Annotated in this window: 112 protein-coding genes; 26 read left to right on the forward strand and 86 right to left on the reverse strand. The window is 43.9% G+C overall.

What is annotated here, in order from left to right:
• Nucleotides 1-661: 661 nt before the first annotated feature.
• Nucleotides 662-1,441, forward strand: a complete 780-nt coding sequence (locus OE749_RS17035; RefSeq protein WP_263713692.1) for a hypothetical protein — start codon at nucleotides 662-664, stop codon at nucleotides 1,439-1,441.
• Between the two features lie 280 nt (nucleotides 1,442-1,721).
• On the opposite strand, the gene rplQ is transcribed toward OE749_RS17035, so the two are convergent.
• From rplQ to ubiD, 23 genes are all read right to left on the reverse strand, one after another.
• Entirely contained in the window at nucleotides 1,722-2,120 is a 399-nt protein-coding gene (rplQ, locus tag OE749_RS17040; RefSeq protein WP_263713693.1) for a 50S ribosomal protein L17, read from the reverse strand.
• A gap of 41 nt (nucleotides 2,121-2,161) precedes the next feature.
• Nucleotides 2,162-3,151, reverse strand: a complete 990-nt coding sequence (locus OE749_RS17045; protein WP_263713694.1) for a DNA-directed RNA polymerase subunit alpha — start codon at nucleotides 3,149-3,151, stop codon at nucleotides 2,162-2,164.
• Nucleotides 3,152-3,173: 22 nt separating this feature from the next.
• Nucleotides 3,174-3,794, reverse strand: a complete 621-nt coding sequence (gene rpsD / locus OE749_RS17050; protein ID WP_263713695.1) for a 30S ribosomal protein S4 — start codon at nucleotides 3,792-3,794, stop codon at nucleotides 3,174-3,176.
• 24 nt (nucleotides 3,795-3,818) lie between these two features.
• Nucleotides 3,819-4,208, reverse strand: coding sequence for a 30S ribosomal protein S11 (gene rpsK / locus OE749_RS17055; protein ID WP_263713696.1), 390 nt, complete (start codon nucleotides 4,206-4,208; stop codon nucleotides 3,819-3,821).
• Between the two features lie 15 nt (nucleotides 4,209-4,223).
• Nucleotides 4,224-4,580, reverse strand: coding sequence for a 30S ribosomal protein S13 (rpsM, locus tag OE749_RS17060; RefSeq protein ID WP_263713697.1), 357 nt, complete (start codon nucleotides 4,578-4,580; stop codon nucleotides 4,224-4,226).
• A gap of 128 nt (nucleotides 4,581-4,708) precedes the next feature.
• Nucleotides 4,709-4,825 (reverse strand): 50S ribosomal protein L36, encoded by a 117-nt coding sequence (gene rpmJ, locus OE749_RS17065; protein ID WP_124029298.1) that lies wholly within the window; start codon nucleotides 4,823-4,825, stop codon nucleotides 4,709-4,711.
• Nucleotides 4,826-4,848: 23 nt separating this feature from the next.
• The gene (gene secY / locus OE749_RS17070) at nucleotides 4,849-6,168 is read right to left on the reverse strand and encodes a preprotein translocase subunit SecY (protein ID WP_263713698.1); all 1,320 of its coding nucleotides are present in this window, start codon (nucleotides 6,166-6,168) and stop codon (nucleotides 4,849-4,851) included.
• A gap of 5 nt (nucleotides 6,169-6,173) precedes the next feature.
• The gene (rplO, locus tag OE749_RS17075) at nucleotides 6,174-6,608 is read right to left on the reverse strand and encodes a 50S ribosomal protein L15 (RefSeq protein ID WP_263713699.1); all 435 of its coding nucleotides are present in this window, start codon (nucleotides 6,606-6,608) and stop codon (nucleotides 6,174-6,176) included.
• Between the two features lie 3 nt (nucleotides 6,609-6,611).
• Nucleotides 6,612-6,794 carry a 50S ribosomal protein L30 gene (gene rpmD / locus OE749_RS17080; RefSeq protein WP_263713700.1) on the reverse strand — a complete coding sequence of 61 codons (183 nt, stop codon included), beginning with the start codon at nucleotides 6,792-6,794 and terminating at the stop codon, nucleotides 6,612-6,614.
• A 6-nt stretch (nucleotides 6,795-6,800) separates the two neighbouring features.
• Nucleotides 6,801-7,301 (reverse strand): 30S ribosomal protein S5, encoded by a 501-nt coding sequence (gene rpsE, locus OE749_RS17085; protein WP_263713701.1) that lies wholly within the window; start codon nucleotides 7,299-7,301, stop codon nucleotides 6,801-6,803.
• Between the two features lie 9 nt (nucleotides 7,302-7,310).
• Nucleotides 7,311-7,664, reverse strand: a complete 354-nt coding sequence (gene rplR, locus OE749_RS17090) for a 50S ribosomal protein L18 (RefSeq protein WP_263713702.1) — start codon at nucleotides 7,662-7,664, stop codon at nucleotides 7,311-7,313.
• Nucleotides 7,665-7,676: 12 nt separating this feature from the next.
• On the reverse strand, nucleotides 7,677-8,210 hold the full coding sequence (gene rplF, locus OE749_RS17095; RefSeq protein WP_263713703.1) for a 50S ribosomal protein L6: 534 nt from the start codon (nucleotides 8,208-8,210) through the stop codon (nucleotides 7,677-7,679).
• Between the two features lie 13 nt (nucleotides 8,211-8,223).
• Nucleotides 8,224-8,616, reverse strand: coding sequence for a 30S ribosomal protein S8 (rpsH, locus tag OE749_RS17100; RefSeq protein WP_263713704.1), 393 nt, complete (start codon nucleotides 8,614-8,616; stop codon nucleotides 8,224-8,226).
• Between the two features lie 12 nt (nucleotides 8,617-8,628).
• The gene (gene rpsN, locus OE749_RS17105; protein ID WP_263713705.1) at nucleotides 8,629-8,934 is read right to left on the reverse strand and encodes a 30S ribosomal protein S14; all 306 of its coding nucleotides are present in this window, start codon (nucleotides 8,932-8,934) and stop codon (nucleotides 8,629-8,631) included.
• Between the two features lie 11 nt (nucleotides 8,935-8,945).
• Nucleotides 8,946-9,485 (reverse strand): 50S ribosomal protein L5, encoded by a 540-nt coding sequence (gene rplE, locus OE749_RS17110; RefSeq protein ID WP_263713706.1) that lies wholly within the window; start codon nucleotides 9,483-9,485, stop codon nucleotides 8,946-8,948.
• A 16-nt stretch (nucleotides 9,486-9,501) separates the two neighbouring features.
• On the reverse strand, nucleotides 9,502-9,816 hold the full coding sequence (gene rplX / locus OE749_RS17115) for a 50S ribosomal protein L24 (RefSeq protein WP_263713707.1): 315 nt from the start codon (nucleotides 9,814-9,816) through the stop codon (nucleotides 9,502-9,504).
• A 12-nt stretch (nucleotides 9,817-9,828) separates the two neighbouring features.
• Nucleotides 9,829-10,197, reverse strand: a complete 369-nt coding sequence (rplN, locus tag OE749_RS17120) for a 50S ribosomal protein L14 (protein ID WP_263713708.1) — start codon at nucleotides 10,195-10,197, stop codon at nucleotides 9,829-9,831.
• Nucleotides 10,198-10,600: 403 nt separating this feature from the next.
• Nucleotides 10,601-12,238 carry an AMP-binding protein gene (locus OE749_RS17125; protein ID WP_263713709.1) on the reverse strand — a complete coding sequence of 546 codons (1,638 nt, stop codon included), beginning with the start codon at nucleotides 12,236-12,238 and terminating at the stop codon, nucleotides 10,601-10,603.
• A gap of 150 nt (nucleotides 12,239-12,388) precedes the next feature.
• Nucleotides 12,389-13,633, reverse strand: coding sequence for an aminotransferase class I/II-fold pyridoxal phosphate-dependent enzyme (locus OE749_RS17130; RefSeq protein ID WP_263713710.1), 1,245 nt, complete (start codon nucleotides 13,631-13,633; stop codon nucleotides 12,389-12,391).
• A 165-nt stretch (nucleotides 13,634-13,798) separates the two neighbouring features.
• Complete coding sequence (gene rlmB, locus OE749_RS17135; protein WP_263713711.1) at nucleotides 13,799-14,536, reverse strand: 23S rRNA (guanosine(2251)-2'-O)-methyltransferase RlmB; 738 nt, start codon at nucleotides 14,534-14,536, stop codon at nucleotides 13,799-13,801.
• Nucleotides 14,537-14,538: 2 nt separating this feature from the next.
• Nucleotides 14,539-16,848: a ribonuclease R gene (gene rnr / locus OE749_RS17140; RefSeq protein ID WP_263713712.1), complete on the reverse strand. Its 2,310-nt coding sequence runs from the start codon at nucleotides 16,846-16,848 to the stop codon at nucleotides 14,539-14,541.
• Between the two features lie 82 nt (nucleotides 16,849-16,930).
• Nucleotides 16,931-17,641 (reverse strand): NAD(P)H-flavin reductase, encoded by a 711-nt coding sequence (fre, locus tag OE749_RS17145; protein ID WP_263713713.1) that lies wholly within the window; start codon nucleotides 17,639-17,641, stop codon nucleotides 16,931-16,933.
• 20 nt (nucleotides 17,642-17,661) lie between these two features.
• The gene (ubiD, locus tag OE749_RS17150) at nucleotides 17,662-19,128 is read right to left on the reverse strand and encodes a 4-hydroxy-3-polyprenylbenzoate decarboxylase (RefSeq protein ID WP_263713714.1); all 1,467 of its coding nucleotides are present in this window, start codon (nucleotides 19,126-19,128) and stop codon (nucleotides 17,662-17,664) included.
• A gap of 95 nt (nucleotides 19,129-19,223) precedes the next feature.
• Here ubiD and OE749_RS17155 point away from each other — a divergent pair, with 95 nt between their 5' ends.
• The 3 genes from OE749_RS17155 (at nucleotide 19,224) to OE749_RS17165 (ending at nucleotide 20,714) form a co-directional block, all read left to right on the forward strand.
• Nucleotides 19,224-19,727 carry a hypothetical protein gene (locus OE749_RS17155; RefSeq protein ID WP_263713715.1) on the forward strand — a complete coding sequence of 168 codons (504 nt, stop codon included), beginning with the start codon at nucleotides 19,224-19,226 and terminating at the stop codon, nucleotides 19,725-19,727.
• Nucleotides 19,728-19,755: 28 nt separating this feature from the next.
• Nucleotides 19,756-19,992: a TIGR02647 family protein gene (locus tag OE749_RS17160; RefSeq protein ID WP_263713716.1), complete on the forward strand. Its 237-nt coding sequence runs from the start codon at nucleotides 19,756-19,758 to the stop codon at nucleotides 19,990-19,992.
• Between the two features lie 98 nt (nucleotides 19,993-20,090).
• Complete coding sequence (locus tag OE749_RS17165) at nucleotides 20,091-20,714, forward strand: tetratricopeptide repeat protein (RefSeq protein WP_263713796.1); 624 nt, start codon at nucleotides 20,091-20,093, stop codon at nucleotides 20,712-20,714.
• A 46-nt stretch (nucleotides 20,715-20,760) separates the two neighbouring features.
• Here OE749_RS17165 and OE749_RS17170 read toward each other — a convergent pair whose 3' ends face one another.
• On the reverse strand, nucleotides 20,761-21,402 hold the full coding sequence (locus tag OE749_RS17170; RefSeq protein ID WP_263713717.1) for a UPF0149 family protein: 642 nt from the start codon (nucleotides 21,400-21,402) through the stop codon (nucleotides 20,761-20,763).
• A 194-nt stretch (nucleotides 21,403-21,596) separates the two neighbouring features.
• Between OE749_RS17170 and OE749_RS17175 the strand changes: the two genes are divergently transcribed.
• Together OE749_RS17175 and OE749_RS17180 are read left to right on the forward strand one after the other, a co-directional pair.
• Complete coding sequence (locus OE749_RS17175; RefSeq protein WP_263713718.1) at nucleotides 21,597-23,858, forward strand: TonB-dependent receptor; 2,262 nt, start codon at nucleotides 21,597-21,599, stop codon at nucleotides 23,856-23,858.
• 152 nt (nucleotides 23,859-24,010) lie between these two features.
• Nucleotides 24,011-25,204, forward strand: a complete 1,194-nt coding sequence (locus tag OE749_RS17180) for an Nramp family divalent metal transporter (RefSeq protein WP_263713719.1) — start codon at nucleotides 24,011-24,013, stop codon at nucleotides 25,202-25,204.
• On the opposite strand, the gene OE749_RS17185 is transcribed toward OE749_RS17180, so the two are convergent.
• Nucleotides 25,187-26,323, reverse strand: a complete 1,137-nt coding sequence (locus tag OE749_RS17185) for a MalY/PatB family protein (RefSeq protein ID WP_263713720.1) — start codon at nucleotides 26,321-26,323, stop codon at nucleotides 25,187-25,189. The two genes, OE749_RS17180 and OE749_RS17185, sit on opposite strands and share 18 nt — an antisense overlap.
• 163 nt (nucleotides 26,324-26,486) lie before the next feature.
• Between OE749_RS17185 and OE749_RS17190 the strand changes: the two genes are divergently transcribed.
• The gene (locus OE749_RS17190; protein WP_263713721.1) at nucleotides 26,487-26,720 is read left to right on the forward strand and encodes a YgaP family membrane protein; all 234 of its coding nucleotides are present in this window, start codon (nucleotides 26,487-26,489) and stop codon (nucleotides 26,718-26,720) included.
• Nucleotides 26,721-26,723: 3 nt separating this feature from the next.
• On the opposite strand, the gene OE749_RS17195 is transcribed toward OE749_RS17190, so the two are convergent.
• From OE749_RS17195 to OE749_RS17205, 3 genes are all read right to left on the reverse strand, one after another.
• Nucleotides 26,724-29,123 (reverse strand): DNA polymerase II, encoded by a 2,400-nt coding sequence (locus tag OE749_RS17195; protein ID WP_263713722.1) that lies wholly within the window; start codon nucleotides 29,121-29,123, stop codon nucleotides 26,724-26,726.
• An 11-nt stretch (nucleotides 29,124-29,134) separates the two neighbouring features.
• The gene (locus OE749_RS17200) at nucleotides 29,135-29,638 is read right to left on the reverse strand and encodes a SixA phosphatase family protein (protein ID WP_263713723.1); all 504 of its coding nucleotides are present in this window, start codon (nucleotides 29,636-29,638) and stop codon (nucleotides 29,135-29,137) included.
• Nucleotides 29,639-29,724: 86 nt separating this feature from the next.
• Nucleotides 29,725-30,879, reverse strand: a complete 1,155-nt coding sequence (locus OE749_RS17205; protein WP_263713724.1) for a response regulator — start codon at nucleotides 30,877-30,879, stop codon at nucleotides 29,725-29,727.
• Between the two features lie 244 nt (nucleotides 30,880-31,123).
• On the opposite strand from OE749_RS17205, the gene OE749_RS17210 reads away from it, so the two are divergent.
• The 7 genes from OE749_RS17210 to OE749_RS17240 are packed head-to-tail and all read left to right on the forward strand — an operon-like array spanning nucleotide 31,124 to nucleotide 38,449.
• Nucleotides 31,124-31,396: an STAS domain-containing protein gene (locus OE749_RS17210; RefSeq protein WP_263713725.1), complete on the forward strand. Its 273-nt coding sequence runs from the start codon at nucleotides 31,124-31,126 to the stop codon at nucleotides 31,394-31,396.
• A gap of 2 nt (nucleotides 31,397-31,398) precedes the next feature.
• Complete coding sequence (locus tag OE749_RS17215; RefSeq protein WP_263713726.1) at nucleotides 31,399-33,477, forward strand: chemotaxis protein CheA; 2,079 nt, start codon at nucleotides 31,399-31,401, stop codon at nucleotides 33,475-33,477.
• Complete coding sequence (locus tag OE749_RS17220; protein WP_263713727.1) at nucleotides 33,471-35,513, forward strand: HAMP domain-containing methyl-accepting chemotaxis protein; 2,043 nt, start codon at nucleotides 33,471-33,473, stop codon at nucleotides 35,511-35,513. Before OE749_RS17215 ends, OE749_RS17220 begins: the two co-directional genes overlap by 7 nt.
• 12 nt (nucleotides 35,514-35,525) lie before the next feature.
• A complete protein-coding gene (locus tag OE749_RS17225; RefSeq protein ID WP_263713728.1) occupies nucleotides 35,526-36,044 on the forward strand; it encodes a chemotaxis protein CheW in 519 nt (172 codons plus the stop codon).
• Nucleotides 36,034-36,846, forward strand: a complete 813-nt coding sequence (locus OE749_RS17230; RefSeq protein ID WP_263713729.1) for a CheR family methyltransferase — start codon at nucleotides 36,034-36,036, stop codon at nucleotides 36,844-36,846. Before OE749_RS17225 ends, OE749_RS17230 begins: the two co-directional genes overlap by 11 nt.
• Nucleotides 36,843-37,934, forward strand: a complete 1,092-nt coding sequence (locus OE749_RS17235) for a protein-glutamate methylesterase/protein-glutamine glutaminase (RefSeq protein ID WP_263713730.1) — start codon at nucleotides 36,843-36,845, stop codon at nucleotides 37,932-37,934. The genes OE749_RS17230 and OE749_RS17235 overlap by 4 nt, the downstream gene beginning before the upstream one ends.
• Nucleotides 37,931-38,449 carry a chemotaxis protein CheD gene (locus tag OE749_RS17240; protein WP_263713731.1) on the forward strand — a complete coding sequence of 173 codons (519 nt, stop codon included), beginning with the start codon at nucleotides 37,931-37,933 and terminating at the stop codon, nucleotides 38,447-38,449. The genes OE749_RS17235 and OE749_RS17240 overlap by 4 nt, the downstream gene beginning before the upstream one ends.
• A 121-nt stretch (nucleotides 38,450-38,570) precedes the next feature.
• Here OE749_RS17240 and parC read toward each other — a convergent pair whose 3' ends face one another.
• On the reverse strand, nucleotides 38,571-40,883 hold the full coding sequence (parC, locus tag OE749_RS17245) for a DNA topoisomerase IV subunit A (protein ID WP_263713732.1): 2,313 nt from the start codon (nucleotides 40,881-40,883) through the stop codon (nucleotides 38,571-38,573).
• A 74-nt stretch (nucleotides 40,884-40,957) separates the two neighbouring features.
• Complete coding sequence (locus OE749_RS17250; protein WP_263713733.1) at nucleotides 40,958-42,073, reverse strand: PQQ-dependent sugar dehydrogenase; 1,116 nt, start codon at nucleotides 42,071-42,073, stop codon at nucleotides 40,958-40,960.
• 143 nt (nucleotides 42,074-42,216) lie between these two features.
• Between OE749_RS17250 and OE749_RS17255 the strand changes: the two genes are divergently transcribed.
• Nucleotides 42,217-45,378: a hybrid sensor histidine kinase/response regulator gene (locus OE749_RS17255; protein WP_263713734.1), complete on the forward strand. Its 3,162-nt coding sequence runs from the start codon at nucleotides 42,217-42,219 to the stop codon at nucleotides 45,376-45,378.
• On the opposite strand, the gene OE749_RS17260 is transcribed toward OE749_RS17255, so the two are convergent.
• The 3 genes from OE749_RS17260 to OE749_RS17270 form a co-directional block, all read right to left on the reverse strand.
• Nucleotides 45,332-46,021, reverse strand: coding sequence for a DUF2982 domain-containing protein (locus OE749_RS17260; protein ID WP_263713735.1), 690 nt, complete (start codon nucleotides 46,019-46,021; stop codon nucleotides 45,332-45,334). The two genes, OE749_RS17255 and OE749_RS17260, sit on opposite strands and share 47 nt — an antisense overlap.
• Nucleotides 46,022-46,226: 205 nt before the next feature.
• Entirely contained in the window at nucleotides 46,227-49,451 is a 3,225-nt protein-coding gene (locus tag OE749_RS17265) for an efflux RND transporter permease subunit (protein WP_263713736.1), read from the reverse strand.
• A complete protein-coding gene (locus OE749_RS17270; RefSeq protein ID WP_263713737.1) occupies nucleotides 49,444-50,613 on the reverse strand; it encodes an efflux RND transporter periplasmic adaptor subunit in 1,170 nt (389 codons plus the stop codon). The genes OE749_RS17265 and OE749_RS17270 overlap by 8 nt, the downstream gene beginning before the upstream one ends.
• A gap of 114 nt (nucleotides 50,614-50,727) precedes the next feature.
• Here OE749_RS17270 and OE749_RS17275 point away from each other — a divergent pair, with 114 nt between their 5' ends.
• On the forward strand, nucleotides 50,728-51,387 hold the full coding sequence (locus OE749_RS17275) for a TetR/AcrR family transcriptional regulator (protein ID WP_263713738.1): 660 nt from the start codon (nucleotides 50,728-50,730) through the stop codon (nucleotides 51,385-51,387).
• Nucleotides 51,388-51,423: 36 nt separating this feature from the next.
• Here OE749_RS17275 and OE749_RS17280 read toward each other — a convergent pair whose 3' ends face one another.
• Nucleotides 51,424-52,365, reverse strand: a complete 942-nt coding sequence (locus OE749_RS17280) for an MBL fold metallo-hydrolase (RefSeq protein ID WP_263713739.1) — start codon at nucleotides 52,363-52,365, stop codon at nucleotides 51,424-51,426.
• Nucleotides 52,366-52,564: 199 nt separating this feature from the next.
• Here OE749_RS17280 and OE749_RS17285 point away from each other — a divergent pair, with 199 nt between their 5' ends.
• From OE749_RS17285 to OE749_RS17300, 4 genes are all read left to right on the forward strand, one after another.
• Nucleotides 52,565-52,954, forward strand: coding sequence for a hypothetical protein (locus OE749_RS17285; protein WP_263713740.1), 390 nt, complete (start codon nucleotides 52,565-52,567; stop codon nucleotides 52,952-52,954).
• An 88-nt stretch (nucleotides 52,955-53,042) separates the two neighbouring features.
• Nucleotides 53,043-54,056, forward strand: a complete 1,014-nt coding sequence (locus OE749_RS17290) for an aspartate carbamoyltransferase (protein ID WP_263713741.1) — start codon at nucleotides 53,043-53,045, stop codon at nucleotides 54,054-54,056.
• Nucleotides 54,057-54,059: 3 nt separating this feature from the next.
• Nucleotides 54,060-55,343 carry a glutamate-1-semialdehyde 2,1-aminomutase gene (gene hemL / locus OE749_RS17295; RefSeq protein ID WP_263713742.1) on the forward strand — a complete coding sequence of 428 codons (1,284 nt, stop codon included), beginning with the start codon at nucleotides 54,060-54,062 and terminating at the stop codon, nucleotides 55,341-55,343.
• Between the two features lie 112 nt (nucleotides 55,344-55,455).
• Nucleotides 55,456-56,559: an adenylate/guanylate cyclase domain-containing protein gene (locus OE749_RS17300; RefSeq protein WP_404828203.1), complete on the forward strand. Its 1,104-nt coding sequence runs from the start codon at nucleotides 55,456-55,458 to the stop codon at nucleotides 56,557-56,559.
• A 196-nt stretch (nucleotides 56,560-56,755) separates the two neighbouring features.
• Here the strand turns inward: OE749_RS17300 and OE749_RS17305 are convergent, their stop codons facing one another.
• The 3 genes from OE749_RS17305 to OE749_RS17315 form a co-directional block, all read right to left on the reverse strand.
• Nucleotides 56,756-57,136 (reverse strand): hypothetical protein, encoded by a 381-nt coding sequence (locus tag OE749_RS17305; RefSeq protein WP_263713744.1) that lies wholly within the window; start codon nucleotides 57,134-57,136, stop codon nucleotides 56,756-56,758.
• Between the two features lie 457 nt (nucleotides 57,137-57,593).
• Nucleotides 57,594-58,076 carry a DUF3887 domain-containing protein gene (locus OE749_RS17310; RefSeq protein WP_263713745.1) on the reverse strand — a complete coding sequence of 161 codons (483 nt, stop codon included), beginning with the start codon at nucleotides 58,074-58,076 and terminating at the stop codon, nucleotides 57,594-57,596.
• 418 nt (nucleotides 58,077-58,494) lie between these two features.
• Nucleotides 58,495-58,728 carry a hypothetical protein gene (locus OE749_RS17315; RefSeq protein ID WP_263713746.1) on the reverse strand — a complete coding sequence of 78 codons (234 nt, stop codon included), beginning with the start codon at nucleotides 58,726-58,728 and terminating at the stop codon, nucleotides 58,495-58,497.
• A 35-nt stretch (nucleotides 58,729-58,763) separates the two neighbouring features.
• On the opposite strand from OE749_RS17315, the gene OE749_RS18625 reads away from it, so the two are divergent.
• Nucleotides 58,764-58,835: a hypothetical protein gene (locus OE749_RS18625; protein ID WP_404828204.1), complete on the forward strand. Its 72-nt coding sequence runs from the start codon at nucleotides 58,764-58,766 to the stop codon at nucleotides 58,833-58,835.
• A gap of 154 nt (nucleotides 58,836-58,989) precedes the next feature.
• On the opposite strand, the gene OE749_RS17320 is transcribed toward OE749_RS18625, so the two are convergent.
• From OE749_RS17320 to OE749_RS17350, 7 genes are all read right to left on the reverse strand, one after another.
• A complete protein-coding gene (locus tag OE749_RS17320; RefSeq protein WP_263713747.1) occupies nucleotides 58,990-59,796 on the reverse strand; it encodes a DUF4097 family beta strand repeat-containing protein in 807 nt (268 codons plus the stop codon).
• Nucleotides 59,797-59,859: 63 nt separating this feature from the next.
• On the reverse strand, nucleotides 59,860-60,852 hold the full coding sequence (locus OE749_RS17325; RefSeq protein WP_263713748.1) for a hypothetical protein: 993 nt from the start codon (nucleotides 60,850-60,852) through the stop codon (nucleotides 59,860-59,862).
• A gap of 258 nt (nucleotides 60,853-61,110) precedes the next feature.
• Nucleotides 61,111-61,710, reverse strand: coding sequence for an HNH endonuclease (locus tag OE749_RS17330; RefSeq protein WP_263713749.1), 600 nt, complete (start codon nucleotides 61,708-61,710; stop codon nucleotides 61,111-61,113).
• A gap of 211 nt (nucleotides 61,711-61,921) precedes the next feature.
• Nucleotides 61,922-62,836, reverse strand: a complete 915-nt coding sequence (locus OE749_RS17335; RefSeq protein WP_263713750.1) for an acyl-CoA thioester hydrolase/BAAT C-terminal domain-containing protein — start codon at nucleotides 62,834-62,836, stop codon at nucleotides 61,922-61,924.
• A 503-nt stretch (nucleotides 62,837-63,339) separates the two neighbouring features.
• Nucleotides 63,340-63,576 (reverse strand): hypothetical protein, encoded by a 237-nt coding sequence (locus OE749_RS17340; protein ID WP_263713751.1) that lies wholly within the window; start codon nucleotides 63,574-63,576, stop codon nucleotides 63,340-63,342.
• A gap of 18 nt (nucleotides 63,577-63,594) precedes the next feature.
• Nucleotides 63,595-63,906, reverse strand: coding sequence for a PIN domain-containing protein (locus OE749_RS17345; RefSeq protein WP_263713752.1), 312 nt, complete (start codon nucleotides 63,904-63,906; stop codon nucleotides 63,595-63,597).
• Nucleotides 63,906-64,379 carry a helix-turn-helix domain-containing protein gene (locus OE749_RS17350; RefSeq protein WP_263713753.1) on the reverse strand — a complete coding sequence of 158 codons (474 nt, stop codon included), beginning with the start codon at nucleotides 64,377-64,379 and terminating at the stop codon, nucleotides 63,906-63,908. Before OE749_RS17350 ends, OE749_RS17345 begins: the two co-directional genes overlap by 1 nt.
• 393 nt (nucleotides 64,380-64,772) lie before the next feature.
• On the opposite strand from OE749_RS17350, the gene OE749_RS17355 reads away from it, so the two are divergent.
• Entirely contained in the window at nucleotides 64,773-66,284 is a 1,512-nt protein-coding gene (locus tag OE749_RS17355; RefSeq protein ID WP_263713754.1) for a Fic family protein, read from the forward strand.
• 216 nt (nucleotides 66,285-66,500) lie between these two features.
• On the opposite strand, the gene OE749_RS17360 is transcribed toward OE749_RS17355, so the two are convergent.
• From OE749_RS17360 to OE749_RS17440, 17 genes are all read right to left on the reverse strand, one after another.
• On the reverse strand, nucleotides 66,501-66,983 hold the full coding sequence (locus tag OE749_RS17360) for a hypothetical protein (RefSeq protein WP_263713755.1): 483 nt from the start codon (nucleotides 66,981-66,983) through the stop codon (nucleotides 66,501-66,503).
• Nucleotides 66,976-67,344 (reverse strand): hypothetical protein, encoded by a 369-nt coding sequence (locus tag OE749_RS17365; RefSeq protein ID WP_263713756.1) that lies wholly within the window; start codon nucleotides 67,342-67,344, stop codon nucleotides 66,976-66,978. Before OE749_RS17365 ends, OE749_RS17360 begins: the two co-directional genes overlap by 8 nt.
• Nucleotides 67,345-67,494: 150 nt before the next feature.
• Nucleotides 67,495-67,848 (reverse strand): hypothetical protein, encoded by a 354-nt coding sequence (locus OE749_RS17370; protein ID WP_263713757.1) that lies wholly within the window; start codon nucleotides 67,846-67,848, stop codon nucleotides 67,495-67,497.
• On the reverse strand, nucleotides 67,829-68,359 hold the full coding sequence (locus OE749_RS17375) for a hypothetical protein (protein ID WP_263713758.1): 531 nt from the start codon (nucleotides 68,357-68,359) through the stop codon (nucleotides 67,829-67,831). The genes OE749_RS17370 and OE749_RS17375 overlap by 20 nt, the downstream gene beginning before the upstream one ends.
• A gap of 17 nt (nucleotides 68,360-68,376) precedes the next feature.
• Nucleotides 68,377-69,144: an RHS repeat-associated core domain-containing protein gene (locus OE749_RS17380; protein WP_263713759.1), complete on the reverse strand. Its 768-nt coding sequence runs from the start codon at nucleotides 69,142-69,144 to the stop codon at nucleotides 68,377-68,379.
• Between the two features lie 184 nt (nucleotides 69,145-69,328).
• Nucleotides 69,329-69,754, reverse strand: coding sequence for a hypothetical protein (locus OE749_RS17385; RefSeq protein ID WP_263713760.1), 426 nt, complete (start codon nucleotides 69,752-69,754; stop codon nucleotides 69,329-69,331).
• Between the two features lie 183 nt (nucleotides 69,755-69,937).
• On the reverse strand, nucleotides 69,938-70,789 hold the full coding sequence (locus OE749_RS17390) for an RHS repeat-associated core domain-containing protein (RefSeq protein WP_263713761.1): 852 nt from the start codon (nucleotides 70,787-70,789) through the stop codon (nucleotides 69,938-69,940).
• 495 nt (nucleotides 70,790-71,284) lie between these two features.
• Nucleotides 71,285-72,094: an RHS repeat-associated core domain-containing protein gene (locus OE749_RS17395; RefSeq protein ID WP_318527895.1), complete on the reverse strand. Its 810-nt coding sequence runs from the start codon at nucleotides 72,092-72,094 to the stop codon at nucleotides 71,285-71,287.
• Between the two features lie 233 nt (nucleotides 72,095-72,327).
• Complete coding sequence (locus OE749_RS17400) at nucleotides 72,328-73,020, reverse strand: HEAT repeat domain-containing protein (protein WP_263713764.1); 693 nt, start codon at nucleotides 73,018-73,020, stop codon at nucleotides 72,328-72,330.
• A gap of 4 nt (nucleotides 73,021-73,024) precedes the next feature.
• Complete coding sequence (locus OE749_RS17405) at nucleotides 73,025-73,822, reverse strand: HINT domain-containing protein (RefSeq protein WP_263713765.1); 798 nt, start codon at nucleotides 73,820-73,822, stop codon at nucleotides 73,025-73,027.
• On the reverse strand, nucleotides 73,785-74,192 hold the full coding sequence (locus OE749_RS17410) for an RHS repeat-associated core domain-containing protein (protein WP_318527896.1): 408 nt from the start codon (nucleotides 74,190-74,192) through the stop codon (nucleotides 73,785-73,787). The genes OE749_RS17405 and OE749_RS17410 overlap by 38 nt, the downstream gene beginning before the upstream one ends.
• Nucleotides 74,193-74,394: 202 nt before the next feature.
• Nucleotides 74,395-74,787 carry a hypothetical protein gene (locus OE749_RS17415; RefSeq protein WP_263713766.1) on the reverse strand — a complete coding sequence of 131 codons (393 nt, stop codon included), beginning with the start codon at nucleotides 74,785-74,787 and terminating at the stop codon, nucleotides 74,395-74,397.
• 338 nt (nucleotides 74,788-75,125) lie between these two features.
• On the reverse strand, nucleotides 75,126-75,899 hold the full coding sequence (locus tag OE749_RS17420; RefSeq protein ID WP_318527897.1) for an RHS repeat-associated core domain-containing protein: 774 nt from the start codon (nucleotides 75,897-75,899) through the stop codon (nucleotides 75,126-75,128).
• A gap of 214 nt (nucleotides 75,900-76,113) precedes the next feature.
• Nucleotides 76,114-76,515, reverse strand: coding sequence for a DUF6334 family protein (locus OE749_RS17425; protein ID WP_263713767.1), 402 nt, complete (start codon nucleotides 76,513-76,515; stop codon nucleotides 76,114-76,116).
• 4 nt (nucleotides 76,516-76,519) lie between these two features.
• Nucleotides 76,520-77,311, reverse strand: a complete 792-nt coding sequence (locus OE749_RS17430; RefSeq protein WP_263713768.1) for an RHS repeat-associated core domain-containing protein — start codon at nucleotides 77,309-77,311, stop codon at nucleotides 76,520-76,522.
• A gap of 235 nt (nucleotides 77,312-77,546) precedes the next feature.
• Nucleotides 77,547-77,906, reverse strand: coding sequence for a hypothetical protein (locus OE749_RS17435; RefSeq protein ID WP_263713769.1), 360 nt, complete (start codon nucleotides 77,904-77,906; stop codon nucleotides 77,547-77,549).
• Nucleotides 77,907-78,018: 112 nt separating this feature from the next.
• On the reverse strand, nucleotides 78,019-78,768 hold the full coding sequence (locus OE749_RS17440; protein ID WP_318527898.1) for an RHS repeat-associated core domain-containing protein: 750 nt from the start codon (nucleotides 78,766-78,768) through the stop codon (nucleotides 78,019-78,021).
• Here OE749_RS17440 and OE749_RS17445 point away from each other — a divergent pair.
• Nucleotides 78,730-78,867 (forward strand): hypothetical protein, encoded by a 138-nt coding sequence (locus tag OE749_RS17445; protein ID WP_263713770.1) that lies wholly within the window; start codon nucleotides 78,730-78,732, stop codon nucleotides 78,865-78,867. The genes OE749_RS17440 and OE749_RS17445 overlap by 39 nt on opposite strands.
• 210 nt (nucleotides 78,868-79,077) lie before the next feature.
• On the opposite strand, the gene OE749_RS17450 is transcribed toward OE749_RS17445, so the two are convergent.
• The 19 genes from OE749_RS17450 to OE749_RS17540 form a co-directional block, all read right to left on the reverse strand.
• On the reverse strand, nucleotides 79,078-79,416 hold the full coding sequence (locus OE749_RS17450) for a hypothetical protein (RefSeq protein WP_263713771.1): 339 nt from the start codon (nucleotides 79,414-79,416) through the stop codon (nucleotides 79,078-79,080).
• 36 nt (nucleotides 79,417-79,452) lie between these two features.
• Nucleotides 79,453-80,289, reverse strand: a complete 837-nt coding sequence (locus OE749_RS17455) for an RHS repeat-associated core domain-containing protein (RefSeq protein ID WP_263713772.1) — start codon at nucleotides 80,287-80,289, stop codon at nucleotides 79,453-79,455.
• A 250-nt stretch (nucleotides 80,290-80,539) separates the two neighbouring features.
• The gene (locus OE749_RS17460; protein WP_263713773.1) at nucleotides 80,540-81,106 is read right to left on the reverse strand and encodes a hypothetical protein; all 567 of its coding nucleotides are present in this window, start codon (nucleotides 81,104-81,106) and stop codon (nucleotides 80,540-80,542) included.
• Nucleotides 81,099-81,896 (reverse strand): RHS repeat-associated core domain-containing protein, encoded by a 798-nt coding sequence (locus OE749_RS17465; RefSeq protein WP_318527899.1) that lies wholly within the window; start codon nucleotides 81,894-81,896, stop codon nucleotides 81,099-81,101. The genes OE749_RS17460 and OE749_RS17465 overlap by 8 nt, the downstream gene beginning before the upstream one ends.
• Nucleotides 81,897-82,102: 206 nt before the next feature.
• Entirely contained in the window at nucleotides 82,103-82,567 is a 465-nt protein-coding gene (locus OE749_RS17470; RefSeq protein WP_263713774.1) for a hypothetical protein, read from the reverse strand.
• A 13-nt stretch (nucleotides 82,568-82,580) separates the two neighbouring features.
• Nucleotides 82,581-83,240: an RHS repeat-associated core domain-containing protein gene (locus OE749_RS17475; RefSeq protein ID WP_263713775.1), complete on the reverse strand. Its 660-nt coding sequence runs from the start codon at nucleotides 83,238-83,240 to the stop codon at nucleotides 82,581-82,583.
• Between the two features lie 434 nt (nucleotides 83,241-83,674).
• Entirely contained in the window at nucleotides 83,675-84,406 is a 732-nt protein-coding gene (locus OE749_RS17480; protein WP_318527900.1) for an RHS repeat-associated core domain-containing protein, read from the reverse strand.
• A gap of 669 nt (nucleotides 84,407-85,075) precedes the next feature.
• Entirely contained in the window at nucleotides 85,076-85,915 is an 840-nt protein-coding gene (locus OE749_RS17485) for an RHS repeat-associated core domain-containing protein (protein ID WP_263713776.1), read from the reverse strand.
• 151 nt (nucleotides 85,916-86,066) lie between these two features.
• Nucleotides 86,067-86,501 (reverse strand): hypothetical protein, encoded by a 435-nt coding sequence (locus tag OE749_RS17490; protein WP_263713777.1) that lies wholly within the window; start codon nucleotides 86,499-86,501, stop codon nucleotides 86,067-86,069.
• A 3-nt stretch (nucleotides 86,502-86,504) separates the two neighbouring features.
• Entirely contained in the window at nucleotides 86,505-87,698 is a 1,194-nt protein-coding gene (locus OE749_RS17495; RefSeq protein WP_263713778.1) for a polymorphic toxin-type HINT domain-containing protein, read from the reverse strand.
• A 147-nt stretch (nucleotides 87,699-87,845) separates the two neighbouring features.
• Nucleotides 87,846-88,481: a hypothetical protein gene (locus tag OE749_RS17500; protein ID WP_263713779.1), complete on the reverse strand. Its 636-nt coding sequence runs from the start codon at nucleotides 88,479-88,481 to the stop codon at nucleotides 87,846-87,848.
• Nucleotides 88,482-88,502: 21 nt separating this feature from the next.
• Nucleotides 88,503-89,222 (reverse strand): RHS repeat-associated core domain-containing protein, encoded by a 720-nt coding sequence (locus OE749_RS17505; RefSeq protein WP_263713780.1) that lies wholly within the window; start codon nucleotides 89,220-89,222, stop codon nucleotides 88,503-88,505.
• Between the two features lie 132 nt (nucleotides 89,223-89,354).
• Nucleotides 89,355-89,687: a hypothetical protein gene (locus OE749_RS17510; protein WP_263713781.1), complete on the reverse strand. Its 333-nt coding sequence runs from the start codon at nucleotides 89,685-89,687 to the stop codon at nucleotides 89,355-89,357.
• 9 nt (nucleotides 89,688-89,696) lie between these two features.
• Nucleotides 89,697-90,224: a hypothetical protein gene (locus OE749_RS17515; protein ID WP_263713782.1), complete on the reverse strand. Its 528-nt coding sequence runs from the start codon at nucleotides 90,222-90,224 to the stop codon at nucleotides 89,697-89,699.
• Entirely contained in the window at nucleotides 90,190-90,519 is a 330-nt protein-coding gene (locus OE749_RS17520; RefSeq protein WP_263713783.1) for an RHS repeat-associated core domain-containing protein, read from the reverse strand. Before OE749_RS17520 ends, OE749_RS17515 begins: the two co-directional genes overlap by 35 nt.
• 519 nt (nucleotides 90,520-91,038) lie before the next feature.
• Entirely contained in the window at nucleotides 91,039-91,335 is a 297-nt protein-coding gene (locus OE749_RS17525) for a hypothetical protein (protein ID WP_263713784.1), read from the reverse strand.
• 63 nt (nucleotides 91,336-91,398) lie between these two features.
• Complete coding sequence (locus OE749_RS17530; protein ID WP_263713785.1) at nucleotides 91,399-91,728, reverse strand: RHS repeat-associated core domain-containing protein; 330 nt, start codon at nucleotides 91,726-91,728, stop codon at nucleotides 91,399-91,401.
• A 165-nt stretch (nucleotides 91,729-91,893) separates the two neighbouring features.
• Nucleotides 91,894-92,409 (reverse strand): hypothetical protein, encoded by a 516-nt coding sequence (locus OE749_RS17535; RefSeq protein WP_263713786.1) that lies wholly within the window; start codon nucleotides 92,407-92,409, stop codon nucleotides 91,894-91,896.
• Nucleotides 92,410-93,144, reverse strand: coding sequence for an RHS repeat-associated core domain-containing protein (locus OE749_RS17540; protein WP_318527901.1), 735 nt, complete (start codon nucleotides 93,142-93,144; stop codon nucleotides 92,410-92,412).
• Here OE749_RS17540 and OE749_RS17545 point away from each other — a divergent pair.
• Nucleotides 93,106-93,243: a hypothetical protein gene (locus tag OE749_RS17545; RefSeq protein ID WP_263713787.1), complete on the forward strand. Its 138-nt coding sequence runs from the start codon at nucleotides 93,106-93,108 to the stop codon at nucleotides 93,241-93,243. The two genes, OE749_RS17540 and OE749_RS17545, sit on opposite strands and share 39 nt — an antisense overlap.
• A gap of 202 nt (nucleotides 93,244-93,445) precedes the next feature.
• Here OE749_RS17545 and OE749_RS17550 read toward each other — a convergent pair whose 3' ends face one another.
• The 4 genes from OE749_RS17550 to OE749_RS17565 all read right to left on the reverse strand — a co-directional run bounded on the left by OE749_RS17550 (nucleotide 93,446) and on the right by OE749_RS17565 (nucleotide 101,113).
• Nucleotides 93,446-94,042, reverse strand: a complete 597-nt coding sequence (locus OE749_RS17550; RefSeq protein WP_263713788.1) for a hypothetical protein — start codon at nucleotides 94,040-94,042, stop codon at nucleotides 93,446-93,448.
• A gap of 293 nt (nucleotides 94,043-94,335) precedes the next feature.
• Nucleotides 94,336-95,088 (reverse strand): RHS repeat-associated core domain-containing protein, encoded by a 753-nt coding sequence (locus OE749_RS17555; protein WP_263713789.1) that lies wholly within the window; start codon nucleotides 95,086-95,088, stop codon nucleotides 94,336-94,338.
• Between the two features lie 154 nt (nucleotides 95,089-95,242).
• Nucleotides 95,243-95,659, reverse strand: coding sequence for a hypothetical protein (locus tag OE749_RS17560; RefSeq protein ID WP_263713790.1), 417 nt, complete (start codon nucleotides 95,657-95,659; stop codon nucleotides 95,243-95,245).
• A gap of 24 nt (nucleotides 95,660-95,683) precedes the next feature.
• Nucleotides 95,684-101,113 (reverse strand): RHS repeat domain-containing protein, encoded by a 5,430-nt coding sequence (locus OE749_RS17565; protein WP_263713791.1) that lies wholly within the window; start codon nucleotides 101,111-101,113, stop codon nucleotides 95,684-95,686.
• 319 nt (nucleotides 101,114-101,432) lie between these two features.
• Here OE749_RS17565 and OE749_RS17570 point away from each other — a divergent pair, with 319 nt between their 5' ends.
• Nucleotides 101,433-101,849, forward strand: coding sequence for a hypothetical protein (locus tag OE749_RS17570; protein ID WP_263713792.1), 417 nt, complete (start codon nucleotides 101,433-101,435; stop codon nucleotides 101,847-101,849).
• 95 nt (nucleotides 101,850-101,944) lie between these two features.
• Here OE749_RS17570 and OE749_RS17575 read toward each other — a convergent pair whose 3' ends face one another.
• Nucleotides 101,945-102,379 (reverse strand): DUF2721 domain-containing protein, encoded by a 435-nt coding sequence (locus OE749_RS17575; protein ID WP_263713793.1) that lies wholly within the window; start codon nucleotides 102,377-102,379, stop codon nucleotides 101,945-101,947.
• Nucleotides 102,380-102,630: 251 nt separating this feature from the next.
• Between OE749_RS17575 and OE749_RS17580 the strand changes: the two genes are divergently transcribed.
• Nucleotides 102,631-103,410: a substrate-binding periplasmic protein gene (locus OE749_RS17580; RefSeq protein WP_263713794.1), complete on the forward strand. Its 780-nt coding sequence runs from the start codon at nucleotides 102,631-102,633 to the stop codon at nucleotides 103,408-103,410.
• 53 nt (nucleotides 103,411-103,463) lie between these two features.
• Here OE749_RS17580 and OE749_RS17585 read toward each other — a convergent pair whose 3' ends face one another.
• Nucleotides 103,464-104,474 carry an endonuclease/exonuclease/phosphatase family protein gene (locus OE749_RS17585; RefSeq protein WP_263713795.1) on the reverse strand — a complete coding sequence of 337 codons (1,011 nt, stop codon included), beginning with the start codon at nucleotides 104,472-104,474 and terminating at the stop codon, nucleotides 103,464-103,466.
• Nucleotides 104,475-104,940 lie beyond the last annotated feature (466 nt).

The raw sequence follows: 104,940 nt of genomic DNA on the forward strand, positions 1-104,940 counted from the left end.
AAATCGAAAATATGAATTTTTGTTGTTGACACTCTTTTAACGAGTGCCCACACAGATTGTCTTGTTATCAAATTGTTAAAGAACTTGCTCTTTAGAGCAGCTACTTTCGTAGCAGCTTGAGACGTTGTTAACTCTCTCAAGCGAGGCGCGCATTTTACAGCGCTTGGTTTCGATGTCAACTGTTTTTTTAATTTATTTTCAAAATTAACGTTTGTTGCATCGTGCGTCAGACTTAGCTTTCAGCTTGCTGACTCACTCATTAAAACATCGTTCTACTGAGTGATTCGAAAGTGTCGCTTGACTCTCCCGAAGCGGATGCGCATTTTACCGCGCTTCGTTTTGATGTCAACACTTTTTTTTCAATGAATTTCGGTGTTGGCCTCAATCTTGCTTACATCTTAAACACCGTCGCTTTGTCGGCGTCTCCGTAAGAAGAGGCGCGCATTTTAGAGATTATTGAGGAAGAGTCAACACTAATTTTTAAATTTATTGAATTTAATTAGAAAAGTCTAAAACACACACCAAACCTGGTTGTTAATTGGCCTTTTGCGTTATTTAGGTGTAAGTTATGTTAGTTAAATGTTACTTCGTTAAACTCTTTATAGAATTCGTTGTCTCATAATTGGTCGCTAAATATATATATAATAAAATTGGGTAGAAGATGAAAACGATACTTTCTATAGCTTTACTAAGTATTAGTAGCTTTTCCGTCAGTGCTTATCAAACACAAACATCACAGACTCAATCTATAAATAATAACTTAACTTCTGATTTTGTAGAAAGGCAAGTCAGTAAAAGCATGTCTATTGGTCGAGCGGTGAAAAGTATAATTAGTCATTACCCTCATGAAACAGAAACGGTCGTTAGCACAGCTCTTGATCTCTATCCCGACAGGTATAAGGAAATTATACACGCTGCCATATCCGCTCAGCCGGCCATGACCGAGACAGTAGTGACCGTAGCTATCAATAAAGGTATTACTAGTTGCAGTAGTGTAGTAGAAACTGCTATCGCGGCAGAACCTAGCTATGTTGATTTCGTAGTTAACGCTGCAGCCAATACCACGCCTAATGAACTTGATGAAATAGTAAGAGTCGCCGTTATTACAGAACCTGACTCGGCTGACTATATAGTACAAACGTTGGCGCAGTCGCATCCGAATAGAATTGCCGAAATACTTAAAAGCGCCGTAAACGCAGTACCGTTTGTAGGTGAATATATGGTAGATGCGCTTTTAGCAGTTTTCCCAGGGAAAGCGGAAAAGGTAGTCACAACCGCAGTAAGAGAAGTCAACTCTGAAAATGAATACATGCGAAAGATCTTAAAATCGGCAAGTGATGCAGGTGTAAAGAAAGACGATCTGATGATTTATGCTAAAAATGCTGGTGCGGATGAAGAACAAATCGAAATTATTCTTTCTAGTGTTAATGAAAGCAATTGATAATTACTCTCTTATCTTACAGAGAAGGTTTTGATTGCCTTTAAATAGTATCATTGTAAAAGTGAAATGCATTACCTACGGTAAACACATACTTGCAAATCTAATTGTTTCTTAAGTACTTAGTTTCGCTAGCTGTACTAGATTGCTTTATTCGAATGCTCTCTATTCTGCCTTTATCTATAATAATTCAGACATATTAAAAACTGATTTTGCCACGATGCCACTTTTTAAAGACATAAAAAAACCCGGATTAACCGGGTTTTTTTATTGGAACAGGTAATTATTCCGCTGCTGCTTCAGTTTCTTCAACTTCTTCAACAACAGGGCGGTCAACCAATTCAACGTACGCCATAGGCGCATTATCACCAGTACGGAAACCACATTTAAGAATGCGAATATATCCACCTGGGCGAGACTCATAACGTGGGCCTAGCTCGTTGAACAATTTACCTACTACCTCTTTATCACCCGTACGTGCCATAGCTAGACGACGGTTAGCTACGCTATCTTGCTTAGCTAGTGTGATTAGAGGCTCAATTACGCGACGCAGCTCTTTAGCCTTTGGCAAAGTCGTTTTGATGATTTCGTGCTTCACCAAAGAGCCAGCCATGTTTTTGAACATCGCCTGACGATGACTGCTGTTGCGATTTAACTGACGACCACTCTTACGATGGCGCATAGCTCTATCCTTCTTTACAAATCAGTGTTAATGCAATCTGATTAATCTTTCTCAGCGATGCTTTCAGGCGGCCAATTTTCTAGGCGCATACCTAAAGACAATCCGCGAGAAGCCAGCACGTCTTTAATCTCAGTAAGAGACTTTTTACCAAGGTTAGGCGTTTTAAGTAGCTCAACCTCAGTGCGCTGTACCAGATCACCAATGTACTGGATAGCTTCAGCTTTCAAACAGTTTGCAGAGCGAACAGTAAGCTCAAGATCATCAACCGGGCGAAGTAAAATCGGATCAAATTCCGGCTTCTCTTCTTTTTGCTCCGGTACAGACATGTCACGAAGTTCCACGAATGCGTCTAACTGTTCAGCTAAAATAGTAGCTGCACGACGAATCGCCTCTTCGGGATCTAACGTTCCGTTAGTTTCCATGTCAATGATAAGTTTGTCTAAATCTGTGCGTTGTTCAACACGTGCAGATTCAACATTGTAAGCAATACGCTCAACTGGGCTGTATGAAGCATCCACTAACAAACGACCGATTGGTCGATCATCTTCTTCAGAGGAACGACGAGCTGAAGCAGGTACGTAACCACGACCCATTTCTACTTTAATGCGCATGCTTACTTCAGCATCACCAGTCAAAGTACAAATGACATGTTCGGGGTTTACGATTTCAACATCACCGTCATGCTGGATATCACCAGCAGTCACAGGGCCCGCACCCGACTTAACTAAAGTTAACGTCGCTTCAGTCTTACCTTCAAGACGTACTGCTAACCCTTTAAGGTTCAGCAGGATCTCGATAACGTCTTCTTGAACACCTTCTTTGGTGCTGTATTCATGCAAAACGCCGTCAATTTCAACTTCAGTCACTGCACATCCAGGCATAGATGACAGAAGAATACGACGAAGTGCATTGCCTAGTGTGTGTCCAAAGCCACGCTCTAGAGGTTCTAGAGTTACTTTTGCACGGGTAGGCGATACGTTATCAATTTCGACTAACCTTGGTTTTAGGAATTCAGTTACAGAACCCGACATTGTTTCCTCTCTTGATTAGGCTTTACTTAGAGTAAAGTTCGACGATCAACTGTTCGTTAATTTCAGCAGACAAGTCTGAACGCTCAGGAATACGCTTGAAAACGCCTTCCATCTTCTTGCTGTCTACTTCAATCCAAGTTGGTTTCTCACGCTGGTCCGCCAACTCTAAAGCAGCAACGATACGCGCTTGCTTTTTCGCTTTTTCACGAACGGATACAACGTCTTCAGCAGAAACGTTAAAAGAAGGTATGTTAACAACTTTACCGTTTACCATGATAGCTTTATGACTTACTAGCTGACGTGCTTCAGCACGCGTGCTTGCAAAACCCATACGGTATACAACATTGTCAAGACGCTGTTCTAAAAGTTGTAGCAGGTTTTCACCTGTATTGCCTTTTAAACGCGCAGCTTCTTTATAGTAATTACGGAACTGCTTTTCCAATACGCCATACATACGACGTACTTTTTGCTTTTCACGTAACTGAACACCGTAGTCAGATAGACGGCCACGACGGGCACCATGCTGACCAGGCGCAGTATCAATTTTACATTTCGAGTCAATTGCTCGAACGCCACTTTTAAGGAACAGGTCAGTTCCTTCGCGGCGGCTAAGTTTGAGTTTAGGACCCAAATATCTTGCCATGATCTTTCTCCAACAGTCCGTCGATTAAACGCGACGTTTTTTCGGTGGACGACAACCGTTGTGAGGAATAGGCGTCACATCGGTAATATTTGTGATTTTGTAACCTGTAGCATTCAGGGCACGGATAGCAGACTCACGGCCTGGACCTGGACCTTTAACGAATACTTCAAGGTTCTTCAAACCGTATTCCTGAGCTGCTACACCAGCGCGCTCAGCAGCAACCTGTGCAGCGAACGGAGTAGATTTACGTGAACCACGGAAACCTGAACCACCAGACGTTGCCCAAGCCAAGGCATTACCTTGACGGTCTGTAATTGTCACAATAGTGTTGTTGAAAGAGGCATGAATATGAGCCATACCATCAGCAACTTGACGTTTTGCGCGCTTACGCGCACGAGTAGGTGCTTTTGCCATACTTTAATCCCCCGCTTACTTCTTAATAGGTTTACGAGGACCTTTACGTGTACGCGCATTAGTTTTAGTGCGCTGACCACGTAGAGGCAAGCTACGACGGTGGCGAATACCACGGAAGCAACCTAGGTCCATCAAACGTTTGATGCTCATTGAAACTTCACGACGTAGATCACCTTCAACAGTGAATTTAGCTACTTCGTCACGAAGTTTATCGATTGTTGTTTCATCAAGATCTTTGATCTTGGTTGACTCTGCAACACCAGCATTGGCACAAATGCTTTTAGCACGAGTTGGGCCAATACCGTAGATCGCTTGAATAGCGATTACAGTATGCTTGTGTTCAGGGATGTTAATGCCAGCGATACGGGCCATTAACAGCACTCCTCTAGTTAAATTGTCATCGGCCTAAAAAGCCCGTTAGGATACTTACCCGACGAACAAATTGCAAATTTAAGGTTGGGATACCTTGTAAGTAAAGGGACATCCCAACACCGCGTAGATTAGCCTTGCCTTTGCTTATGCTTAGGGTCAGAGCTGCAGATCACACGCACAACGCCGTTGCGCTTAATGACTTTACAGCTGCGGCAAATCTTCTTAACGGATGCACGAACTTTCATTTCACCACTCCGTAACTGCTAACTTATCGGCCGTAGCCTTTAAGATTCGCTTTTTTAAGAACAGACTCATATTGATGTGACATCAAATGTGTCTGCACCTGCGCCATGAAATCCATGATTACCACTACAATAATTAGTAGTGATGTACCGCCGAAATAGAATTGTACATTCCAGGCGATAAGCATGAACTCAGGCACCAAACAAATAAAGGTAATATAAAGCGCACCAGCCAAAGTAAGGCGAGTCATTACTTTATCGATATACTTGGATGTTTGCTCGCCCGGACGAATACCAGGAACGAACGCACCAGATTTTTTCAAATTATCTGCTGTCTCACGCGGGTTGAATACCAACGCCGTGTAGAAGAAGCAGAAGAAAATAATCGCAGCTGCATACAACATCACATACAGAGGTTGTCCAGGAGACAACATCAGTGCCACATCTTGTAACCAAGACGCAGACTCATTCTGACCAAACCAACTAGCAATAGTTCCAGGGAACAAAATAATACTAGAAGCAAAGATTGGTGGAATGACACCCGCCATATTTACCTTTAACGGTAAATGTGTACTTTGCGCAGCAAACACCTTGCGGCCTTGCTGACGTTTAGCATAGTTTACAACGATGCGACGCTGTCCACGCTCAACGAATACTACAAAGTACGTGATGGCTATCATAATCACGCCAATCAGCAACAAGAATAATAGATTCAAGTCACCTTGTCTGGCTTGTTCCGCCGTTTGACCAATCGCTGTTGGTAAACCTGCAACAATACCAGTAAAGATCAGAATAGAGATACCGTTGCCGATACCTCTCTCTGTAATTTGCTCACCTAACCACATTAAAAACATGGTACCAGTGACAAGGCTTACTACCGCTGTAAAGTAAAAACCAAAACCAGGATTAATCACCAATCCTTGAATAAGATTTGGTAAGTTCGTCGCGATACCAATTGCTTGGAACGTTGCCAACACTAGCGTGAAATAACGCGTGTACTGACTAATCTTGCGACGTCCTGCTTCACCTTCTTTTTTCAACTCCATCATCGGCGGATGCACTACTGTGAGCAACTGCATGATAATTGAAGCCGAAATATAAGGCATGATTCCAAGAGCCAGAACTGAGGCACGTTCAAGTGCACCACCAGAGAACATGTTAAACATTTCTACGATAGTACCTTTTTGTTGCTCAAATAATTGAGCCAACACCGCGCCATCAATACCAGGAATAGGCACATATGAGCCAAGTCTAAATACAATGATCGCACCCAGTACGAACAACAATCTTGATTTAAGCTCGCTCAAGCCACCTTTTGCGCTTGAATCCAATCCTGGTTTAGCCATCTAGCTTATTCCTCTACTTTACCGCCAGCTGCTTCAATCGCTGCACGGGCGCCTTTAGTTACCTTTAAACCGCTTACTGTAATAGCGCGTGAAATCTCACCGCTCTTAACAACTTTAACGTGAAGCATGTCTTTCTTAACAAGACCAGCCGCTTTCAAAGTGTCTAGAGAAACGATTTCACCTTCTACCTTAGCAATTTCATTCAACGTAACTTGGTCAGAAACCAAAGATTTACGTGAAGTGAAACCAAACTTAGGTAGACGACGCTGGATTGGCATTTGACCGCCTTCGAAACCTGGCTTAACAGAACCGCCTGAACGACTCTTTTGACCTTTATGGCCACGACCACCAGTTTTTCCAAGACCAGAACCAATACCACGGCCCACACGCTTTTCAGAATGTTTAGCTCCTGGTGCAGGAGCAATAGTGTTCAAACGCATTTCTTACTCCTCCACGATCTCAACCATGTAATATACACGGTTGATCATGCCACGAACGGCTGGAGTATCTTCCAGCTCACGAACATGACCGATGCGACGTAAACCTAAGCCAGTCAAAGTAGCTTTGTGCTTAGGTAGACGACCAATAGAGCTTTTAGTTTGCTTTACTTTAATCATCTTAGCCATGTTCAATTACCCCAAAATTTCTTCTACAGGCAATCCACGCTTAGCAGCAACTTGCTCAGGTGACTTCATATCAGTCAGAGCGTTGATAGTTGCGCGAACAACGTTGATTGGATTAGTAGAACCGTAACATTTTGAAAGTACGTTCTGTACACCAGCCACTTCTAGTACTGCACGCATCGCACCACCGGCGATGATACCCGTACCTTCTGATGCAGGCTGCATATAAACTTTAGAGCCTGAGTGACGACCCTTAATTGGGTGCTGTAGAGTGTTACCGTTTAGGTCAACAGTCACAAGGTTGCGACGTGCTTTTTCCATAGCTTTCTGGATAGCAGCAGGAACTTCACGTGCCTTACCATATCCGAAACCTACACGACCATTACCGTCACCAACTACCGTTAAGGCAGTGAAGCTAAAGATACGACCACCTTTAACTACTTTAGATACACGGTTTACGGCAATTAGCTTCTCTAACAGTTCACCGTTTTGAACTTCAACTTTAGCCATAATTAACTCCTAGAACTGAAGACCAGCTTCGCGAGCTGCATCAGCCAATGCTTTAACTCGACCGTGGTACTTAAAGCCGCTACGATCAAACGCAACAGATTTAATGCCTTTCTCGATAGCTCGTTCTGCAATCGCTTTACCAACTGCTGCAGCTGCTTCAGCATTACCTGAATATTTCAGGTCTTTGCGAATGTCTGCTTCAACAGTAGAAGCTGCCGCCAACACTTCAGAACCGCTTGCAGCGATTAGCTGAGCGTAAATGTGGCGTGGTGTACGGTTTACAACCAAGCGATTAACGGCCAGTTCACTAATTTTTTTGCGTGCGCGGGTAGCGCGACGCAAGCGAGCTGCTTTCTTATCCATCGTATCACCCACCTACTTTTTCTTAGCTTCTTTACGACGCACAACTTCATCAGCGTAACGAACACCTTTACCTTTATAAGGCTCTGGTGGACGGTATCCACGGATGTTAGCTGCTACTTGACCTACCAACTGCTTGTCAGCGCCTTTGACGACAACTTCAGTTTGGCTAGGAGTTTCTACGGTAATGCCCTGAGGCATTTCGTATACTACAGGGTGTGAGAAGCCTAGAGTTAGATTAAGCTTGGCACCTTGTGCTTGAGCACGGTAACCAACACCAATCAACTGAAGCTTTTTCTCAAAACCTTCTGATACACCGATAACCATTGCGTTAAGCAAAGCGCGAGCTGTACCAGCTTGAGCCCAACCATCAGCAAAACCTTCACGAGGTGCTACTTTAAGTTGATTCTCTTCCTGTACAACTTCAACCGCGTCGTTAAACGTACGGTTCAATGTACCTTTACTACCTTTTACTGTGATATCTTGACCAGCGATAGTGATTTCTACGCCAGACTTGATTTCAACAGGAGCTTTAGCTACACGTGACATTGATATTCCTCCGTTACGCTACATAACCGATGATCTCACCGCCCATGCCTGCTTTACGCGCAGCACGGTCAGTCATCACACCTTTTGAGGTTGACACGATAGCAACGCCCAAACCACCCATAACCTTTGGAAGCTCATCTTTTTTCTTATAGATGCGCAGACCAGGACGGCTTACACGTTCAATGCTCTCGATTACTCGTTTGCCTTCGAAGTACTTAAGAGTAACTTCCATTACAGGCTTAACGTCACCAGTGACAGAGAAGTCTTCGATGTAACCTTCTTCTTTCAAAACTTTTGCGATTGCAACGCGTAGTTTTGAAGAAGGCATAGCTACAGCAACCTTCTGTGCCATTTGGCCGTTACGGATGCGGGTAAACATATCCGCGATAGGATCTTGCATGCTCATATTCGCTACTCCTTACCAGCTGGCTTTTTTCAAGCCAGGGACTTCACCGCGCATAGCTGCTTCGCGCAACTTGATACGGCTAAGGCCAAATTTGCGTAGGTAACCGTGAGGACGGCCAGTTATACGGCAGCGGTTTTGCTGACGTGAACGAGCTGAATCACGAGGAAGTTGTTGTAGCTTAAGAACAGCATCCCAACGCTCTTCTTCAGAAGCGTTAACATCGCTGATAATCGCCTTAAGCGCCGCACGCTTTTCTGCGTACTTTGCTACTAGCTTCGCGCGTTTTACTTCGCGCGCTTTCATTGATTCTTTTGCCATAACCCTACACCTTATTTTCTGAATGGGAAGTTAAACGCATCAAGCAATGCTTTTGCTTCCGCATCTGTACCTGCGCTAGTAGTGATAGTGATATCCATACCGCGCACCTTATCAACTTTATCAAAGTCGATTTCAGGGAAGATGATTTGCTCACGAACACCCATGCTATAGTTTCCACGGCCATCGAACGACTTAGGGTTCAAGCCACGGAAGTCACGGATACGAGGAATTGCAATTGAAACTAGACGCTCAAAGAATTCCCACATACGTTCGCCACGTAGGGTTACTTTACAGCCAATCGGATAACCTTCACGGATTTTGAAACCCGCAACAGATTTACGAGCAACGGTAACAACTGGTTTTTGACCTGCGATAGCAGCCATGTCAGCTGTTGCATTCTCAAGAACCTTTTTGTCCGCTACTGCTTCACCTAAACCCATGTTTAGAGTGATTTTTTCAATCCGAGGGACTTGCATGACGCTTTTGTAACCGAACTGCTTAGCAAGTTCCGCCACTACTGTTTCTTTATAGAAATCATGCAGTTTCGCCATCGTACTCTCCAATTAATTAAACTAGCTCACCGTTAGACTTGAAGAAACGAACTTTCTTCTCGTCTTCGAAACGGAAACCTACGCGATCCGCTTTACCCGTTTGAGGGTTAACGATCGCTACATTAGAAACGTGAATTGAAGCTTCTTTCTCAACGATACCACCAGGGATATTCAATTGAGGGTTAGGCTTCTGGTGTTTTTTCACCAAATTCACACCTTCAACGATCAGACGGTCTTCAGAAGTAAGAACTTTAAGGACTTTGCCTTGCTTGCCCTTATCCTTGCCGGCCAATACGACTACTTCATCATCACGACGAATTTTTCTAGCCATTATCGTGACTCCTTATAGTACCTCAGGGGCCAGTGAGATGATCTTCATGAAGCTATCGCCACGAAGCTCACGGGTTACCGGTCCAAAGATACGCGTACCAATTGGTTGCTTGTTTGCATTTAGCAAAACAGCTGCGTTGTTGTCGAAACGGATTGTTGAACCGTCAGGACGACGAACGCCTTTTTTAGTACGCACCACCACTGCATTCAGTACGTCACCTTTTTTAACTTTACCGCGAGGAATTGCTTCCTTGACGGTAACTTTGATGATGTCACCGATATGTGCATAACGGCGATGCGAGCCACCTAGAACCTTAATACACTGAACCCTGCGAGCGCCGCTGTTGTCGGCAACATCCAGGTTAGTTTGCATTTGGATCATTGTTAGTGCTCCGCTGTTGTTAAGACTCTCTCGAGTCGTTTCCGCTGTTAAAACCAACAAAAATTGCTGGTTTAATGTACATACCCCCACAAAAAGGGCGCGAAATGATAACAGAAAATAACGCTGGGTGATAGTTGAATTTGAAAAAAAATTAAACAGTTAAAAGAAGGGTATTGGCAACTAATTTTGTCGCCTACCAAAACGATATAAGTGTCTATTTTTTAAACTATTATAACGCACTTCTGCTCATTCGCAGATACCATCAATTTGGCTTAATGATGCAATATTCAAGTGTTCCTTCGGAAAATATTTTCCGCCAACGACTGTTTTTGGACATAAAAAAGGAGCGACATTGCGCTCCTTACTGCACTCTTAATTTTTAGCTTCTAGTGAAATGCATTCATTAGGCAAAAACAACGTCACCCTTGTGGTTTTGATTGATTACGCCATCTAGTTTCTCTTCAATAACATGGCGTTTAACTTTCAAAGTTGGTGTTAGTAAATTGTTTTCTATTGTCCACGGTTCTTCAAGTACAACAATACGATCAAGCACTTGATGGCTTTCAAGCTTACCATTCACCTTCTCTAGCGTTTTACGCAGCGACACTTCAATCTCGTCTTTAGGCAACGTTTTAGCTTCATCAGATAACACAACTAATGCAATCGGTTGCTTGAGACTACTCCCCGTTACACATACCTGTTCAATATTAGAATTTTCCATCAGCAATGACTCAATGGGCACTGGCGTGACATACTTACCCTTCGCGGTTTTAAAGATGTCTTTTAATCGACCCGTTATTCTCACATAACCTTCATTGTCGATTTCACCTTTATCTCCTGTACGCAGGAAGCCATCTTCTGTAAACACTTCTGCAGTTTTTTCAGGCTCTAGATAATATTCCCGCATGTTACAAGGCCCTTTCACCTGCAACTCGCCATCTTCCGAAATGCGCAAGGTAACCCCTTCGTAGGGGCGACCAATACTGCCGACCTTATCTAAACGGAAGGGAACACAACTCGTACCGTAAGCACTATTTTCTGTCATTCCCCACCCTTCGGAGATTTGCACTCCAATTCGGGCAAACCAACGAATTGTAGACGGTGAAATCGGCGCTGATCCGCTGGCACAAAGTCGCGCGCTATTCAAGCCCAGCTGTTCGCGTATCTTTTTCGCAACGATTTTATTGATAATAGGAATAGACAAAAGAATGTTTAGCTTTTTCTGAGGCATCTTTGCCAACACGCCCATTTGGAATCGTGTCCATAGTCTGGGAACAGACACAAATAACGTAGGGTCACACCATTTAATGTCGCGCTGGAACGTATCTAACGACTCTAAGAAATGAATCTCAGATGCCGAATAAAAACTGGCTGATTCTATCAATACTCGTTCGGTGATATGCGCCAGCGGCAAGTAACTTAAAATTCGGTCGTTCTCGTCAACATTCAATTCTTTCAATGAATTTGACGCAGCCCAACTGATAGAGCGATAAGGGTGCACCACGCCTTTAGGATTGCCCGTACTACCCGAGGTGTAAATGATGGTCATAACATCATCTAAATCTGGAATAGGGTTACCTTCCAGCGGCTCATGCTCCAGCATTTCTGCCCAACTGATGTTGGCCATATCTTTTACATAAGAAAAACCAATGGTGGGTACTTCATCGGGAATGGCTGCGAATTGTGCATCGGCATCATCCAATTTTCCCATGAATATCGCTTTGCAGCCCGCGTGCTTCAAGACATATTGTATTGTGTCTTTCCCCGCTGTTGGGAAAATAGGAACTGAGACGCAGCCAGCCAACATAATGGCCATATCTGCAATAAACCACTCTGCACAGTTTTTAGAAAGAATAGAAATGTGGCTACCTTTCTCTAAACCGAGCTTGTGAAGACCAGCAGCGACACGCCTTACTTGGTCGTCAAAGCCTTTCCATGTATACGTTTTAATATCGCCATCAACAGGCTGTTTCAAAAAGATTTTATCTGGGCGTTTCTCAACTTGTTGATAAAACGACTCTAACGGGGTAATCAAAGACATGTATGCGCTACCTGCTATTAAAACTATCCAGAACAGGTAGCGTAAAACTATTGTAAACAAAATGCTAACAGTAGTTTTTAATCACGTATATAAATTCTATTTATAATGGTAATTATTCAACCAAACGGCATTGTTAGCACCTACCACACCTCAAAACGCACGCTTAAATGCTTTTTCAATAAAGGCGACTTCTTCCGCTGATAGATATGTATCGAGCAAGTCGCTCAATGTCTCTACAAGAGTATGGATATCTGAAAACGAAAGATGGTTTGTGATGCCTAACCGCAAACCTGTTCTGTTCTTAGATACCGAAGGATAGCACACCGCAGAGGCATAAAACCCCTTTTCCATAAGTGCTTTAGCAATTTTATTTGTGACGTCTTGCTTTCCAAGGCCAATATAGCGAATTGGAGTTGCGTTATTTGCGATGAGTGGCACGTTCCATTTTTCACACAAGCGATTAAACAACGTGACACGTTCAGACAAATCAGCCTGCAATCGTGTAACCGTTCCATCTAGGTGAAGTTTTGCAGAAGCCACGGCGGCCCCGAGCACAGGCGGTGATACCGGGCTTCCCCAGTAGAAAGGCCCACCCAATAACCTAACACGATCACGACTCGCTTTATCTGGGAACACAACGCAGCCCCCGCCCGCGCCAAATGCCTTAGTAAACGAATGGGCAACATACATTCTCTCATGTTGCCCGCATTCCAACGCATATCCTCTTCCATGTTTACCATACCAACTTAAACCGTGGGCATCGTCTACGTATAGTTTCAGATTTGGATAACTATCAAGTAAGGCCAATAATTCCGGAATTGGCGCATAATCGCCGTACATGGAATACAACCCATCGATGAGATACCACACTGTTTGCCCTTTGCGCGTCGTAAGAATATCCGTCAACGCAGACAAATCGTTGTGACGAATTGTTTGGTTCGTAATGCCACGGTGAACTAAGTAGTCACTGGTTAATTTCAAGCAGTGGTGAGATTGAATATCTAACACGAGATGATCAGCATCATCGACTAGAATCGGTAAGGTCGCAATATGTCCAATCGCCGTACTAAGGTTCACTGTAACTGGTGCGTGAAAGATTCGTTCTAGCAGTATCTCTAACTCTTCGTATAGGGGGCACTGCGCGAATGCCCGACATGAAGAGTATTGCGTACCATATTGACTCGCTGCCAGGCTTGCACCTTGCGCCAAACGCGGGTCTAGCTCTAACCCCAGATATGAACATGACGATAAATTAATCATCGCTTTGCCGTTCACATCAAATTTGCCGTCGTGAAAGGGGGTACTATCTGGCGTTACAAAAAATAATCCTTCATTGATAGCCGCTCGCCCGCTTTGCTCCATTAATGCCAATTGCTGTTGAAAATTCGTTCTCATGATTCATCCTTGCCATTTGGTTAAAAAGGAATCAGAGATTAACATGAGAGAGCAAAATATTAACCCAGCAACTGGTCATTCAAGTGAGTGGAAAATTTTACAATCAAATAAAAAAACGCCAGCAATATCAGCTGGCGTGATTACACTGTATTGGCAAGATAGAGGTTAGCCTCGTTGCCTTACAATTTCGTATAAGCATATGCCTGTTGCCACAGACACGTTTAAGCTAGACACTGATCCTGCCATCGGCAACTTCACTAGCTCGTCACAATTTTCGCGCGTGAGTCTGCGCATGCCTTTCCCTTCCGCTCCCATTACCAGTGCTGTTGGGCCAGTCAGTTTTGTATCATAAAGGGTCTGCTCTGCTTCGCCAGCCGTACCCACTATCCATACACCCGCTTTTTGTAAGTCTTTCAATGTGCGCGACAAATTGGTGACTTGAATCAACGGTACAGTTTCTGCCGCACCACAGGCGACTTTTCGTGCCGTGGCGGTCAATTTTGCAGATTTGTCTTTTGGCACAACAATCGCGTCAACGCCTGCTGCATCAGCGGTACGTAAACACGCTCCTAAATTGTGAGGGTCTGTAACACCATCAAGCACCAACAAAAACGCTTGCTTAGCATTGGCGACAATGTCATCAAGGTCGGTTTCTGTAAATTGCTTACCGGGTTTCGCTCGCGCAACCACGCCTTGGTGCTGTTCACCGTCAACCTTGTCATCTAACACTCGACGCTGGCAAAACTGGATTGAGATACCAAAGCGTCTTGCCTGATTAATAATATGCGTTAACCGCTCGTCGTCTCGCCCCTTAAGAACGAACATTTCAATGATTCTTTCTGGCTCACGGCTTATCACAGCGTCCATTGCATGGATGCCATATAGCCATTCTTGTTGTGCCATGGTTACTTCTTCCTACTTTTTGACGGTTTCTTTGCTTGCGAACGCTTGCCTTTTGGGGCGCTACGCTCATTGCGCTTTTGTGAGGCTTTTTTACTGACTTTTTTGACAGGGATAGCTTTTCCGCCTTTGCCCCGCGCTTGTTTAACATCGAGAATAAAGTCGATTTTGCGCTCATCAAGATTGACTGCAGCAACCTTTACTCGCACTTCATCTCCCAGTCGGTATTGCATACCTGAGCTTTCCCCCATCAAACACTGGCGTACCTCATCATAATGGTAATAGTCATTCTCTAAAGACGAGATATGCACAAGACCATCAATATGAAACTCCGTTAGTCTGACGAAAAAACCAAAGCTGGTAACAGAGGCAATCACGCCTTCAAACTTATCGCCAACGTGATCGAGCATGAATTCACACTTCAACCAGTCTGCGACATCGCGCGTTGCATCATCAGCTCGGCGTTCTGTCATTGAGCATTGTTCGCCCAGAGATTCCACCTCTTCCACTGCGTATGATTTGCCGCCAGTTTTCGATTTTCTCTCAGCCAGTTTATCTAACACAGCCTTAATCGCTCGGTGTACGACCAAGTCAGGATAACGCCGTATCGGAGACGTAAAGTGTGCGTATGCGTCGAGCGCCAGCCCAAAGTGTCCGATATTGTCGCAATCGTAAACGGCCTGTTTCATCGAACGCAGTAGCATTGTCTGAATTAATTCCTGATCAGGGCGATTGCGGATTTTCTCTACCACATCTGTGAAATCTTGCGGCTTCGCCTCTTTGCCAATTTTATGCTCTATGCCCACTTCTTTCAGATACGACATAAAGCTGACTAAACGCTCTTCATTGGGTTCATCGTGAATTCGATACAACCCCTCGGCCTTGTGCTTTTCTAAAAATTTCGCGGCTGAGACATTAGCCAAAATCATGCACTCTTCAATAAGCTTGTGAGCATCATTTCTGACTACAGGCACGATATGATCGATTTTACGCTGCGCATTAAAAATGAATTTATTTTCTTGGGTTTCAAATTCAATCGCACCGCGTTTTAAACGACTGCGCTTTAACGCACGATACATATCGTGCAAATTGCGCAAATGAGGTACATGCTCTGCGTAGCGCTTATGTAATTCAGGATCGCCTTGCAGAATATCCCATACTTTCGTGTAAGTTAGCCGTGCTTTTGAATTCATGACTGCTTCATAAAACTGAAAGTCTTGCAGTAACCCTTTAGGCGAAACCGTCATTTCACACACCATACATAGCCTGTCGACGTGTGGATTTAATGAACATAAACCGTTCGACAACACTTCAGGCAACATAGGAACAACTTGTTCAGGAAAATACACTGAATTGCCACGGTTAATGGCTTCCTGATCAAGCGCGGTGCCGGGGCGAACGTAGTAACTAACGTCCGCTATAGCAACCCAAAGTTGCCAACCGCCATCATCAAGAGGCTCACAAAACACAGCATCATCAAAATCCCGCGCATCTTCGCCGTCAATGGTCACAAGAGGCAATTGGCGCAAGTCTACGCGATTGGTTTTGGCTTGTTCAGGCACCTCTTCTGTCAGTCCGTCTATTTGACGACTGACGCTGTTTGGCCAAACATGTGGAATATCAAAGGTGCGAAGCGCCATTTCAATTTCCATACCGGGGGCCATGTGCTCACCCAATACTTCTTTGATTTTCCCTACCGCATTCACGCGTTTGCGGGGACGCTGTGTTAACTCTACCACAACAATATGTCCCTGACGCGCGCCATTAACGTGCTCAGGTGGGATAATAATTTCCTGACAGATTCGGCTATCGTCAGGTATCACTACGCCAAAACCACTTTCAAAATAGTAACGCCCTACTATTGGCTCTTCTCTTGGCTCAATCACTCGAACAATTCGTGCTTCGCGACGGCCTCGATTATCTTGGCCACTTTCTTTTGCCAAAACGATATCGTCGTGAATCAAAGTCGCCATTTGCGGTTGACTAATGAAGAGATCTTTTTCACCGTCTTCGCGCTTTAAAAAACCGAAACCGTCACGATGCCCAATGACGCGCCCCTTGATCAGCTCCATTTTATCCGCGAGACCATATTTTTTCTGGCGATTGAATATTACCTGACCTTCCCGCTCCATCGCCCGAAGACGGCGCTGAATACCCACTCGATTTTCTTCGCTGTGTGCGTTAACACGCTCACAAATTTCCAAAAATGATAGCGGTTTTTTGGCTTGAGTTAGGGTATCAAGCAGATGCTCCCTACTTGCCACAGGGTTTTCGTACTTTTCTTTTTCGCGTGCGTAATACGGATCGTCGCTCATTAAATACCAGCGCTATATGTGTGGGGAAGTGTTAGACTTCCGATTATATTAAAGTATGGCTGCATTCACAGTCCTATGTAGATTAAATAAATTCGTAAGCATCACCGAAAAGGTGCTCTAGTATCAGCCCTTTTTGATGAAACTCTTCTCGGGCCACGCCTGCCATTTCAAAGCGCCCAGCCAAATAAACATAATAGGGTTCCAAGCTGACAAAATCTTCTAATACCGCTTTATGTACCCACCCGGTTTTGCCCGACCATGCTTCTGGTGGCTCTTCCAGTACAGGCACAAAGCGGAAATGTTTGTTAGATTCTGCAAGCGCATTTAATTCATCATATTTGTACATGTCTTGCAATGTACGAGTGCCCCAATACAAAAATAGAGGCTCACTCACATCGCCAGCTAGCATTTCTTTAAGTAAAGAATAGGTATAAGAGAAGCCCGTGCCGCCAGCCATAAGAATTGTTGGACGAGGCAGATTTTCTCTTAAGTATGCTTTGCCATGACCGCCATCAACGTCAACTCGCCCATCAGCGAGCATTTTATCAAGCACCTCAGTGGCATAGCTGTTTGCTGGCCCCGCGCCAATGTGCAGTTCTAACGTATCCACGTTGTCACTGGGTGCAGTGGCAAGAGAAAAAGGACGCTTGTCTTCCTCGCCCATTACTACGCGAATATATTGACCGGCTTTAAAAGGTAGAGGTGAAGCAGGCAACAACGTCACTTTATGAACCACATCAGTAAGAGGTTCAATGCGTGTTACCTGACATTCTGTTTGTGCGTATGCTTGCATATTTTTATCACTTTATATTTTTAATCTAGTCCAAGCGAAGGCCATAGTTCGTCGACGCGTTTTTTAACATCTTCGTCCATTTCAATAGGAACACCCCATTCTCGATCTGTCTCGCCGGGCATCTTATTTGTCGCATCCAGCCCCATTTTCGAGCCGAGCCCTGAAATAGGTGACGCAAAATCCAGATAATCAATCGGTGTATTTTCGATCATAGTCGTATCTCGCGCAGGATCCATTCGGGTTGTAATCGCCCATATGACATCGTGCCAATCGCGCGCGTTCACGTCATCGTCACATACAATAACAAACTTGGTGTACATAAACTGTCTTAGAAAAGACCAGACACCCATCATTACACGCTTTGCATGACCGGGATATTGCTTTTTCATGGTGACAATCGCCAATCGATACGAACAACCTTCTGGCGGTAAATAAAAATCGACAATTTCAGGAAACTGCTTTTGCAATATCGGTACAAACACTTCGTTTAATGCTACGCCAAGTATGGCTGGCTCATCGGGTGGCCTGCCTGTATAAGTAGAATGATAGATTGGTTTTTTACGATGGGTAATATGGGTAACTGTAAACACCGGAAAATCATCGACTTCATTATAATAGCCAGTATGATCTCCGTAAGGCCCTTCAGGTGCAGTTTCGTTGGGGGCAATATACCCTTCAAGCACAATTTCTGCACTTGCTGGAACCTGCAAATCATTTGAAACCGATTTAACCACTTCGGTTTTCTCACCACGCAATAAACCCGCAAACGCGTATTCAGACAATGTATCTGGTACAGGCGTAACCGCGCCTAAAATGGTAGCGGGATCGGCCCCCAGCGCAACGGACACTGGATAATTCTCGCCCGGATGTGTCTGACAAAACTCTCTGAAATCGAGCGCGCCTCCGCGATGAGACAACCAACGCATAATCACCTTGTTCTTACCCAATACTTGCTGTCGGTAAATCCCAAGATTCTGGCGCTTTTTAAAGGGCCCCTTGGTGACCGTTAAGCCCCATGTAATCAAAGGTGCAGCATCCCCTGGCCAGCAGCGCTGAATCGGCAATGCCGTTAAATCGACGTCATCACCGCTTAATACGACTTCCTGACATGGCGCTTTTTTGACTTCTTTTGCAGGCATATTCAGCACTTGTTTAAACACAGGCAGCTTTTCCCATAGATCTTTCAATCCTTTAGGTGGCTCTGGCTCTTTAAGGTACGCCAGTAATTTGCCTACGTCTCGAAGCGCGTCTACAGAGGGTTGCCCCATTCCCATGGCAACACGTTCAGGGGTGCCAAACAGATTTGCCAACACGGGTACATCATACCCTTTCGGGTTTTCGAAAAGGATGGCTGGACCGCCTGCTCGTAAGGTGCGGTCAGCGATTTCCGTCATCTCTAAATCTGGATCTATCTCTGCTGTTACGCGCTTTAACAGGCCTTTATTTTCAAGTTGTCGGATAAAATCTCGTAAGTCTTTGTATTTCATATTGAATGGGAGTACGCTTGATTGTGTCAATTATAAACATCTGTGAGCGTAAGTACGAGTCATACTGAATATCGCACACAGATTAAGGATGAAAAGTGCGGTTTTATAGAATAAAAGCGACGTTTTTGATCATTTTTGGGGTCTTCTTTCCCATGACGGTACAGGCTTGTTCTGAGCCGGCGCACCGACATTTTGATTTCTGGCTCGGCAATTGGCACGTCTACACCCCTTCTGGCGATCTAGCCGGAGAAAACCTTATCTCTAAAACATTAAAAGATTGTGTCATTGAAGAATACTACACAACGGCGTCGGGCTTTGCTGGCAAAAGTATAAACATGTACAACAAGCACAGCCAACAATGGCAACAAATGTGGGTGGATAACACAGGCACGATGCTTACTCTCATTGGCGGATTGAACGAACACGGCGACATGGTCCTATCTGCCGCAGGCAAGTCTTCGCAAGGGGAGCCTCTCACCCACCGAATCACTTGGACACCCAAGAAAGACGGCACAGTAAGACAACACTGGCAAATGCAGCTAAGTCATCACAATGATTGGCAAACTGTATTTGACGGTATCTATAAAAAACGCGATTAGCGTTTACATTGAAACATGGAGAACATCGATGGCTTTTAATGAACAAATGACAGAAGAGCTTAACCTGTTACTTAAGTTTCCGACAAAAAGCTTAATGCAGGGGCTAAAGATTCATCAAGATGCAGACCCAACTATGATCTCAGCGGCAAAGCGGTTGTTTGATAAAGGTATCATTACCCAGCAAGATGGCGGATACCTTACTGATCTTGGACATGATTTAATTGAACATGCACAAGTTATTGAGTCAGCATTGACTCACACCTAAACCCTATATTCTGACTGCGTAGTTAGGGTTGATGTGCAGAGATTGAATTTGTGGCCGATACTAACAACATAGGCAGTATATAATAGTATGTAACCATGATGACGCGTATCACTACAGGTATTTTTATTCTGAGCTTTTTGCTCAGTGCGCAAAGCCGTGCACAAGAGGTTAAAGCGGTGCAACTTTACAGTCAGGATGAACTTATCCAGATGATTAATAAGAATGAACATCTGGATCGCGTCGTGATGGACCGTTGTCAGCTTGTGCAAGATATCGAGGCACGCGCCGAAACCCTTAAAGTTCCTGCCTATCAGTTTTTGTGGGGCGACATGCTGGCATGGGGCGTGTGCATTGATGCAGAACCCGCTCGCGGAATCGAATTTATGAAAGATGCGGCTAACCAAGGACTACCCGCGGCGCTAGAGCAACTTGGACGGTATTACGCGCAGGGCAAGCTAGTTCAAATGGATAAATCTCGCGCGGTGGTTTACCTTCGAGAAGCGTCTTCGTTGGGCAACCTAAAGGCGCAAGTGCAGTTGGCTGAATTGTTTTTAGGTGGACATGGCAGCCCATACGATTATGTTGATGCCTATCACTGGTTATACAATGCCGTCACCAACGATGAAAAGACACACAAGAAGATTGCCCAATGTTTGGCGGGGTTGGAAAAATTAATGCATCCTAAAGCAGTGCGTCAAGCGAAGCGTCCGCTCGATAGTTAATAAGCAAGCTCTCTTTTGAACTCGCTTTTTCACCTATCCCATGTCGCTATTCATGCGCAGGCTGCACAAAGGTTTCAAATTGATTAGGCAAATAGCTCACTAAGTCTCCCGACAAAGCTACATACTTTGTCATCGCCTGTGGCAGAGACTGGAAAATAACCGGTAATTTCTCGATTAAGCCGTCATTGCCCACCCGCTGAGCCTGCTGTTTCGCCAACGGCACATTCGCAAAGGTAGAAAACATTTTCAGGCAGTGGGTTAAATCGCGCTTCATTTCAGGCAAATCGTCTGGCTGCTTCTTCGCTTTACACTGCCAAGCATGCTGCCATACACCTTCTAATTGCGCATGCGCTGACAATAATCCGGCTAAAAATTGGCATGCGGGTGCGTGAAGATCTTCGGCGTAGTCGCAATGGGGTGGCAATACAATGGTTTCGTCACGCATATGTTGAAGCTGAAATTGCAATAACGACATAAGCACATGGCTTAACGTGTCGGCTTGTTCCGTTGATGCGAGTTGCCCTCGTGCTTTTAATGCCCACACTAACCACTGTTCGGGCATGGGAATTTCAGGCGCTGACGACACGCCAAAAATGAGTCCACGAACAAAATATGCATCCTCAATGATACCCTTTAATTCGCCTTCACATAGGCGTTCTAATTCGTTTAGCGCTTCTGCTTCGTTCAAAGCCCTGTCTCTCTATTTGTTCTCTGAAAGCAATGTCATCTCAGACTACACTCATAGTATGTGTGGGAATCGTCTGATGAAAGCGAATTATAACGATTTGTTTATTTTTATGTAAAAAAGACTTGATTCAGGATAAGCACATAGTGTTACTATATAACAAAAGTTATAATATAACATTCTATTCAGAGGCATCCATGAAAACACCTGCATTGTCATTAATCGGTTTAGCCGTGATGACCAATATGGCGCTGGCACAAGACAAAATTACGCATAAGGACGAGTCAGAACTTGAGAAGCTAGTTATTACCGCATCTCCTTTATCTCGCTCAGTTTTAGAGTCAGCGACACCAGTGACAATTATTGCGGGTGAAGAACTTAAGAATAAGATTTCTCCAACACTAGGCGAAACCCTAAAAGATTCACCCGGCGTACACAGTTCTTACTTTGGGCCGGTATCAAGCAGCCCCATCATTCGAGGTTTAGATGGCCCTCGCGTAAAAGTGGTTCAAAACGGGCTTGATGTATCGGATGCGTCTCGCGTTGGCCCAGATCATATCGTCTCTACAGAGACATCCACTGCAACGCAAATCGAGATACTCCGTGGCCCTGCAACATTGCTTTACGGAAGCGGTGCAATAGGCGGCGTTGTGAACGTGGTAGACAATAGACTGCCTTACGAGCGCCGCGAAGAAACCGACGTTGAAGTTCTTTACTTGCACGATACTGTGTCAGACGAGAACACGGTGTCTTTAAACGCCGATGGCGGAACAGGCAACTTTGTTTGGCACGTTGATGGCTTTAAACGTAAAACCAATAATTATTCGCTACCTGATGGCATCCGTCACGATGATATTCACGAAGAAGATGAACATGATGGTGACGCGCATCTTGACGAATTAGATAGTTCATTTATTGATGCAAATGGCTTTACTGTCGGTATGGGTTACGTAACCGACGACACCCGCTTCGCATTTTCTTATGGCAAACTAAAAAGCGATTATGGCATTCCCGGCCACAGTCACGGTGGTCACGGTGAAGAAGCTCATGAAGGCGAAGACCACGACGAAGATCATGACGAAGCACATGGCGACGAAGCACATGGCGACGAAGCACATGGCGAGGAAGCACATGGCGAGGAAATCAGTGTATTTGGTCGACTCGACCAAGACAGATATCAAGCGAAAATCGACTGGTTAAATCTTGATGGCTTTTTCACTGAAGTTCACTTGCACGGTGCCTATACAGACTATACACATGCTGAAATTGAAGGAAATGAAGTCGGCACGGAGTTTTTCAACGAAACCTTTGAATCGCGTCTTTGGGCTAAACACGAACCCATAATGGGTTGGCATGGCGTCGTGGGTGTGACAATGACCCAAAGCGACTTTTCAGCACAAGGTGAAGAAGCGTTCACGCCCCCAAGCGACACTGACGTGTTAGCCTTATTCGTTCTTGAAGAAAAACGCACGGGTAATTTCTTATGGCAACTCGGTGCCAGAATTGAAGACGAAACCATTAAACCTGAAGACATTGAACACGCTCACGAAACGGAAGAAGAACATGACGCTCATGAGTTGAACATTGATGAGCAGTCTTTCACTGCATTTAGCTTGTCTGCGGGCGTGGTGTATTCTTTGGCAGACAATCAAACAGTTGCATTCAATTACGCACGTTCAGAGCGTGGATTATCGGCAGCTGAACTGTTCGCGAATGGACCTCACATCGGCACCAACACTTACGAAGTCGGTGCTTTTTATGACATTGAGATGCACGATGGTGACGCAGAAATTATTACAGGCGCAATATCGGTAAAAGAAGAGATTTCTAATAATCTCGATATAACCTATCGCGCACAAACGCGCCACACCGACTTCTCAGTCAGTGTGTTTTACAACGATGTAGACAATTACGTTTTCCAACAAGACACTGGCTTATTTGCAGAAGACGCCCATGCTCACGATGAGGATCATGCCGACGAAGAGATGCATGAAGAAGAAGGCGAAGCGTTACCAATTTATCTCTTCAGACAACAAGATGCCAAGCTCTATGGTCTAGAAATGGAATTCGATTGGCATATCAGTGACAGTCTTCGCTTAGACACGTTTGCAGATTACACGCGCGCTGAACTAGACAACGGAGAAGACGTGCCGCGTATGCCGCCACTACGTATTTCCAGCGCACTCCATTACGAATTGTCAGACTGGCATTTTGAATTAGGTGCAACCTATTACGCGAAACAAGACAAGGTTGCGCCAGGTGAGAACGAGACAGACAGCTACACACTAGTGAACTTTGCAGTCAACTATTACACCTCATTCAATGACACTGACATGACCTTCTTCCTTAAAGGAAACAATGTCACAGATCAGGAGGCACGTGTGCACTCATCATTCTTAAAAGACGAAGCACCGCTTCCAGGCAGAGGATTTGTAATGGGCACACGTATCACTTTCTAGTTTTTGCTGAGGCAACGGCTCATACCAGATTAGCTTGGTTGTTTGGTATGAGTCGCTTTTTCTTCCCCTTTCACTCTCTTTCGCTTTTGAGCCACTGCTGATAGGCTGCTACCCTCCCTTCAAACCATTAAAAATACAATCAGGCAAACAACATGAAAAAATGGGGTTCGGGATTATTCGTCACCGCGGCATTTATTGGGCCAGGTACAGTTACCACCGCAAGCGTGGCCGGCGCACAATTCGGATATGCTTTGTTGTGGGCATTAATGCTATCGGTTATCGCGACTGTGGTGCTTCAGGAAATGGCCTCGCGCTTGGGCATGGTAACCCGTCAAGGCTTAGCTGAAACTCTGCGAGACATTCTGCCTTCTGGACTTCTTCGTATTCTTATTTTATTACTCATTGTAGGTGCCGTTGGACTTGGCAACGCAGCTTATCAATCGGGAAATATTACGGGTGCAGCGCTAGGCATTAGCCAATCTATTGGCGGCAGCATGACCTTGTGGAGTCTCATAATTCCGTTGATTGCGTCACTGATATTATTGTCGGGTAAATATCCTTTAATTGAAAAAGCATTGATTGGATTGGTCGGCATAATGAGTGGCGTATTCCTAGTCACCATGTATGTGACACGGCCGGATTGGGGTGCGATGATAGCGGGCCTTACGTCTCCCTCTATTCCTGACGGTGCAGTGCTTGTCACGTTTGCATTAATTGGAACCACGATTGTACCGTATAATTTATTCTTACACGCCAGTGTCGTTGCAAAGCAGCAAACAGAGGTCTGTAATCCAACTCATTTGCGTCATAATCGTATCGACTCCGCCATATCCATCGGTGCTGGAGGGTTGATTACATTTGCCGTGATGTCGTGTGCGGCCAGTGTATTTTTTGCGTCAGGATTACCGATAGATGCAGGCAACATAGGCCATCAACTCACACCTCTTTTAGGCGACTGGGCGGGCCACTTTTTTTCCCTTGGGCTATTCAGTGCGGGGCTAACCAGTGCCATCACCGCGCCATTAGCTGGCGCCTATGCCGTATGCGGTGCATTAGGTTGGTCAACACACTTGAATTCTCGTCGCTTTCAAATGACTTGGTTAGTGATTATGTGGGCGGGCGCACTCGTTGCCACGATGGGATTTAAGCCATTAGCAGCCATCGTCTTTGCACAGGCAGCCAATGGGTTATTGTTACCCATCATTGCCATATTTTTGATTTGGGCAATGAATAAAGCTACCTCACTTGGCGAGTATAAAAACGGCATACTCTCGAATAGTGTCGGTAGCTTTGTCGTGTTGTTTGTTGTCGGTTTAGGCGTGTATCGCCTATTCACGGCCTTTTGATAGTCGCCTGACAGCTTCTTCTAGATCGGTGCGCGGACAGGCGAAGTTTAATCTTACGCACTGTTTGTCGCCAAAATCAGCACCTGGCGAAGGGCCTACGCCCAACTCTTCGAAATACTGCATCGGGTTATCTACTCCCAAGCCCGATGCATCAACCCAAGCCAGAAACGTTGCCTCGGAGGGGATCACCGACAAGCCCGGTAGTTGATTGATTTGCTCACATAAGTAATCACGATTTGCACGCAAATAATCAATTTGTGCTGCATGCCAATCGTCACATTCTGTTAATGCCGCTTCTGTAGCCACCAGCCCAAGAATAGTCACCCAAGGTAAGTGCCCTAACGCGGCTTGCGAGAATCGCCGTCTAAGGGTTTTATCAGGAATGATCGCAAATGCCGTACCTAAACCAGCAATATTGAACGTTTTGCTGGCTGCCATTAAAGTAACAGACCGATTCGAAAGTTCAGGAACGCGGCCAGCAGGAATATGTTTGGCGTTCTCATCTAGAATCAAGTCACAGTGTATTTCATCAGAACACAACACCACATTATGGGTGACGCAAATATCACGTACGCGCTCAATTTCCGATTCAGTTAACACCGAGCCCACAGGATTCATCGGGTTACACAAGATCATTAATTTGGTGTTAGGGTGTTTGGCTTCTTCTTCGAGTCGGTCAAAATCCAATGTATAGCGGCCATCCTGCATAACGGTAGGAATGTTGATTCCTTCCAGCCCGTTGATGCGCGGAGACGCCAGTAAAGGGGGATAATTAGGCGTTTGAACTAAGACTCTGTCGCCAGCTTCACACACCGCCTTAGAAGCCACATTGAACCCAGGTACGACACCCGGTATCCACACAATCCAGTCGCTCTCTATGTGCCAATCGTGCTTATCGGCTAACCAACGCTGCACAGCTCGATTCGCTGGCTCATACTGTGTCGGCAAATGGTATCCGAATACCCCATGCTCAACACGTTGATGTACTGCATGCTTAATCGGTTCTGCACATTCAAACTCACTGTCGGCCACCCACATAGGCAGAATGTCTTTGCCACGGTATTTTTCCCACTTGTAAGAATAAGTCTCTTTTCTATCGACGGGCTTTGCAAAGTTCATTCAGGCTCCTTTTCACTGAGTATTAGACGAATTGAACACTCATCATACGGCAATCTATCCGTAGGTTGTAGTTTCCTTTCCACCAGCTATTTAGGTTGATTTGGATCAAATCGTCTCACGACGACATTCAGGATAATAGACTCAACCAATGAGGAGAATCATTATGAAACAGAACGTCGGTATTCTTGATACAGCTATTCGCTCAATCATCGCTTGTGTGCTTTTAACGCTTGCCGTTCAGGATATGTACTCTACAGCAACCAATGTGGCTTTGGTGATAGTAGGATTGGCGCTTTGGGTTTCTTGTTCAACGGGTGTGTGTTACATCTACAAAATGCTGGGCATTGATACCTACCCCGATTTTTCTGATGACTCTTACGCCGGCACACACAAATAAAGGTTAAAAAAGGGTTGCTTGGCGATTGCTTAGTGAATCAAAAGAAAGATCAATAAAAGGAAGGATGGCATCAGCAACGGGCTTTAACTGTTTGTCGATGTAATGGTCATAATCAGGAGAATGGGTGACATACTCGATAGGTTGAGGCCCGGCTGTTGTAATAATATAGGCAATCGCACCACGACGCTGATAGCGCAGCGGCTTTGCCTGCGCTGCGTTTATCTCGTCTGCCAACCTTGCCGCTCTCACATGAGGCGGCACATTTTTTTCGTAACTTTCAAGCGGCCGCCTCAAGCGCTTTTTGTATACCAACTTTTCATCAAATCTGCCTTGTCGCGTGCCATTAACGACATCGGTGATATAGTCAGTGACGTCTTCTCCCTTAAAGACCATTTGGTACAGAGTGCGCTGAAACTCTTGCGCTAACTGCGTCCAATCAGACCTGACCGCTTCTAGTCCTTTAAACACCATTTCTTCGGTGTGATTGTCTGACAATTTAAGTCCTGCGTAGCGTTTTTTACTGCCCGTATCATGACCACGAATCGTTGGCATCAGAAAGTGACGAAAGTAGGTTTCAAATTCGATTTCAAGCGCACTGGTGAGACCATATTTTTCAGATAATTCCGTCTGCCACTTTTGATTAATATGTTGTTGCAGCATCACACCAATGTTTTTTGCGTCTTCTGACGTATGTTCGCCTTTTAACCACACAAACGTTGAGTCTGTGTCGCCATAAATCACGTCAAACCCTTGTGCTTCAATCCACTTTGCGGTGGTTTGCATAATCTCATGGCCACGCATTGTAATAGAGCTCGCAAGACGCGTATCGTAAAACGGACACCCACCCGACCCTAGCACGCCATAAAATGAGTTCATGAGAATTTTGATGGCCTGTGAGCGTGCCGCATCGTTTTGTCGCTTAGCTTCATCACGCTGTGACCACAATGTAGTGATAATGTCAGGCAAGAAGTGCTTTTTGCGGTGAAATACTGCACCTTTAAAACCAGGAATACTGTCAGTGGGTGTTTTCAATCCTTCATGTAGGCCCAATGGATCAATTTTGAAGGTTCGAATAATGGATGGGTAAAGGCTTTTAAAGTCTAGCACCAACACATGTTCGTACAATCCGGGCTTGGAGCTCATGACATATCCGCCGGGGCTTGCCAAGCCTCCATCAAGGGGACGATTGGGAGATATGTAGCCTGCCCGGTGAAGCTTTGGCAAATATACATTGATAAATGCCGCCACTGATCCGCCTTGCCTATCTAGCTCTAATCCTGTTAACTGACTACGAAGAACAAGAAAGCTGAGTATGTTCGTTTTCTCGAAAATATCCCAAACCAATTCACAATCAACCAAATTGTATTTGGCTAATTTGAGTTTGTTGTGCTGAAAATCATGTTTTATGGCAGCAAGACGATTATCGACATCATCACTGTCTTTACCTTTACCCAATAAACTCTGAGCGACAAACTCTAAAGAGAAACTGTCAAAATGGTAGGTAGCCGTTTTGAGTGCATCAATGCCATCAATCACCATACGGCCCGCAATAGTAACAAATCCAGAAGCGGGTTCATGCCTACGAGGGCGCCAGCTCATTTTTTCGCCCTCACGTCCCAAATAAAGCGGTACTCTCAAACGCTCTGCGGCTTCATAGAGCACCTTAAAATCAAAATTAATGACATTCCAGCCAATAATAATATCAGGATCAATATCTTGAATAAGCAATGCAAATTCACGAAGAAGTTCAGTTTCATCCGCTACCCATTGAAGCCAGTCGGGCTGAATGTCGGTGTCAGCATTCGACGATATCGGATGCTCAGGCCCAATCATCAACACTTTTTTTAAAGAAGAGCTGCTCACGCCAACTGAATACAGTTCGCCATGCTCGCTACATTCGATATCTAACGAAATGAGATTGAACGACGGCATGTATTGGCAAGGCGCAATTTTATGGATGTGATAGCTAGGATACCGTGGGTGATGAGAGCCGGCATGAGAAACCGTTACACGTGCACTGCCGTATACAAACCGCTCCATTAGAAATCGGTCAGACAATCGAATATCATCTTCGTATGTCTCTATCCCAGCTTCATGCAAACATTGTCGCGCACGGTTCGCCAACATCACTTTGTCGAAATAAAATCCGCACACGGACGTTTGCTCAAAGGTGTTTAAATCAAGCGCTTTGCACTCGTGTGCTATACGCGCCTGATTTAACCGTTTGCTGGCCGATTGCTGCTGCTCAGCAATTAAAAAGAAAACACTTTTTTGCGGCGTAGAAATCAGCTTTACTGGGCCATTGTCGGTCACCAAGGTGTAAGTCAGATAAGAATGTGAGCCCGACTCATCTAAGCCTCGGCTCAACAAAAACCCTTCTATCTGCTCATACTGTGAAGCCATGAATATGAAGGTTACTTTTCAACCGACGAAATAATAGTTTGAGACTGTGACACAAGCGTATTGGTGTCATCGGAAAATGTCAGTATAAACAAATCGCCGAACTCGGTTTCTGCGATTGGCTGCGCAACACCGCCCAAAGCCTTAACTAGCTGAGGCGTCGTATTACTGTGACCCACCACTACGGCACTTTGTTGTTGGGTGAGTAATGTTTGTGCGAAAGCCTCTAGATTACGCGGGTCATACACATTCACATCCAAGGCTACCGCTTTTGCATAAGGCGCAATGGTTTGTTGGGTGCGGTTATAGTCTGTGCTGTACAGCGTTTCTATTTGGTGATCTTTTAAAAACGCAACTAAGTTTTGAGCGCGCATTTGCCCAACCTGTGTCAGCGAAGGATTGGGAACATCATGCTGTTTATCATAGTGGCGAGTGAGATAAAGTGTGTATTCAGCCGCACTGACATTTACCGACAGCATAGACACCAGGGCAATGAGACATCCTATCATTCGAACCATATTAATATCCTATAACATCAAATAAACAGCCTCGTAATATACTGTATATTTGACCATAGGTCACTCATCACGTGTATTTACGTCAATTAGAAAAACTCTAGCTCCTGAAAATCGTCTTCGTCATCTTCTTCATCATGCTCCGATTCAATCGCCTCTTGTAATATGGCATTAAAGTCGTGGAGTAATTCACTGAGAGATTTGAGTGATTCGTCGTCATTACGTTGTTTGATTTCCTTTTCAATCATATTGGCAAAGAAGCTTTCTTGTTCTTCGGTTAAATCTAATTCGTGAAAGCTCAAAGAAATTTTAGTGGTGATGTTTTCCACCGCTTGCCGTTTACTCTCTGCCAACTCGATAATCGCACCCTGCAAGCGTTGTAGAATATCATTCATGGTATGTTGTGCTTTTACCAAAGTGTTATGCTCCTTTAAGGCAATAACACGTGACTCGACGGCGGGCACAAGCTTGGCGCCCATGTCTAAAATTGCATCATAGGTGGTGCCGTCTTTGTCATTAATTTGCTTCACAAACAACGACGTATGCTGATCATTAAACATGAGGCGTTTACCAAACCGATAAATACGCCCTTCGTTCACCAATAAATCAAACACTCGTAGCGTGCGGTCATCGCATACTTCGTCATTCCAATCAAAGGTATGTACTTCGTCTTGTACACGAAACTGAATGGCTGCGAAAATGTTTAACAACTCAAGGTTTTTCAATACTTTTCTGGCGATACGCTCATAGCTGCTCGCGCGGTTGAGGTCGGCAATGATCTCAAGCCCAGTGCCGTAAAATGCAGCCTGACTCAATGTATTTGCTAATACCGATTGCGTAGCTTTACGCTCTTTTTTCTGTTTTTTTGCCTGTTCGATTAACCCAACAATACGAAGCATGCTTTCGTGAAACACAATGACATTGAAGGGTTTTTTAAAATAATCATAAATGCCAGCTGCAAAGGCAGATTTAATCACAGTTTCATCTTCAATTTTACTCACCACCACCACCGCTGGCGGGTCAAGGGCGTCGTCGGTCGCAATGGTTTTACAAATTTCTAATCCATCTTGATTATCAAAACTGATTTCAGTAATCACTATTTCATAATCTTTTTGAGAGACAGCGGATAACACATTCGACGCATCGGGTAAAACGTCAACATCAAAGTCTTCCCCAAGAATCATCTCAAGAAGTTCTCTTTCCGTTTCGTTTTCTTCAACGATTAGAAGTCGTGGTTTACTCATACTTACCCTCATTCTCGCAGCGCATTTGTAGACTCGTTATGAAACCGTGTCTTCGATTCAACACCCATACAAGGATAAAGATAGGTGCTTGCAGCCAAACTTGCTTATAAAAAATAAGGTTTTAGGCAATTTTTTACTTTTTCATGTTTTTGCAATATTGCTTGTTTCTAACTATTTTTAAAATCGAATCGTCAATTCCCTATGCAGTTCAAGTGGGTAAATCAGTAAACCTAACGAGGGCTGTATGTCAAAGAAAACAGTTGTCGCCCCAAAAGAGCTGACCGTAGCCAATGCCAAACAAAGTAAAGAAGACTGGCTCGCTCAATTGAGTGAACACCAGCATTTGCGCCTTGACCTAAGCGAAATGGAAGAGATTGACACCTGCGGTGCACAATTGTTGTGGTTCTTTCATCAATGCATCATTGCCCCCAAAACCGTCTCATTTTTTGGTTTAACTGAGCATGCAAAACGCGCTTTGGCTATCATTGGCATGCAAGATCTTCCGTTGGAGAAATAAGCATGGATTTGCTGAATGTCTTTTTGGAAGAAGCGCGAGAACACCTCAATGCGCTTGAAGAGTCCCTGTTGGTGTTGGAGCAAAGCCCGTCAGATGCGAGCGAAATCAATACTGCATTTCGTGCAATGCATACCATCAAAGGCTCTGCTGGCATGGTGGGACTTGACCATGTTTCCTATTTTACCCACCATGTCGAAACGTTATTCGATCAAGTACGTAAGGGAATTATTCGTCTTGATCACGCCAGTATCAGTTTATTGCTAGATGCAAAAGATCATGTGGAATCGCTGATATTCAAAGAGTCATCGAATGAAATGATGGCAATCAGTGAACAGCTCATTCACCGCCTGCAAGACATCGCCCCCACCGAACATGCCGTTACACCAGAGGCGGAAATACCTCCATCACAACTTGACGAAGGAGAAGGTTATTGGCGGATAACCATCGCGCCAGACGAAAACGCATTTGTCGACGGATTTGACTGCATGCCAGTACTCAGAGAGCTGCAATCACTTGGCGACAGTGCACTCACCGTCGGTTGGCGTGAACAACCCCAGCAAGAAAGCTTCGATCCATTGAAATGTAACTTGGTTTTTTTGTTGTTGCTAAGCGCAGATGTCAGCAAAGACAGCATCCATGATGCCTTTATGTTTGTTCAGGACGACTGGCAAATCGACATTGATCGGTTGAGCTTTAATGAGTCAGACAAGTTAGGCGATATTCTTCAAGATATCGGCGCAATAGATAAAGCCAAAATAGAAGCAATACAAAACAGCAAGCCGAAATTGGGTGAATTATTGTCAGAATCGGGCCTAGTGTCTGAAAAGACGGTCGATCAGGCGCTTCAGCAACAAGCATTTATCCGCAAAGAAAAAGAAAAAACCACGCCGAGCCAGCCTACTATCAAAGTCCCGTCGAATAAACTAGATCGACTGATGGATTTAGTCAGTGAGCTGGTTATTGTGCACTCCGCGATTAGTCAAGTTTCTTTGGTTAACGACATTGAAGCGCTAGACACTGCCAGCGAGGAGTTGGGTCGGTTAACCGCCGAGCTTCGCGACACAACATTTTCAGTCAGAATGCTACCGATTGGCTCCACATTTGGCCGCTTTCGACGTTTGGTTAGAGACTTGTCTCGTGAACTTGGCAAACAAGTACAACTGGAAACCTATGGTGCCGATACCGAACTAGACAAAGTCGTGTTAGAACGCTTAGGCGATCCTCTCGTGCATATTCTACGCAATAGCCTTGACCACGGCATAGAGATGGCAGACGTTCGTCAAGCCGCAGGCAAATCTTCTCAAGGCACCATTAAACTAGAAGCCACCTATGAAAGTGGTAGCGTAAAAATTACGGTATCTGACGATGGCGGCGGTTTGCATGCCGATAAAATATTGGCCAAAGCCATCGAACGTGGCGTGGTCTCAGCTGAAGACAACTTATCGGTACATGAGATTCAAAATTTGATTTTTGAGCCTGGATTCTCAACCGCCGCGAAAGTATCAGATGTCTCTGGTCGCGGCGTCGGTATGGATGTCGTGAAAACCTCCATCGAAGCATTACAAGGCCAGGTAACGATTGATAGCGTGCAAGGAAAAGGCACTGCCATCGCGATTACCCTGCCCATGACGCTGGCGATTATTGAAGGTTTGTTAGTACGTATAGGCATCGAGTATTACGTCATTCCACTGAATACGGTGCAAGAGTGTATTGAAGAGCAAACCACCGAATCGATGTTGCATCAAAGTACCCGTGTGATTAATTGCCGCGGCGATTACATCACCTGTATCAATCTCAGACAACTATTCCACGTTAAGCAAGACATGCCTAAATTGCAGCAAACCATCATCTGTCGTGCACAGGAGCAACAATTTGGTCTGTCGGTGGATGAAATTGTCGGCCAGCGGCAAACCGTAATTAAAAACCTCAGTCCATTATATCGACACACAACCGGATTACTCGGGGCAACAATACTCGGAGACGGCAATGTTGCCCTCATACTCGACATCAACGACCTATACGACAGTTGTCAGCTGTCTGATTCATACGAAAATATGCCCGCGGAGACGCCACCATGCTGAAAAAGATTAACCTGAACACTCTGGTGCTGGCCGGTTTTATCGTACTTATCGCGATAATGGCGGGCAGTGCTTTTATGGCAATTAACAACGCCTCAAAGTTAAACGACCAATCTGACGCTGTCATTGCCGGCCCTGTGGAGCGGGTTAAGCTCGCCAGCAGAATGCGACAAGATATGCTAACGGTGTCTTCAGAAGTCAGAAAGCTGGTGCTATCTCGTGATATCAATGAAATGCAGCGTATTTACCAGACAATACTATCTGAAGAAGGGCAATTCACAGAACGTCTTTCGGCGCTGAAACAGATTGTATTGCCAGAAAATAAAAGTCGCGTCGCGGAAATCGAATCGATTGCCAATCGATATACGGGCGTGGTGGCAGAAGTGTCTCGCCTAAGTCAATTAAACTCGAATGCCATCGCCCGAAAGATCAGCGAAGAAGAGGCCTTTAGCGCTCACACAGATATTAAAGATCGTATCAAGCGGCGACGAGAATCACTAGAGAGTGAAATTAACGCCATGACAAACACGAGCCGCATTAAACAACAGATAGATACGTTGTTTGTGTTTAGCCGAATTGATCGAGGCATCGCAGAACTACTCAGGCTAGAGAAAAACCTGATAATGGCAAGAAGCCAAGAAAACATGAAGGCAGACGACAGCGCCATGAACCGCGTCGAGGAAGATGTTAACGCAGCTATAATACAATTGAAAACCATTCTCCCTACAGACGAAGCCTTTATCAGTGACGTACAACGACGATTCACAGACTATAGAAACATACAAAAGCGAGTGGCTGAAAAGTCTATGGAAAATGGTAACGCTCGCGCGTTTGACTTGGTGGTAAATGAGGGTGAAGGCTTACTTACACAATTGGAAACCTTACTAAAACAATTGATGGAAAGTAACGAAGTTTCATTGCAAAAGTCTACCGAAGAAAGCACCGCAAATTACCTCAATGTTCGCCGCAACCTAATCATGACGGCCATCGGTTCAATCATTATTGCCATTGCCGTTGCCGTTTTAGCCACGCTGCGCATAAAGCAAGTCTCTCAAGCCTTGTCTCGTATTGGCGAGGGCGATTTGAACCAACATTTTGATAGTGGCTATGCAGAATCAGATTTATATGCCGTTCTTAAACGCATGAATGACAAATTAAAAACGGTAGTCAGTGATGTACAGATGGCATCGTCCAACGTGACTGTTGGCAGTGGAGAGCTGTCCTCAACAGGCCAGCAGATTGCACAAGGCGCCACAGAGCAAGCCGCGTCACTGGAAGAAATTGCATCGGCAATGGAAGAAATGTCTTCGAATATTACTCACACCGCGGATAACGCCAGACAAACAGAGCAAATCGCGCAGCAATCGGCACAAGACGCAGAAGAATCTGGCAAAGCGGTGGTTAGGTCTGTACAAGCAATGCAAAACATCGCTGAGAAAATCAATATTATTGAGGAAATCGCACGACAAACCAACTTACTCGCCCTGAATGCGGCTATAGAGGCGGCACGTGCTGGAGAACACGGAAAAGGCTTTACCGTGGTGGCCGCTGAAGTGAGAAAACTTGCTGAACGTAGTCAATCTGCCGCAGGTGAAATTGTAGAGTTATCCCGAGATACGCTAGAAGTCTCTGAAAAAGCCGGCAACATGCTAGAGTCGTTGGTTCCTAATATCCAACGTACATCGCAGTTAGTGCAAGAAATTAGCGCCGCAACGGTTGAGCAAGATAAAGGCGCAGCGGAAATTAATAAAGCCTTGCAGGAGCTTGATCAAGTCGTTCAGCAAGCTGCAGCATCAGCAGAACAAATGGCGTCAACATCAGAAGAATTAAGTGCCCAAGCCGAGCAAATGAATGAGAGCATGTCGTTCTTCCAACTTGACGCTATGCATACCACCAGCCAGTCACGCCGCCCTTCACCTCCGAGTAAACCCAACTTTAAAGCGAAACCCCATGTCGGCCTTAAAAAGCCAGCATCAAGTGAAAATAAAACCATTGATTTAGATCTTGATGATAATGACGATGACTTTGTGAAGTACTAAGAGGGCAGAACGATGGAAGAAGCGAGCATTAAAAAGTTACAAGTTCTGTCATTCTTTCTCGATCAAGATTGTTTCGGGGCGGAGATAAGTGCAATTCAAGAAGTGATCGAATATCGCCCCATTACACGCGTGCCGCGCTCACCTGACTTTATGCTGGGCGTCATTAACCTTCGCGGACAAGTGATACCCGTCGTAGATTTACGCCTGTATTTTTCACTCAACGTCTCTGAGCCTACGGTGAATACCTGCATTATTATTATTGACGTCAAACTATCGGGTGAATCTTTTGCTTTAGGGTTACTGGCTGATAGCGTAAAAGAAGTCGTCGAATTAGACACCTCAGACATTAAACCGCCCCCAAAACTTGGCAATGTCATTGATAACAAATTTATTCTTGGCATGGTGGAGTATAACAAGCTGCTGATTATCTTATTGAGTCTGGCTCGCATATTCTCAGATGATGAACTCCAGCATATTGCGGATGGCAGTGAGCCTTCAGAAACCGTAATAGAGGAAAGTGATGGAACGTGATAGGCTCACACCCCGCGATCATGCGCGTGTAGCCAGCTTCATCCACGACAGCGTAGGCATTCAACTTCCTGAACAAAAACGTAACCTCGTTGAGTCGCGCTTGCGTAAGCGCCAAAACGCGCTATCCATTCCCTCTTTGGGTGACTACATTGACTATGCATTGAGCACCAAAGAAGAACATATCCACCTAATTGATAATTTGACCACAAACAAAACGGAGTTTTTTCGTGAGGCAAGCCACTATCCCGTGCTCGAAACTCACGTAACGAATTGGCGACGTTCCCAATCGGAGAAACAGCACTTTCACATTTGGAGCGCTGGCTGTTCAAGCGGAGAAGAACCTTACACCTTGGCGATGGTACTTAAGCCATTATTGGGGCAACATTTTTCTATTACCGCCACCGACATTTCACTGGAAATGTTAGAGATTGCCAGCAAAGGGTTGTATTTACGCAATCAAATTCAGCCCATTCCAGAAGGCGTAAGAAAACGTTTTCTACTCAAACACCGAGACAAAACCAAACCCATTATTAAAATCTCTCAAGATATTCGCCAGCACATTCGTTTCGGGCAGTTTAATTTGTTGAATGACAACTATGCTGCGATGCCGAAGTTCAATGTGATCTTTTGTCGCAATGTGATGATTTATTTTAGCGACGACATTCGCCAGCGCATTATTCGACAGTTTTTGAATAAACTGACAGATGATGGGCTTCTGTTTATCGGCCATTCTGAGTCGATTCGGGGTATCGAAGGCATTGAGCAACTGGTTCCCACTGTGTATAGGAAAATCTCATCATGAGCCAACCAGCCATCAAAGTGATGTTAGTAGACGACTCTGCACTGGTTAGGCAATGCTTTACTGAAATATTTAAGTTGGCAGATGACATTGCGCTCATTGATGTTGCCCCCGACCCTTACATCGCCGCACAAAAGATGCGCAAGCGGGCCCCCGATGTGCTGCTTCTTGATGTAGAAATGCCCCGCATGGACGGGCTCACATTTTTACGTAAACTTATGGAGCAACACCCCCTTCCCGTGGTTATTTGCTCAACGCTTGTAGGCGACGGAAGTGATTCTCGTATTCGTGCGTTAGAAGCAGGCGCAGTCGATATCATCGTCAAACCCACCGTGGCTTTAAAGGAATTTGTATCTGCTGAACATGAGCATATTTTTGATATCATTCGCGCGGCTGCGCAAGCCAATGTCAGGCAACTAAGTAAAAAGAAAGCCACCAAACAGAAACTGTCGGCAGACGCCGTTGTCTCTCGTGGGCAGACGCACAAAGCTATGGCAGAAACCACTGAAAAGATTATTCTTATTGGTGCATCTACAGGTGGCACAGAAGCCGTTCGCTCCGTATTGGAATCAATGCCACTGGATTGCCCCGGTATCGCTGTGGTTCAACATATGCCAGAAGGGTTTACTCGTTCCTTTGCTAATCGACTCAATCAGATATGCCGCATTACTGTAAAAGAAGCCTCTGACAATGAAAGTATTATTAAAGGCCACGCGTATATCGCGCCTGGAAATCAGCACATGTTAATTAAACGCAGTGGGGCCCGATACTTTATCAGCCTAAAAGAAGGCCCTCCCGTTTCTCGCCACCGCCCCTCTGTTGATGTACTGATGCGCTCGGCGGCAAATGTCGCAGGCAGCAATTGTGCTGCGGTTATTCTCACTGGCATGGGGGATGATGGCGCAAAAGGCCTATTAGAATTACGTGAAGCAGGAGGCAAAACCTATTCTCAAAATGAAGCCACCTGTGTGGTGTACGGCATGCCAAGGGCCGCGCATGAATTAGGCGCATCGCTGTCTGAGTTACCGTTAGAGAAAGTAGCATCGACGCTCTTAAATGCCACTGGCTATAGCATTCGAAGCAGAAAATGAATCAAAAAAATCCGAAAAAACTGGTACTCAACATCGGCGAACTCGTGTTTGGGCGCGGTAACCGCATTGTTCACACCTTGCTGGGTTCGTGCATTGCCGTCACCTTATGGCACCCCGACAGAAAACTCGCAGGCATCTGCCATTTTGCGCTCCCAGATAACAAAACCACACCAGACAGACATATCGATTGTCGCTACGCTGAAGACTGCTTTAAAGCGTTCGAAATAGAAGCTAAAAAGCGCCACGCAGATTTATCTAAATTCACTGCAAATATATATGGCGGCGGCAACATGCTGGGAAAGCCGCCTGCGAACTTGCATTTTTCTAAGCATGATTTACCCATGGAAGTCGCACCTGTAGGCGAAAAGAATGCGCTGATTGCGTTAACCCTTTGCCACAAACATGGCGTTCAGGTAGACACTGTCGATGTAGGTGAATTTGGTTACAGAAAACTGACGTTCGACACCCGAAATGGTCAAAGCAATGTCACCTTTGTTGCTAGCGACAAAGCCTAATGTTTCCCTGAAGTCCTCCGTTCAGGGTAGTAGTTATTAAGCATAAAGAGATTTAACAGCAAAGAAAAAAGGCAGATATCACTCTGCCCTTTTTGCTTTTCGATGTTTGTTTTTGTTAGCGTTAAACGGTGTTTTCTCCATCGCTTGGCGCATCTACGTCTAACGCTTGTTCAGCGGATGCCGGTAAATCCACCTCGATGCTATCTACACGCTGCAAACCGCGAGGCAATTTGTTACCGCGACGCCCACGTTCACCTTGATAATGTTCTAAATCGGCAGCCGATAGCGTCATGCTACGCTTTCCTGCTACGATCTTCACATGCGCACCATCAGGCACCACGGCCAGCACTTTTACAAACTCTTCTCGGCTTTGTGCTTTAGCTGAAGGTATATTGATGATCTTGTTGCCCTTACCTTTACCTAAACACGGTAAGTCACGCAGTGGGAACATCAACATACGCCCCTCATTAGAAATCGCTAAGCACCAGTCGGTATCTAAATGTTTAACCGACATCGGAGCTAATGCTTTACCACCGGATGGAATGGTTAAAAATGCTTTACCCGCTTTATTTTTGCTAACCATGTCAGCAAACTTGCCGACAAAGCCGTACCCTGAATCTGAGGCCATCAAGAAACGCTGTTCGTCATTGCCCGTCAATACATGCTCAAAGGTTTCGCCACCAACAATATTAAATCGTCCGGTGAGTGGCTCGCCCTGACTTCGCGCCGACGGCAAACTGTGAGCATCACATGAGAACGTTCTACCTGAACTGTCTAAAAAGACAACCGGTTGATTACTCCGGCCTTTGCTACTGGCCCGATAACTGTCTCCTGCTTTGTAGCTCAATCCTTCAACGTCAACATCATGCCCTTTGGCACAGCGCGCCCACCCTTTTTCTGACAACACAATGGTGACCGACTCAGACGGCACCAGCTCTTTTTCAGACAGGGCTTTAGCCTCGTTTCGCTCAACGATAGGCGAACGTCTGTCGTCTCCGTACTTTTCAGCGTCGGCAAGAATTTCTTTTTTAATCAACGTTTTTAAGCGGCGATCTGAACCCAGCAATTGTTGAAGCTCATCACGCTCACGCGCCAGCTCGTCTTGCTCACTGCGAATTTTGATTTCTTCCAATTTCGCTAGATGACGAAGCTTTAATTCAAGAATCGCCTCGGCTTGCTTATCCGACAACCCAAAACGCGCCATAAGTTCTTTTTTAGGCTCATCTTCATGACGAATAATATGAATCACTTCATCGATATTCAAAAAGGCAATCATTAAACCTTCAAGAATATGCAACCTTGCCAGCACTTTATCTAAACGGTGCTGTAAACGACGTACAACCGTATCTTTTCTGAATGTCAGCCACTCAGTGAGAATCACCCTTAGGTCTTTTACTTGTGGGCGGCCATCTAAGCCAATCATGTTCAGATTAACACGGTAGCTTTTTTCTAAATCGGTAGTAGCAAACAGGTGTTGCATCAGCTGCTCAATATCCACGCGGTTTGAGCGAGGGCTAATCACGATGCGGGTCGGATTCTCATGATCAGACTCATCCCGTAAGTCGCTTACCATGGGCAGCTTTTTACTTTGCATTTGCGCCGCAATTTGCTCTAGCACTTTGGCCCCTGACGCCTGATGCGGAAGCGCGGTCACGACAATCTCGCCGCTCTCTTCCTGAAATACCGCTCGCATTTTGATTGAGCCACGCCCAGTTTCGTACAATTTTTGAATATCAGCACGCGGCGTAATAATTTCAGCTTCGGTAGGGTAATCAGGCCCTTGTACAAAACCTAACAAGTCAGCAAGCTCAGCTTTACTGTTATCAAGCAAGTGGGCGCAAGCATTGGCCAGTTCTCGCACGTTGTGAGGCGGAATGTCCGTTGCCATACCGACAGCAATGCCGGTTACGCCATTAAGGAGAATGTGCGGCAATCGTGATGGCAATACTTTCGGTTCTTGCAACGTACCATCAAAGTTGGGCGTCCAATCTACGGTTCCTTGGCCTAACTCATTCAGCAATACCTCACTGAAGCGAGATAATCGTGCTTCGGTGTATCGCATTGCCGCGAACGATTTAGGATCATCTGGGGCGCCCCAGTTACCCTGACCGTCTACGAGTGGATAGCGATAAGAAAACGGCTGTGCCATCAGCACCATCGCTTCATAGCAGGCAGAATCACCGTGTGGATGAAATTTACCCAGTACATCACCCACCGTTCTGGCAGATTTTTTATACTTTGCGGTGGCGCTTAGCCCTAAGTCTGACATCGCATAGATAATACGGCGTTGAACGGGTTTTAAGCCATCACCGATATGGGGAAGCGCCCTGTCCATAATGACGTACATCGAATAATTTAGGTAGGCGTCTTCAGTGAAGCGACGCAGTGGTAACTGCTCTATACCATCACTGTTAATACTGATTTCATCACTCATATAGATAAGAAGTCATTGTTATTGTTTTTACTAAAGTGCCAAGGGCGCATCGACATGTTCTGTATATAGAACCATTACTGCTCATAGGTTACCCTATAAATGACATCAGCGAAATCATCAGATACCAGCAAGCTGCCGTCAGGTAACGGCAAAAAAGCGACAGGACGGCCGATAACGCTATCGTTTTTGCTATCTAAAAACCCGTCTATAAAGGGCTGATATTGGGTAACTTTACCGTCTTGTATCGTGGCCATCATCACGCGGTAACCCGATTTAGTGGTGCGATTCCATGACCCATGCTCAGCCACCAGTAGTCTGCCCTGATATTCTTTTGGAAACATTGCTCCATCATAAAAATGAATGCCTAATGGCGCGACATGAGCCAGCAAATTATACGCAGGCAATGTATAGTCTGCGGCTTTCTTATTTACGCCAAACTCAGGATCTTGCACATAGCCACCGTGATAGTACGGATAGCCAAAATGCTCACCCAATTTACTGACTTCATTAAGTTCGCACGGAGGCAAGTTATCGCCCATCCAATCGCGACCATTGTCGCTAAACCACAGGCGTTGTGTATCAGGATGCCAATCAAACCCGACACTGTTACGCACGCCTTTGGCTGCAATTTCTTTTTTCCCTGTGTTTAAGTCAAAGCGCAAAATGGTGGCGTAATCAGGATTATTAAATTCTTTGTCATGGTTCGGGTCGCAAATATTACACGGTGCGCCAACTGGCACATACAACCAACCGTCTGGGCCAAAATCAATGTTCTTCCAGCCGTGATGCTTTTCTGTTGGTAAACCATCAATAACGACTTCCGATTTGGGCGCTGACGAGTAAGTTTGATCAATATTGGTGAACTTGTGAATTTTACTCACTTCAGAAACATACAAATCACCGTCTTTATAGGTTACGCCCGATGGCATATTTAATTTGTCTGCCAGTTGAATGACCTCGTCCGCTTTAAAATCGCCGTCTTTGTCTACCACAGCATGCAGCAAGCCTGCCCCGCGACTGCCCACATACACCACACCATTTTTACCGAGTGCCATTTGACGAGCATTTTTAACATTTTCAGCATAAACGGAAATAGAAAAGCCCTCAGGCACCGTAAGCGACTCAACAGATACTGCGAATGAAGGCGCTGCAACGGCAACAGATAAGGCCACTGTCAAAGACTTAATCATGGTATGATCCTGTTTTTAGTGTAGATTGTGGTTATCGTGACACGATTTTATTTCGTCATGACACTTTAACCCATCGTAATCAATTGCCATAGCTTATTAAGCAATGTTTTAATGCAATTTAACGATTATAAAATGTATTTACTATGTTGAACTGGTTTCTGTTTATTTTTACGTTGTTAGCAAGTTGCACGTCAGCCCTTGCTCAACCTTCAGTTCAACTTATCGATAGCGAAGAAGTGATCCGGCTTTCCAGTCATGTGACCATGTACAGAGAAGACGGGCGCGAACTATCGCTACAACAAATCGTAAAGCGTACAGATGAATTTAAGCGCGTAGTATCCGATTCAGCAAATTACGGTTTTCATGACAGCGGCGTGTGGTTGCACGCGACCTTCAGCAACGTGACCGACACCGACTATTGGGTAGTTGATTTAAGTTACTCTCAGCTTGATAAAGTGGATTTTTACTTAATGTCTGGTGACGATCTACTTGCTCAATCCAGTGAAGGAAAGTTACGCCCAAGCCAACAGTTCCGCTTCCCTACCCTTGAAGCGACGTTGCCCTTTGCCACTCAACTCGATCTATTTGTCAGGCTTGAGACGAATGCAAGCAACATCATCGCGCCGATGGAAATACAATCAAAGACAGTCCATACACGCACGTCATTCTACGATACGTTAATTTGGGGACTGTTTTACGGCGGCCTGATCATTCTCGCAATTTACAGCTTGATTCTTTATCCCAGCAAAAAAGAGAAGAGCATGCTTGCCTATGTGGTGTTTGTTCTTTCCGTTGTGATTTGGCAATTCAGCTGGGGTGGACATCTGCAAATGATGTTTCCTGTCTCTTTTACGGTATGGCTTGGTCAGCATATCGATTTGGTGTATGTATTAATTGCATTTACGTCAGGTATCTTCACCTATATTTTTCTAGATATTCGGGACACATCCCCTCGCCTTGCTCCGATTATTGAAACCTGTTTAGCCGCACTGGCGGTACTTGGTGCCTGTTCGATTTTCAATTTAATCCCGCCTCTTTGGCAAAATGGATTAGTATTTGTTGTCGCAATATTGGCAACATCAAGCTACTTATTAGCTGGATTTGAAAGTTATTTAAATCACTTTTATTCATCGCGCTACTTTATTCTTGCTTGGAGTTTGCTAGGTGCTGGAGCGTTAATTGGTATCATGAATTTGATTGGTGTGTTGCCCAGCAATTTTTTCACCACCTACTGCTTCCAATTCAGTGTGTTCTTGCAAGCGTGCTTGTTCTCTGTGGCATTGGTAGACAAAACTCACAGTGAGCTTGAAAGAGAGATCCAGCAGGCTACCGATGATCTTCGAAACAATATGGAGTTTATTGAAGAACAAAATGTTCGGCTAGATATTGCCCGCAAAGATGCAATAAAGGCGAGTCATATTAAATCGCAATTTTTGGCAAATATGAGCCATGAAATTCGCACACCGCTCAATGCGATTTTAGGCTTTAGTAAAGAGCTCACTCAGTTATCTCTAAGCGAAGAAAAGCAAGAACAAATACGTATTATTAATGCAGCCGCAGACAGCTTACTCGGTATCGTTAACGATGTACTCGACGTTTCAAAAATTGAAGCGGGTAAATTGCAAATTAACAATAACCCCTTCTCTCCCAATCAGCTTGTAGAAGAAATGGTGAGTGTGATGTCAAAGTCGGCACACCAGAAAAATCTTGAATTTGTTTTAGATTTAGATCCGCTGCCGAATAAACTAATTGGTGATGTGATGAGGATTAAGCAGATCCTCAACAACCTACTGAGCAATGCATTAAAGTTCACACCAACAGGATATATTAGCTTACGTGTTAGAGGTAAAAGTCTTGAACATGGCATGTACGAACTCACATTTAACGTAGAAGATACGGGCATCGGTATTAGCGATACCGACCGAAAAAAGCTATTCAGTGCTTTCTCGCAAGTAGATGATGCGCTGAGTCGTTCCTACCAAGGGACGGGATTGGGATTGGTGATATGTCAGCAACTCGTCAAACTAATGAGAGGCACCATAAACCTTAAAAGTACACCCGGTGAAGGCAGTTGCTTTATCATTTCGTTGCGCCTGAATCTGTTAAATGCAAACACAGCCTTAACCACGAGCGAAAACTGGCGACGCAAGCCTGTTTTACTGATTGACCCTAATCCATTTACTCGACGAGCCTCTTCTAGAATGCTAACTTTACTTGGCTGTCGCGTTACCAGTGCAGAACGGATGGACTTCCTAACCGTGTCTCAGCATGACGCCAATCAGCGCTTCGATACATTGTTTTTAACACTTCCTCATGCGTACGCAAGCAAGCGCCAAGATACGATGGAGTTGGCCGCACATTTTCCTGTAAACAATATTGTTTTACTCTTCTCTGGCGCAGAGCCCGTCTTTCGCTCTATGCATTTGGAGTCTAGGGTAAATGGGCGGATTCGCTTACCATTAACACCAGCCAAACTAGATAATTTGTCTGCCGCCCCGACAGAATCCGGGCACAGCCAACTGCAAGATAATTTGCAATCTTTACCAAGAGCGCGCGTATTGGCCGTAGATGATATGGAAATGAACCTTCGATTATTGAAAACATGGTTGAAGCCGTCTCCGCTTGAACTCACACTGGCCTATTCAGGCGAAGATGCCGTCTCCCTTTGTCAAAAAGAAGAGTTCGATCTCATATTGATGGACGTGCAAATGCCCAATATGGATGGTTTACAAGCAGCGCAAGCAATTCGCCATACAGAGTTAAATATTGGTACCCCCATCATTGCCGTTACCGCACACGCATTTAAAGAAGAACAAGAGCGTTTGTTGTCATCAGGTATGGATGATTATTTGCCTAAACCGTTAGATTTAAATGAATTAATCGTGTTGATTAAGCGTTGGTGTGGCTCGCTGATTAGTGAACCGATTTCTGTGCCTAGTTTAGATTGGGATCTCGCGGTTACCCGTGCCAATCACAACAAAGACGCAGCCAAAGATATGCTTATGGCATTTAACGAGCAATTGCCTGCTATTTTGCTACAAATTGAAAGTAGTTGGAAAACCCACGATCTGACTGCGACACAAAACCTTGTCCATAAGCTACATGGTGCCTGTTGCTACACGGGCGTACCTAAATTGCAATCGCTATGCGACGAAATTGAAAGCAAACTGAAGAAAAACACCACTCATAAACTGGCAGAGCGTATTTCTGTGTTGCTTAGCGAAGGAGAACTGGTGGTGTCGGCTATCGAGAAGCAACTTAATGATCTTGGTGATGTAAACGCACCTGATTTTGGCACTGCCTAAGCAAAGACACAAATTCATCTTTGCTGCGATCAAGTTCAGCACTAGAAATAAAAATATCGTAACCTAAGCGCTCTCGTAAGTTACGCATTCTATTAGCAAACATGGCTTTGATTCCAGTAATCACACGCCCATCAGCAAATTTAAAGGTGTCATTTTCAATCAACGATTCGCTGTAGAATTGGCCTGTCTTGCAATTATCATTTTGTAGCAATAAGGCGCGCTGCTCCATTAATAAATGCGATGCCAAACGAGGACTAATCGAATCTAAAAAGGGCGCATACTCATTAATTTTGATGCCTATCAAATCGAGCTCTCTCAAATCAATACCGTGAGACACCCTCGGCGTGTCAATGCGAATAATGTTCTTCCACGTCAACGACCACTTACCTACTCGGTGATAATACGCAATATCTTGCCTTGAAATCACCATGCTGTGCTCGGGTTCACGCAGCTTAAACCAGCCAATCAATATTGCAACGATAGACGCACTTAATAGAAATATGGCAGACAAGTTAATTGCAGTCGGTAAAATTGCAAATAACAGCAATGAGAAACCGCCGCCAGCACAGCCAATCGCTAAGCAGGTGATTCCGTTTTTCTTGGCTTCAGGCCGAATCATTAATGCATCATCACTACCAGACATAAAAATACACCACAAACATAATTAACGCCCACAGCAAGATTAGTCGCCATTGCTTACAACGCTGACACTGCGTATTCCACCAGCGAGCGAACAAAGTGCGATCTCGCGATTTGTCAGAACGCTTATCGGAGAATTGCATTTTTTACGCCGCTACCCATGAAATTGTTCATAACTTCATTGTACGACGTTGCAGCAAAACCTCAAGCTACTGCAAATGGGTGGCTGTCACCGCTCCAAGTGTGGTTGATTCAGAAGAAGCTGATGCTCCTCTGAGCTTGCCTTTTCTCGCTAAATGCCCAACGACTAATGGTGTAAACACCAGCGAGAGCAAGACAGAAAAGCCGACGCCACCCGCTAGCACAACAGCCAAAGGTGGCCAGAATGTTCCTTCACTGAACAGCAGCAACGGAATAAATCCGCCCACCGTCGTGAAGGTAGTCGACAAAATGTGTCTGCTGCAACTCATGGTTTCTGACACAATGGCGTCAGCGTTACCTTGCCGTGCATTTGGATTTGCCTTGATAGCGGCAATGACCACAATTGATCCGTTAATCGCCACGCCAATTAGCCCTGCTGAGCCTAACAGTGGATTAAACCCAATCGGTAATCCCGATAACCACAAACTAAACATGCCCATTCCCACAGACAATATCGCGACGGATGCAATCACCAATGCCAATCGTACACTTGAGAAAGTGATAATTAAGGTGGTTACCATCAACACCAACAATACGGGAGCATATGCAGCTAAAAGCCCTAACGCCTCTTGCTGTTCATCAGCGTCACCTGCCATCTGCAATCGGTAACCATCAGGCAAGGCAAACGCATCAGAGCGAAGCAATGTCTGAAGGCGATTGCTCACATCTACCGCTGTAACGCCGGGCATCAGAAACCCTTCCACGATATTGACACGCTCTCCGTCGAGGCGGGTAATACTGCTAACGCTGGGTTCTATGTAAAGGTCGCCAAGCGCGCCTACTGTCAGGGCGGGCGCATCTGAGTGTGGAATCGGCCTATTTGCATAAGCATGCAAAGGCATGGCAGACAACGAATTCATATCGCTACGCTGTGCTTCGGGCACACGAATACGCACGGGAATTTCTTCGGTTCCCTCTAATATACTGCCTCCAACGCGCCCATCTAATGCGCCTTGTAATTGCGCCGCAATATCTGCCAATGACAGCCCAGCCAATGCGCTTACATCACGATGTACGTCTAGGCGTATTTCTGGCTCACCAAATGATACCGTTGCCGTTGTATTAATCACGCCAGGTTGTGCCCCCATATGTCGGCGCACTTCCTCCCCCAAGCGATTCAACACCTCGATATCTGGACCAAATATTTTAACACCAATCGGCGCAGATATTGGTGGGCCTTGCCCAAACGCTCTTACCACTACTTTTAACTGCGGAAAGTGGTCGTCTAATTTGTGTTGAAGCGCTGGGATTAACGCTTTGGCACGCGCTACACTCTCTGTTGATATCACCGCTTGAGCAAAATGTGGGGTATTGTCTCGCGTCATCACCTGATTGTAATACACCGAGGGTGTCGAACCTCCCACCAACCATGTAACTTGCTCTACACCCGATTCGCTCTGAACAAACTGATTCACCGCCTCGACCTCTTTTCGGGTGGCATGAATAGACGTGCCTTCTGGCGTCCAAACATACACTTCAAACTGGTCGCGGTCTGCGCTTGGGAAGAAAACATTACCTAGCTGGCCAGCCAATACAAAGCCTCCGAGAGAAAACACCACTACCGCCGCAACGGGTAGCCAAGGCTTCTCGACAGCTGCAGTCAGCCTTGTTTTATACCACGTAGTCAAAGGAGAAAAGCGTATCCCTTCTTGCCACCAATGCCCCGTAAGCTGTTGTTCCTGCGATACAGCCTCTTGCCCTCTTGGTAAGTATCGTGCTGCAAGAGCAGCAATAATCGTTAATGAGATAAACAACGACCCAATTAACGCCATGACAACAGATATCGCAATAGAACCAATAAAGTCTCCGATATTTCCCGATAACAGAAAAATCGGCATGAATCCGAGAATGGTGGTTAAGGTTGAAGCCAATAGCGGCGAAAATAAATGTTTAAGGCTCTTTACCAATGCATCAATGCGAGTGCAGTTCGCATCTAGCAAGTGCTGTCGAATCTCATCGGTAATCACAATGGCGTTATCAATCAACAGCCCAATAGCGATGATAATACCGAATATCGACATTTGATGGATTTGTTCGTCAAAAAAGCCAAGCGAAAAGACTGCAAACGCCGCACACAAGGGCAAGGCTAAACCCACGATCCATGACGAGCGCCATCCCATAAATAGGAAAATTACTGCCATCACCACCAAACAACCCAGCAATAAATTCTGAGTGAGCTCAGTCAAACGCGCTTCGGTGTACACATTTTGCTCAAAAACAATACTGGCTTCTACTGTACCATTATGACGCTGATTAAACGTCGCTAATGCTGCTTTCGCACGCTCAGTCCAAACATCAACACGCACGGTGGTTTGCATCCGCGCAGCCACAAACACCACGCGCTCACCGTTCACAAAGGCAATATCTTGCGGTGGATTACGCCACTGACGTGATACGGATGCAATATCCCCTAACTTCAAAAAGCCACCCGTTCCGGTGTCAGCAATTGGGATTTGTCTAACAACTTGCACACTATCTAGCGCGGTGGCAATTTGTAGGCGCTTATTTTGTGTTTCATCACGCAGTACACCAGCAGGTAATTTAGGATCTGCGCCCGCAATTTTTTGACTCAGTTGCGCGAATGTAATACCTGAATAAGCAAGCTCGAAAGGATCCACTTCGACGGTGATTTCTTCATCTAAATGGCCGTAAGTGCGTACTAATTCTGTGCCACTGACATTTCGAAGCGTGTCTGCTAGCTCACTCGCCATACGCGACACGATGGTCATAGCCTGCTCATTGTCAGGTGCTCCATCCAAAGTCGCAGACGGTGAAAGAGCCACCAGCAAAGTAAACGCAGTTGCCCCCCGCTGATCTTCTAAAATGGGTTCACCTGCACCTTGAGGAAACTGCTGGTACGCGTCGGCAAGACGGTCGCGAATTTTTGAAAATATTTGCTCGTTAGTATCATTCGATACCCATGGCTGTAGCTCTACTGTCATGACTGAAATCCCCGCCCGAGACGTGGAGCGTATTTCATTGATTTCATGCAGCTGACGCAATTCATCTTCAATAACATCGCTGACTAAGGCTTCAACCCGTTCAGCGTTCGCGCCGGGATACGGCGTGATAACCAGTACATTGCGCAGGTCAATACGTGGGTCTTCAAGACGTGGCAGATTAGTTACGGCTGAATATCCGGCCACTAAAATTACAATAATAGATAGTGCTAGTAAGTGCCCACTTCTAAAAAATACCGAGTACCAAGGTAATCGCTTCTGTTCACTACTCATAATGCCCCTTTGCAGCCATTACGCCTGCATTTTGCATAACTGCGACGACCATTTGGTTCGGCACCAGACGGTGTACGCCAGACACCACCACCAATTCATTATCGGTAAATGTGCCTCTTACAAAGGCTTTGTTGTCTTCGCTGTACAGAAGCTCAACCGATTTGGCGATTACCTGCTGCTTTTGTGTATCGGCGACGGTGTACAGCGTCCAAAGCCCGCGCACACCACTATTGAGTGCAGATTTTGGCACCCAAAACCCCTTTTCCTGAATCACTTCTCGCATCGCCAATGCAATCAAATCACCAGGTAATAATGTGTCCTGCCCTTCGTCTAGCGTGAATATCACATCAACAGTTCGGGTCTGTAGATTACGATTCGGACTCGCAGATTTCAGCTTCGCAGCGTACTGTTTCTCTCCAACGTTGAGGTAATGAACTGTCTGTTTGTTTTTGTTCGAAAACGTTCGCGCATGACGCATCGGCATGGCGAATCGAGCTTCAAGCTCACCAAACTCTCGAAGCGTGATAATGGGTGCACTAGGCGATATTACGCTACCTGCGTCTTTATATTGGGCAACCACATAGCCATCAAAAGGCGCACGTATTTGAGACTTTTCAAGCTCCACTTGCAGGCGTTGTATGTTCGCGTTTATCTCTTCACGCGTAGCACGCACCGACTTGAGTTGCTGCCGCGATTCATCTAAGCGCTGTTTCGAATCTAAATTTCGCTGGCTTAAATCTTCTACACGTTTAAGGGTTGAAACTGCCAACGCTTCGTTAGCATCATTACGTTTTTGGGCGGCTTTTTGTGCATTAAGCTGCGCCTGCAAACGACTTGAATCAAGCTCGGCTAATACGTCGCCAGCTTTTACATAGTACCCTTCATCCACATTCATTGACGCTAGCTTTCCCGCAAATTCAAAGCCCAAATCTGCAGTTCGGCGCGCTTCTATATTGCCATACACGATACGTTGCTGTTGGTAGGCCTGTTGTTGCTCAAGCGGAACAACATTGACTTGATGTAATTTGGCTTGATTGAAGTCGTCGCCATTTGATGCATCACCGGCAAACACCAGCAACGCCACCAAACCAATAAATGGAACAAGCAAAGCCGCCGAAATTTTTATAAAATCGGTCTTTGCAGACGTGGATGAAAGGTTCATACGGATTTTTCGCTAAATACGTCTTGATATGTTGAGATGTAATGCAGTCTAGTCTATAAATACTAGACCGTCTAGTTTGGTAATTAAAATTTAACATTTAGGTAGCTGTTGCGCGTGACTTTAGAAACCACTCAAATCGATGTAAACCCTACGGGAAATAAAGCAGGACGCCCAAAAAGTATCGAAAAGCGGAAACGCATTTTAGACGCTGCCACCGATCTATTTCTAGCCAATGGTGTCAGTTCAACATCAATGGATATGGTCGCCACGACGGCGGGTGTATCAAAGCAAACGGTCTATTCACACTTTAATAGCAAAGATGACTTATTCGCGGCTGTTATCAGTCAGAAGTGCGGTGAATACCAATTGGATAAAACCGCGTTACTCGACCCAAATCGCGAGCCTAAAGCGGTGCTGCATGAGTTTGGTTCACGTTTTGTATCACTACTTCGAGACAAACAAGTCATTGCCATGCATCGCATCGTGATAGCAGAGGGGGCGAGCAATCCGAGAGTGGCAGAAATCTTTTATGAGTCAGGCCCAGTTTCTGAGATTAATTTGCTTACAGAGTATTTTTATCATAGTCCCCACTTTACGCTCTCAGAAGATATGGCGCGTCACGCTGCGGTATGCTTGTTAAACCTACTAAAGGGGCACTTTCATTTCACGGAAATGCTGAGCTTGCCGTGCGACCTATCGGAAATAGATGAGAGTGAACATGTTTCGCGCACGCTCGCGCAGTTTTTTGCCATTTTGGATCATCAAGCGCTTTAGCAGAGAACACAAATGTTAAGCCCAGCAATCGCCAATTTACAGTTTTTCAGCTTCGATGTGTCCAACACGAAATACACTCATGTCTTCTGCAAAACTGATACTGCCAGAATAATGCTGCCGAATGGCTTTAGTGGTTTCTAGTTCTATCCCGTTAGTGCGATTCATGCGATGAGAAATAACAATATGAGGTGTGCCGATATCTCGCGCTAGCCTGCCAATCTCAGTGGGTGTCATGTGTAAGGCTTTAGCCTCTTTTGACGCCTCTTCTGGTATAGCATTGTGCATCACCACAATGTCACTCCCTTTGGCTAATCTGGCAAAACCATCTGTTTTGTTTGTGGTATCTCCAGAAAAGCTAATAGAGCACGCGCCAATATCAACGCGCCACCCTAACGCTGCAACGGGCCCATGATCCACGCCAATCCCCCGTACTTTTATTGCATCATTGATAGCAAAGCTCACGGGATTTCGTGTATTCAGTCCAATGTCTTGGGTTGTAATTTTGTAGTCGCTGTCTGTGCCAGAAAGAATATACTCTTTCAGGTAAGGGTACGTGCTGCTTTCTCCTAATAATCGAGAGATATACACAGATGTGGCTGGCATCAATGCATTACCCGCTGGCCCCAAGATACGCATTGGCATCGTTCGGCCAGTAAAGTAACTTCCTTTAATATAGGCAGGTAAATCGTTAACGTGATCAACATGTAAATGACTGAGCAAAATAGCCTCGACATCATTCACATTCGCCTTTGCTTTTCCGAATGCTAAACTCGTTCCTGAGCCAGCATCAATGAGCACTTTGGCCCTGTTCTCGTGCCACAGCAAGTAACCTGTAGATGCACGTCCGTCATTCAGCTCTGGCCCACCTGAACCTAATACTTGCAATACCACGTTTCGCGCTTTGCATGCCCCATGAGCAGTAAAGCTAGCTAAAACCACCGACATTAATAATGTGTATTGAAGTAATCGTGTGTACATAGTGTTTTCCAGCACTTTCAACAAGTTAACCTATTCCTGAACTTATCCTAGTGCATTTTTCAGACAATCTCGACTCATTTATGTGATTCCGTTTTTATTCCCTGATTCAAGAGCGAAAAGGATGCGTTCTGTTAAGAAGGTGTGCTAAATTAAAGCCGATAGGGATCATTTTCGGGCAAACAATAAAGGTATGTACTTCGTGAGAGTGATAGGAATAGTTTCAGCGGTTGCACTGGTATCAGGGTGCAGCGGTGCTTTTTCTGCTAAACAGGAAGCACCCCCATCCATCATGCCCACGAATACTACACCGCTTTCCCTTGTTGATATGCATTATGCCGACCCTGTCGCCGACGCCAATTTGGCTGCAGGTAATCAGCGCTTTGCTTTTTTGATGACACAAAACGACGAGACGATTCCAGGGCTGCAACTGACAGTCAATGAGCAATTAGCCTTAAAAGATCGGTGCGGTGTAAAAGTCGTGACCGGAGATGCCAGCGTCATCAACCAGTATATTGCGCAATACAATCTACAAATGTTGAATGCCTGTCAAAAATTCGCTCCACTTTCGGTAGTCAATCAAGCCAATTAACTACGAATTTCGTTGCGTTATTCATCCCCTTTCGGCTTCGCTTTTGTTAAAATCCTTTTCCAACCTGCAATCAACATGCTGAATATTGATGAAATTCACTGGCAATCACATTCTTTCGGTTAATCAATTCGACCGTGAGGCAATTCAAACGGTATTCAACACCGCCGATCTTATGGTTCCTTATGCACGCCGCGACAAACGTACAACGGTGTTAGATGGCGCAATTTTAGGAAACCTCTTTTTTGAGCCAAGTACACGTACACGAGTTAGTTTTGGTACGGCATTCAATTTATTAGGCGGTGAAGTGAGAGAAACCACAGGCATGAGCAGCTCTGCGTTGGCAAAAGGCGAATCGCTTTATGACACAGCCCGCGTATTGAGTGGATATTCTGATGTTATTGCAATGCGTCATCCCGACGCTAACTCTGTTGCAGAATTTGCGCAAGGCAGCCGCATTCCCGTCATCAACGGTGGCGATGGCCCCAATGAACATCCAACCCAAGCGTTGTTAGATTTATATACCATCAGCAAAGAACGTCAATCTCACGGAGAGTCTGTTGATGGACTTCATATTGCCATGATCGGTGATCTGAAATATGGCCGAACCGTACACTCACTATCAAAGTTATTAAGTTTGTATAACAACGTGCGGTTTACGTTGATTGCACCGAACGAATTGGCCATGCCTGACTATATTCTCGATACCATAGACAATGCAGGACACCGCATCACCATCACTGACCAGCTAGATGGCAGTGTTGATGCTGATATTTGCTATCAAACCCGCATTCAGGAAGAGCGCTTTCCTAGTCAGGAAGAAGCCAATAAGTATCGTGGAAAATTTCGTCTGAATCAGGCGATTTATACCAAACACTTTCAATCAAAAACCGTCATCATGCACCCATTACCGCGCGACTCCAGAGCCGACGCAAATGAGCTTGATAACGACCTCAACCAACACCCTAATCTCGCCATTTTCAGACAAACTGACAATGGCGTACTTGTACGAATGGCACTGTTCGCTCTAACGCTCGGCGTCGCGGATAAAGTGCGTCAATATGAACGTGATGTCACGTGGTACAGCAATAAGAATCAAGCGTAAATTATGCAAAAATCTCAACAATTATTTGAACGTGCTCAACAGCACATCCCTGGTGGCGTTAACTCGCCAGTTCGTGCATTTAAAGCGGTAGGTGGAACGCCTCCATTTATCGAGCGAGCAGACGGCCCGTATATCTTCGATGCCGATGGCAAACAATACATTGATTATGTGCAGTCATGGGGCCCGATGGTACTTGGACACAATCACTCAGGCATTCGCCAAGCCGTCGTCGCTGCCGCAGAAAAAGGGCTTAGCTTTGGCGCACCAACCGAAGCCGAAGTGATCATGGCAGAAATGGTCAGCGATATGGTGCCATCCATGGAGATGGTTCGTATGGTGAATTCAGGCACTGAAGCCACCATGAGCGCCATCCGCTTGGCACGTGGTTATACGGGCAAAAACAAGTTATTAAAATTTGAAGGGTGCTATCACGGTCATGCCGATTCATTGCTAGTAAAAGCGGGATCAGGCGCATTAACGTTGGGCGTGCCAAGTTCTCCTGGTGTACCTGACGACATCGCAAAACATACCTTAACCCAAGAATACAATAACCTGGATTCAGTAAAAGACGCCTTTAACGAGCATGGTGATGACATTGCCTGTGTTATCGTTGAACCGGTAGCAGGAAATATGAACTGCATTCCGCCTGTAGAAGGATTTTTGGAGGGCTTACGTGCCCTTTGCGACCAATACGGTGCGGTGCTTATCTTTGATGAAGTGATGACAGGATTTCGCGTTGCACAAGGCGGCGCACAAGCACGTTATAACATTCAACCTGACTTAACCTGCTTAGGCAAGGTAATCGGCGGCGGCATGCCGGTGGGCGCATTTGGCGGTAAGCGCGAGATCATGTCTCATATTGCGCCAAGTGGCCCGGTGTATCAAGCAGGCACACTATCTGGAAATCCAGTTGCCATGGCCGCAGGACTGGCGGCACTCACTGCCATTCGAGACGCGAATATGTATGATACATTGTCGAGTAATACCGAGCGTTTGGCATTGGGCATAAAAGCCATTGCTGATAAATACGATATTCCACTTACCGTGAATTATGCTGGCAGTATGTTTGGGTTCTTTTTTACAGATGTAGAAAAAGTCGTGAACTATCAACAGGCGATTAATTGTGACACAGACCGGTTTAACCGCTTTTATCACGGCATGCTGGAACAAGGTGTTTATTTGGCACCTGCGTCATACGAAGCTGGATTTGTTTCGATTGCGCATACCGACGATGTCATTACAGAAACCTTGTCTATCGTCGATAAGGTGATGGCTACACTTGTATAGTTGACTTAAGTACCTGATTGTATTTCTCAATCGGGTACTTGTTAGCGCCGTCTTTTTCTGCCATGTTATAAGCAAGCATAGGTGGACGGAAATAACCTGAATTAACACGATGATATCTGAACTGTTTAGCCAGCCGCTGTTTGTTTTTCTTCTGGTGATTTTAACTGGCTACACAGTGCTCGTTATCGGCTTGATATGGTATATACGCAAGCTAAAAGCACCGTTAAAAAATGATGCCTTAAAGCCTTTCGTTACTCCTCCCGCACAACCAAATCCCATACAGACCGAACCGAGTAAAAATCGATTCATCGACAAAGCCGACGAAGCAACACGACTGAATCAGACCTTTCAGAAATTTGTTCCTAAACAATTTGTCGACCACTTTGCCAAGCATGGCAGCAGCACGCTCGAGTTGGGGCGTGCAGATGAAGATGATGTGGCCATACTGTTTTGCGACATTCGAGGGTTTACGTCATTGTCAGAGCGCATGACACCACAAGAATTAATGCGCTTTTTGAATTCTTATTTTTTGCGGATGAATGATCCCATCCACCAAAATGGCGGCTTTATTGATAAATTTATTGGCGATGCCATTATGGCGTTATTCGATCACCCTCAAGGCTCAAACGAAGATAAAGCCAGAGACGCAATAAAAGCCGCGATAGACTTACACGCAGCGCTAAAAATGTATAACCAGCACCGTCAAAACAGCAACTATCCGCCAATCAATGTGGGCATTGGCGTGCATTTTGGCCCAGTGATTATCGGTACAGTGGGATCTGACGATAGAATGGACACCACTGTCATTGGAGACAGTGTCAATATTGCCTATCGATTAGAGGGGCTTGCCCCCTTATTTAATGCAGATATTGTGGTCAGTGCCCAAGCATTAGACACCGCCAAGGCCAACGGCCACTTTTCCTATCGGCTGCTAGAGTGGGTAAAAGTAAAAGGCAGAGAAAATGCGGTTGAAATATACGAAATCCTTGATCATCTTCCCGCAAAGGAACGAGATCAAAAACTGCTTATTGCTGACGACATCAAACACGGCCTTGCATTACGAAAACGCTACGCCCTCCAAGACGCACTTGATGTCTTCACCGCTGCACATGAAAAAGCCCCTAATGACGCCTTGGTACTCCATCATATAGAACAATGCCGCATCATGCTCACCAAACCCACCCCAAAAACCAAAGACGGCGCCTTGAGGATGTAGTGCTAATTTTCACGGCAAAATAAGCAGAGCGAGCTAGCGAGCGACTTCTCATTTTCAGTGACAATTTGCGCAAGGTGAGGTGGCATTGTCCACTTCCCCTAATACGACAAAGTTCTAAACTAGAGTTTTCCAGTTTCTCTTGGTTTGAATTTTAAAACTTCGGCATTTCTAGGTAACGAAATATCAAATAAACGCTTTAATCAGCCTCTGCAACATTGGACGGTTGCATGGATTCTTTATTCTTCAACTTTCTATTTCGAACCATTCCAAGATAAATGAATACCATTCCAACAATAAAAACTGCAGTGTTCCGTATATTTAGGAAACTAAATTCTGCGCCAGATGGGTATGACAGTGTATGAACAAAAGCAGTCCCCAAAAAGATCAAAGCAAAGCATCCAATGTATCCCATAACACCGCCTCGATAATCACAAAGTGCCGTTAACCCAATATAAAGGGCCACAGCTATAAGCATAAAAGGGATCGCGAAACTTGCACTATCTCGCAAAAAAACATTTGATACCCCACATACGATTAATAAGATTGCAATCAGGTAATTTAATAATTTGTAATTCATACTAGACTCTCGTGAAACATAACGCTTAATACCTCTTTTCTTTATTCTCTTTTTAGTTTTCTATTCGAAAATAAAGATTGCTACAGTACATACCAATACAACTACAAGCATTGAACGCAGGTTCAAACAATATTTATGATATAGCTCAATCATCATTGCTGTCTTGAGTTCAAGTGAATAATGGCTTGTAGTTGCTACTTACTTCTGATTTATATAATCCAGTTGAGGTAAGCTTTTTTCAAGCCTATCTCATCCTTTATTTTACCTGCAATTAAGACACCACGAACACTCAGCATTAATATCAGTCCGAAGCAATTAAAAAGTAGATGTTGCATAAGAACTGTTAAGAAAGCTAGCAGCTAAATCAAGGGCAAAAATACCGCGCCTAACTTCCAAAAGTACGATTTGTTTGCCCTATGGAACAAAGTGAGCGAGTGAGCAGACTTTGATAGCTCCCTTACTCTGAACGTAAATTGAATCCCCACACCTCATGCTCACCACCTCTCACTGCTAGTGTGACGTATAGCTTACCAGATGTTCCGAACTTACTATTCTCTGAGAACTTGACCGGGTAAACGAGCCTGAACTGCTTCGTATCACCTTGATGTCCAAGAAATTCTGAATGACTGAAACCTCCCTGAATAATTGAATCGAAGTATTCAACCAACTCATCCATAGTTTTCAAGATGTCCTTTTTGTCTATTTGCGCCTTAGAAGAATCACTAAATAGATCGTATACAGCATTGTAATCGCGGTCGTTATATGCACTTACGAATCGTTCATAAAGCTCATCTCTTACATGTTTGTCTATATGTTCGGGTAGTGCATTCTTCGATTCAATTTGCGTTGTTGGTAAGGAATTTCTCTCTACCCCAAACCATATAGTTGCAACTAAATTTGCTACCAATAACACGATGATTGTTGCGTAAATACTTTTCATAAAATCCTTTAAATTAAAAATAAGCGCAAACTATTACTTAACGGGTAGTAACATAGCGGTGCCACCGCTATGTAGCTGTTTCGACGTGTTTTTTTGCTTTTTTATTAATTGCCACAATACCAGAACATCCCAAATATAACCACCAGAAATACTGCGTTCACAATGAGGTTCGATTTAGAATTACTAATTTTGGCCTCCTCTTGCATGAAGCCAGAATTGTCTGCGATTTTTTCAAAATCAAAGGCTACCACTGAGATGGTTTACTCGTATGCGCCAAACAAGCAGAGCGAGCTAGCGAGCGATTTCTTATTTTCAGTGACAATTTGCGCAAGGTGAGGTTGAATGTCGTATGATTCATTTCTAACGCCGCATTGTACCAGCCTATATGATTCAACGCGGCATTATTGTTTTAGTGTATTTATGGCTTTTTAATGACGTTAATTACCTGCTTCATAGCAGGATCTTCACCCGAAAAATAGCTCGCAGATGATAGGGATACCGGTAAATGCGGTGCAATCCATATACGATGATCTTCAGCCTTCGAAGCCTGATGATACTGAGAAGAAATTATTCCCCAAACACCACTGTAAGGAAGCGTAAACCAACCAGCTTCACCAAGATGGTTTGACCGGCTCCCACTGGATTTCATCATTTATTCACTGGTATGGAAAGCGTCAACGCTCATCATTGGATGATAATTACGTTGAGCAATATCTTGAGCATTTGGCTGTAAAAGCAAATGTGCCACCACGAACATAAGCTGCTGCCCGTTTAGCGGGGGCTCAGTTTTTGACAGTATCAGATTAAATGGTAACGAATCCATCTCACACTGTTAATTTCAGGCGATCCTGATCTAATCACATTAACTTTTCAAATGAGGCCAAGCAATTCAATTCACTTGACCTCACCAGAACTATTTTAACCTGCTATTCATGACATTTTCGCTGTCAACGTTATGCAAGCGTACCTTACCAGAACCGTCATCAAGCAAAGTAAAAGAGGTAGCGGTATCCACATAAATATCGCCGCTAGCATCATCTACTTCTACACTTCCGGTTACCGTGCTGACATTGATGCTACCAGACCCATCATCGATAGAGATATTGCCTGTTACCACTTCAATGTCTATTGAGCCTGAGCCATCATCTAGTTTGATGTCGCCCGTGATAACGCGTAAATCTATGCCACCTGATCCATCTTCAATATCCAAATCACCTGTAATGACATTCGCTGAGATATCTCCTGAACCGTCATTGATTTGAATATCACCCGCGATTGTTTGTAGCGCGATTTTGCCTGAGCCGTCGTGTACTTCAATATCATTTTCAATTTCATCTATATTGATGTCACCAGAGCCATCTTCAATATAGAGTTTGAACGTTGCCGGCACCACAACATCCAGATTAATCATGCGAACATCGTCGTTATCATCTATGATTTTGGCAACCAACACAGCATCATCAGCGTCTTTTCTCAGGCTCAGGCGATACTCTCCCTGCTCGGGATCATCTCCTACTAAGGTTGCCACCACAGATACATCCGTCGCTTTTTTATCGCCGCGAATAGTTAAATAACCCGCTGCTGCATCAACTCGTAAAGTAGAAAGCGCCTTGGCGTCAAGCGTCAGTTCTTGACGCATTTCTGAGTCCCATGCGTTTGCGGCCACCGTCATTGATAGCGCCGCAATACCCATTCCATAAGTCAGTAAAGTTTTCATCATTTTCCCTCATTTTTTATTTTTGTCGCCAATAAGATTGAAAAGGTTTAAATCACAATCCATTTTTTATGCTGTGGGTAAATATTTCGTAATTGGCATCGGCATCATCGCCAGTATAGTATTGCGGCTCTTCGCCCAGTATGCAGACAAAATAAGCAGTGTTGCTCCCACTAGCATGCCTGTTAAGGCGAAGCTGTAACTGACCAAACCGTAATTTTCCAGCACACCTGAGAAGGCATAGATCAAATATACTAACGACGAGACCATTATGGCGCGGCGATCGACTGCGATAGATACCAGTGCCAAGCCAACGTATAACGCTACAGCAACGAGTGAAGCCGCTACACTCGCGTGCCCTTCTAATAGACCTAATGAAGAAAATACTGGGTGAACAATCAGCGGTGCGGCGACCAAATGAAGCCAAAACGCTACGTCGCTAGCACGGGTAATGCGCTGCGTATCTTTGCTATCCCAATACATTGCCAATGCAAACACGAGAATACCAAGTATTGCCATAATCGGTAACACGAAGTCTTCTAGCATTGGCCACATTCTAAACATAGCCCCAACAACCGCTGCGCCCACAGCGGTGATACCCGCGGCAACGGTTATTGGCACACTAAAGCGCTTCCAATGCACAAACGCAGCCACCATAGCCAGCACAGCCGCTAACAAGAGTTGTGAACTTGTCGGCGTTGGTGTTAATGTCAGCGGAATGGCTCCAACAGACGCAATAAACGCCACGAGTAAACCGATTGCAGGTAAAGCCATTCTGCGTTTACGTACAAAAAATTCTGCCAGTCCCCACGCTAACACAGCACAAACTGTTGCCGCCAAGGTTGGAGACACGCCACCGAGCAAGAGCACGGCCGACACTAGCATTAAGCCACTTGCTATCAACACAAAAAAATCATTGAACCCAGATAGCAATCTGAACCCTTCTTCATCCGCATGCGGCACATGTCGCGTTGACGCGATAAACTGCCTAAAAGCCGCAACGGACTCCGATGTAAATACGCGTTCTTCTACCGCTCTGTTTAAATCATCATCTGTATACATACCCTTCCCCTTTGTCGTTCTTTCCCAGTATGCGCCGTGTGCCTATTTGTCGCGCGAATACGCTGTGCATCATGGCGTGTATCTGTTGAATCAGCAAGAGATAGGCCAATTATTTTTTCTATATATTTCAATACGTTAAAAAATGCAGAAGAGAGATTTAATGATTTGACGAAAACAATAGGTGAGACTCACTAAAATGTGACAGTTTTGCCAATCAGATCTACATCCATTTGGTTGTCACACGATTTCTTGCCACATTTACGCTATTTGTTGCTGGTTTTCAGTTAACATGCTCGGCGTATCGATGCCTCGGCGCAACCAGTTTCTACGCGGTGAAAATTGACCACACAAATAGTCAACTTGGTCTGGCAAAATCCGGTGATTACGTAAAAAAAGCTGTTCATACTGATTGGGCTTAAATGGCACGGCAATGAGCGCCATACCCGCTTCTTCTGGTGTACGCGCCCCTTTAATGACATTGCAACGTTTGCAGGCTGTGGCGGCATTGGTCCAATTTTTCCTGCCCCCTCGAGAACGAGGAATAATATGATCCATCGTGAGCTGTCCGCTTTTAAAGCGCCGCCCACAATACAAGCACGTATGATCATCTCTTGCAAAGAGCCATCGATTGCGCAAAGGAATATATCCAACGTTACGAGTCACCTTTCCCCTACAGCCAATAATTGAGGCAATATTCAGGCGGCTTTGTTCTCCTTCTTTATTGGTACCACCCAGCAATAACTTTTTACTCTGACCTAGCTCGAACATAACATTGCCTAAGCAATACTGACGACAGGCTTCCTCGACACTAATCCACTCAACAGGTTGCGCACTTTGATTCAGTTTTAATATATACATGTCTACTCCATCACCTGCGATTAAAGTAATACCTTCATCAGTGTTAGCGACAAATATGACAAAATGAAGTCAACCACTGCCTTAGCAAGCATGCGTACTGAGATATATCACTGTACTTCGCTTCTAAAGAGTGTAGTTGCTTAATCACAGAAAAGAGAAAAACTCACCTAATTCTGCGTCGTGGCGGCACAACTTCTGCACTTTCGATTGCTCAGTTCCTCGCAACATGATCGCCACATGTAGGTAAAAAGTGGGTATTTAAAAATTCAATTGCCTGCGAGTGATATTCTTTTTGAGGCTGAAAATGATTACCCTCGGGCACAACAATATGCTCATGAGCAAAAGAAAATTCATGCTCGCCTAACCTTTTCATCACTTCATCAGACATTTCTTTCGACGGCCACACATGATCATATTCACCCGACACCAATAAAATCGGACCTTGAATATTTTCAACTTTGATTCTGGCCTGCTCGACAGCCGCGTGATCTTCCATTGTGATTTCATATGCGCGCCGAAAATCGCCCATCAATATCGAAGGAATAATTTTTGAAGGTAATGGCACAAACGGGACTTGTTTATCATTAAACATAAAAGACGATGCCTCGCCGTTTGCATACAAACTGGTGCCCGCGTACACAATATGGCTCCCTGCAAATGCTACTGCCCCCTTTATTGTGGGGAAGTATGACGCTAGCGTAAGAGCCAGCTCGGCTCCTTTTGAACCTCCCAATACGGCCACACAACGTGAATTGATATTTGGCGCATGGCGCGCTTTTTCAATCTCCTGATAAATGGCATTGAGAGAGATTCGGTCTAAACTCGCTGGCGTATTTTCAAGACCAAAATACCCTATCGCCAGCATAGCATATCCGGCATCTAGGTATTGTTGGCGCTCGGCTGCTCTTCTGGCAAGGGTCATACCGTTTCCGCCTTCACTGCCGCCAAAGAAAACCAGTAAGGGTTGGTTAGCACTTCCGTTGGCATACAGGCGCGTGTCGACTTGACCATAATTCTTCGGTAACACGCTGGCATCAAAAAACATCGGCGCACCAAATAAGAAACCGATTAGCAATACCAATACACCCAGAAGGCCTAAACCGCTATATTTCAGTACCTTGACCATAGAAACTCCCTTTCATCCAATGATTGCTTTGCCAGCTTATATGATTGGGTTTACGAGATTCAAGGTGGAAATTGTAACAGGGGGAGAATGTGGAAGAACATTACCCCCAGACTGAACCAGCATACTTATCACTTACCTATTAAGATGCAGCTCCAATCCGATTTCAGTATGGGCAGTAGGCCATGTAACTAACACAATTCGGATTAACCAACGTGCAAAAACGTAGCCCAATCACGGGAGCGTAGTATCGCGCCTGCATATAACTCAACCCTATGTCTGTGTCGAATTTATGTCCGGCATAGCCTATGTCGTCGACTTCGCCTTCTATACTGCTGCGGTAAGGACGGTGATTTTGGGTACCATCGGGGTTGGGGATGAAGCCGTCTTTGGCGATCAGTGGAATGCCCAGACTTTGCTAGCCAAGTAAATGTTGTTTACACCGCCTGCGGGGGTGTCTTGATACAGCAATACGTTCGTCATTGATGTTTAAAATGATCATAGTTTTATAAGTTTCCCGCAAATCCGCGCAACTCTGCGGCGGTAATAACAAGGCCATTTGCTTCTAGCGTATCAAGGTATTCAGCAATTGTTTTAGGTGGATTTTTAAGTGCTTTACGGTGACGTTTAATGACCTGACAGACTAAACCAGGATTAAGGTCGAGTTTAAAACGTACAAAATCATCTGGGCTAATTGCTTCGATACCCCATTTGTTTAGCTCATTAGCAGGAAAATCTTTCAAGTTGAACGTTACAATAACCTAAGCGTTACGCTTAATGGCAGCAGCAAGTACATGACGGTCGTCTTTGTCTGGCAGCTGCAACCCCGCTTCTAGCTGTTCAAAATCTTCTACAAGACAATCTCTAACATGACTATTCATTAGAAATTTTGTTCGCTCTAACTGTTCTCTGGTCAGATCTTGCCGGTTCGTTAGCACATTTCTCATCCATTCATCGTGAATTCGTTCAGTCCATCGAGCTGCAAAAATATCTGACACAGCTAAACGCATGAACAAATCACGAAGAGGTGCGGGGTATAAGATGTTGGCATCCAGTAAAGCCGTAAAGCGCATTAGTATCCCATATCTAACTCTTGTGCCTGCTTTGTCAACTCATCCAACGCTTCGAGTCGTTGACTATCGATTCTAGCCTTATAAGTTTGAATGTCTTCAAATCGAACACGTCTATGAGCTCCTTTTTTCACGAAAGGGATATCACCTTGTTCAAGCAGTTTCACCAGATAGGGTCTTGATACATTCAATATGTCAGCGGCTTGCTGTGTAGTCAGCTCAGCATGAATGGGCATCAATGTCATCGCATTGCCCTTGGCCATTTGTATCAAGATCGTTTTGAGCAATTCTAAAGCAGAAGCAGGCAGTACGATTTGCTCACCTTGTTCATCAATGAACTCAATACGTTCATCAAAATCCTGCTCTTGTTTATGGCGGCCTAGTATTTGGGCAAGCACAGGTAAGCCCGCTTTAGCGAGATCTACATCATGCTCTGTTGGGCTAAACACGTTGTCATATTGTCTGTTGGTCATCATTGTCAATTTCTCCATTACGGTCTTAAATACTGCGAACCGTAATTGAAAATATAAACGAAATAGTCGAAAGCAGCAATGTTATTCGAAATAAACGAAATGATCTGTATAAACTTCCCCAGCGTCACTTGCACGTGTCGGATATCTGCATCGTCATCTAGCATAAATATTGTTTACGCCGCCTGCGGGGGTGTCTTGATACAGCAATACGCCGTCTTGGCTGTATACGCTGTAATGTGTGCCTTTGCTGTTCGAGAAAACAATAAAACCTAACGTTAATTAAGCATTAAAACCTATAATAAAGGTTGCACTTAAACCTATAAATGATATAACACTAAAACCTATAGAATAAAACATAGTTCAGAAAAGCATTTTAAGTAATAGTTGGGAGCGAATATGAACGGTATATCACAAAAACTAGCAGATTCGCTTGAACAATTAAAACAACTTCAGGAAGCAGGAGTTGTTGCGATACAGTCAAAGCAACTTAGCCGAGTGCATCGCGAACGGTTACTGAAGCACGGGTTTATTCGCGAAGTTATCCGAGGCTGGTACATACCAGCGATGCCCGATGAAAAGCCGGGCGATAGTACCTCGTGGTATACCTCCTTTTGGGATTTCTGTGCTGCTTATTTGTCAGAGCGGTTCGACAAGTCTTGGTGTCTATCGCCTGAGCAGTCGCTTAGCCTGCATATCGGTGATAAAACAGTTCCTCAACAATTGCTCGTCCGATCACCGAAAGGGAATAACAAGCCCACTGCCTTTTTGCACAACACTTCGATTTTTGATGTCAGATTGAACATGCCTAATGTTGAACACATTGAAAACTTAGAAGGGCTTAACATTTACAGTCTGCCCTCCGCTTTGATCTATTGTTCAGCGAATCAGTTTCAAACTTCACCAATCCGAATGCGTACCGCTTTATCCATGGTGACAGATGCGTCTGATGTGTTGTCTGTTTTACTCGCAGGTAACCACAGCGTGATTGCCGGCCGCATAGCAGGCGCTTTTAGGAATATTGGTCGAGACCTAATCGCAGATAATATAATAAAAGGCATGCAGGCGGCCGATTTTAAAGTACAAGAAGAAGATCCTTTCGCTGAGAAGTTGCAGGTACACTTTGGTCGTAGAGAAGCTTCCCCCTATGTGAATCGCACGCGATTGATGTGGGCACAAATGCGAGAAGATGTTATCGCGCATTTTCCATCGGACGCAAGTAAAGCAATCGATATCAAAGCTTACATGGCCGAAGTGGAAGATAAATTCGTCACCGATGCCTACCACTCATTGTCTATTGAAGGCTATCGTGTTACTCGCGAATTGATTGAACTGGTTCGCTCTGGCAACTGGCAAACGGAGAGCGCTAACGAGAGTAAAAAACACTTAGACGCTATGGCTGCCAAAGGTTATTGGGATGCGTTTCAGGAAGTTAAAAAGTCCGTTCGAACAGTGTTAGAAGGCAAAAATCCTGGTGATGTGTTAGAACAAGCACATAGTGATTGGTTTTTGACTTTATTTAGCCCAAGTGTTGCGGCCGGTATCATTAAGCAATCAGACTTGGCCGGTTACCGCTCAGGGCCTGTCTATATTCGCCAATCTATGCATACGCCACCTAGCCGAGAAGCGGTTCGCGATATGATGCCGACACTATTCGACTTAATCGCCGAAGAGGAAAATGCAGCAGTCAGAGTTGTACTGGGGCACTTTCTTTTCGTTTACATTCACCCTTACTTTGATGGTAACGGCAGGATGGGCAGGTTTATTATGAATTTAATGATGGCCTCAGGCGGTTACCCTTGGACGGTTGTACCTGTTGAACGACGCGATGAATATATGCAGACATTGGAAGCTGCCAGCGTTAACCAAGATATTGTGCCTTTTACTAAGTTCTTAGCGTCATTACTTTAAGTGAGGCAGTAAGTTACTAGAACCGCCCAAAATACTGATTTATTGAGGCTCAAATTATTAAGATTAATACAATGTTACTGCAATTTTCTGGTGATAAAGCCCCTGAAAATGAACCTACCTTTTAAGCTCTATACCACGCTTTAGCTAGCACACCTGCGACTGTAAACCCAAAGCCCCGCTAGTGCGGGGCTTTGGGTTCAGGTATTTATTAATATATCAGCGTTTATCATATTGTTCAGTTTGAAACTCCCCAAAACAATCAACATATAGAATTTCTGAATTACCAAAGAAAATATAGTTTTCATCACTCTCATAATCGTTTGAAATATCGCAAAAAACACAAAGCGTTGTATTGTTTTCAAATATAATATTGAAATCGTGACTTTCTGAGTCGTAATCTACTTCAACAATTCTTTGTGTCAAAAGTGACTCTAGTGCTTTAGCTAGTGCATCATCTCGAATGCCAATATCTCTCCATGAAAAAGTGCCTAATGAATTGGAAACAAGCCTCCACGCACAGTAAACCATTAGTTCATTTCTTAGCTCAGATTCTTGCCAACTCTTCTCTTTCTGTAAGTCATCATTGATAGTAAAGCTAAACTTGACAGCAGACCCTGCACCTTCACCCCAGACACAATTCGAACACTCCAATCCAACTAGGTTTTGTAGTGCTTCTTTTAATTTTTGACTATTAGCCACCACCTTTGATCTCCTCAGCTGTTTCAACAATAGTATGATAATCATACCCCTGTCCGCTAATTTCTTGGTGAAGCTTGTTTTTCTGCTCTTTCGTCAAGCCACCAACGGCATTTGCTGCATCTCTAACTTGTTTGTTTTCTCTTCGAAGCGCATCCGTGCCTTTAGCATTTCCAAGCGAACTAGGCTTTTTACGTAGACCTCCTTTTTTACCATTTAGCTTCGATTTAGCTGCCAATATACCAATTGCTAATAATTCTTCACCTACAGAATTCGCGTCTGCCTCATGCGCAAACTCACCATCTGGGTCTCTCTCACCTTCGGGCACAACTCCAAGATCTAGAGCTTTTAATAGCTCCTCCATTATACGCTGTAGTGTGTGCCTTTACTGTCTTGTACTTTTACGCGGCGGTTATGGCTTGTTAGTGAAAATTGTCTGAGCAGTCAATGAGACGACGACAGCCACGCGAGTGCGAGGCTTTGGATTCGAAAAGAGTGGGTGTCCATTAGTCAATTAATGACTATCCGAATTGGTTTCAGCACCATACATTTCATTATCATGAGTTAATTCTTGGGAAGTGCCTGATGGCAACATACTGTAAGCTTCAACACTTTCACTCTTGTAATCATAATAATCTGCAACTAATCCAAATTCTTCACAGTGAATATCAAAAGCTTTCTTCGAGCAAAAAAATGCAAGGACATGAAGCTTAAAACGTGTATCACCATAATCGAGGAGCGCAGACTCAACAGTACTAATTTTCAGGTAGTGTTTTTTGGCGACTTTGTTCTGATTGCACTTACTGACATACTTAATTGACTTTCTAATACTCCATCTTTTTTTGATTTTAGCTATAAAATTTTTCATTTAGTTCACTGTTCCAAGGAATAGATAAAAGACCAATACTGTTGTTTCTTAGATGCAACGTCGCAAACTCATGTAAATTGCTTGAAATGCTCGGATATTTAATATCGGCGATTTTATCTTTGTGCAATAAGATAGTCTTAGATGGATAAGTGGCAGGTAATTTTATCCTTAAATAAACTTCATCGAGCTGGATAAAGCAAACATCTTTCACATCCCTAAAGAGCAACAATCCTTTGAACCATTCATCAGGATTAACTTCTATTAATGGTGTATCAACCTTATCGAATATTGTAATCGATAGAAAATCTCTGAGTTTACGTTTCCTATTAAAAGCTTTCAAAATACGAGCTAAGAATAAAATCGGCAGCGTTAAACAAAGTGATGCTGGTATTGCCAGTAACGCCGAAACACCAAACCAACTGAAAATGAAAAGTAATAAACAAAATATAAACAGAGATATAAATATCCCTTTAAGTATCACTTTATTCGCAGTTAAGTTAGCGTTTTGCATAGTATTAAGTCTTGGCCTTACTTAAGTTCAAAGTATTTTCTGAACCTAGTTAATGGTTTTTTTGCTTTAGGACGTAATTTTCTTTCGGCCCTTTGCCTATCACCATTTAGTTTACCATCGGTAAGCTCATTATCACCAAATCCACCTTGCATCTCAATTGCCGCGATTTCCATAAGAGCTGCAGCAACTTGATTTTTAATTTCTTTCTGACCATTTTTAGAAAGTTTATCGAATCCCTTTTTGACCTTTTGGACTGTGGTAACAGTCTTTATAGTCGCTTTTACGGCAGCCATGCCAGGGATAGCAATAGAAGCAACTTCCGCCGCTTCAACTCTTTCAGAAGCCTGTTGCTCGAATTCGTTCCTATCTATTTTTTCGTTCTGAAGATCCTCAACGGATTGCTCTTCCAAGCGAGCCAAAGGGCTGTCTTCTCTGCCATCTGGATCTGTGTATCTATACGGATTGTTGTTGGCGTATGCATAACGGTTAAAGCCATGAATCCCATTGTGAGAGCCCATATGCTCTAGAGCATCAACCGGAACATTCGAATAGAAACGACCTATGACTGGATCATAGTATCGTGCCTGCATATAACTCAACCCTAGGTCGGTGTCGAATTTATGTCCGGTATAGCCGATGTCGTCGGCTTCGCCTTCTATGCTGCTGCCGTAAGGACGGTGATTTTGGGTGCCGCCGGGGTTGGGGATGAAGCCGTCTTTGGCGATCAGTTTACTACCCAAGTAAATGTTGTTTACGCCGCCTGCGGGGGTGTCTTGATACAGCAATACGCCGTCTTGGCTATATACGCTGTAGTGTGTTCCCTTGCTGTCTTGTACTTTTACGCGGCGGTTATGGCTTGTTAGTGGGAACCTTCAGAGCAGTCAATGAGAAGGTCGCAGCCCCGCTAGTGCGGGGCTATTGACTCGAAAATCGGCTAACTCTAACTCTTTTTATTCCTCTTCAACTTGATTAGGGATATTCCAAAAAGTGCCTTTGTCTTTTAACGGCGCAAAGTTTTTTATCACAAAAAATCAAAGTAACATTGTCGAAAAAGAACTTGGAATCAAATAAGACAACCCACTTATCAGATAAATCAAACTCTTTTTTATCACCCAATCCGAAATCTGAGTGTATTCGCTTGGGTTCCATTTGATTTTCATCAAACAAATTAACTCGATACTTATCAGTAGTATCTTTTTTATAGATCCTGCTAAGATTTTGCGACATTTTGCTATAAACTTTGGACTTAGAGTCACCAATCCTGAATCCATAATGCTGCCCATGTTGATGGGCTTCATCAATTGATGTGAAATAAACAAACAGGAAAAGTATAACAATTGCCGCAACTGCTATCGATACCAGCAGTTTTACCAGTAAAACGATGAATTCTTGCATAACTACCTTTTATTACGTTGACTAGCTTGGATGTGACACCTTCTAAGGCTCTATAGTTCAAGCCCTTTTCTAGTTAAATACATCGCTATTAATTGGCATTGATGCTAAATAGAGAAAAATGATAAAAAATACAAATATCAATAGCAGTCGAAAAAAAAGTTTCTTATTCATATCAATAATATCTTAATGGCTTTCTAATTTTTTAGATTCGATTCGACCACTAACTCTATGCACTTGAATCCCTTTTACTAAACCTGAACCTTTATTACTTTCAAACTCTTTCGTCATATAGCCACTTACTGAAGTAAGGGAGTTAGCCGTACCATTTGGAGTTACTTTCCCCATAACTGATGTATTACCTTCCATTGCACCAGCTTCATTCAAGACGTCAATAACCATATCAGAACAATTATTACCTATCGGGAAATAGGCACCCGGATCATAATCAGCAAGTATGGCATTAACAACACTCTCCATCGTTTGAGAATCGCTCCCTTCTAGCGTAAACATTGTGGCATCCCTACCACTATCTAGATAGCTTTGAACAGCAGAATCAAAGTCTCCAGTGCCTACTCCACTAATGTTAATCGCAGTAGAATAAGCTTTATTTCCACTACCAAGGAAAGTATGCCCCGCAGCTCCCAGACCAAATCCTGGAGAAACATGCGCAACTCTAACTTCGCGGCCATCAGGGTCAGTGTATTTATACGGATTGTTGTTGGCGTATGCATAACGGTTAAAGCCATGAATCCCGTTGTGAGTGCCCATATGCTCTAAAACATCAACCGGATCATTCGAATAAAAACGCCCGATAACTGGATCATAGTATCGTGCCTGCATATAACTCAACCCTAGGTCGGTGTCGAATTTATGCCCGGTATAGCCGATGTCGTCGGCTTCGCCTTCTATGCTGCTACCGTAGGGGCGGTGATTTTGCGTACCGCCGGGGTTGGGGATGAAGCCGTCTTTGGCGATCAGTTTACTACCCAAGTAAATGTTGTTTACGCCGCCTGCGGGGGTGTCTTGATACAGCAATACGCCGTCTTGGCTGTATACGCTGTAATGTGTGCCGTTGCTATCTTTTACTTTTACGCGGCAATTATGGCTTGTTAGTGGAAATTGTCAGAGGCAATAGTCAGACGGTGACAGCCCCGCGAGTGCGGGGCAATGTGGTTGGATTAAATTGGGGTCAAAAGCATCCAGGCTATTTAAATAGTCTATATGCAACCAGATGAAAAATCCCAAATGGAATAACCCAGAACCAAGAAATTCCAAAGTACATACAAACAAACATTGCTTTAACGGCAATAACAAACGTAACCCTGATAACATTTTTCTGTTTTTTCGATATTGAATATTGCGCTCGTTTAAAATTTGCTAACCGATCAAATATCATTTTTTGTATATTCCTCACCCAATTTTGGCCATTAATTTTCATGGATTGATAGCTACTACTGCAAAACAATATAATTTAGTGAGATGACCAACTTACCTCTTTGCAGCAACGACATCAAAAAATAAATAATCGACTTACTCTTCAGCTAACTTTTTTGAATCTAGCCTTCCAAAGACACGATATATACCTGTAACTTCTCTACTAACTGAAAAACTAGCAGGTAAAGGGCTAACACCGAGTTCAAAGCCACCTGCTCCTTTACAACTAGGAATGCCTGTACCCTGCGCAGTATCGAAAAAGGAGCCTGATATAGAACCTGGTCCTTGGCCGATTTCAAGCTGAGTAGATGTTCCGCCAAAATCGCTCGCAGAACCGAAAGTGTATTCGAACGCTACACCTAACGATATATCGAATCCTGCTGACCCTCTGTAACTGCCAATCAAACCTACTCCTTCGACATTAAGAAATGAATCGAGGATTGCAGTACCTGGGCTAAAAGGACTTTCAGCCACTGCATTAAATACATCACTAAAAGATGGAATACGAGGTTCAAACTGAACTACGACTCCACCCGATAGTCCCCCGCCCGTGGGCACCAAAGCGTTGAATATAGGAGCACCAACCAAATCCAAGTCAACTTGTATCGCGACTGCGTCTTTTCCATCAGGATCAATATATTTATATGGATTATTATTAGCATACGTGTAGCGATTGAAGTTATGAACACTATCGAACCCAACCGGATCATTCGAATAAAAACGCCCGATAACGGGATCATAGTATCGTGCCTGCATATAACTCAACCCTAGGTCGGTGTCGAATTTATGTCCGGTATAACCGATGTCGTCGGCTTCGCCTTCTATGTTGCTGCCGTAAGGACGGTGATTTTGGGTGCCGCCGGGGTTGGGGATGAAGCCGTCTTTGGCGATCAGTGGAATTCCCAGACTTTGCTACCCAAGTAAATGTTGTTTACGCCGCCTGCGGAGGTGTCTTGATACAGCAATACGCCGTCTTGGCTGTATACGCTGTAATGTGTTCCCTTGCTGTCTTTTACTTTCAAGCGGCAATTATGGCTTGTTAGTGAAAATCGTCAGAGGCAATAGTCAGACGGAGACAGCCCCGCGAGAGCGAGGCTTTGGATGCAAATATTAACCTGAATCAACACTATTTTTCGGAATTAGTCTTCATCCTCAGAAAAGTAAATTTCATGGTGAAATCTAATATCCTCTGAGTTTGATATGTTCACAATCTGAGATAACTCTTCGCTATTTCCGTAAAGCTTGTAAGTACTAACATACGAAAATACTTTTACATTTTCGTTGCTAGCTCTCATTTGTTTTTTTAGATACTCAAAATCACATTGTACATTTAAGCTATTTACAAGTAAGTTCATATTTTCAGCTAAATCTTTATAGTTGCTTAAACCAACAATGTATTTATGAATAGCTAGTAACTTTTCCGTTGAAAGACGACATAAAACCGAAATAACCCTCAACCTAATTCTCTCAGACGGATCTTTAAGATGCTTGATTAATGATACAATCTGCTCCTCATTTGGATCACAATTAAAGAAACAATCACAAACCTCATCTCTTACTTCTTCCCATGGTGATTCTAATAGGTCAAATATATATGGGGAAAATATAGGCTTGGCACCATCTCCTTCTTGTGTGGCTATAAAAGTTGCTACCACTTGACAATTTTTATCATTTTCTAACAGTAATGGAATTAAATCTCGAACGTCTTCCATTTTATTATGTAGAGAACATATAGCGTCATGCCTTTCTTCTAAATCCTCTACAAATTCATTATTGAGAAACATTTCTCTCAATTCGATAAAAGAAAGTCTTTTTATTTTCTCTTTATCCATTTTTTTAATCTATTTCCTTAAGCTTTCGCTCATTTCTCTGTAAACCTTCATCTTCCATTTTGATTCTTTTCTGGTGTTCAACTCCACTTTTATCATTCTTATTTCTTGTTCTTTTACGATCGGCTCGCCTAGTTTTCAAACTAGTTTTCAAACTAGTTTTAAGATTGCATCGCGCACACTCCATTGCTTCTTTATCACCACTATTAGCAATGCTATTAATCGTATCCTTCACATCGTCAAATTTTCCTTTTGTACTCTCACCCATACCACCAGATTTCATATCTAGGTTACACTTGGTCACATAATAAGTATGGAAATCCGCAACGGTGAAATTATATGTAAGAGCCTGACGTTTTTCGTCAACTACACTAATAACTTTCATAGGGCCGTTACCGTCAGTCTCTATGTAGTCACCATCATTAAGCTCAATGGTTGTTTTCCATCCAGAGTCTACGACGCAAAACGGATGATCATCTGTAGCTTCAATTTTTTGAATGAAACCATCTTTTCCTTGGAGTTTAATTTCATAGATACCGCGATCAGGTTCGTTAAATATTTTAACTACAGGCTTCCAATCCTGCTCACCAGTTTCAACGTCTTTTGCCCATAACTTTTCACCAAGCTTAACGTCTTCTATGTTTTTATAGCCGTCTTCAGTTAGAACTTGAGTTCCCGCTACGAGACAACACGATCTTTTGCCAGCTTTACCAGCTCTCGCTGCCAGCCCCAAGCCTGTAGCCCCCGGTATTAATGCTCCAGCAACATTAGCCCAAAGAAGCTGAATTAGTCTCGTTAACACCATTAACTGCCATGTCGCCCAAATCATATGCAATTAGAGCAACATCAATGATAGTGTCTAAGAACTCCCCATTAGGATCAGTATACTTATAAGGATTGTTATTAACGTATAAGTAGCGGTTAAAGCCATGAATCCCATTGTGAGAGCCCATATGCTCTAGAGCATCAACCGGATCATTCGAATAGAAACGACCTATGACTGGATCATAGTATCGTGCCTGCATATAACTCAACCCTAGGTCGGTATCGAATTTATGTCCGGTATAGCCTATGTCGTCGACTTCGCCTTCTATACTGCTGCCGTAAGGGCGGTGATTTTGGGTGCCGCCGGGGTTGGGGATGAAGCCGTCTTTGGCGATCAGTGGAATTCTCAGGCTTTGTTATCCAAGTAAATGTTGTTTACGCCGCCTGCGGGGGTGTATTGATACAGCAATACGCCGTCTTGGCTATATACGCTGTAGTGTGTGCCCTCGCTGTCTTGTACTTTTAACCGGCAGTTGTGGCTTGTTAGTGAAAATTGTCAGAGGGCAATAGTCAGACGGTGGCAGCCCCGCTAGTGCGGGGCTTGGATACAAATTAGAGAGGAATACTATACTGAATTGATATACCGCAGTCTTCGCCATAATCGAGTGATAAAAAAATGTGCTTTGCCGTTTTTTTATCAATGTTAAACCAAGCTATCGCTTTATCCTCTTCAACTGTAAACCTCAACGGAATAGAAAAACCATTGTCGCCATAGTCATTTATCTCTTTGTGCAAAATAACACCTGTTATTCCATTACCTCGAATTTCGTGAGGTGCATTTAAAACAATCGTTAGCAAAGAGTTATTTTTAGTTACCTCTATATGAACAAGGCTTTTATATACTTTACTTTGTTCAATTATAGATTTTTCACTAATTACACAACTCGTTGCATTGCAGCCAAAACTAACTAAGCTAAAAAAAATTAACAGAATAAGCTTAATCATGGAAACACCTTACTCATTATGTGATCAGGATTAGTAACAGTTAGTTAATTATTCCTATCATTCCAAAAATTAGTAAAAATAACCAGGCCAAGAGAAGTGTAAAATTTAAGCCAAAAATTACACTCTTTGAATTTGATTTAAGAAAGTAACTTACTAACGAAGTAGCCACGAGCAAAGAAATAGCGCTTACAACAGTGCTAGTTTGTAAAAGCAAAAGCTGGTCGTGCCTCCAATTCTTCGATACCATTACAGACATATCAAAAGCTATTAACGAAAAATACCCGATAGAGCAGAGCGTTGCTAAAGACGTGATAGTTAGAGCAAATTTTTGCATAGCGCTACCGATCCTGTTCTTTAAGCTTTTGAGATTCTATTCGTCCACTCACTTTTACGACTTTCAACTGGCCAAATCTTGTAGACGATTCCGTCGAACTAGCAAACGGATTCCTAGATTTACTATTTACCGTCACTTCGCTAGTTGATGTCTGACTCAGCATATCATTAACTTGAGACCAATCTTCATCACCTTTAGCGGCTATACACCCGATGGTTAGGCCCGGTTCATGAAGCCTAAACAAGTCTCTGCCTGTTGCATCATGAGTATCATTACCATAGACCACATCCAGAGGCTCTAGCCGGAAAAAGTTCTCTCTTGGAGTGCACAAAATGTCGTATACGCCTACTTCGATAGGCGCTCCAAAAGGCTTGCCTCCAGACTCAGCACTTACTCTTATTCTTTGTCCTGTATTTCTATCTCTCATAATAAGAACACCAGTATCAATATTGTATACGGCCCTAACTTCTTCTCCATCAGGGTCAACATATTTGTACCGGTTGTTATTAGCATATGCATAGCGATTGAATCCATGAGCCCCGCCCGGACCTCCTAAGTGTTCAATTGAACCAACCGGATCATTCGAATAGAAACGACCTATGACTGGATCATAGTATCGTGCCTGCATATAACTCAACCCTAGGTCGGTGTCGAATTTATGTCCGGTATAGCCGATGTCGTCGGCTTCGCCTTCTATGCTGCTGCCGTAAGGACGGTGATTTTGGGTGCCGCCGGGGTTGGGGATGAAGCCGTCTTTGGCGATCAGTGGAATTCCCAGACTTTGCTACCCAATTAAATGTTGTTTACGCCGCCTGCGGGGGTGTCTTGATACAGCAATACGCCGTCTTGGCTGTATACGCTGTAATGTGTGCCTTCGCTGTCTTGTACTTTTACGCGGCGGTTATGGTTTGTTAGTGAAAATTGTCAGAGGCAGTAGTCAGACGGTGACAACCCCGCGAGTGCGGGGCTTTGGATTCAATTACTGAGTTGATTCACTCTATGTCAATTACTGCTCGAATTTTTAAGGACGAACATTCAACTAAAAGCTGTAGAGTGAACCCCATATCAAAGATACCATCAGAAAAGTGCAGCTGTATCGAATCAGAATAACCTCGATTGTTCGTAAGTAACCACCCCCAACTCAAAGGCTTTCCAATAGCACTTTTCCATACATTTGATCTACTAACGTCCTGTTTTGACAAGTCGTTTAACTCTTCTAAAGTTCCAATTATTAAGCTAATAGAATCATCTTCCATAGCAAGCAACGAGATTACATTGCCTGCAAAGGTTAACTCAAAAGCACCATTGTCATCGCCTAACTCTTTGTCGTAGAGCCTTACAACTTTACTTAAAGGCGCACCGCTATCCACTAACTTATCAATAATCTCCATCATATCCTTATTTCCCTCCATATTTTTGGGATTTCTTGGATGCTTGCTTAATAATTTTCATCGCCGTTTCTGCTTTTTTATCTCCTGCCGCAGCCATATTCGCAAGTTGACCTACAGTTAGCGAGCTATATTCCCCCAATTGGTTTACTTGGCTTGCCCCACCACCTCTTTGCTTAAACGCTTCAGCAGCTGATTTATCTTTTAGACCACCTAAGTTACCAATTTTTTTCTTACCGCCACCAGTTAGTTTTGCTTTTGCCGCAATAATTCCAATAGCAAGAACTTCTTCACCTATAGAGTTTTCGTCAGCCGAATGCGCAAACTCACCATCTGGGTCTCTCTCACCTTCGGGCACAACTCCAAGATCTAGAGCTTTTAGTAGCTCCTCCATTAGAGGTTCTAATATATCAGTTAATTCATCCTGTGCTTGACAAGAAATTTCAGAGTCTGATTGCTCTTCAGAGCACATTCCTGTGGGGTCAATAAATCGATAGGGGTTATTGTTAGCATACGCATAGCGATTGAAACTAAGAACATCGCGATATCCAACCGGATCATTCGAATAAAACCGCCCAATCACTGGATCATAGTATCGTGCCTGCATATAACTCAACCCTAGGTCGGTGTCGAATTTATGCCCGGTATAGCCGATGTCGTCGGCTTCGCCCTCTATGCTGCTGCCGTAAGGACGGTGATTTTGGGTGCCGCCGGGGTTGGGGATGAAGCCGTCTTTGGCGATCAGTTTACTACCCAAGTAAATGTTGTTTACGCCGCCTGCGGGGGTGTCTTGATACAGCAATACGTCGTCTTGGCTGTATACGCTGTAGTGTGTGCCTTCGCTGTCTTGTACTTTTACGCGGCGGTTATGGCTTGTTAGTGAAAACCTTCAGAGCAGTCAATGAGACGGTGGCAGCCCCGCGAGTGCGAGGCTATAGGGTTGGATTCAATAAAGTGCAAAATTTCTATTTGTCCAAATTTAACTTGAGAGTCAGAAATTTATACTGACCTTATTTTTTTATTTCTTACTTATCAGGCTAACCTTTAATTTTGTATTGATACAATCGATCAGCCAGAAACTTATAACAGGGATCTCCAGATTCAACGGCATCAATATCGAAAGTCTTTGCAGAAACAAATAATCCGCTTTCAGATACAAACATTGAGCTTAGTACTATGTAAACTCCATCTTTAGTAACGTAAACTTTGTTTGGATTTAAGTCACTAATTTCCGAGTAGCCAGTTGTATCAATTTCTACTCCTAACAGACTGTTAGTGCTCATAACAGTATCTGCTTCTTTGGTAATGCTTTCCATTTGTTCAGATGATAATTCTGTGTTTTTTGAACATGAGTGTATGCTCAAAGAAAAGAAAAGTACCAGTATCAATCTAATCATAAGTGTTACCCAACAACTTATTAAAAATCTTGGCGAGCTGGGATAGGTAAAAACCAAACCCAACTCCAGCTAAATGACTTATCGCAGTTTACAAAGCCCAAATCATCTAAAGTTAGTTTTGTTCATCTAGTTTTCTGGACTCGATCCTTCCTGCAACCCTAAAGACACCGCTAAATCCATTACTGGCTCCACCTGCATCAGTCGCTGGTAAGTTAGCGGTCCCTGCTACTGGATCTGAAGGATCTCTTGCGCCAACGTCGTCGAGGAAACTATTTAAACTGGAAGAGATCCCCTTTGCCCCACTTAGATAATCATCACCAAACATTGCGCCTGCGGCATTACTAGGCAAATCTTCTTGTGAAAAAGCACTACGGTAATCACCCTCAGACTCGTTCAAGTATTGAACTATTTCAACTCCCAGCCCCATAATCTCGGCGGTCACGCTGCCGACTCCGTAAGATAACTCCGCTGCGGCACCGAAGTGCCGTAAATCTACCCATCCAAAATTGTCAGTGAATAAATATCGATTAGAATTTCCGGCTCTGTTAGCTGAAAGGGCGGCCATCGCTTGCGCACCATTGAGACCAGCAGCTTCATATTTAGCTACTTCATCTCTTAAAGACTGAATCGTCGCCACTCCTGCTTGATTTGGAGCCTTCCCGTCGGGGTCAACATACTTATAAGGATTGTTGTTGGCGTACGCATATCTATTAAAGCTATGCACATCTCTGAATCCTATAGGATCGTTGCTATAAAACCGCCCGATAACTGGATCATAATATCGTGCCTGCATATAACTCAACCCTAGGTCGGTGTCGAATTTATGTCCGGTATAGCCGATGTCGTCGGCTTCGCCCTCTATGCTGCTGCCGTATGGACGGTGATTTTGGGTGCCGCCGGGGTTGGGGATGAAGCCGTCTTTGGCGATCAGTGGAATTCCCAGACTTTGCTACCCAAATAAATGTTGTTTACGCCGCCTGCGGGGGTGTCTTGATACAGCAATACGCCGTCTTGGCTGTATACGCTGTAGTGTGTGCCTTCGCTGTCTTGTACTTTTACGCGGCAGTTATGGCTTGTTAGAGGGAACCTTCATAGCAGTCAATGAGAAGGTCGCAGCCCCGCTAGTGCGAGGCTTGGATTCAAATTAAGAGGTTAATAAATGCTCACTCAATCAGACGTACTTATGCAAAAACTCTTCGCAATATTCCAAAGTTAACTTGCCTTGTAAGCACGGGTTGGCTAATTTGTGCATAACTTCGTCTAGTATTTCGTCATCTTCTTCAAAAAATTCAATGTCCTCTCTACCCTCAATTAAGTTTGCCCATTTCTCAATTTCATCTTCAGTTTTCGCTCCTTTAATAAACAATGTAAGAGCTTTCGCAACGTCTTTTAACGTGAGAACAACTTGTTCTCCATCATAATCAAAACAGAACTTAGACAACTTATTTGAAACATCATCTAAATCTTCGGGAAATTCAATCAATAACTGAACCGCTTGCAAACGTTCCATTATTTATACCCCTAGCTTTATTAGCATCAGTTACTACTAATTTAGTTTTTCATCTAATTTTTTAGACTCAATTCTACCACTAACTCTAAAGACTCCACCTCCGGGCATCTTTTTTTTAACAGTATCAATGTTTCCATTTGGTAGATAAGTAGTTTTGGTATTTTGAATTGTTTGTCCATTTGCACCTATTTGCTTCTCATACACAGCGGATGAGCCGGGAACGATGCCATCAGATTTAGCTTGTACAGCAACTCCTCCATTTGGTAGTGACCTACCTATAACACTATCCCTTGCATTACTCGGAACACTCTTTTTAAAGAATTTTTGAATTGAATTTGCCAAATCTTTTGATTCTCCTCCAAAGCCCGTAAATAAATCTACAACAGCAAATACATCGTCAGCAGTAAACTGACCATCAGCTAGCGTCGTAGCATTATCTACAAACTTCTGTATTTCATCTTTTCCTGCTCTTTTAAAATCCCAACCATTTCTTGAAGCATCCCTAACAACATTGAATGCAGATCTAGCTAACTTTGCAGATCTGCCATCAGGGTCAACATATTTGTACGGATTGTTATTAGCGTATGCATATCTATTGAAGGTATGTACATTAATAAACCCAACCGGATCATTCGAATAAAACCGCCCGATAACTGGATCATAGTATCGTGCCTGCATATAACTCAACCCTAGGTCGGTGTCGAATTTACGTCCGGTATAGCCGATGTCGTCAGCTTCGCCTTCAATGCTGCTGCCGTAGGGGCGGTGATTTTGAGTGCCGCCGGGGTTGGGGATGAAGCCGTCTTTGGCGATCAGTTTACTACCCAAGTAAATGTTGTTTACGCCGCCTGCGGGGGTGTCTTGATACAGCAATACGCCGTCTTGGCTATATACACTGTAATGTGTGCCTTCGCTGTCTTGTACTTTTACGCGGCAATTATGGCTTGTTAGAGGGAACCTTCATAGCAGTCAATGAGACGACGGCAGCCCCGCGAGTGCGGGGCGATGTGGTATAGGTTACATGACAACAGAGCTTAATAAAAAAGAAACACTGCTAAAAAAACATCACAACATGATAATAACCATTCTGAGCAATTAACTCGGCCATTTAGTCATTCCCTTATCATACATCTATTGTTTTAAGAAAATATACTATAAGCACTACTCCGAAAGTGAACAACAATGTCACCATCGTTTTTACTCTTTCTTCTTTAGTAATTCGCCCTTTAGCAAAAACATTCCCAAAATATATACGAAGAAGCCAAGAACGATTGTTATTGTAACTTCCTACTGCAAAGTAAATAGCTAGAAGCGTTAAATGTTTGTTAAGTGAGCTATCAAAGATTTTACTATCAGGCTGTAGCAAGGCTTCGCATACTAACAACAGAAACGCAGCCAACAGGAAAACTTGAATAATGGATAAGTAGTCTTGAATACCCGACTGATATAACGCTTCAGAAATACGATCCATCAACTTAACAGCGCCGTACGTAAAAAAATAATAAATAACTGATGCTAAGATGGAGTAAGCAACCTTTACATAAAATGAACTATCAATTTCTAAACTCAGCCAGAAAGCTTGATAAAAAGGTAATGCAATAGCCAAACTTATGACAAAAACAATGGCCCACGCAGTTGAAAGAACTGAAAAAATACACTTTGCACTAAGAACGTATAATTCTTTAATCATTATTGTCCAACTCTTTTGATTCTAACCTACTAAACACCCTCTTTATCGAAAAAGTGGTGGTCTTTGAATATTTTATATCAGCCGAAAAATCGACACCTGCACCAATCACATTGTTTTCAATTGAGCCGTTTCCTGTAGTTGACATTCCCGCATTTCCAGCACTTTGTTTTCCAGAAATATTCTCAATGCCATCCTCACTAAACTTCACACCTAATAGATTTGTACTATCACCAAGCTTTAAATTTGTGTCACCCAATTGTATACCGGCACTATGATTTAAGTTGACTGTGAGAGTTGATACCGTAGAGTTTCCTACCGGGTTTTCAGGGCTATCAGAAAAGGTCCATCCACCAGAAAATTTGCCAGCTCCACCAGATTTTAATGAGAAAGAGCGATCAAATGTAAACTCATAGTGTTCTGTATCAAGTATAAAAGCAACGTTAGCGCTGAATCCAAAACCTTTAGCTACGTTTATGCTACCTTGTACAGCAATTTTTTCTCGACCGTCGAGATCAACATACTTGTAAGGGTTATTCGCTACATAAGAATAACGGTTAAATGTATCTACTTCACCAGTAAACCCAACCGGATCATTCGAATAGAAACGACCTATGACTGGATCATAGTATCGTGCCTGCATATAACTCAACCCTAGGTCGGTGTCGAATTTATGTCCGGTATAGCCGATGTCGTCGGCTTCGCCTTCTATGCTGCTGCCGTAAGGACGGTGATTTTGGGTGCCGCCGGGGTTGGGGATGAAGCCGTCTTTGGCGATCAGTGGAATTCCCAGACTTTGCTACCCAATTAAATGTTGTTTACGCCGCCTGCGGGGGTGTCTTGATACAGCAATACGCCGTCTTGGCTGTATACGCTGTAATGTGTCTTTGCTGTCTTGTACTTTTACGCGGCGGTTATGACTTGTTAGTGAAAATCGTCAGAGGCAATAGTCAGACGGTGACAACCCCGCGAGTGCGGGGCTTTGGATTCAAATTTTTTTCAAGAGTTAACTAAGAGTTTTCCTCCAAACTTTTCTTTTAGGATCTCTATCAAATTTATATCTGAAGAGTAAACCTCAAAAACGGTAGTATCAAACGCCCTAATTTGAATAATTGCATCTTCAATATCCGTAAATCGGTCATCTTCTGTGTAGTGTTCTAGCTGGAAAAGTGGCTTTAAATCAGCATCAGTCACAAAAAACACTCCAGATAAAAATTGTTCGACTTCTATAAGTTGTATACAAACGTCCAATTTACTGTCGACTGGTTGAGGTTTCCCAGAAGAAAAAGTTTCCCAGTATTGATCGATATTTACACCAGATACATCGGAAGCAAACCACATAAAATTATTAGTGGTTTCGTTAATTGCCCCTAACAACAGTGAGAGTTGTTCACCCGTACAGGAAACTTCCGATTGGTTTAAATCATTTCCTGACAAGGCAAGGCAATATTTAGGTGTAGGCATTATTGTCCCTCATTTAAAGGTCTAGCAGGCCCTCGCTTAGGAGTTCCACCAGTCTCATTTGGTATGATCGGATGTTCATGTGGATTAGGATGGTCTCCACGCCCATGATCAGTAAAATCGATATCCTTAATGTGCTCACTATTTTCACCAAACTCTCGCCTTCTGAATTTTTTGAAGATTCATTGTTGTGAATCAGATCAAAAGCGAGGTCGGCAATGTGCGTTGAAAGACTAGCTCCAGTTATTACTTCAGTTGCAAAGTTAATTGCTTGACCTATTTTACGACCACCATTAAATACTGCCACAGCTTGAGCATACTCACCATCTGGGTCGTTATATTTGTAAGGATTATTGTTTGCATAGGCATAACGATTGAATCCATAAGCAGGATTATTGCCTCTCTGCATATGCCCCGACGCATCCACCGGATCATTCGAATAAAACCGCCCAATCACTGGATCATAGTATCGTGCCTGCATATAACTCAACCCTAGGTCGGTGTCGAATTTATGTCCGGTATAGCCGATGTCGTCGGCTTCGCCTTCTATGCTGCTGCCGTAAGGACGGTGATTTTGGGTGCCGCCGGGGTTGGGGATGAAGCCGTCTTTGGCGATCAGTTTACTACCCAAGTAAATGTTGTTTACGCCGCCTGCGGGGGTGTCTTGATACAGCAATACGTCGTCTTGGCTGTATACGCTGTAGTGTGTGCCTTCGCTGTCTTGTACTTTTACGCGGCGGTTATGGCTTGTTAGTGAAAACCTTCAGAGCAGTCAATGAGACGACGGCAGCCCCGCTAGTGCGGGGTTTTGGATTCAAAACGTTTTATACTTTTTCTTTGACACGTCTACCAATTCTGTTGAGCCTAGGATTTTTGCGAATTTCTTCGTGAAATGTGCCCAAACATGTTTGCAACGACTCTTTATCTTGGCTGTCCTCAAACGACAACAATAACCACTGAATACCGCAATTCTTGATTGTACTATCTTTGTCTTTCGAGCTTATATAGTCGTATAACCAGTTATTAAAACTTCGCTCACTTCGTGATAGCTTGTAGGCAAACGTACAATATAAGATCACAAAAACATACTTTATGATAAACATATAATTCCTATATTACCTCAGGGTCACGCAACTCGGGTGGAGGTGCTGGTGGTGCCATTAATATTTGAGCCTCGGCTATAAATCGTTTGGTGTCATTATCCATTTCTTGAGAACCCGAAGCATCTGGTGCTGTTGTGTTTGCACCAGCATTCCCACCTGCAAAGTCGTCAGCATGTTTCATCAACTGTTTAACTAACCTCGATACAATTCCACCAGTTGTATCCGAGGGGGCCTTCGGAGCCTCTTTTAAAGAAGGCTGTTTAACTTCCGGTTTACTGTTCTTAACAGTATCACGCATTTGGTTAGCGATTTTTTGTGTTTGTTGCTGAACAGGATTCGTTTTAGGCTGTTGAGTGTTAATGGCCTGTCGGACTCCTTGTGCAACAGGACTTACTCTAGGAGTAAACTTTGGAGATATTAAAACTCCTGATTCACCATTCGGATCAATGTACTTGTACGGGTTATTGTTCGCATAAGCAAGTCGGTTAAACCCTTTTATGCCAGCTTCTCCATCCAAATGCCCCAATGCATCAACCGGATCATTCGAATAGAAACGACCTATGACTGGATCATAGTATCGTGCCTGCATATAACTCAACCCTAGGTCGGTGTCGAATTTATGTCCGGTATAGCCGATGTCGTCTGCTTCGCCTTCTATGCTGCTGCCGTAAGGACGGTGATTTTGAGTGCCGCCGGGGTTGGGGATGAAGCCGTCTTTGGCGATCAGTGGAATTCCCAGACTTTGCTACCCAAGTAAATGTTATTTACGCCGCCTGCGGGGGTGTCTTGATACAGCAATACGCCGTCTTGGCTATATACGCTGTAATGTATGCCTTGCTGTCTTGTACTTTTACGCGGCAATTATGGCTTGTTAGAGGGAACCTTCATAGCAGTCAATGAGACGGTGGCAGCCCCGCGAGTGCGAGGCTTTGGATTCAAAAGTAATCTATGTTCGTAATTTTGCACAAGGGCTTAAATCTGGGAGCCAATTCAAAGTCTAACTTTAGATTCCTATCACTGAGTTTACAGCTAAAGTTTGCTTTGTTTACTCTATCAAAAAAGATTACTTGCGAATTACTATCGACCAACTTTATATAAGAAAAGCCGAATATATTTTTACTAACTCTTATATCTATCTCATCAACATCAAAGTGAATTTTTTCGAAAAAATTTATTCGATAGATCCAGCCAATTAAAAGCATTAATGGAATAAACCAGATTTCATTGAGGCCGTAAAAGTCAAAGTGGTGATATGCTTTTGCGGCTAACAATATAATTATTAGAGCTAAATTTAACTTTATAAAGTTAACTAAAAAGTTTGTTTTAAGTTCTATAGACATATCTTTCATATAAGCTTTCTCTAGAAAGCAGCAAACCATTAATATATTTACTGCTTTGGCATAGATAATTAGTCCTGTTGTTCCTTATCATCTATTACTTCATTTATCATTTCGGCTCCAGCATCTTTTAATGGAGTTGCCACTGTATTCATTGTCGCAGGAATAGCAGCTTGTCCAACTACTCCTATCTGGCCAGCTTTAGCCAACGTTGACCAAGGACCAGTTACAGCTCCTGTAACACCAGAAGCAACGACAGAGCCAACATCACCTACCTCTCCGGTGGATATAACTTGACCTATAGCATCACCAGCTGCACTAGATAATCCCCCAGTAGCTGCACTTGTTACTACAGCAGTGGCTGTTGTGGCCTCCATTGCCGCTGCCGATAGAGGTGCAGCGTAAGCAGAACCTGCACCTAAAGTACCGCCAATAATTCCTCCAGCAATAGCTCCACCAACAAAAGCTGCTCCAGAATTACTCCAGTCGCCTGTACTGACTCTCGCTGAAATTGCTCCGCTAACACCGCCAATTAATGCACCCACACCAGCAGTGATTGCATTTAAGAATTCACCATTAGGGTCGGTGTATTTGTACGGATTATTATTAACGTACAGATAACGATTAAAAGACATTACTGGATTTTCAGGCGTCCACCCAACCGGATCATTAGAGTAGAACCGACCTATGACTGGATCATAGTATCGTGCCTGCATATAACTCAACCCTAGGTCGGTGTCGAATTTATGTCCGGTATAGCCGATGTCGTCTGCTTCGCCTTCTATGCTGCTGCCGTAAGGACGGTGATTTTGGGTGCCGCCGGGGTTGGGGATGAAGCCGTCTTTGGCGATCAGTTTACTACCCAAGTAAATGTTGTTTACGCCGCCTGCGGGGGTGTCTTGATACAGCAATACGCCGTCTTGGCTGTATACGCTGTAGTGTGTTCCTTCGCTGTCTTGTACTTTTACGAGGCGGTTGTGGCTTGTTAGAAGGAACCTTCATAGCAGCCAATCAGATAGTGGTAGCCCCGCTAGTGCGAGGCTTTGGATTCAAAATTAAATATTAAGCTTGCTCAGAAAACCTATCACAATAGTCTTCTAAGTCAGGGTTTATCATTATCCTTTGAACGTAGTCATCTTTAAGATAAAACTCAATTCCTAGCTTTGGCAAAACATACTCCTTGAACTCCCCATCGTGAACATCAAGCTCTAGATCAAAGAAAGCGTTTAAGATCTCTTTCTCTGATAGCCCGATTGGTGCAATCCCATTCAAGTTCGCAGTCCTATCAGTAACGCTTATTCCCCATAGTCTGAAGCCTGAATCCTTATCGAAGTACAGCTCTAAACCAAGACATTCATACTGATAAATCTCCGAACTAGTATCATCTTGAGCATTAGGGTTCTCAACACTATCTGGCTGACCTAGCAATTTTTCAATCTCGCCTTTATGAGTACCAAAAACTAGCCTATCTGTTCCTTTAAGAGGAAGGATATTCATCGATTAACTCCCCTCAACTTCTTTGAGTCGTCTATTCACTTTGTCCAATTGCTTCTGCTCCGACTTAATTTTCTTCGCATAACCAGCATCTGGGCCTTTTCGTTTTTGTTCTGCTTTACGGTTTTTAATACTTGTTTCCAATTTACATTTTGCACACTGTAATTTAGCTTTATCGTACCCTGCTTCAGCAACAGCTTGTGACGGATCACCATCTACTCTTGTAGCATCAGGTTTATTGGTATCTTTCATTTTGATACCACAATTATGTACTAAAACATTTTTCTTGGTCACATAATAAGTATGAAAATCCGCAACGGTGAAATTATATGTAAGAGCCTGACGTTTTTCGTCAACTACACTAATAACTTTCATAGGGCCGTTACCGTCAGTCTCTATGTAGTCACCATCATTAAGCTCAATGGTTGTTTTCCATCCAGAGTCTACGACGTAAAACGGATGATCATCTGTAGCTTCAATTTTTTGAATGAAACCATCTTTTCCTTGGAGTTTAATTTCATAGATACCGCGATCAGGCTCGTTAAATATTTTAACTACAGGCTTCCAATCCTGCTCACCAGTTTCAACGTTTTTTGCCCTTAACTTTTCACCAAGCTTAACGTCTTCTATGTTTTTATAGCCGTCTTCAGTTAGAGCTTGAGTTCCTGCTACGAAACAACAAGATCTTTTGCCTGCTTTACCTGCTCTGGCAGCGAGACCTAGCCCAGTAGCACCCGGAATAAGTGCTCCGGCAACATTTGCAGCAAGTGACGCAGAGTTTGTATCATTTACACCATTAATTGCCATGTCTCCTACGTCATAAGCAATTAGTGCAACATCAATTATCGTATCTAAAAACTCACCGTTAGGATCTGTGTACTTGTAAGGGTTGTTATTTACATATAGGTAACGGTTAAACGACATGACTGGGTTTGCAGACGTATAACCAACCGGATCATTCGAATAAAACCGCCCGATAACTGGATCATAGTATCGTGCCTGCATATAACTCAACCCTAGGTCGGTGTCGAATTTATGTCCGGTATAGCCGATGTCGTCGGCTTCGCCTTCTATGCTGCTGCCGTAAGGACGGTGATTTTGAGTGCCGCCGGGGTTGGGGATGAAGCCGTCTTTGGCGATCAGTTTGCTACCCAAGTAAATGTTGTTTACGCCGCCTGCGGGGGTGTCTTGATACAGCAATACGTCGTCTTGGCTGTATACGCTGTAGTGTGTGCCTTCGCTGTCTTGTACTTTTACGCGGCGGTTATGGTTTGTTAGTGGAAACCTTCAGAGCAGTCAATGAGAAGGTGGCAGCCCCACAAGTACGAGGCTTTGGATTCAAAATGTTTAAATATTAAAAGCGACTAAATCTTGGATTTGTTCCTTCAAAAATGGCAGCTCTTCCTTTTTCTCTTGGTCTTTCAACCTTGATATTACAAGGCTTTCAAAAGCACTACCAAAGAAATACTCAGAGGCTCTTACAGCTATTGAACGCACTTCATAATCGCTATTATTAAGATATACAAGAAGGTTAGATATAGATTCATAGTCAGCTTTTTTAGCCGCATCCATAAAGCACAAAGCGGCTCGCACAATAGTCGAGCCTCGCCACTTAAATCTCAAAGGCTCAAACTTCTGAAATTCGTTAAAGCTTAAATAGACACAATGAAATAATGACCACGCTACAAGAAATGGTTCATCCCCAACATTCGCTATTTTAACTAGTTGCTCTTTGATTTTTTCATCTGAATTGAAATCAACTTCTTCTAAAGCAAGGCACACTAAACCAAATTCATCGCTTGCTAGTGCATCGAGAATAGTCTTCTCACCTAACATTTCGAAGTAACTCATATATTCAAAGCAAATTGAGCGAAGGTTCTCATCATCTGTATCATAGAACCAAGCAATAACTTCTTTTTCATAAGAGTTTCTATTTGTCTCTATAGACTGATATAAGCTCTTTACATTATCAGAATTATCCATAATAAATTACAGCCATTTAAATTAAGTTTTTTCCTCTTTTTTAGGAGGTTCCTTTGGTTCTGGGGTTTCTTCTCTATCTTCCTCATTTTGCTCGTTTGGTTCAGGAGTGGTGTCATCGTTTTCGGAAGCCTCAGCTTCGTTGTCAGTAAACAGATCTACAACTAGCCCCAATATGGCTACAACAGCAGCACCTCTCCCCCCTCCACGCCTGATATTTTTTCGTTTTTGTTTGTTTCTTACTCCAAGACCTTTCTGAGCTTTTTGTAGGTCTCGAATCTTTTGCTTATTTTGTTGGTTTTTCGGTTTGCTTTTCTCTTCTTTAAGCATCTCACCAATTTCTTCAGCCGATTTTCCTTTCAAATAAGTAGGAATTACGTTCTGAGAACTCATCCCTGTTGGGTCAATATACCTATATGGATTATTATTGGCATAAGCATACCTATTAAATCCATGAATGCCGTTTGGTGTTGAAAGATGACTTAAAGCATCAACCGGATCATTCGAATAAAACCGCCCGATAACTGGATCATAGTATCGTGCCTGCATATAACTCAACCCTAGGTCGGTGTCGAATTTATGTCCGGTATAGCCGATGTCGTCTGCTTCGCCTTCTATGCTGCTGCCGTAAGGGCGGTGATTTTGAGTGCCGCCGGGGTTGGGGATGAAGCCGTCTTTGGCGATCAGTTTACTACCCAAGTAAATGTTGTTTACGCCGCCTGCGGGGGTGTCTTGATACAGCAATACGCCGTCTTGGCTGTATACGCTGTAGTGTGTTCCCTTGCTGTCTTGTACTTTTACACGGCAGTTATGGCTTGTTAGTGAAAATTGTCAGAGCAATCAAGGAGACGACGGCAGCCCCTGGATTCAAAATAATTATGCTAAATTTATCAGTATCGAGTCATTGACGCACATTCTCCATGCAACAAAAGAAAATGCGCCTGCAATTCCGAAAAAATAGTATTTTTGACTTTTACTTGAATTTAAGGCTTTCTGAAATCCAAACTCAGCAATAAAAACTATCAATGGAAACAACAATAAATAGACAGGCAATGACCATGCTCCCAATGATAAATGAGTTCCTCCAGTACTAATTCCAAAGAATTCATAGGCGCTATTTATAAATTTAATCAAAAATGAGTAATCTATTATTGTTAGCAAAACCGGAATAAAAAACATCGTTTCAGAAGCTAAAACAATTTTTTTCATAACTCTTCCCTAATTTTGACTAGCTTCGTCAAGCTTACGTGATTCTATTCTACCTGAAACACAAACAACTGGAATAGCAGTCGATCCTTTGGGAGCGTCAGCTCCAATATTGAGCATCGCATCAACTTGAACAGGAGACATGTAATTATTAGTAGGCAAATTAGTCCCTCCAGCATTGAGTGCATTTACAGTCACTGTTGCACAGTTATTATTCTCCAAATCCCAGATTTGATTTTTAACATCTGCTTTAAGTCCTTTCGCGTAATTTATTGCTGCTGCCTCATCAGTCAATCCTACGTCAAATATCATGTCAGGTGCCCTGCCATATATTGCTAGGTCTTGCTCGTAAGTATGAAACTCTGCCGGAGAGCTGAATTTGCTACCGTCTTTGGGAAACATACTTAAATATGTCCCATCATTCCCTACGAAAGCGGCATGTCCAGCTCTAGACTTTCCAGTTGCTGTTGCTCCTGCATTCCATGTATAAACTTTCGCCTCTCCGTTAGGATCTGTAATATTTGCATGGATTATTAGCAACGTAAGAATACCTATTGAAGGAGTCGATTTCCCCTGTAAACCCAACCGGATCATTCGAATAAAACCGCCCAATCACTGGATCATAGTATCGAGCCTGCATATAACTCAACCCTAGGTCGGTGTCGAATTTATGCTCGGTATAGCCGATGTCGTCCGCTTCGCCTTCCATGCTGCTACCGTAAGGACGGTGATTTTGGGTGCCGCCGGGGTTGGGGATGAAGCCGTCTTTGGCGATCAATTTACTACCCAAGTAAATGTTGTTTACGCCGCCTGCGGGGGTGTCTTGATACAGCAATACGCCGTCTTGGCTGTATACGCTGCAGTGTGTTCCCTTGCTGTCTTGTACTTTTACGCGGCGTTTATGGCTTGTTAGTGAAAATCTTCAGAGCAGTCAATGAGACGGTGACAGCCCCGCGAGTGCGAGGCGTTGGATTCAAAGTGTTACCTTAAATACTCGACTTCTAATTACGAAGGTAGTTCGGTTTTCTACAATGAGGGCACCGTACGGGCTTCTTACTAACCATTGAAATCAATAAGTTGTCCCAACTAACTGACTTTCCATCATGGTTATTAAATGTAATTAGAACCTTTGAGCAAAACTCACACCTTATAATCCACCTTGTAATTAGAAACGGTGCAATTAATATTGCGCCTATTAAGAATAGTTCTTTTACTAACTCTGTAGCTTTTGGTTCCTCCACAACTCCAAATAAAGCTATGGCAAGTAATGCTAAGACTATTAAAAATTCACATAGCCCCAGTAATACGAAGGTCAAAACAGAAATACTTCTAAGCATTACCTATCTCTAATGTTTTAGTCCTTTTCATCCTTGATCCCTTCTTTAATCTCGTCAACCATTTGATCTTTGAGTTTACTCCATTCCTGACCAGCGGTTTCACCTATCGCGGTTCCAACACCAGCTCCTATTGCTTTACTAGGGCTAGTATTAGCTGTTACAGCTTTGCCAATAACTTCCTTGTATATATTTGGTGCGACTGCACCAACGGCTTTAGCACTATTTGCGATTGCTCCGCCAACACCAGCACCTACAGCCGAAGCCACACTTAAGTTATCGGTTGCGTTTCCACCATTAGCAACGTTACCGCCCATTTAACCCACAATACTAGCAGCAGCACCAATTAATCCCCATTCACCATTTGGATCAGTATATTTCTATGGATTGTTGTTTGCGTAAGTATAGTGTCCAAATCCATGAACTGGATTTCCTCTGTTGAAGTGCCCCAAAACATCCACTGGATCATTCGAATAAAACCGCCCGATAACTGGATCATAGTATCGTGCCTGCATATAATTCAACCCTAGGTCGGTGTCGAATTTATGTCCGGTATAGCCGATGTCGTCGGCTTCGCCTTCAATGCTGCTGCCGTAGGGGCGGTGATTTTGGGTGCCGCCAGGGTCGGGGATGAAGCCGTCTTTGGCGATCAGTTTGCTACCCAAGTAAATGTTGTTTACGCCGCCTGCGGGGGTGTCTTGATACAGCAATACGCCGTCTTGGCTGTATACGCTGTAATGTGTGCCCTTGCTGTCTTGTACTTTTACGCGGCGGTTGTGGCTTGTTAGTGAAAATTGTCAGAGCAATCAATGAGACGACGGCAGCCCCGCGAGTGCGAGGCTTTCATAGCAAAAAACATTATCATGGAATGCAGGCTACTTATGCAGCAATCCGAGCAAGCCTTCATTCCAACAAGACTTATAAGAATCTCCTTTTACATAACGATCAAATTCTTTTTTGCTTACTATCAACTTAGAAGTGCTATTACCCTTATCTAATTCGATAATAAAAGTGGAAGTAAGACCTGATTGTCTGTCTATCTTTTTATCGATAACTTTTCCATCAAAACAAGTTTCTGTCTGAGTACCTACATTTGCGTTAATTACTAAGACATATCCTGTTGTCATCAAGCATAGGACTCCACTTTTAAGAGTTTTATCAATAAAAAATGATAACGCTCTAATAGCCCCACGAGTCTTAAACACACGCAATGTGTACGCGATAACTACAATGGCTATTACACTGCCCAAATACTTGAACGTGAACCAAAAAGGGATATTTAATTGATAGCTGTAACTAAGTATTGGAAAGATTCCACCAATACAAAACACGACAGCTAAAAAACTACCATATTTTGTTAATATGTCACTAATAGGTAATGATTTTTTCATTTATTGTTTGTCTTTCTCTAGATCTTTCGCAACTTCATTTGCCACAGCTTGTGTTCCGACATTAAGTGTATCAGCAACTACAGTCGCGATTGCAGTACCAGCAACAGAGTTAACTGCTTTTGTCCCAGTGGACGCTAAAATCGCCCCCGCACCTGCTCCTGGAATTAATCCACCTGCCGCTGAAGTCGCAACTTGAGTCATATTTACTTCCTCTGCTCCTCCAACTATCTGCCCTGCGGCATTTGATGCCCCAGATGTCGCAGCCATTTTCAACGAGCTGCTCCCCATTGTGCTTAATGCACTTGAGGCTGAACTAGCTTTAAATGACCTATCAGCAGCCTTTCCAAAACCAACTAAGCTAGTTCCTCCAGTACCCCCTGCCAGTAAGCCTATTCCTGCACCTACACCAGCTCCTTCCATAGTGGCCCCCCAATCACCACCACTTTGCATATAAGAAGAAACACCACCAGTTATCGGGCCTACAGTAGCTCCGATTGCACCTAATGCAAAATTAAAAAATTCACCGTCTGGGTCTGTATATTTATAAGGATTATTATTTACATACATATAACGGTTGAACGACATAACAGGGTTTTTAGCCGTATAACCAACAGGATCATTCGAATAAAACCGCCCAATCACTGGATCATAGTATCGTGCCTGCATATAACTCAACCCTAGGTCGGTGTCGAATTTATGCCCGGTATAGCCGATGTCGTCGGCTTCGCCTTCTATGCTGCTGCCGTAAGGGCGGTGATTTTGGGTGCCGCCGGGGTTGGGGATGAAGCCGTCTTTGGCGATCAGTGGAATTCTCAGGCTTTGTTATCCAAGTAAATGTTGTTTACGCCGCCTGCGGGGGTGTATTGATACAGCAATACGCCGTCTTGGCTGAATACTCTGTAATGTGTGCCTTTGCTATCTTTTACTTTTACGTGGCGGTTATGGCTTGTTAGTGAAAATCGTCAGAGGCAATAGTCAGAGGGTAGCAGCCCCGCGAGTGCGAGGCTTTGGATTCAAAACTAGTTTCTCATTGGTATCACTTAAGTTTGAAAAAAGTAGAATCCAACTTTGTTCGCTCTATTTGAGTTGCTGTATGAGTAACTATTGTATATTTTGTGTACCTTTCATATTTTAAGTATGGGGATTTCGCAGTCTCCCAGTATCTATTGAGGTATCCAAAACGAAGTTTTTCGAATTGCTCAGGAGATACAAAAATTGAGGGATCGTACCAATACTTAAGCTTAGAGCCGTCTATATACTCAATAACAAGAGTTTTTGTATTGCGGCCAAGTATAACATCGGAAGAATTTTCCATGTGTATTGATTGCAGTTCTCGTTTTTCATCTGAACCATCGTACTCTACGACATTACTCTTGTTGTGCAGTTTCAGATACTGCTTGTTAGTCTGCGAGTCATATAGTTCCCAATCTGTATTGCCACCCATTATGCTTGTTTTGTATTTACCTATCTTGTAGTAAGTAGTTAAGTGAGTTCCATACAAGCTCTGAAGGTAAGCAATATTCAATTCAGGGTGCAGAGGTTTAACGTCTATTTCATATTTTATGTAACCTTCAAATGAGGCCGATGCAAATGACTGTATAGTAACAAGCATGGTTACAACTGAAGCCAACATAATTAATCTTGTGATAATGATCATATTAGAATGCTTACTTTCTCAATTTACGAACAATATATCTTATGCATTCATCAAAGAATAAATAGACGAATAAAGCACAAGCTCCTCCCCAGAGTACAAATCCGGAATTAAAACCACTCGACTCAGATTGAAACTCTTTTCCTCGATAAAAAATAGTGTCATTTTCTAGAGCCGAATAAACCGTGTACCCAGTCCAAATTGCTAAAGCAGCGTAGCCTATCAATTTGAAGATAATAGGTATTTTGCTTTCAGACTTTTCGTGTTCGTATTTATTTCTCTTCAAGTTTTTGATCTATCTCTTTATTTGCCAGTTCATCTATTTTTTCAGAACCCTGCTTCACGCCTTCCCCGATCAATTTGACCACAACTTCTTTAACAATCGTAGCCCTAATAGATCCCCCAGCTTTTAAGTCATCTTGCATTACATCTCCAGCTTTTCCTGCTCCCTTTTCGCTTCCTTCGCCCAAAGCTTCATTAATTGGTACGTCACCATTATCTAGATTTTCAGCAACGTCCATATATAGGCCCATAGGAGTTAAGTTTTCGATTACAAACTTACCTGCTTTTCCTCCCCCTATTGCAATTGCATTTGCTGTGACATCTTTCTTTGTGGCTTTGCCTTTTAAATAATCTTTAGTAATCGCTTCATTTACGATTGCACTTCGAGACTCATTTCCATCAGGATCTACATATTTGTATGGGTTGTTATTAGCGTAAGCATAACGATTAAACCCTTGCACATTGCCAGAAGCTAAGTGCCCCAATGCATCAACCGGATCATTCGAGTAAAAACGCCCGATAACTGGATCATAGTATCGTGCCTGCATATAACTCAACCCTAGGTCGGTGTCGAATTTATGTCCGGTATAACCGATGTCGTCGGCTTCGCCTTCTATGCTGCTGCCGTAAGGACGGTGATTTTGGGTACCGCCGGGGTTGGGGATGAAGCCGTCTTTGGCGATCAGTTTGCTACCTAAGTAAATGTTGTTTACGCCGCCTGCGGGGGTGTCTTGATACAGCAATACGCCGTCTTGGCTGTATACGCTGTAATGTGTGCCTTCGCTGTCTTGTACTTTTACGTGGCGGTTATGGCTTGTTAGTGAAAATCGTCAGAGGCAATAGTCAGACGGTAGCAGCCCCGCTAGTGCGGGGCGTTGGATTCAAAATAATTGTGCCTTATGGTAATTCTATTAATCTTCTATTTCTGTATATCTCAGATAACTTACCTTTATCAAACCTCAATTCAACAATATCCATAGAGCTAGCATTTAGATAAAAAACCCATCTATCATTTTCTTTAAAATCTTCGCCAGATTTTTTGTGAAAAAATGGTTCAACAAAAATATCAAAACCCACATCGGTAACAAGAAGTTTAGAAGAGCCTTCACTTACCTTAATCTTTATAAAGACTTTGTCTCTGGCCCCTTTAATTTCAGAGAGAAATTTGTTTAAGCTTCCATAAACCTTATCTTTATCATCCCCAACAGAAAGACCATATTTATGCCCCTCTTTAATTGAGGTCTCTCCGTAATAAAGAAATGCAAACAGAGCCATAAATAACAACAATAAAACAAATAACTTTAATACTTTCATTTTTGTCGTTTCCTAAAATTCAGGTTAATCTAGTTCTTTAGATATTTTTTTTGATTCAATTCTACCAGATACTCGATGAACTGCTGGTGAGTTCCCAACATTCACGATTGAAGATTGCTGATGTCCCGGCTGCCACCCTCCAGTTGGTACATCCGTAGGTCCGCCATCTGCTGCATGTGCTACAGCACCAGCAGCAGAATTACTATTTACTGAACCAGTATCGAGGCTAGGCACGTATCTGTAATCTCTATTTTCTTGAACCGTACCAGCTAAGAAACTCACATCACCATCTGACGCATTAATAGCCCTAAAAGCAACACCTTCAGCTCCATCCGAACTTAAGGATTGCCATGCCGTAACATCGTCCTCCCAAGTTTGTGCTGCGCCTCCAGAGTTGACATGATTAACAAACCCCATCTTTCCATTGTCAAGAGGTCCCCACGAATACACTTTTGCATTAGGATCGCCAAGATATTTTGCATGAGAAACGATAAAGTTGTGATTTCCTATGGGTAAACCTTTTAACGCTCGACTTACAAGGAAGCTATCTCGACCATCAGGGTCAATATATTTATAAGGGTTATTATTTGCGTAGCTATAACGATTGAAGTTATGAACATTGTCAAACCCAACCGGATCATTCGAATAAAACCGCCCAATGACTGGATCATAGTATCGTGCCTGCATATAACTCAACCCTAGGTCGGTGTCGAATTTATGTCCGGTATAGCCGATGTCGTCGGCTTCGCCTTCTATGCTGCTGCCGTAAGGGCGGTGATTTTGAGTGCCGCCGGGGTTGGGGATGAAGCCGTCTTTGGCGATCAGTTTACTACCCAAGTAAATGTTGTTTACGCCGCCTGCGGGGGTGTCTTGATACAGCAATACGCCGTCTTGGCTGTATACGCTGTAATGTGTGCCTTCGCTGTCTTGTACTTTTACGCGGCGGTTATGGCCATCGTAAAAATAAAAGTTACTGCTGCTGTGGGTGTCTGCCTGAAACAGTTGGTTGGCAGCGTTATACATGAGGCGATTATTGGGTGTGTTGGTCACATTACCCCGCGAATCGTAAGCCAACTGCGTGTAGTTTTTCTGGTCTTCGCCGCTATCGTTTACGCGCATCAGACGGTTTGTGTTGGCATCGTATTCATACACCAAATCTCTGCCTGCACTTTGATAATAGGTAATGTTACCCAACCCATCGTAACGAATTTGACTGTCGCCCATTCCCGAGGACGACGTCACATGGGTGAGGCGATCTAAGCCGTCGTATTGCAACCCCGTTAAGGTAAATAGCTCGGGTACACCGCTTTCGCGCTTAGTAATGTTGTTGTTATAGTCGTATGTATAGGTATATTCCAACGCCGTTCTGTTGTCAGAGAAATCTTTTATGGTTTCGGGTAGCTGACGAGAATTTAGCTGCGTTTTATGTGTTATCTTCTGGCCCGTTCCACCGTATTCAAATGTATGGATATATCCATTTGGATGGTATTTCACGTCCGCCGCATAGGTAAAACTGGCTTCGTTCTGACGATAGCGCACCGCCTGTGTCGGCTCGCCAAACGCATTGGGCGCATAGGTGACGTTGTCGCCATCAGGGTAAGTGATACTACTTTTGTGCCCCAGTAAAGAATAGCCGTAATCTAAGTCGAAGCGTTTGTCGTCTACGCTTAGGCTTTCGCGCACAAGCATATCAAGATTATTATATGCGTAAGTCCATTCAATACTGCCATTCACTAGCTGTGTTAAGTTACCGTGAAGGTCATAAGTATGCGTGACGTTTTCGGTCATATCCGGATAGGTAATAGTGTGAATATCACCAAAATTATCGTACTGATAGCGAATCACTTTGTCGGCTGAGTGCGCCCCACACTCACTGGTGCTGCCCGCACTTTCACCGTATGAGACTGCCTGTAACTGCCCCAACACCGAATGTGTAAAACGGGTTGTTCCAACGTCTGCCCGTTGGACTGCGCACAGTTGATTATTGCTGTCGTAAACGCGGTATTCAGTTAAGGTTTCTACGCCTTTTGCGCTGCTGTCTGGTTGGGTGTCGGTTTGCGAGATCTGTGTTACATTCCCCACAATATCGAAGATTTGCGCCGTGCGCACACCTTCTGGTGAATCCATTTGCGTAAACGCGTCATACGCTGGCGTTCCATAGGCTTGATACGCCGTGACTGTCACCTGATCCCGCGCATCGGTCACTTTAATTCGATTTTGACTCAAATATTCATGGGTAATGGTGCCGCCATCGGTGGTAGACACCTCTTTCAGTCGGCCCAATCCGTCAAACGTTTTGCTGGTACCTAGTTTATTAAGTGCTTTGCTGCTAGTAATAAATGACGTGAATATTTCGCGGTTTTGTTCGTCAAACGTTTTTTCCTGATAACGGGTAAGGTTTGAACCGAGGTCTTGCCTTATGGTTAAAACCGGACGCATCAGAAAGTCATACGTCACTGTTTCGCTGTAGCGCGTCGAGCCTTCATCACAATTTTTTCCATCATTATTTAAGTTACAACGAGAAATAACTAGCTCGTTTGCTTCGCCTAGCCCTTCCCAAGCGTAATGAAAGTCTAACCAGTCACGATCGTTCGTTGTGTCTTTAGGTAAATTTACGGTCAACATACGCCCCATTTGGTCGTGTTGGTACTTAACCGATACACCGCCTAGCGTTGTTTCACTGATAACCCAACCGTTATCGTCTACCTCTTTTGAGGCTGTTACCTCAGCCGCATCTGTGTACCTATCATAAAAACGGGTTCGCAGTGCTACGCCGCGCTTATATTTGTCGTAGGTGATTTTTCTGTATTGGTTATCCTGGCCTGAAGCAAATTGAACTGGGGCATTAAACTCTATGGTTTTGGGTAACCCAAACACATGCGTGGCACTCGAATTTGAGGTAGAGGCCGGAATGGGATCCTGATGATACGCCGATACTTGGCTCACCCAGTTACCGTAGCGAGACACACGTTTCGGCGCATAGTAGAAGTAAGGGTCGTATTCCGTGGCGCTCACTTCAATATATTGAACGTCATCTTTCGATAGCTCTGTTTTTGTGGGCAGGTTTACCCAATTTGCTTGACCATTAAGATAGGTTGCGTAGGTGTTGCGGGTGTATTTTCGGTTGCCAGAAAAGTCATTAAATTCTTCTGTTTTTTCTAGCCCCCCATACATATTGTATTGGGTATAGTTAACGGTGTAGGTGTTAGGCGCGTTACCATCCTCTGAAAACACCGTCGTGGTTTTTGAGGTGAGATTGACTCGCTCTTCCAATTGTGCGGCATTTTTCAAGTACGATTTATCATTTAGTATCGTTATGTCTTCATTGATGATTTCGGTTCTTAACCCACGGAATTTTCCGTCTGCGATATACACGCCGTCGTACTTAAACTCTTCACGTTGTAACAGTTGGCCTGTTAACGAGAACGTGTCTATCACTAAAGGTTTATTGAGAGTACGTGAAAGGCTAGAACGATCGACATAATAGACTTTTTTATTAGCTGGGCTAATAACCGTGGTGGTTTTAAATCTAGCCGGATCATTTCTTACACGATCTGGGGTATTAATATCATTGGTTATTGGTAGCTTGGCGCTTTCAGCATTGTTTGCTTTAGCAATATAACTTCTAGGTTCATTTGCATTCCCACCTATATCATCGACGCCGTAGTCAATTTTGCCATAATACCCCGTATTTTGAGAGTATTGGTAATGCCACGTGTATGTGGGCGTTGAGGTAGACACAGCTTCGGGATCAGCGTAAATGGCTTTCTTCACTACCGACGAATGAATTTTACAAAATACATTGTCAAACCGCACACGCCCATCAAGATCGGCTTGCAAAGACGATTGTGTTTCTGCCGAATCGCCGTTTTGTAGTAAGTTGTTCCAATTTTCCGTGCTTTGAAGCAACTGCTCGTCAAGCTCAGGGGCATCGCCGTTTATTATTAGATTAAGCGGCGTTGTTAATGTAGGCTGCGCATCGTCAGGTATACTCTCACTAAGATTAGGAGCGACTGAATCTGGCGTCGCACCGTCTCCTCCCAACGTGATTAAGTCGCCTTCACCTACCCCTTTAAGGCGGTTGAATGGGTCATATATGGGATTGCCAACTTCAGCCAGAACCGACGTTGGTGTGTTATAAGTACCGTGATAAGTATCACGTATTGTATATTCCGTTACCAAACCATCTGGATCGGTAACTTTATACACGCCCCCACCTATTTCACTCGGGACTGAACATGTGCCTGATTTTAGAGAACTTTCGGGAAGCCTATCCGTGCCAGCCACACTACTTATTTGAGGATATTCCCAAAATTTATCATCGGGCAATGTCACAAGATGCAGTTGTCCGGAGTTATAATAGGAGTACGACCACTTACGTCCGTTTGCGGTTGCCGATGCGATACGACGTAATGATAATGGGTCTTCTGAGTGGGGTGTGCCTTCCCATTGAATGTCTATTCTGCGTGCATCAGAGCTTTCTATACTGATTAGCTCGGCATTGTCATTGTAGTTGTACTCGACATAATTACCGAATCGATCTTCGATACGTGTGATCATTAACATGCGGCGCCACTTCATAGCAGGCGAGCTCTCTGGCACCATAAAGTCATCAATAAAGTCTTTCACCGCACCAAACTGATACAACATACCGTCTGGGCCTGCCACTTCAAACCCTTCAATGGTCTCGCCCGGTCTGTACGGATCATCTATGGTTAAGCAGCGCGTAACCGCATAGTTACTTTTAGTGAAACGTGAGGGGGTTTCACCTGCTGTACTCAAATAGCCACTAGGCGTTTGTTGGCTGCCTTCGGTTGAACGCGTCAGCAATTGTTCGGTAGTTTTGCCGGGAATATGCAACAGTAATCCATCCCAGTATTGGAACGGGTGCATGTAATTTCTTTGTGCACTACCATTAACATGCCAAGCTATTTCTTCAAAATCCGTTCTAGAGCACAGCTGGTCGCGACGTAATGCTTGCTTGCCTATTATGTGTTTGTAACTTGTACTTCGGGTATTGGCAAACTTCGCACGAATATAGGGCAAATCTAACGTCCAAGCGCTAACATTTTGCCGAATCGCCATCAGGTACTCACCACTTCCGTTAGTATGAGAAGCCGCGCCAAATTCACCTGTACTGTCGCCAGGCAAATAACCGTAAGTAGGCTCTAATTTTCGGCGCAACTCGACTTTCAATGCGTTATTGCCGGGAATGCTAATATCGGTAACCGCCAGCGAGAGTTGCCCTGAACTTGGATCGACATCTTCGGCTATTTCCTTCATCGAAGCATAATGATGGCGAGTTAAAGATTCATGCTTGTATACGAAATTCGTTGTCAGATCACTGGCATAAGCATGCGGCATGCTCACTACACCAACAATCACATTGACGATTAGCGACAGAACAAAAGCGGTAAGGGATTTGAAATTTGGCTTTGCCAGTGCGCATGTCATAATGTGCACAACTCCTTTTTGATTACAGCTAAAGACATTCTTTGTCTTAAAAACAGGCCTGCTTTAAAAAGCGCGCAAAGCTTAATGGTAGCGGTACAAATATGCAAGACAGATCAAGGGTGAACTGAACAGAAACTGTTCATATATAAGCAGTAAAACACGGCATAGAGCCACTCAATTAATAATGCCACAATATGATGTTGAATTGGCGTTGCCACCGTGCGCGAGTAAGGCTAAAATTCGCGCTCATTTTTTCATGGCATTCTGTTTACCATATGGTTGAAGACTGCTGATAGTATGTATTTATAAAGGACAACTCGTGAAAGGAAACAGCGTTATATCATTCAATGTTTTGATGTTTGTTCTGTTGCTTATAGTTTCAAACGCAAGCCTGGCATCTACCAAACCCCTAACATTTCAGTGGACCGAGATTGACTTTGCTGATGCGTATCGGTTGGAGTACAGCAAAGACAATGGCAATAGCTGGAATCACCTTCCGCTAACACAAGCCACGACATTGGCCGTTGAGTCGACTGAAAAAGGCGATGTATTTCGAGTGATTGCCTGTATTAATGTCCCTCCTAGCATGCAAACTCAGTGTGAAGAGGTGGCGCAGTACAGTGATGAATATACCGTAACGCACTTGAGTAACGAGAGACGCGTCATTTTCATGCACACCGACCTGCTCGGCTCGCCTGTTGCGATGTCTGACGAATTTGGCAACGCGATAAAATAGCGCTTAATCATAGTAGCATTACGTCGTTTCACGCCGTTAACGAAACGACGTAGCCAATTGCTCTATGTACTCCAACTTTTATTGAAACACCGACATTACGTGATCCGCTTTAAAATTCGCGTAGCCAGTTGAACTTCCTTTAAAAATAGAATTAACGCTAATATGAGTAGAATGAGCGCGGTGACAAAAAACGCGACGATCCATTCGCCGATGAGCAGCGTCCAGTAGTCTCCAACAAACAACCCGACTACAACAATACACACCATCAAACCCGCCGCAGTGCAAAGCCCTATCGCTTTATTTGCTAACTGAACCCGCCGCCAAAGGGTTTTTAATTCATACTCCACACGTTTCTGTCGATTCATGTCTTCTACCAGCATGACTTTCTCTTCAAGATCTCGCGCTCGGTCTACAATGCGCCCGAGTCGTCCCGATAATACCCCCAGAAAGCCAGCAATACTGGTGAGCAAAAATACAGGCGCAACCGCCAACTGTATAACATGAGTAAGCGCGCTTACGTATAAGTCCATATTAAGCTCTTATGCATATTGGTCATAGATTCATTCTACGCCTCAATGGTTAAAACAAGCAAATCTGGCTAGCACAACTAACTAAGATAACTCGTTGATAGCCCTTCGGTATTTGCGCTTTTGATTATCTAATAATGGCTAAAACTTGGGTTGAATCATTTTATCGGTAAGCATATTTGCCAGAATAGTTCTTTACTTTTTAAATGCTCTATTCTTACACTAAGCGGACAGGAATAGCGAAGAGTCAGTTTTTGAAGCGATTTATTTTATGCGTTTTAATCGCATTCTGGACATCAGGTTTATCGGTTGTTGCACAAGATAAGGCACAAACATTTATCGTGGGTGTCGAAAAAATTGATTATTATCCTCATTACAACTTTCAGCACGGTTCAGATAAGGGCTACGCGTGGGCTCTGCTAGAAGCCTTCGCTGAGGCTCACAATTATAAATTTGTTTATCAACCACTGCCTGTTGCCAGACTCAAGCGAGAGCTGACCAAAGGCACGGTTGACTTTGCTTACCCTGATAACGCCAAATGGCATCACGATGAGTCACCCCACAAGGCGTATAGTAAACCGCTTACGATCGCAATGGGTGGCACCATGGTAAGGAAAGACTGGTTGCCAGGTACGCTCGACAGGTTTGAGTCTTTAAGTGTGCCGCGCGGATTTACGCCTGTAAAATGGTTAGAGTTAGCGAAAAATAATAAAGTAACACTTGTTGAGGTAAACGACAGTCGAGCTGCGCTAGAGCTGGTGCTCAAAGGCAGAGTAACTGGCGCAGATATTGAGTATCACGTAGCTAAAAACCTCTTAACCATCATGAATCAGGCTGACACATTGGCGCTGGCCCCTTCTCTCCCTTATGACACCGTCGGCTTTAGCTTGTCTTCAAATCAACACCCTGAGGTGGTCGAGTCACTAAGTGCCTTTATTGAATCTAACCCCACCTTTATCACCCACTTAAAGTCTCGTTACGGATTACAAGAACCGCAGGACATTTTGAAAGGAAAAGCTGCGCATTCAAAATGATAGGCATTGCATTCTACCGAAATATGACGCATCGATAGAATGCAACCGATTAGTTATTTGCGGCTCCAGGTAAATTCTGCTTTTAACGGCAAGTGATCGCTAATTTCATTACCATTGTCTTTAACAAATATTCCCTCTTCTAAAGTAAGTTGCGTGGGCGTTAGGTTATAGTGGTTACTTCCTTTGAACGCGATTCTGTCTGGCGTTTGAAAGTGATATTTACATCCATCTAACGACGAATTGTACGCGCCACCATGGGTAATTTGGCATGAAAACGACAAGCCTGTTGATGCTAAAAATTCCGTCACAATATTGAGAAATTCATCACTGTTAGGTTTGGTTTCATCGTGCCACCCTAAGTTATAATCCCCTGCCACTATCACCATGCTGTTAGCAGAATGGATGTTGATATAATTTGCAAGCTGACGCATTGCCGCGCGTTTCGCTCTCACATCACCATTCTGTCGGCCTGCGTCGTTATGCATATTGTAAATATCAACGCTCACTTCACTGTTCAACCAATGCCGCTGAAATGTAAATCCTTTTTCGGTGTAACAATCAATATCGTGGCAATCAGTAAAGTCTTCCCGATCAAATCCGTCATTTTTATCAAATGGGAGTTTCGATACCCTAAGCAGACCACTCCCAAAGCTCGTCCGCGTGCCACGATGATGCTTAGAGCGGTAAGGGAATGCAGCAGTATCCATATGATCTCGTATATGATCGTGTTTGTCTTCGATAAACAGCTCTTGCATGTTAACCACGTCATAAGGTTGATTATTTAGTATCTTAATTAGCTTTTTAAATGCTGCGTTACTGGTGCCTCCAATAGATTCAGGAAAGCCGTCAATGTTATAAGTGACAACGTTAAACTCACCCGACAAATTGTTTGATGTAGAAGGATGTTCGAAAGATTCCCCCTTGGAACCCCTAGTGCCATTAGGCCATAAATCTGTTATTAGCCCTGGAATATCGGCGGCGACAACCCACGGATCAACATCGGCGTAACTGGGTGAACTAACTGTAGCGCAAAGCGTGAATAGTGCGAGTGATACCTTTTTCATTGAATTCTCCTGATTGATTTAGCATTAGCCAATGTGCGCTTATAACCATTAACAAGTCGCACGAGTAGCACGAAAATTTCGGCGTGGTTAAATCATCATGGAAACGTCAAGAAAGCGAAACAGAGTAAATTTTATATCAAGCCAAGCATCTGACTATGGGAAAGGTAAAAGGCCTGCTTGTGAGTTATAAGTAAATAGCAACTTGAGGAAGGCTTTTCAGCTGTTCCAATTCATATAACGCTGCTTGTTCGGGCATAAAAAAGGCCGCTTACGCGACCTTATTTGAATTCTGTGTCAATCTATCGATTACTCGATGATTTTAGATACAACGCCCGCACCTTTTTGAAAGCCCTTATCTTGAAATGAAGGACATGATATCTCAATTTGAACCCGTCCATGATAACGCACCCGGCCAGCACGTCCTGCGCTGGCGTTCATTCCTTTTCGAGTAATTACCTATTACTCG

This window comes from Fluctibacter corallii, assembly GCF_025751585.1.
Lineage (GTDB): Bacteria > Pseudomonadota > Gammaproteobacteria > Enterobacterales > Alteromonadaceae > Fluctibacter_A > Fluctibacter_A corallii.

What these genes read in the sequence shown, in the direction of transcription:
- OE749_RS17035 (WP_263713692.1), top strand. Translation starts at nt 662, where the DNA reads ATGAAAACGATACTTTCTATAGCTTTACTAAGTATTAGTAGCTTTTCC.
- rplQ (WP_263713693.1), bottom strand. Translation starts at nt 2,120, where the DNA reads ATGCGCCATCGTAAGAGTGGTCGTCAGTTAAATCGCAACAGCAGTCAT.
- OE749_RS17045 (WP_263713694.1), bottom strand. Translation starts at nt 3,151, where the DNA reads ATGTCGGGTTCTGTAACTGAATTCCTAAAACCAAGGTTAGTCGAAATT.
- rpsD (WP_263713695.1), bottom strand. Translation starts at nt 3,794, where the DNA reads ATGGCAAGATATTTGGGTCCTAAACTCAAACTTAGCCGCCGCGAAGGA.
- rpsK (WP_263713696.1), bottom strand. Translation starts at nt 4,208, where the DNA reads ATGGCAAAAGCACCTACTCGTGCGCGTAAGCGCGCAAAACGTCAAGTT.
- rpsM (WP_263713697.1), bottom strand. Translation starts at nt 4,580, where the DNA reads ATGGCCCGTATCGCTGGCATTAACATCCCTGAACACAAGCATACTGTA.
- rpmJ (WP_124029298.1), bottom strand. Translation starts at nt 4,825, where the DNA reads ATGAAAGTTCGTGCATCCGTTAAGAAGATTTGCCGCAGCTGTAAAGTC.
- secY (WP_263713698.1), bottom strand. Translation starts at nt 6,168, where the DNA reads ATGGCTAAACCAGGATTGGATTCAAGCGCAAAAGGTGGCTTGAGCGAG.
- rplO (WP_263713699.1), bottom strand. Translation starts at nt 6,608, where the DNA reads ATGCGTTTGAACACTATTGCTCCTGCACCAGGAGCTAAACATTCTGAA.
- rpmD (WP_263713700.1), bottom strand. Translation starts at nt 6,794, where the DNA reads ATGGCTAAGATGATTAAAGTAAAGCAAACTAAAAGCTCTATTGGTCGT.
- rpsE (WP_263713701.1), bottom strand. Translation starts at nt 7,301, where the DNA reads ATGGCTAAAGTTGAAGTTCAAAACGGTGAACTGTTAGAGAAGCTAATT.
- rplR (WP_263713702.1), bottom strand. Translation starts at nt 7,664, where the DNA reads ATGGATAAGAAAGCAGCTCGCTTGCGTCGCGCTACCCGCGCACGCAAA.
- rplF (WP_263713703.1), bottom strand. Translation starts at nt 8,210, where the DNA reads ATGTCACGTGTAGCTAAAGCTCCTGTTGAAATCAAGTCTGGCGTAGAA.
- rpsH (WP_263713704.1), bottom strand. Translation starts at nt 8,616, where the DNA reads ATGAGCATGCAAGATCCTATCGCGGATATGTTTACCCGCATCCGTAAC.
- rpsN (WP_263713705.1), bottom strand. Translation starts at nt 8,934, where the DNA reads ATGGCAAAAGAATCAATGAAAGCGCGCGAAGTAAAACGCGCGAAGCTA.
- rplE (WP_263713706.1), bottom strand. Translation starts at nt 9,485, where the DNA reads ATGGCGAAACTGCATGATTTCTATAAAGAAACAGTAGTGGCGGAACTT.
- rplX (WP_263713707.1), bottom strand. Translation starts at nt 9,816, where the DNA reads ATGGCTAGAAAAATTCGTCGTGATGATGAAGTAGTCGTATTGGCCGGC.
- rplN (WP_263713708.1), bottom strand. Translation starts at nt 10,197, where the DNA reads ATGATCCAAATGCAAACTAACCTGGATGTTGCCGACAACAGCGGCGCT.
- OE749_RS17125 (WP_263713709.1), bottom strand. Translation starts at nt 12,238, where the DNA reads ATGTCTTTGATTACCCCGTTAGAGTCGTTTTATCAACAAGTTGAGAAA.
- OE749_RS17130 (WP_263713710.1), bottom strand. Translation starts at nt 13,633, where the DNA reads ATGAGAACGAATTTTCAACAGCAATTGGCATTAATGGAGCAAAGCGGG.
- rlmB (WP_263713711.1), bottom strand. Translation starts at nt 14,536, where the DNA reads ATGGCACAACAAGAATGGCTATATGGCATCCATGCAATGGACGCTGTG.
- rnr (WP_263713712.1), bottom strand. Translation starts at nt 16,848, where the DNA reads ATGAGCGACGATCCGTATTACGCACGCGAAAAAGAAAAGTACGAAAAC.
- fre (WP_263713713.1), bottom strand. Translation starts at nt 17,641, where the DNA reads ATGCAAGCATACGCACAAACAGAATGTCAGGTAACACGCATTGAACCT.
- ubiD (WP_263713714.1), bottom strand. Translation starts at nt 19,128, where the DNA reads ATGAAATACAAAGACTTACGAGATTTTATCCGACAACTTGAAAATAAA.
- OE749_RS17160 (WP_263713716.1), top strand. Translation starts at nt 19,756, where the DNA reads ATGGCTTTTAATGAACAAATGACAGAAGAGCTTAACCTGTTACTTAAG.
- OE749_RS17165 (WP_263713796.1), top strand. Translation starts at nt 20,091, where the DNA reads ATGACGCGTATCACTACAGGTATTTTTATTCTGAGCTTTTTGCTCAGT.
- OE749_RS17175 (WP_263713718.1), top strand. Translation starts at nt 21,597, where the DNA reads ATGAAAACACCTGCATTGTCATTAATCGGTTTAGCCGTGATGACCAAT.
- OE749_RS17180 (WP_263713719.1), top strand. Translation starts at nt 24,011, where the DNA reads ATGAAAAAATGGGGTTCGGGATTATTCGTCACCGCGGCATTTATTGGG.
- OE749_RS17185 (WP_263713720.1), bottom strand. Translation starts at nt 26,323, where the DNA reads ATGAACTTTGCAAAGCCCGTCGATAGAAAAGAGACTTATTCTTACAAG.
- OE749_RS17190 (WP_263713721.1), top strand. Translation starts at nt 26,487, where the DNA reads ATGAAACAGAACGTCGGTATTCTTGATACAGCTATTCGCTCAATCATC.
- OE749_RS17195 (WP_263713722.1), bottom strand. Translation starts at nt 29,123, where the DNA reads ATGGCTTCACAGTATGAGCAGATAGAAGGGTTTTTGTTGAGCCGAGGC.
- OE749_RS17200 (WP_263713723.1), bottom strand. Translation starts at nt 29,638, where the DNA reads ATGGTTCGAATGATAGGATGTCTCATTGCCCTGGTGTCTATGCTGTCG.
- OE749_RS17205 (WP_263713724.1), bottom strand. Translation starts at nt 30,879, where the DNA reads ATGAGTAAACCACGACTTCTAATCGTTGAAGAAAACGAAACGGAAAGA.
- OE749_RS17210 (WP_263713725.1), top strand. Translation starts at nt 31,124, where the DNA reads ATGTCAAAGAAAACAGTTGTCGCCCCAAAAGAGCTGACCGTAGCCAAT.
- OE749_RS17215 (WP_263713726.1), top strand. Translation starts at nt 31,399, where the DNA reads ATGGATTTGCTGAATGTCTTTTTGGAAGAAGCGCGAGAACACCTCAAT.
- OE749_RS17220 (WP_263713727.1), top strand. Translation starts at nt 33,471, where the DNA reads ATGCTGAAAAAGATTAACCTGAACACTCTGGTGCTGGCCGGTTTTATC.
- OE749_RS17225 (WP_263713728.1), top strand. Translation starts at nt 35,526, where the DNA reads ATGGAAGAAGCGAGCATTAAAAAGTTACAAGTTCTGTCATTCTTTCTC.
- OE749_RS17230 (WP_263713729.1), top strand. Translation starts at nt 36,034, where the DNA reads ATGGAACGTGATAGGCTCACACCCCGCGATCATGCGCGTGTAGCCAGC.
- OE749_RS17235 (WP_263713730.1), top strand. Translation starts at nt 36,843, where the DNA reads ATGAGCCAACCAGCCATCAAAGTGATGTTAGTAGACGACTCTGCACTG.
- OE749_RS17240 (WP_263713731.1), top strand. Translation starts at nt 37,931, where the DNA reads ATGAATCAAAAAAATCCGAAAAAACTGGTACTCAACATCGGCGAACTC.
- parC (WP_263713732.1), bottom strand. Translation starts at nt 40,883, where the DNA reads ATGAGTGATGAAATCAGTATTAACAGTGATGGTATAGAGCAGTTACCA.
- OE749_RS17250 (WP_263713733.1), bottom strand. Translation starts at nt 42,073, where the DNA reads ATGATTAAGTCTTTGACAGTGGCCTTATCTGTTGCCGTTGCAGCGCCT.
- OE749_RS17255 (WP_263713734.1), top strand. Translation starts at nt 42,217, where the DNA reads ATGTTGAACTGGTTTCTGTTTATTTTTACGTTGTTAGCAAGTTGCACG.
- OE749_RS17260 (WP_263713735.1), bottom strand. Translation starts at nt 46,021, where the DNA reads ATGTCTGGTAGTGATGATGCATTAATGATTCGGCCTGAAGCCAAGAAA.
- OE749_RS17265 (WP_263713736.1), bottom strand. Translation starts at nt 49,451, where the DNA reads ATGAGTAGTGAACAGAAGCGATTACCTTGGTACTCGGTATTTTTTAGA.
- OE749_RS17270 (WP_263713737.1), bottom strand. Translation starts at nt 50,613, where the DNA reads ATGAACCTTTCATCCACGTCTGCAAAGACCGATTTTATAAAAATTTCG.
- OE749_RS17280 (WP_263713739.1), bottom strand. Translation starts at nt 52,365, where the DNA reads ATGTACACACGATTACTTCAATACACATTATTAATGTCGGTGGTTTTA.
- OE749_RS17290 (WP_263713741.1), top strand. Translation starts at nt 53,043, where the DNA reads ATGAAATTCACTGGCAATCACATTCTTTCGGTTAATCAATTCGACCGT.
- hemL (WP_263713742.1), top strand. Translation starts at nt 54,060, where the DNA reads ATGCAAAAATCTCAACAATTATTTGAACGTGCTCAACAGCACATCCCT.
- OE749_RS17305 (WP_263713744.1), bottom strand. Translation starts at nt 57,136, where the DNA reads ATGAATTACAAATTATTAAATTACCTGATTGCAATCTTATTAATCGTA.
- OE749_RS17310 (WP_263713745.1), bottom strand. Translation starts at nt 58,076, where the DNA reads ATGAAAAGTATTTACGCAACAATCATCGTGTTATTGGTAGCAAATTTA.
- OE749_RS17315 (WP_263713746.1), bottom strand. Translation starts at nt 58,728, where the DNA reads ATGATGAAATCCAGTGGGAGCCGGTCAAACCATCTTGGTGAAGCTGGT.
- OE749_RS17320 (WP_263713747.1), bottom strand. Translation starts at nt 59,796, where the DNA reads ATGATGAAAACTTTACTGACTTATGGAATGGGTATTGCGGCGCTATCA.
- OE749_RS17325 (WP_263713748.1), bottom strand. Translation starts at nt 60,852, where the DNA reads ATGTATACAGATGATGATTTAAACAGAGCGGTAGAAGAACGCGTATTT.
- OE749_RS17330 (WP_263713749.1), bottom strand. Translation starts at nt 61,710, where the DNA reads ATGTATATATTAAAACTGAATCAAAGTGCGCAACCTGTTGAGTGGATT.
- OE749_RS17335 (WP_263713750.1), bottom strand. Translation starts at nt 62,836, where the DNA reads ATGGTCAAGGTACTGAAATATAGCGGTTTAGGCCTTCTGGGTGTATTG.
- OE749_RS17345 (WP_263713752.1), bottom strand. Translation starts at nt 63,906, where the DNA reads ATGCGCTTTACGGCTTTACTGGATGCCAACATCTTATACCCCGCACCT.
- OE749_RS17350 (WP_263713753.1), bottom strand. Translation starts at nt 64,379, where the DNA reads ATGATGACCAACAGACAATATGACAACGTGTTTAGCCCAACAGAGCAT.
- OE749_RS17355 (WP_263713754.1), top strand. Translation starts at nt 64,773, where the DNA reads ATGAACGGTATATCACAAAAACTAGCAGATTCGCTTGAACAATTAAAA.
- OE749_RS17365 (WP_263713756.1), bottom strand. Translation starts at nt 67,344, where the DNA reads ATGGAGGAGCTATTAAAAGCTCTAGATCTTGGAGTTGTGCCCGAAGGT.
- OE749_RS17370 (WP_263713757.1), bottom strand. Translation starts at nt 67,848, where the DNA reads ATGAAAAATTTTATAGCTAAAATCAAAAAAAGATGGAGTATTAGAAAG.
- OE749_RS17375 (WP_263713758.1), bottom strand. Translation starts at nt 68,359, where the DNA reads ATGCAAAACGCTAACTTAACTGCGAATAAAGTGATACTTAAAGGGATA.
- OE749_RS17385 (WP_263713760.1), bottom strand. Translation starts at nt 69,754, where the DNA reads ATGCAAGAATTCATCGTTTTACTGGTAAAACTGCTGGTATCGATAGCA.
- OE749_RS17400 (WP_263713764.1), bottom strand. Translation starts at nt 73,020, where the DNA reads ATGGATAAAGAGAAAATAAAAAGACTTTCTTTTATCGAATTGAGAGAA.
- OE749_RS17405 (WP_263713765.1), bottom strand. Translation starts at nt 73,822, where the DNA reads ATGGTGTTAACGAGACTAATTCAGCTTCTTTGGGCTAATGTTGCTGGA.
- OE749_RS17415 (WP_263713766.1), bottom strand. Translation starts at nt 74,787, where the DNA reads ATGATTAAGCTTATTCTGTTAATTTTTTTTAGCTTAGTTAGTTTTGGC.
- OE749_RS17425 (WP_263713767.1), bottom strand. Translation starts at nt 76,515, where the DNA reads ATGATGGAGATTATTGATAAGTTAGTGGATAGCGGTGCGCCTTTAAGT.
- OE749_RS17435 (WP_263713769.1), bottom strand. Translation starts at nt 77,906, where the DNA reads ATGATTAGATTGATACTGGTACTTTTCTTTTCTTTGAGCATACACTCA.
- OE749_RS17445 (WP_263713770.1), top strand. Translation starts at nt 78,730, where the DNA reads ATGTCCGGTATAGCCGATGTCGTCGGCTTCGCCCTCTATGCTGCTGCC.
- OE749_RS17450 (WP_263713771.1), bottom strand. Translation starts at nt 79,416, where the DNA reads ATGGAACGTTTGCAAGCGGTTCAGTTATTGATTGAATTTCCCGAAGAT.
- OE749_RS17460 (WP_263713773.1), bottom strand. Translation starts at nt 81,106, where the DNA reads ATGATTAAAGAATTATACGTTCTTAGTGCAAAGTGTATTTTTTCAGTT.
- OE749_RS17470 (WP_263713774.1), bottom strand. Translation starts at nt 82,567, where the DNA reads ATGCCTACACCTAAATATTGCCTTGCCTTGTCAGGAAATGATTTAAAC.
- OE749_RS17490 (WP_263713777.1), bottom strand. Translation starts at nt 86,501, where the DNA reads ATGAATATCCTTCCTCTTAAAGGAACAGATAGGCTAGTTTTTGGTACT.
- OE749_RS17500 (WP_263713779.1), bottom strand. Translation starts at nt 88,481, where the DNA reads ATGGATAATTCTGATAATGTAAAGAGCTTATATCAGTCTATAGAGACA.
- OE749_RS17510 (WP_263713781.1), bottom strand. Translation starts at nt 89,687, where the DNA reads ATGAAAAAAATTGTTTTAGCTTCTGAAACGATGTTTTTTATTCCGGTT.
- OE749_RS17525 (WP_263713784.1), bottom strand. Translation starts at nt 91,335, where the DNA reads ATGGGCGGTAACGTTGCTAATGGTGGAAACGCAACCGATAACTTAAGT.
- OE749_RS17535 (WP_263713786.1), bottom strand. Translation starts at nt 92,409, where the DNA reads ATGAAAAAATCATTACCTATTAGTGACATATTAACAAAATATGGTAGT.
- OE749_RS17545 (WP_263713787.1), top strand. Translation starts at nt 93,106, where the DNA reads ATGCCCGGTATAGCCGATGTCGTCGGCTTCGCCTTCTATGCTGCTGCC.
- OE749_RS17550 (WP_263713788.1), bottom strand. Translation starts at nt 94,042, where the DNA reads ATGTTGGCTTCAGTTGTAACCATGCTTGTTACTATACAGTCATTTGCA.
- OE749_RS17560 (WP_263713790.1), bottom strand. Translation starts at nt 95,659, where the DNA reads ATGAAAGTATTAAAGTTATTTGTTTTATTGTTGTTATTTATGGCTCTG.
- OE749_RS17565 (WP_263713791.1), bottom strand. Translation starts at nt 101,113, where the DNA reads ATGACATGCGCACTGGCAAAGCCAAATTTCAAATCCCTTACCGCTTTT.
- OE749_RS17575 (WP_263713793.1), bottom strand. Translation starts at nt 102,379, where the DNA reads ATGGACTTATACGTAAGCGCGCTTACTCATGTTATACAGTTGGCGGTT.
- OE749_RS17585 (WP_263713795.1), bottom strand. Translation starts at nt 104,474, where the DNA reads ATGAAAAAGGTATCACTCGCACTATTCACGCTTTGCGCTACAGTTAGT.